Origin of the sequence: Bradyrhizobium sp. MOS003, from assembly GCF_003020125.1 — a bacterium.
GTDB lineage: Bacteria > Pseudomonadota > Alphaproteobacteria > Rhizobiales > Xanthobacteraceae > Bradyrhizobium.
Genome location: NZ_PYFW01000011.1, coordinates 1 through 115,343, shown reverse-complemented (window position 1 = coordinate 115,343; position 115,343 = coordinate 1). Strand labels below are relative to the sequence as shown.

105 protein-coding genes and 1 riboswitch (1 of these 106 running past the window's edge) are annotated in these 115,343 nt (G+C 65.0%); of the genes, 71 read left to right on the top strand and 34 right to left on the bottom strand.

Annotated features, from left to right (window positions below):
* The 9 genes from C7G42_RS31150 to C7G42_RS31110 all read left to right on the top strand — a co-directional run.
* Positions 1-427, top strand: the final stretch of a protein-coding gene (locus C7G42_RS31150; protein ID WP_106952766.1) for a TonB-dependent receptor family protein. It extends 1,715 nt beyond the left edge of the window; only the last 427 of its 2,142 coding nucleotides appear in the window; its start codon lies beyond the left edge, outside the window; its stop codon occupies positions 425-427.
* 26 nt (positions 428-453) lie between these two features.
* Positions 454-1,665, top strand: a complete 1,212-nt coding sequence (locus tag C7G42_RS31145) for a sialidase family protein (protein ID WP_106952709.1) — start codon at positions 454-456, stop codon at positions 1,663-1,665.
* Entirely contained in the window at positions 1,662-2,192 is a 531-nt protein-coding gene (locus tag C7G42_RS31140; protein WP_106952708.1) for a TlpA family protein disulfide reductase, read from the top strand. Before C7G42_RS31145 ends, C7G42_RS31140 begins: the two co-directional genes overlap by 4 nt.
* Positions 2,189-2,719: a copper chaperone PCu(A)C gene (locus tag C7G42_RS31135; RefSeq protein ID WP_106952707.1), complete on the top strand. Its 531-nt coding sequence runs from the start codon at positions 2,189-2,191 to the stop codon at positions 2,717-2,719. Before C7G42_RS31140 ends, C7G42_RS31135 begins: the two co-directional genes overlap by 4 nt.
* A gap of 29 nt (positions 2,720-2,748) precedes the next feature.
* Positions 2,749-3,279 carry a YcnI family copper-binding membrane protein gene (locus tag C7G42_RS31130; protein WP_106952706.1) on the top strand — a complete coding sequence of 177 codons (531 nt, stop codon included), beginning with the start codon at positions 2,749-2,751 and terminating at the stop codon, positions 3,277-3,279.
* Positions 3,279-4,841, top strand: a complete 1,563-nt coding sequence (locus C7G42_RS31125) for a copper resistance CopC/CopD family protein (protein WP_106952705.1) — start codon at positions 3,279-3,281, stop codon at positions 4,839-4,841. Before C7G42_RS31130 ends, C7G42_RS31125 begins: the two co-directional genes overlap by 1 nt.
* 144 nt (positions 4,842-4,985) lie before the next feature.
* On the top strand, positions 4,986-6,305 hold the full coding sequence (gene proS / locus C7G42_RS31120; protein ID WP_106952765.1) for a proline--tRNA ligase: 1,320 nt from the start codon (positions 4,986-4,988) through the stop codon (positions 6,303-6,305).
* A gap of 90 nt (positions 6,306-6,395) precedes the next feature.
* Positions 6,396-7,676, top strand: coding sequence for a lipoprotein-releasing ABC transporter permease subunit (locus C7G42_RS31115; RefSeq protein ID WP_106952704.1), 1,281 nt, complete (start codon positions 6,396-6,398; stop codon positions 7,674-7,676).
* Positions 7,677-7,683: 7 nt separating this feature from the next.
* On the top strand, positions 7,684-8,388 hold the full coding sequence (locus C7G42_RS31110) for an ABC transporter ATP-binding protein (RefSeq protein WP_106952703.1): 705 nt from the start codon (positions 7,684-7,686) through the stop codon (positions 8,386-8,388).
* A gap of 93 nt (positions 8,389-8,481) precedes the next feature.
* Here C7G42_RS31110 and C7G42_RS31105 read toward each other — a convergent pair whose 3' ends face one another.
* On the bottom strand, positions 8,482-9,561 hold the full coding sequence (locus tag C7G42_RS31105; RefSeq protein ID WP_199581234.1) for a zinc-binding dehydrogenase: 1,080 nt from the start codon (positions 9,559-9,561) through the stop codon (positions 8,482-8,484).
* A gap of 108 nt (positions 9,562-9,669) precedes the next feature.
* On the opposite strand from C7G42_RS31105, the gene C7G42_RS31100 reads away from it, so the two are divergent.
* Together C7G42_RS31100 and C7G42_RS31095 are read left to right on the top strand one after the other, a co-directional pair.
* Complete coding sequence (locus C7G42_RS31100; RefSeq protein ID WP_106952701.1) at positions 9,670-10,443, top strand: helix-turn-helix transcriptional regulator; 774 nt, start codon at positions 9,670-9,672, stop codon at positions 10,441-10,443.
* A 175-nt stretch (positions 10,444-10,618) separates the two neighbouring features.
* Entirely contained in the window at positions 10,619-11,422 is an 804-nt protein-coding gene (locus C7G42_RS31095) for an outer membrane protein (protein WP_158537649.1), read from the top strand.
* Between the two features lie 47 nt (positions 11,423-11,469).
* On the opposite strand, the gene C7G42_RS31090 is transcribed toward C7G42_RS31095, so the two are convergent.
* Positions 11,470-12,738 (bottom strand): hypothetical protein, encoded by a 1,269-nt coding sequence (locus tag C7G42_RS31090; RefSeq protein ID WP_106952699.1) that lies wholly within the window; start codon positions 12,736-12,738, stop codon positions 11,470-11,472.
* Between the two features lie 278 nt (positions 12,739-13,016).
* Between C7G42_RS31090 and C7G42_RS31085 the strand changes: the two genes are divergently transcribed.
* Positions 13,017-16,166, top strand: a complete 3,150-nt coding sequence (locus C7G42_RS31085; protein ID WP_106952698.1) for a GAF domain-containing protein — start codon at positions 13,017-13,019, stop codon at positions 16,164-16,166.
* Between the two features lie 85 nt (positions 16,167-16,251).
* A complete protein-coding gene (map, locus tag C7G42_RS31080; RefSeq protein WP_106952697.1) occupies positions 16,252-17,001 on the top strand; it encodes a type I methionyl aminopeptidase in 750 nt (249 codons plus the stop codon).
* A gap of 22 nt (positions 17,002-17,023) precedes the next feature.
* Here the strand turns inward: map and pdxR are convergent, their stop codons facing one another.
* Entirely contained in the window at positions 17,024-18,433 is a 1,410-nt protein-coding gene (gene pdxR, locus C7G42_RS31075; RefSeq protein ID WP_199581233.1) for a MocR-like pyridoxine biosynthesis transcription factor PdxR, read from the bottom strand.
* A gap of 117 nt (positions 18,434-18,550) precedes the next feature.
* Between pdxR and C7G42_RS31070 the strand changes: the two genes are divergently transcribed.
* The gene (locus C7G42_RS31070) at positions 18,551-19,012 is read left to right on the top strand and encodes a carboxymuconolactone decarboxylase family protein (RefSeq protein ID WP_106952695.1); all 462 of its coding nucleotides are present in this window, start codon (positions 18,551-18,553) and stop codon (positions 19,010-19,012) included.
* A gap of 43 nt (positions 19,013-19,055) precedes the next feature.
* A complete protein-coding gene (locus tag C7G42_RS31065) occupies positions 19,056-19,694 on the top strand; it encodes an HD domain-containing protein (RefSeq protein ID WP_106952694.1) in 639 nt (212 codons plus the stop codon).
* Between the two features lie 23 nt (positions 19,695-19,717).
* On the opposite strand, the gene C7G42_RS31060 is transcribed toward C7G42_RS31065, so the two are convergent.
* The 3 genes from C7G42_RS31060 to C7G42_RS31050 all read right to left on the bottom strand — a co-directional run bounded on the left by C7G42_RS31060 (position 19,718) and on the right by C7G42_RS31050 (position 21,750).
* Positions 19,718-21,025: an MFS transporter gene (locus tag C7G42_RS31060; protein WP_199581232.1), complete on the bottom strand. Its 1,308-nt coding sequence runs from the start codon at positions 21,023-21,025 to the stop codon at positions 19,718-19,720.
* A gap of 154 nt (positions 21,026-21,179) precedes the next feature.
* Complete coding sequence (locus C7G42_RS31055) at positions 21,180-21,428, bottom strand: DUF3551 domain-containing protein (RefSeq protein WP_106952692.1); 249 nt, start codon at positions 21,426-21,428, stop codon at positions 21,180-21,182.
* Between the two features lies 1 nt (position 21,429).
* Positions 21,430-21,750 (bottom strand): DUF3551 domain-containing protein, encoded by a 321-nt coding sequence (locus C7G42_RS31050; RefSeq protein ID WP_106952691.1) that lies wholly within the window; start codon positions 21,748-21,750, stop codon positions 21,430-21,432.
* Positions 21,751-22,003: 253 nt separating this feature from the next.
* On the opposite strand from C7G42_RS31050, the gene C7G42_RS31045 reads away from it, so the two are divergent.
* The 16 genes from C7G42_RS31045 (at position 22,004) to fabZ (ending at position 42,682) form a co-directional block, all read left to right on the top strand.
* Positions 22,004-22,726 (top strand): outer membrane protein, encoded by a 723-nt coding sequence (locus C7G42_RS31045; protein ID WP_106952690.1) that lies wholly within the window; start codon positions 22,004-22,006, stop codon positions 22,724-22,726.
* A gap of 494 nt (positions 22,727-23,220) precedes the next feature.
* Complete coding sequence (dnaE, locus tag C7G42_RS31040; protein ID WP_106952689.1) at positions 23,221-26,724, top strand: DNA polymerase III subunit alpha; 3,504 nt, start codon at positions 23,221-23,223, stop codon at positions 26,722-26,724.
* Between the two features lie 130 nt (positions 26,725-26,854).
* The gene (locus C7G42_RS31035; RefSeq protein WP_106952688.1) at positions 26,855-27,598 is read left to right on the top strand and encodes a carbonic anhydrase; all 744 of its coding nucleotides are present in this window, start codon (positions 26,855-26,857) and stop codon (positions 27,596-27,598) included.
* A 27-nt stretch (positions 27,599-27,625) separates the two neighbouring features.
* Positions 27,626-27,814 (top strand): hypothetical protein, encoded by a 189-nt coding sequence (locus C7G42_RS31030; protein ID WP_106952687.1) that lies wholly within the window; start codon positions 27,626-27,628, stop codon positions 27,812-27,814.
* Positions 27,815-27,967: 153 nt separating this feature from the next.
* On the top strand, positions 27,968-30,496 hold the full coding sequence (locus C7G42_RS31025) for a caspase family protein (RefSeq protein ID WP_106952686.1): 2,529 nt from the start codon (positions 27,968-27,970) through the stop codon (positions 30,494-30,496).
* A 221-nt stretch (positions 30,497-30,717) separates the two neighbouring features.
* Entirely contained in the window at positions 30,718-31,713 is a 996-nt protein-coding gene (locus tag C7G42_RS31020; RefSeq protein ID WP_106952685.1) for a 30S ribosomal protein S2, read from the top strand.
* Between the two features lie 136 nt (positions 31,714-31,849).
* The gene (tsf, locus tag C7G42_RS31015) at positions 31,850-32,773 is read left to right on the top strand and encodes a translation elongation factor Ts (protein ID WP_106952684.1); all 924 of its coding nucleotides are present in this window, start codon (positions 31,850-31,852) and stop codon (positions 32,771-32,773) included.
* 60 nt (positions 32,774-32,833) lie between these two features.
* On the top strand, positions 32,834-33,550 hold the full coding sequence (pyrH, locus tag C7G42_RS31010; RefSeq protein ID WP_106952683.1) for a UMP kinase: 717 nt from the start codon (positions 32,834-32,836) through the stop codon (positions 33,548-33,550).
* A gap of 70 nt (positions 33,551-33,620) precedes the next feature.
* Positions 33,621-34,184 carry a ribosome recycling factor gene (gene frr / locus C7G42_RS31005; RefSeq protein ID WP_094977707.1) on the top strand — a complete coding sequence of 188 codons (564 nt, stop codon included), beginning with the start codon at positions 33,621-33,623 and terminating at the stop codon, positions 34,182-34,184.
* A gap of 122 nt (positions 34,185-34,306) precedes the next feature.
* Positions 34,307-35,065 carry an isoprenyl transferase gene (locus C7G42_RS31000; RefSeq protein WP_106952682.1) on the top strand — a complete coding sequence of 253 codons (759 nt, stop codon included), beginning with the start codon at positions 34,307-34,309 and terminating at the stop codon, positions 35,063-35,065.
* The gene (locus C7G42_RS30995) at positions 35,062-35,904 is read left to right on the top strand and encodes a phosphatidate cytidylyltransferase (protein WP_106952681.1); all 843 of its coding nucleotides are present in this window, start codon (positions 35,062-35,064) and stop codon (positions 35,902-35,904) included. Before C7G42_RS31000 ends, C7G42_RS30995 begins: the two co-directional genes overlap by 4 nt.
* A gap of 4 nt (positions 35,905-35,908) precedes the next feature.
* Entirely contained in the window at positions 35,909-37,132 is a 1,224-nt protein-coding gene (gene dxr / locus C7G42_RS30990) for a 1-deoxy-D-xylulose-5-phosphate reductoisomerase (protein ID WP_106952680.1), read from the top strand.
* 44 nt (positions 37,133-37,176) lie between these two features.
* Positions 37,177-38,328, top strand: coding sequence for an RIP metalloprotease RseP (gene rseP, locus C7G42_RS30985; RefSeq protein ID WP_106952679.1), 1,152 nt, complete (start codon positions 37,177-37,179; stop codon positions 38,326-38,328).
* A gap of 177 nt (positions 38,329-38,505) precedes the next feature.
* The gene (bamA, locus tag C7G42_RS30980; protein WP_106952678.1) at positions 38,506-41,031 is read left to right on the top strand and encodes an outer membrane protein assembly factor BamA; all 2,526 of its coding nucleotides are present in this window, start codon (positions 38,506-38,508) and stop codon (positions 41,029-41,031) included.
* A gap of 125 nt (positions 41,032-41,156) precedes the next feature.
* Complete coding sequence (lpxD, locus tag C7G42_RS30975) at positions 41,157-42,224, top strand: UDP-3-O-(3-hydroxymyristoyl)glucosamine N-acyltransferase (protein ID WP_106952677.1); 1,068 nt, start codon at positions 41,157-41,159, stop codon at positions 42,222-42,224.
* Positions 42,221-42,682, top strand: coding sequence for a 3-hydroxyacyl-ACP dehydratase FabZ (gene fabZ, locus C7G42_RS30970; RefSeq protein ID WP_008131325.1), 462 nt, complete (start codon positions 42,221-42,223; stop codon positions 42,680-42,682). The genes lpxD and fabZ overlap by 4 nt, the downstream gene beginning before the upstream one ends.
* 32 nt (positions 42,683-42,714) lie before the next feature.
* On the opposite strand, the gene C7G42_RS30965 is transcribed toward fabZ, so the two are convergent.
* Positions 42,715-43,077 (bottom strand): KTSC domain-containing protein, encoded by a 363-nt coding sequence (locus C7G42_RS30965; RefSeq protein ID WP_106952764.1) that lies wholly within the window; start codon positions 43,075-43,077, stop codon positions 42,715-42,717.
* A 177-nt stretch (positions 43,078-43,254) separates the two neighbouring features.
* Between C7G42_RS30965 and lpxA the strand changes: the two genes are divergently transcribed.
* The 3 genes from lpxA to lpxB are packed head-to-tail and all read left to right on the top strand — an operon-like array spanning position 43,255 to position 46,104.
* Positions 43,255-44,046, top strand: coding sequence for an acyl-ACP--UDP-N-acetylglucosamine O-acyltransferase (gene lpxA / locus C7G42_RS30960; protein WP_106952676.1), 792 nt, complete (start codon positions 43,255-43,257; stop codon positions 44,044-44,046).
* 19 nt (positions 44,047-44,065) lie between these two features.
* Positions 44,066-44,923: an LpxI family protein gene (locus C7G42_RS30955; RefSeq protein ID WP_158537648.1), complete on the top strand. Its 858-nt coding sequence runs from the start codon at positions 44,066-44,068 to the stop codon at positions 44,921-44,923.
* The gene (lpxB, locus tag C7G42_RS30950; protein WP_106952674.1) at positions 44,920-46,104 is read left to right on the top strand and encodes a lipid-A-disaccharide synthase; all 1,185 of its coding nucleotides are present in this window, start codon (positions 44,920-44,922) and stop codon (positions 46,102-46,104) included. Before C7G42_RS30955 ends, lpxB begins: the two co-directional genes overlap by 4 nt.
* Positions 46,105-46,182: 78 nt before the next feature.
* On the opposite strand, the gene C7G42_RS30945 is transcribed toward lpxB, so the two are convergent.
* From C7G42_RS30945 to gltX, 11 genes are all read right to left on the bottom strand, one after another.
* A complete protein-coding gene (locus tag C7G42_RS30945; protein ID WP_106952673.1) occupies positions 46,183-46,746 on the bottom strand; it encodes a hypothetical protein in 564 nt (187 codons plus the stop codon).
* Between the two features lie 22 nt (positions 46,747-46,768).
* Positions 46,769-47,629, bottom strand: a complete 861-nt coding sequence (locus C7G42_RS35990; RefSeq protein WP_245428077.1) for a tetratricopeptide repeat protein — start codon at positions 47,627-47,629, stop codon at positions 46,769-46,771.
* The gene (locus tag C7G42_RS35985) at positions 47,589-48,371 is read right to left on the bottom strand and encodes a hypothetical protein (protein WP_245428075.1); all 783 of its coding nucleotides are present in this window, start codon (positions 48,369-48,371) and stop codon (positions 47,589-47,591) included. The genes C7G42_RS35990 and C7G42_RS35985 overlap by 41 nt, the downstream gene beginning before the upstream one ends.
* A gap of 284 nt (positions 48,372-48,655) precedes the next feature.
* The gene (locus C7G42_RS30935) at positions 48,656-49,423 is read right to left on the bottom strand and encodes an SDR family NAD(P)-dependent oxidoreductase (RefSeq protein ID WP_106952672.1); all 768 of its coding nucleotides are present in this window, start codon (positions 49,421-49,423) and stop codon (positions 48,656-48,658) included.
* Positions 49,420-50,529, bottom strand: coding sequence for an ABC transporter ATP-binding protein (locus C7G42_RS30930; protein WP_106952671.1), 1,110 nt, complete (start codon positions 50,527-50,529; stop codon positions 49,420-49,422). Before C7G42_RS30930 ends, C7G42_RS30935 begins: the two co-directional genes overlap by 4 nt.
* Before the next feature lie 10 nt (positions 50,530-50,539).
* Positions 50,540-51,397, bottom strand: a complete 858-nt coding sequence (locus C7G42_RS30925) for a carbohydrate ABC transporter permease (RefSeq protein ID WP_199581231.1) — start codon at positions 51,395-51,397, stop codon at positions 50,540-50,542.
* Positions 51,390-52,295: a carbohydrate ABC transporter permease gene (locus C7G42_RS30920; protein ID WP_106952763.1), complete on the bottom strand. Its 906-nt coding sequence runs from the start codon at positions 52,293-52,295 to the stop codon at positions 51,390-51,392. Before C7G42_RS30920 ends, C7G42_RS30925 begins: the two co-directional genes overlap by 8 nt.
* Positions 52,296-52,309: 14 nt before the next feature.
* Positions 52,310-53,596 carry an ABC transporter substrate-binding protein gene (locus C7G42_RS30915; RefSeq protein WP_106952669.1) on the bottom strand — a complete coding sequence of 429 codons (1,287 nt, stop codon included), beginning with the start codon at positions 53,594-53,596 and terminating at the stop codon, positions 52,310-52,312.
* A gap of 58 nt (positions 53,597-53,654) precedes the next feature.
* On the bottom strand, positions 53,655-54,833 hold the full coding sequence (locus C7G42_RS30910; protein WP_199581230.1) for an ROK family transcriptional regulator: 1,179 nt from the start codon (positions 54,831-54,833) through the stop codon (positions 53,655-53,657).
* 214 nt (positions 54,834-55,047) lie between these two features.
* Entirely contained in the window at positions 55,048-56,352 is a 1,305-nt protein-coding gene (gltA, locus tag C7G42_RS30905) for a citrate synthase (protein WP_106952667.1), read from the bottom strand.
* Between the two features lie 146 nt (positions 56,353-56,498).
* Positions 56,499-57,926 (bottom strand): glutamate--tRNA ligase, encoded by a 1,428-nt coding sequence (gltX, locus tag C7G42_RS30900; protein WP_106952666.1) that lies wholly within the window; start codon positions 57,924-57,926, stop codon positions 56,499-56,501.
* Between the two features lie 144 nt (positions 57,927-58,070).
* On the opposite strand from gltX, the gene C7G42_RS30895 reads away from it, so the two are divergent.
* From C7G42_RS30895 to C7G42_RS30880, 4 genes are all read left to right on the top strand, one after another.
* The gene (locus C7G42_RS30895) at positions 58,071-59,747 is read left to right on the top strand and encodes a glutamine--tRNA ligase/YqeY domain fusion protein (RefSeq protein WP_106952665.1); all 1,677 of its coding nucleotides are present in this window, start codon (positions 58,071-58,073) and stop codon (positions 59,745-59,747) included.
* A gap of 4 nt (positions 59,748-59,751) precedes the next feature.
* A complete protein-coding gene (locus C7G42_RS30890; protein ID WP_106952664.1) occupies positions 59,752-60,138 on the top strand; it encodes a nuclear transport factor 2 family protein in 387 nt (128 codons plus the stop codon).
* A gap of 184 nt (positions 60,139-60,322) precedes the next feature.
* Complete coding sequence (locus C7G42_RS30885) at positions 60,323-60,556, top strand: DUF2171 domain-containing protein (RefSeq protein WP_106952663.1); 234 nt, start codon at positions 60,323-60,325, stop codon at positions 60,554-60,556.
* A 96-nt stretch (positions 60,557-60,652) separates the two neighbouring features.
* Positions 60,653-62,794: a ComEC/Rec2 family competence protein gene (locus C7G42_RS30880; RefSeq protein WP_106952662.1), complete on the top strand. Its 2,142-nt coding sequence runs from the start codon at positions 60,653-60,655 to the stop codon at positions 62,792-62,794.
* 8 nt (positions 62,795-62,802) lie between these two features.
* Here the strand turns inward: C7G42_RS30880 and C7G42_RS35555 are convergent, their stop codons facing one another.
* The 6 genes from C7G42_RS35555 to C7G42_RS30850 all read right to left on the bottom strand — a co-directional run bounded on the left by C7G42_RS35555 (position 62,803) and on the right by C7G42_RS30850 (position 68,123).
* Entirely contained in the window at positions 62,803-63,231 is a 429-nt protein-coding gene (locus tag C7G42_RS35555; RefSeq protein WP_162308572.1) for a hypothetical protein, read from the bottom strand.
* 441 nt (positions 63,232-63,672) lie between these two features.
* Positions 63,673-64,374, bottom strand: a complete 702-nt coding sequence (gene lexA, locus C7G42_RS30870; protein ID WP_106952762.1) for a transcriptional repressor LexA — start codon at positions 64,372-64,374, stop codon at positions 63,673-63,675.
* Between the two features lie 175 nt (positions 64,375-64,549).
* Positions 64,550-65,761, bottom strand: a complete 1,212-nt coding sequence (locus C7G42_RS30865; RefSeq protein WP_106952661.1) for a molybdopterin molybdotransferase MoeA — start codon at positions 65,759-65,761, stop codon at positions 64,550-64,552.
* Between the two features lie 222 nt (positions 65,762-65,983).
* Positions 65,984-66,187: a hypothetical protein gene (locus tag C7G42_RS30860; protein WP_106952660.1), complete on the bottom strand. Its 204-nt coding sequence runs from the start codon at positions 66,185-66,187 to the stop codon at positions 65,984-65,986.
* A 164-nt stretch (positions 66,188-66,351) separates the two neighbouring features.
* Entirely contained in the window at positions 66,352-66,981 is a 630-nt protein-coding gene (locus C7G42_RS30855) for an HAD-IA family hydrolase (RefSeq protein WP_199581229.1), read from the bottom strand.
* Positions 66,982-66,989: 8 nt separating this feature from the next.
* Positions 66,990-68,123, bottom strand: coding sequence for an alpha-hydroxy acid oxidase (locus C7G42_RS30850; RefSeq protein WP_106952659.1), 1,134 nt, complete (start codon positions 68,121-68,123; stop codon positions 66,990-66,992).
* Positions 68,124-68,468: 345 nt separating this feature from the next.
* Between C7G42_RS30850 and C7G42_RS30845 the strand changes: the two genes are divergently transcribed.
* A complete protein-coding gene (locus C7G42_RS30845) occupies positions 68,469-69,806 on the top strand; it encodes a S41 family peptidase (protein ID WP_106952658.1) in 1,338 nt (445 codons plus the stop codon).
* Positions 69,807-69,894: 88 nt separating this feature from the next.
* Here the strand turns inward: C7G42_RS30845 and C7G42_RS30840 are convergent, their stop codons facing one another.
* Positions 69,895-72,627 carry a bifunctional diguanylate cyclase/phosphodiesterase gene (locus tag C7G42_RS30840; RefSeq protein WP_106952657.1) on the bottom strand — a complete coding sequence of 911 codons (2,733 nt, stop codon included), beginning with the start codon at positions 72,625-72,627 and terminating at the stop codon, positions 69,895-69,897.
* Between the two features lie 309 nt (positions 72,628-72,936).
* On the opposite strand from C7G42_RS30840, the gene C7G42_RS30835 reads away from it, so the two are divergent.
* Entirely contained in the window at positions 72,937-73,101 is a 165-nt protein-coding gene (locus tag C7G42_RS30835) for a Flp family type IVb pilin (protein ID WP_106952656.1), read from the top strand.
* On the opposite strand, the gene C7G42_RS30830 is transcribed toward C7G42_RS30835, so the two are convergent.
* Both C7G42_RS30830 and C7G42_RS30825 read right to left on the bottom strand, forming a co-directional pair.
* A complete protein-coding gene (locus tag C7G42_RS30830) occupies positions 73,082-74,338 on the bottom strand; it encodes an MFS transporter (protein WP_106952655.1) in 1,257 nt (418 codons plus the stop codon). The genes C7G42_RS30835 and C7G42_RS30830 overlap by 20 nt on opposite strands.
* Positions 74,335-75,750: an amidase gene (locus C7G42_RS30825; RefSeq protein WP_106952760.1), complete on the bottom strand. Its 1,416-nt coding sequence runs from the start codon at positions 75,748-75,750 to the stop codon at positions 74,335-74,337. The genes C7G42_RS30830 and C7G42_RS30825 overlap by 4 nt, the downstream gene beginning before the upstream one ends.
* Positions 75,751-75,888: 138 nt before the next feature.
* On the opposite strand from C7G42_RS30825, the gene C7G42_RS30820 reads away from it, so the two are divergent.
* Positions 75,889-76,482, top strand: a complete 594-nt coding sequence (locus C7G42_RS30820; RefSeq protein WP_106952654.1) for a CGNR zinc finger domain-containing protein — start codon at positions 75,889-75,891, stop codon at positions 76,480-76,482.
* Positions 76,483-76,496: 14 nt separating this feature from the next.
* Here the strand turns inward: C7G42_RS30820 and moaC are convergent, their stop codons facing one another.
* The 4 genes from moaC to C7G42_RS30800 are packed head-to-tail and all read right to left on the bottom strand — an operon-like array spanning position 76,497 to position 80,773.
* Positions 76,497-77,012: a cyclic pyranopterin monophosphate synthase MoaC gene (gene moaC / locus C7G42_RS30815; RefSeq protein WP_283809873.1), complete on the bottom strand. Its 516-nt coding sequence runs from the start codon at positions 77,010-77,012 to the stop codon at positions 76,497-76,499.
* A gap of 1 nt (position 77,013) precedes the next feature.
* Positions 77,014-77,835 (bottom strand): indole-3-glycerol phosphate synthase TrpC, encoded by an 822-nt coding sequence (gene trpC / locus C7G42_RS30810; protein WP_106952653.1) that lies wholly within the window; start codon positions 77,833-77,835, stop codon positions 77,014-77,016.
* A gap of 7 nt (positions 77,836-77,842) precedes the next feature.
* The gene (trpD, locus tag C7G42_RS30805) at positions 77,843-78,856 is read right to left on the bottom strand and encodes an anthranilate phosphoribosyltransferase (protein WP_106952652.1); all 1,014 of its coding nucleotides are present in this window, start codon (positions 78,854-78,856) and stop codon (positions 77,843-77,845) included.
* A 15-nt stretch (positions 78,857-78,871) separates the two neighbouring features.
* Complete coding sequence (locus C7G42_RS30800) at positions 78,872-80,773, bottom strand: peptidylprolyl isomerase (protein WP_106952651.1); 1,902 nt, start codon at positions 80,771-80,773, stop codon at positions 78,872-78,874.
* A 223-nt stretch (positions 80,774-80,996) separates the two neighbouring features.
* Here C7G42_RS30800 and tpiA point away from each other — a divergent pair, with 223 nt between their 5' ends.
* The 6 genes from tpiA (at position 80,997) to C7G42_RS30765 (ending at position 86,665) form a co-directional block, all read left to right on the top strand.
* On the top strand, positions 80,997-81,752 hold the full coding sequence (gene tpiA / locus C7G42_RS30790; protein ID WP_106952649.1) for a triose-phosphate isomerase: 756 nt from the start codon (positions 80,997-80,999) through the stop codon (positions 81,750-81,752).
* A gap of 139 nt (positions 81,753-81,891) precedes the next feature.
* Positions 81,892-82,278, top strand: a complete 387-nt coding sequence (gene secG / locus C7G42_RS30785; protein WP_106952648.1) for a preprotein translocase subunit SecG — start codon at positions 81,892-81,894, stop codon at positions 82,276-82,278.
* Positions 82,279-82,444: 166 nt separating this feature from the next.
* Positions 82,445-84,076 (top strand): CTP synthase, encoded by a 1,632-nt coding sequence (pyrG, locus tag C7G42_RS30780; protein ID WP_106952647.1) that lies wholly within the window; start codon positions 82,445-82,447, stop codon positions 84,074-84,076.
* Between the two features lie 84 nt (positions 84,077-84,160).
* Positions 84,161-84,487, top strand: a complete 327-nt coding sequence (locus tag C7G42_RS30775; RefSeq protein ID WP_106952646.1) for an NIPSNAP family protein — start codon at positions 84,161-84,163, stop codon at positions 84,485-84,487.
* Positions 84,488-84,611: 124 nt separating this feature from the next.
* The gene (kdsA, locus tag C7G42_RS30770; protein ID WP_106952645.1) at positions 84,612-85,460 is read left to right on the top strand and encodes a 3-deoxy-8-phosphooctulonate synthase; all 849 of its coding nucleotides are present in this window, start codon (positions 84,612-84,614) and stop codon (positions 85,458-85,460) included.
* Positions 85,460-86,665, top strand: a complete 1,206-nt coding sequence (locus C7G42_RS30765; protein WP_106952644.1) for an MFS transporter — start codon at positions 85,460-85,462, stop codon at positions 86,663-86,665. The genes kdsA and C7G42_RS30765 overlap by 1 nt, the downstream gene beginning before the upstream one ends.
* 42 nt (positions 86,666-86,707) lie before the next feature.
* On the opposite strand, the gene C7G42_RS30760 is transcribed toward C7G42_RS30765, so the two are convergent.
* Both C7G42_RS30760 and queF read right to left on the bottom strand, forming a co-directional pair.
* Positions 86,708-87,517 carry a substrate-binding domain-containing protein gene (locus tag C7G42_RS30760; protein ID WP_106952643.1) on the bottom strand — a complete coding sequence of 270 codons (810 nt, stop codon included), beginning with the start codon at positions 87,515-87,517 and terminating at the stop codon, positions 86,708-86,710.
* A 14-nt stretch (positions 87,518-87,531) separates the two neighbouring features.
* On the bottom strand, positions 87,532-88,008 hold the full coding sequence (queF, locus tag C7G42_RS30755; protein ID WP_106952642.1) for a preQ(1) synthase: 477 nt from the start codon (positions 88,006-88,008) through the stop codon (positions 87,532-87,534).
* Positions 88,009-88,132: 124 nt separating this feature from the next.
* Between queF and eno the strand changes: the two genes are divergently transcribed.
* The 15 genes from eno (at position 88,133) to C7G42_RS30685 (ending at position 102,342) form a co-directional block, all read left to right on the top strand.
* Positions 88,133-89,416 carry a phosphopyruvate hydratase gene (eno, locus tag C7G42_RS30750; protein ID WP_106952641.1) on the top strand — a complete coding sequence of 428 codons (1,284 nt, stop codon included), beginning with the start codon at positions 88,133-88,135 and terminating at the stop codon, positions 89,414-89,416.
* Between the two features lie 44 nt (positions 89,417-89,460).
* Positions 89,461-90,594: a zinc-binding dehydrogenase gene (locus C7G42_RS30745; RefSeq protein WP_106952640.1), complete on the top strand. Its 1,134-nt coding sequence runs from the start codon at positions 89,461-89,463 to the stop codon at positions 90,592-90,594.
* A 116-nt stretch (positions 90,595-90,710) separates the two neighbouring features.
* Positions 90,711-91,709 (top strand): MBL fold metallo-hydrolase, encoded by a 999-nt coding sequence (locus tag C7G42_RS30740; RefSeq protein WP_106952639.1) that lies wholly within the window; start codon positions 90,711-90,713, stop codon positions 91,707-91,709.
* Positions 91,710-91,926: 217 nt separating this feature from the next.
* Complete coding sequence (locus tag C7G42_RS30735) at positions 91,927-92,478, top strand: NADPH-dependent FMN reductase (protein ID WP_106952638.1); 552 nt, start codon at positions 91,927-91,929, stop codon at positions 92,476-92,478.
* Between the two features lie 156 nt (positions 92,479-92,634).
* A complete protein-coding gene (locus C7G42_RS30730; RefSeq protein ID WP_028141594.1) occupies positions 92,635-92,952 on the top strand; it encodes an FtsB family cell division protein in 318 nt (105 codons plus the stop codon).
* A 315-nt stretch (positions 92,953-93,267) separates the two neighbouring features.
* Positions 93,268-94,290: a pyruvate dehydrogenase (acetyl-transferring) E1 component subunit alpha gene (gene pdhA / locus C7G42_RS30725; protein ID WP_106952637.1), complete on the top strand. Its 1,023-nt coding sequence runs from the start codon at positions 93,268-93,270 to the stop codon at positions 94,288-94,290.
* A gap of 29 nt (positions 94,291-94,319) precedes the next feature.
* The gene (locus tag C7G42_RS30720; RefSeq protein WP_106952636.1) at positions 94,320-95,708 is read left to right on the top strand and encodes a pyruvate dehydrogenase complex E1 component subunit beta; all 1,389 of its coding nucleotides are present in this window, start codon (positions 94,320-94,322) and stop codon (positions 95,706-95,708) included.
* A 3-nt stretch (positions 95,709-95,711) separates the two neighbouring features.
* Entirely contained in the window at positions 95,712-96,014 is a 303-nt protein-coding gene (locus tag C7G42_RS30715; protein WP_027529768.1) for a DUF5076 domain-containing protein, read from the top strand.
* A 2-nt stretch (positions 96,015-96,016) separates the two neighbouring features.
* Positions 96,017-96,469, top strand: coding sequence for a nucleoside deaminase (locus C7G42_RS30710; protein ID WP_028141599.1), 453 nt, complete (start codon positions 96,017-96,019; stop codon positions 96,467-96,469).
* A 62-nt stretch (positions 96,470-96,531) separates the two neighbouring features.
* Positions 96,532-97,893, top strand: a complete 1,362-nt coding sequence (locus C7G42_RS30705) for a pyruvate dehydrogenase complex dihydrolipoamide acetyltransferase (RefSeq protein WP_106952635.1) — start codon at positions 96,532-96,534, stop codon at positions 97,891-97,893.
* Between the two features lie 22 nt (positions 97,894-97,915).
* On the top strand, positions 97,916-98,149 hold the full coding sequence (locus C7G42_RS30700) for a hypothetical protein (protein ID WP_106952634.1): 234 nt from the start codon (positions 97,916-97,918) through the stop codon (positions 98,147-98,149).
* A 17-nt stretch (positions 98,150-98,166) separates the two neighbouring features.
* Positions 98,167-99,588, top strand: coding sequence for a dihydrolipoyl dehydrogenase (gene lpdA / locus C7G42_RS30695; RefSeq protein WP_106952633.1), 1,422 nt, complete (start codon positions 98,167-98,169; stop codon positions 99,586-99,588).
* 13 nt (positions 99,589-99,601) lie between these two features.
* On the top strand, positions 99,602-99,913 hold the full coding sequence (locus C7G42_RS34920) for a hypothetical protein (RefSeq protein ID WP_147250309.1): 312 nt from the start codon (positions 99,602-99,604) through the stop codon (positions 99,911-99,913).
* A gap of 33 nt (positions 99,914-99,946) precedes the next feature.
* Positions 99,947-101,188: a threonine synthase gene (locus tag C7G42_RS30690; RefSeq protein WP_106952632.1), complete on the top strand. Its 1,242-nt coding sequence runs from the start codon at positions 99,947-99,949 to the stop codon at positions 101,186-101,188.
* A gap of 182 nt (positions 101,189-101,370) precedes the next feature.
* Positions 101,371-102,342 (top strand): tripartite tricarboxylate transporter substrate binding protein BugD, encoded by a 972-nt coding sequence (locus tag C7G42_RS30685; RefSeq protein ID WP_106952631.1) that lies wholly within the window; start codon positions 101,371-101,373, stop codon positions 102,340-102,342.
* A 109-nt stretch (positions 102,343-102,451) separates the two neighbouring features.
* On the opposite strand, the gene C7G42_RS30680 is transcribed toward C7G42_RS30685, so the two are convergent.
* Positions 102,452-104,635, bottom strand: coding sequence for a lytic transglycosylase domain-containing protein (locus C7G42_RS30680; RefSeq protein WP_106952630.1), 2,184 nt, complete (start codon positions 104,633-104,635; stop codon positions 102,452-102,454).
* A 321-nt stretch (positions 104,636-104,956) separates the two neighbouring features.
* Here C7G42_RS30680 and C7G42_RS30675 point away from each other — a divergent pair, with 321 nt between their 5' ends.
* The 9 genes from C7G42_RS30675 (at position 104,957) to C7G42_RS30640 (ending at position 115,061) form a co-directional block, all read left to right on the top strand.
* Complete coding sequence (locus C7G42_RS30675; RefSeq protein ID WP_106952629.1) at positions 104,957-106,693, top strand: adenylate/guanylate cyclase domain-containing protein; 1,737 nt, start codon at positions 104,957-104,959, stop codon at positions 106,691-106,693.
* A 105-nt stretch (positions 106,694-106,798) separates the two neighbouring features.
* Positions 106,799-106,975, top strand: a complete 177-nt coding sequence (locus tag C7G42_RS35550; protein WP_199581227.1) for a hypothetical protein — start codon at positions 106,799-106,801, stop codon at positions 106,973-106,975.
* Between the two features lie 148 nt (positions 106,976-107,123).
* Positions 107,124-107,327 (top strand): hypothetical protein, encoded by a 204-nt coding sequence (locus C7G42_RS30670; RefSeq protein WP_106952628.1) that lies wholly within the window; start codon positions 107,124-107,126, stop codon positions 107,325-107,327.
* A gap of 95 nt (positions 107,328-107,422) precedes the next feature.
* Positions 107,423-107,686 (top strand): hypothetical protein, encoded by a 264-nt coding sequence (locus tag C7G42_RS30665; RefSeq protein ID WP_245428073.1) that lies wholly within the window; start codon positions 107,423-107,425, stop codon positions 107,684-107,686.
* Positions 107,687-107,768: 82 nt separating this feature from the next.
* The gene (locus C7G42_RS30660; protein ID WP_106952626.1) at positions 107,769-107,993 is read left to right on the top strand and encodes a hypothetical protein; all 225 of its coding nucleotides are present in this window, start codon (positions 107,769-107,771) and stop codon (positions 107,991-107,993) included.
* Positions 107,994-108,096: 103 nt separating this feature from the next.
* Positions 108,097-111,390, top strand: coding sequence for an ATP-binding protein (locus tag C7G42_RS30655; protein ID WP_106952625.1), 3,294 nt, complete (start codon positions 108,097-108,099; stop codon positions 111,388-111,390).
* Positions 111,387-111,824, top strand: a complete 438-nt coding sequence (locus C7G42_RS30650) for a response regulator (RefSeq protein ID WP_106952624.1) — start codon at positions 111,387-111,389, stop codon at positions 111,822-111,824. The genes C7G42_RS30655 and C7G42_RS30650 overlap by 4 nt, the downstream gene beginning before the upstream one ends.
* A 28-nt stretch (positions 111,825-111,852) precedes the next feature.
* A riboswitch (cobalamin riboswitch) is annotated at positions 111,853-112,066 on the top strand.
* Between the two features lie 114 nt (positions 112,067-112,180).
* Positions 112,181-114,418: a TonB-dependent receptor gene (locus C7G42_RS30645; RefSeq protein ID WP_106952623.1), complete on the top strand. Its 2,238-nt coding sequence runs from the start codon at positions 112,181-112,183 to the stop codon at positions 114,416-114,418.
* 61 nt (positions 114,419-114,479) lie between these two features.
* Positions 114,480-115,061 (top strand): hypothetical protein, encoded by a 582-nt coding sequence (locus tag C7G42_RS30640; protein WP_106952622.1) that lies wholly within the window; start codon positions 114,480-114,482, stop codon positions 115,059-115,061.
* Positions 115,062-115,343: the final 282 nt, after the last annotated feature.

Below are 115,343 nucleotides of genomic sequence, written 5' to 3'. Positions count from 1 at the left end.
GTTCAGCTTCAACCGTGCCGGCAACAAGATCCCCGGAATATCGCCCAACGAGCTGACGGCTCGAATTGGGTACGACGAATTCGCCGGCCCCCTGACCGGTCTCGGAGGTTTTGTCGAGGTCCAGTGGAAGGATTCCTTCTACATTGACAATGCAAATCTGTTGAAGGCGCCGGGCTATGAGCTGGTCAATGTGAACGTCCACTACAAGACCGATCTGCCGTCTGACACGTTCAGATCCCTGAACTTGTTTCTTGAAGTCAGGAACGTGTTCGACCGTACCTACGTCGCCTCGGCCAACAACATCTCCAATACGGTTACGGGGGCGGGCCTTCAAAATCCTGCGAGCGTGCTGGCAAACACGACGGGGTCGATCTACGCGGGCTCGCCGCGCACATTCGTTGCGGGTATGAAGGTGGCATTCAAATGATCCGGGCTTCTCGAAGGGAGTGGGGCATGATCCGAACTGGCCTGCTTGGGATCGTCGCCTGCATGCTCCTGCAAAGTGCGGCGCTCGCACAGATGCGCGGCCCGCATGTATCCGAAGCTGCGTGCGAGGAGCCGACGCTGCGCTGTGCGACCAAGGCGACGCCTGCCTTCGGCCCGGACGGCACGTTGTGGCTGGTCTGGATGGCGGGAGGGCAGGTCTCGGTCGCAAGTTCGCAGGACGCGGGTCGCAGCTTTTCGGCGCCCACCCAGGTCACGACGACGCGGCTGAACCTCGATTGGGGACCGGACGCACGGCCGAAGATCGTGGTCGACCGCAAGGGCGGCATCGCGCTCGCGTTCTCGACCTTCAGGGACGAGGCCTTCAACGGTCAGGTGCTTTACACGCGCTCGATCGATGGCGGGAAGAGCTTTGCCGAACTGAAGCCCATCACTGCCAACAACGAGAGCCAGCGGTTCGAGGCGCTGGCGCTCGATCAGGATGGAACGGTGTTTGCGGCGTGGCTGGACAAGCGCAATCGCATTCTCGCGAAGGAGGCGGGACAGAAGTACGAGGGAGCCGGGCTGTTCTTCACCTCGTCCAGCGACGGCGGTAGCACCTACGCGGAAGCAAAGCTCGCGCGTGAGGGCACCTGCGAGTGTTGCCGGTTGGGGCTGGCATTCGCCGCGCCCGGACGACCTGTCGTAATCTTCAGGAACATTTTCGAAGGCGGCGTTCGCGACCACGCGGTCATGACCTTCGCGGACGTCGCAACTCCAGGCGAAGTCCGCCGGATCAGCGTTGACGACTGGCAGATCAATGCCTGTCCGCACCACGGACCGAGCCTCACCGTTGCGCCGAGCGGGACCTATCACGTCGCCTGGTACACCAACGGCAAGGCGCGGAAGGGATTGTTTTACGCGCACTCTCGCGATGAAGGCCGCACCTTTTCCGTGCCCATGGCGGTGGGCCAGCCGGGCCGCAACCCGACGCGGCCCTTCGTGCTTGCAGGTCTTGCTGGGACGGTGATGGTCTGGAAGGAGTTCGACGGTGAAAAGACCTCGGTCCAGCTGACGGTCTCACACGACGATGGCGAGAATTGGTCGCCGCCGAGAACGATAGCGAGCACGAGCGATACGTCCGATCACCCCTTGCTCGTCTCCAACGGCAAGCAGACCTATTTGTCATGGATGACGAAGGCGGATGGTTATCGCCTCACAGCCATCGAGGACCAGCCATGAGATTTCGATTTGCTGGCATTATGAGTCTCGGCGTCCTGATCGCATCTGCGGCTGCGTTCGGCACATCTCCCGCCCTGAAGCCGTTCGAGCGCGGCACCTGGCAAAGCATCGTCAGGGGACACGTGGGCCGCCCCGTGCTCGTGCATTTCTGGGGTGTGACCTGTGGCCCCTGCAAGGTCGAGCTGCCGCTGCTCGGGCAGTTTGCCAAGGATCATCCTGACGTCGATGTCGTCACGGTCAGCGCCGATCTGGTGCCGAACCTGCCGGCGGCGACGCAATCGATGCTCGACAAGGCGGGTCTTTCGTCCACCGAAAATTTCATCTTCAACGACGGCTTCGTCGAGCGCTTGCGGTTCGAGATCGATCCAGCCTGGCAGGGCGACATCCCCCGCACCATGCTCATCACGCGGGAAGGCACCATCACGACAATCGAAGGCTCTGCTGAAATCGCCGATCTGGAAAGATGGTCGGCGCAACAACTCTCCAAACACTTAAGTCCAGATATGCAAAGGGAACACGGAAAATGAAGACAATCTCGAAAAACGTGCTGCTCGCTGCGTTCGCTCTCGCGATCTCCGCAGCACCGGCTCTCGCCGAGGAAGTCAAGGCCGGGGATCTCGTCATCTCGCAGGCGTGGAGCCGTGCGACACCGGGCGGCGCAAAGGTCGCGGGCGGCTATCTCGTCATCGAGAACAAGGGAACGGCGCCGGACCGGTTGATCGGCGGTTCCGCCGAAATTGCCGGCAAGTTCGAGATCCACGAGATGGCCGTCGAGAATGGCGTGATGAAGATGCGCATGCTCGACAAGGGGCTTGCGATTGACCCCGGCAAGACGGTCAAGTTCGCACCCGGCGGCTATCATTTGATGCTCCAGGAGCTCAAGGGCCCGTTCAAGCAGGGCGACAAGGTACCGGTGACACTGCAATTCGAGAAGGCCGGCAAAGTCGCCGTCACCCTCGACGTCCAGGGCGTCGGCGCGCAGGCCCCCGGTGATGCCGGACATTCCGGTCACATGGACATGAAGCCGGATCATTCGGGAATGAAAATGAAATGAGATTGATCCGGACTCTCGGGAGACCTGATATGTCGAAGCGATCCTGCCTGTTCCTGATTGCCGCGCTCGCCGCCTCGCCGGCGGCGGCGCACGTCTCGCTCGAGACCAAGCAAGCGAGGGTCGGTGCGTCCTACAAGGCCGTCTTCACCGTGCCGCACGGCTGCGCGGGCTCGCCGACCGTGAAGATCCGGGTGCAGATTCCGGAAGGGGTGATCGCGGTGAAGCCGATGCCGAAGGCGGGCTGGAATGTCGATGTCGTCGAGGGCAAATATGCCGGAGAATACGACTATCACGGCAACAAGCTCTCCTCCGGCGTCAAGGAGGTGGCATGGTCCGGCGGCAAGCTGCCGGACAAGAACTATGACGAGTTCGTCCTGAGCACATTCCTCACCGACGGCCTCAAGCCGAACACGACCCTGTACTTCCCCGTCGTCCAGGAATGCGAGACTGGCGTCAGCCGCTGGATCGAGATCCCGGCCGAGGGAGCAGGGCATTCACACGAGGGCAAATCCGAGGGCAAGTCGCCGGCGCCGGGCGTGAAACTATTGCCAAAACCCTGATGCGCCTGCTCGCCGCGCTCGCGACGCTGCTACTCGTTGCCGGCTTCGCCAGCGCGGCGTGGGCGCACGCCGCACTGATCTCGGTCGAGCCGGCGAGCGGCAGCATGCTCGCGACCGCGCCCAAGGCGGTGGAGCTGCGCTTCAACGAGCCGGTGACGCCGGGCGCGTTCCGGCTGATCGATGGTGCGGGCAGGGCGCGGGACGATACGCGTGTCAGTGCGTCGGGCAAGACGATTTCGGTCGTGATGCCGGCGGACCTGCCTGAGGGGACCGCGGTCGTCAGCTATCGCGTGATTTCCCAGGACGGCCATCCCATCACGGGATCGGTGATCTTCTCGGTCGGCATGCCGACGGCGACGAAGCCGCCTGCCGCCGCCGACGCCGGGTTGAACGCGCTGATCTGGCTGACGCGGATCGGCCTCTATGTCGGGCTGTTCGTCGGCGTCGGCGGCGTATTCTTCGCGCGCTGGGTGGCGTGGTCGATGATCGGCATGGCCGTCCCGCGCATGGCGCTCGCCATCGGTCTTGCGAGCGCGGTGGCATCCGTCGGCGCGTTGGGGCTCGATCTTCTCGGGCTGTCACTTTCTGCTCTTGCGACCTCTGGTCCCTGGAAGGTCGCCTTTGCGACCAGCGCCGGTCCTGCCCTGCTGGCCGCCTTCGCAGCGATGCTGCTTGCGTATCTGGCGCTGCGCAGCGCGTGGTATGCGCGCGGTCTTGCGATGATCGCGTTCATCGGTGTCGGTCTGTCACTCGCGATGAGCGGGCATGCCGCTACGGCACCGCCCGAGGTGCTGACGCGACCGGCGATCTTTCTCCACGGCCTCGGCGTTGCCTTCTGGGTCGGCGCGCTGGCCCCGCTCGTGGCGCTGGTGTCGAAGCCGACAATGGCGACGCTCCCGATTGTGAACCGCTTTTCCCGTATTGCTGCGCTCGCGGTTGGCGTGCTGGCCTTGACCGGCCTCGCACTCGCGATCATTCAGCTCGAAAAGCCGGAAGCGCTGGTCGGCACTCGCTACGGGCTGATCCTTTCGACCAAGCTCGTCCTGGTCACGGGATTGCTCGCGCTGGCCGCGCTCAATCGGTTCCGGCTGTCGCCGGCTCTGGCCCGGGACGGGACAGGGACGCCCGCGCTCAGGCGCTCGATCCTGCTGGAAGGTGCGATTGCTCTCGCCATCCTGGCCGTGGTCGCTGGCTGGCGCTTCACGCCGCCGCCGCGAACCATCGTTCCGGAAACGCCGTTGGCGATCCACATCCATGGCGACAAGGCGATGTTCCAGGTGCTGGTTTCGCCCGGCAAGGCGGGGGCTAACGATGTCGTGCTTCAACTGATGACCGGCGAGGCGACGCCGCTGGCGGCCAAGGAGGCGACGCTGACACTAGGCCTGCCCGAGCGTGGCATCGAGCCGATGGAGCGGAAGGCCTCGCTTGGACCGGACGGCTACTGGCACGTGCGCAAGGTGGAGCTTCCGTTCGCCGGCCGCTGGCATATCCGGATCGACGCGCTGGTGACCGACTTCGAGCAGATCACGCTCGAAGATGAACTCGACGTCACGGAGTGGTGAGGCACAGCTCAGTGAGAACCTGAGGTCCGACGGAAAAATGACAGGAATCCCGCTGCGTTAGCGGCTTTTCCTCATTCCCGGTCTTGTGTTTTCGCTCCCAATCCGGTTTCACTGCAATCCACCACTGATTCCCAGAGTATGACCATGCGGTTGTCGCGGTTCTTTCTGCCCATCCTGAAGGAAAATCCGAAAGAAGCGGAGATCGTCTCGCATCGGCTGATGCTGCGCGCCGGCATGATCCGGCAGGAGGCGGCAGGTATCTACGCCTGGCTGCCGCTTGGCTTCCGTGTGCTGAAGAAGATCGAGCAGATCGTGCGCGAGGAGCAGGACCGCGCCGGTGCGCTGGAACTGCTGATGCCGACGCTGCAACTCGCCGACCTCTGGCGCGAGAGCGGCCGCTACGACGCCTATGGCCCGGAGATGCTGCGCATCGCCGACCGCCACAAGCGCGAGCTCCTGTACGGGCCGACCAACGAGGAAATGATCACCGAGATCTTCCGCGCCTATGTGAAGTCCTACAAGAGCCTGCCGCTGAATCTCTATCACATCCAATGGAAATTCCGCGACGAGCAGCGTCCGCGTTTCGGCGTGATGCGCGGCCGCGAGTTCCTGATGAAGGACGCCTATTCCTTCGACCTCAACGAGGCCGCGGCGCGCATCTCGTACAACAAGATGTTCGTCGCGTATTTGCGCACCTTCGCGCGGATGGGGCTGAAGGCGATCCCGATGCGCGCCGAGACAGGCCCGATCGGCGGCGATCTCAGCCACGAGTTCATCGTGCTGGCCGAGACCGGCGAGTCCGGCGTGTTCATCAATCGCGATGTTCTCGACCTGCCGGTGCCGGGCGAGGATGTCGACTACGAGAGCGACCTGACGCCGATCATCAAGCAATGGACCTCGGTCTACGCGGCGACGGAGGACGTTCACGACGCGGCGCGGTTCGAGCAGGAAGTACCCGCAGACAAGCGGGTGAACACCCGCGGCATCGAGGTCGGGCAGATCTTCTATTTCGGCACCAAATATTCCGACGCGATGAAGGCCCTGGTGGCAGGCCCCGACGGCGTCGATGTGCCGATCCATGGCGGCTCCTACGGCGTCGGTGTCTCGCGGCTGTTGGGGGCCATCATCGAGGCCTGCCATGACGATGCCGGCATCAAATGGCCGGAGGCGGTGGCGCCGTTCCGCGTTTCGATTCTCAACCTCAAGCAGGGCGATGCTGCCGTCGATGCGGCCTGCGAGAAGCTTTATGCCGAGCTCACGGCCAAGGGCGTCGACGTGCTCTATGACGACACCGACCAGCGCGCCGGCGCCAAGTTTGCCGCTGCCGACCTGATCGGCATCCCCTGGCAGATCATGATCGGGCCGAAGGGCCTTGCCGACGGCAAGGTCGAGATCAAGCGGCGCAGTGACGGCTCGCGCGAGACCATGTCGCCTGCGGACGCGGTCGCAAGACTTGTGGGCTGATAAGGCTGGTCGGCTGAATATTGTTCATCGCCCGAGATCGCGGCCGCCAATCCGGCCACAATTGACCCCGAATCATGGGATTATCGAGCGATGGATGAGACCATGACAGAAACCGTGCAAACCGCGCCTTTTGCGCCATTCGAGTGGATGCTGTCGGCGCGCTATTTGCGGGCGCGCCGCAAGGAGGGATTCATCTCGGTCATCGCCGGGTTCTCCTTCCTCGGCATCATGCTGGGCGTGGCGACGCTGATCATCGTCATGGCCGTGATGAACGGCTTCCGCAAAGAACTGCTCGACAAGATACTGGGGCTGAACGGCCACATCCTGGTCCAACCGCTGGAATCGCCGCTGACGGACTGGAAGGACGTCGCCGACCGCCTCAGCCAGGTCAAAGGCATCCGGCTCGCCGCGCCCGTCGTGGACGGCCAGGCGCTGGCGTCCTCGCCGTGGAACGCCTCGGGCGTGCTGGTGCGCGGCATCCGCTCCGACGACCTCAACAACCTCACCTCGATCGCCAAGAACATCAAGCAGGGCTCGCTCGAGGGCTTCGACGAGGGGCAGGGCGTCGCGATCGGCCGGCGCCTCGCCGACCAGCTGTCGCTGCATGCCGGCGACAGCATCACGCTGGTGGCCCCGAAAGGCGCGGTCACGCCCATGGGCACGACGCCGCGCATAAAACCGTACAAGATCGTCGCCGTGTTCGAGATCGGCATGTCCGAATACGATCTCGGCTTCGTGTTCATGCCGCTCGCGGAAGCGCAGGCCTATTTCAACCGCAGCAACGACGTCACATCGATCGAGGTGTTCACCACCAATCCCGACCAGATCGTCGCCTTCCGACAGGCCGTGACGGAGGCGGCCGGCAGGCCGGTGTTCCTGGTGGATTGGCGGCAACGCAACTCCACCTTCTTCAACGCGCTCCAGGTCGAGCGCAACGTGATGTTCCTGATCCTGACCATGATCGTGCTGGTCGCAGCTCTGAACATCGTTTCCGGCCTGATCATGCTGGTGAAGGACAAGGGCAGCGACATCGCGATCCTGCGCACGATGGGAGCCTCGCAGGGCTCGATCATGCGCATCTTCCTGATCACGGGCGCCTCGATCGGCGTGGTCGGCACCCTGGTCGGCTTTGTCGTCGGCCTCGTGATCTGCCTCAACATCGAATCGATCCGGCAATTCCTGTCCTGGCTGACCTCGACCGAGCTGTTCTCGCCGGAGCTCTATTTCCTGTCGAAACTGCCCGCCGAGATCGACGTCGGCGAGACCACGGCCGTCGTCATCATGGCGCTGACGCTGTCGTTCCTGGCGACGCTGTATCCGTCGTGGCGCGCCGCGCGCCTCGATCCCGTCGAAGCGCTGCGGTACGAGTGAGGGGTTGATGGAGCAGCAGCAGGGGGCGGAAGACGTACCGGTCATTTATCTCCACGAGATAAAGCGGCAGTACTTGCAGGGCGAGGTGCCGCTGACGATCCTGGACGGCGCCAAGCTCGCGCTGTGGGCCGGGCAGTCGGTGGCGCTGGTGGCGCCGTCGGGCTCGGGCAAGTCGACGCTGCTGCACATCGCGGGGCTGTTGGAAGCCCCCGATTCCGGCGAGGTCTATGTCTCGGGCGCGCCGACCTCGCAGCTGCCGGACATCGAGCGCACACAGCTACGCCGCACCGATATCGGCTTCGTCTATCAGTCGCACCGGCTGTTGCCGGAGTTTTCGGCGCTGGAGAACGTGATGATGCCGCAGATGATCCGCGGCCTGAAGAAATCCGAGAGCGTCAAGCGCGCCAAGGAGATCCTGGGTTATCTCGGCCTCGGCGACCGCATCACCCATCGCCCGGCCGAGCTGTCCGGCGGCGAGCAGCAGCGCGTCGCGATCGCGCGCGCGGTTGCCAACGCGCCGCGGGTGCTGTTTGCGGACGAGCCGACCGGCAACCTCGATCCGCACACGGCGGACCACGTGTTCCAAGCGCTGATGCAACTGGTCAAGGCAACCTCGGTCTCGATGCTGATCGCGACCCACAACATGGAGCTGGCCGGCCGCATGGACCGGCGGGTCTCGCTCTCGAACGGCCAGGTCATCGAGCTCGAATAGTCAATTTTGCGAAAACAACCCCATGCACAGTAGCCAAGTGCATGGCCGGACTGACGAAAAAAATCGGCGATGGCGCTCCGCCGCCCCAGGGCCTCAGGGCCTGATCACCGTCATCTTGAAAGGGCCGGCATTGGCCGCGGCGTGCGCCACGGCGTCGTTGGCATGGTCGAGGTCGAACGCCGTCGTTTGATACTCCTCCAGCCTGAGCAGGCCCGCACGCACCAGCGCGATCAGCCGACTCGCGGCATCCGGCGGGTACATCCAGACGCCGTGGATGCTGATGCAGTTGCGCATGATCCAGGGGTAGGGCAGTTCGAGGCCCGCGCCGCCCGCCATGCCGACGCCGCCCATCAGCGCGACGCGTCCGTGGGGCCGCACCGTCATGATCGCCGCACGCACGACCGTCGGGCTGACCGAGGGCGGCATGATATCGAGCACGCAATCGATCGGGCCGGGAGATGCGCGCTTCATGCTCTCGCGGTCGTGATCTTCATTGCCTGTCAGCTTGACCGGTTGCACGCGGCTGCCGAAGCGGCGGACGAGGTCAGCCAGAATCGTCTCGTTGCGGCCGGGCGTGACCACGCTCGCCGCGCCCATCGCGAGCGCGACGGAGACGGCAGCGCTGCCGAAATTGCCGGTGGCCCCGCTCACCAGCACGGTCTCGCCGGGCTGAAGGTTTGCGGCAAGAAAGCCGCCATAGGGCACCAGCAGCGTGCCCAGCGCGCACCATCGCGTCGCTTCCTCGGACGTGATCGCACCGAGGCGCTTGACGTTCTCGGTCGGCACCATCATCTGCTCGGCGAAGGAGCCGTGGCGAAAATGCTTCTGCAGAAGCATGCCGCCGGGCCCGGCAGCGGTGAGCCCTTGCAGGGCGATGTCGGGCGCTACGATATCGTCGCGCGAGCGCACCGTCGGATCGCAGAACACCCAGTCGCCGACCGCAAGCCTGGTTGCGTCCGGACCGATCGCGCGCACCCGGCCGATGCCGCCGGGCCCCGGGATGATCGGCAGGTCGAGCGCATACTTGCGCTCCCCGCTGAAGACCTCGTTCATATAGGACAGCACGCGGGTTGCGACGATGTCGACGATGACCTCGCCGGTGCCAAGCACCGGAACGGGGACGGCCTCGATTGCCAGCGGAGAACCGAAGGATTTGAGAACGGCAGCTTTCATGATGGTCACCTCAAGATCGGGTGATGCCCATATGCGCCGCCTTGGAGAGGCGAGGAAGGCCTGGTATTATCCTAGTATTCTTGGGGCCCTCCATCCGCGAGCGACATCATGGCCGATCCACGCCGCGTCGAATTCGGCGACTTCCTGAGGTCCCGCCGCGAAAAGTTGTCGCCGAAGGCCGTCGGCCTTCCGATCGGCGGGCGCCGGCGCACCGCGGGGCTGCGCCGCGAGGAGGTCGCGCAGCTCGCCGGCATCGGCGTCGACTGGTACATCCGCCTCGAGCAGGGCCGCACGGTGAGCCCATCGGTGACCACCGTCGATGCGCTGGCCCGCGCGCTGCGCCTCAGCAAGACCGAGCACGCGCATCTGAAGGCGCTGGCGCGCGACGGTGACAGGCGCGTCTTCACCCGCGAGACCGTGCCGCCGCCGATCCAGCGGCTGGTCGAGAGCTTGCCGCATCCGGCCTATATCACCGGGCGGCGCTGGGACGTGCTGGCCTGGAACCCGGCCGCCGAGCAGGTGTTCGCGTTCGGGCGCCTGCCGGAGGCGGATCGCAACACGATGCTGCTGATGATGACCAACAAGCAGACGCGCAAGGCCTATGGAGCGGGCTGGGCGGACGTCGCCAAGCGAATGGTCGCGATGTTTCGCGCCACGCACGACGTCTGGGCCGGCGATCCGGCCTTTGCGGAATTGCTGACGCGGCTGCGGCAGGGCAGCCCGGAATTCGTCAAATGGTGGGAAGCCCACGAGGTCCGCGGCACGTCTTCGGGCCTCAAGACGATGTCGCATCCAACGCTGGGCGTGCTGCATTTCGAGCACACCAGCTTTCAGGCCAACGACGATCCCGCGCTGAAGCTGGTGATCTACACGCCGGTGTAGGACGGAGCCTACCCATGAAGCGTCGTGCTGACGCAGGGCAACCCTCCGCAGGTCGCAATCGTCCTGCTTTGGTCGCCCTTGTCCAAGACGCCGCGGGCGCCACCGTCGCATCAATGACCTCAGGATTCGCGTGACAGATCGTCATGCGGCTTTGGGGGAACGTCGGAAGATGCTGATGAGATATGTTGCCGTCGCAGCCGCACTTGCTGCGGCGCCAGCCTATGCGGGAGAGGCACCTGCCCACAACTGGACCGGCGTCTACATCGGTGCAAACATCGGTGGAGGCTGGGCAAGCAACGGCGTCGGCTATGCGCCGAACGATCCTCAGGCCTCCAATCTCTTCTTCGCAGGCGGCAAGCCGGCTGCGGCCTCGTTTGACCTTTCGGGCGTCCTTGGCGGTGTGCAGCTTGGCTACAATCATCAATTGGGCAGCGCCTGGCTCATCGGCGTAGAGGCGGATTTTGAAGAATCCGGCGTGAGCGGTTCCGGCTCCACCAGCGGGGTCTTTGCCCCCTATTACACAGCTCCCTTCAACGCCCCGGTCCAGCAAGGGATCGAATGGTTCGGAACGGTGAGGGCCCGGCTGGGCTTTCTGCCGACGAGCAATCTCCTGGCCTACGGCACCGCGGGATTTGCCTATGGCCGTGTCGGCCAAAGGGGAAGCTGGGACACGAATACGCCGTTCGCTTTTGGTGGCGGCGCCTATGATGTCAATTGCTTTGGTGTAAATCCGTCGTGCTTCGCTGGCTCGTCGAGCAAGGTCGCCACGGGTTGGACCGCCGGCGCGGGGCTGGAATATGCCGTTCTGCGCGACTGGACGCTGAGGGCCGAATATCTTCACGTCAGCCTGGCTGGCGGCTCGACAACCGAGACTGTGCTGGGGGATACCGCGGGCGCCTTGCCTTCGTCGTTCAATGCAGCGTTCGGCCGCGTCAGTCTCAATACTGCGCGCATCGGGCTGAGCCATCAATTCCGATAAGAGATGTTGCGATCGTGCGGGACGCCCCGGCGTCCCGGCGCGAGGCCTCAGGGCGACACTCGTGATTCCGGTGTCGCCGAAAAACCTTTGACGCGCGGCGGTGGGATCACCGGCCACGGGCTCTTCGCAGGGGCCGCTGCCGGCGGGCACGATGCGGCGAGTTGCGCCCACACTGAGACGAGACCGGTCATGTCGAGCTCGAAACTGGCCGTGTCCGCCTTGCCGTGCTGCATCAGCCTGCTTTCGCGGACCTGCAGCGTGCGAGACGCCAGCATGGTCGTGACCATGGCAGGATCGACGGCACCGCTCCACATTTCGTAGGTGCCGGCTCGCACCGGAGTCCCTCCGGCTTCCCTGGTCCTATCGGCGGCCGCCGTCATCAGGACCGTGCTCTTCCCGACGGTGGTTTCGTCGATCTCGCCCGCGAACATCAGCGGCACGCGCTTCTTGTTCTCGCAGTACATGCGCCATTCCATGGTCCGGAACGACGCGTCGGTCTCCTTCTTCACCGCTGCGATCTTGCTGATGAACGGCGGGGTGCCCTTGTCCAGCCGCCACATCGTCTCGGCCAGCGGTCGCATGTCTATGCCGAACCGATAGAGTTCGGTCCGCGTCAACACGTGCAGGTTTTCGAATTTTACGGTGCGGATCAGCGCATCGAGCTCGCGGCTGATTCCCATCCCCGCAATGAACGCGGCGCGATCGCGGTCGGCGCCGGCGAAGCGGCGACGCCGCGCTTCGGCAACCACCTCGGGAGGCGGATTGCCCCGAAACTTGAGGATCAGCCTGGAACTATGGACCGCCAGTGCCGCATCGGGCGCAACCTCGCGAGAGGTTGCTCCGAGAAAAAGGTAGCCGCAGGCCGAATTGCACATCGCATGATAGGTGGTGAGCTCGGCCTCGACCTCACCGTTGCCGTTCTTGATCTTCAGGCATGCGGCGTCCACCTGCGTGTCCCCGGCGCATGCCCTCACGATCGTCCGGCCGACTCGCGCAATCGCCTTGCGGCTGCGCAGCAGCCGGGCGATCACATACGATTGCTCCACGTTTCCACCGGGCGAATGCAGGTAGATCGGGCGCTGCAGGTCCTTGACGCCGGTGAGGAAGCCGCGAATGCGGGACGCTGCGTCCTGATCGATCTGGCCCTCGATCGCGATCCAGCGGTCGCAACCCGGCCCGCACGCGTCCGGTGCGCCTTTGGCGAGATAGATCGTCAGCCTGGGGGCAAATCCGGTTTTCTCGGCCGGCGTACCTTCGGCACGCAGTGCACCCGGACTCAACAGGCAGGAAAGGAGAAGCAGGACTCGGACGGGCATCGAGCGAAAGACCGGGCGGCAACTATCGAGCCGAGGCTACACGACCACCTCCGCGCGCACAACTTGCGGTGGCGCATCGGTCCGCGCTTTTTGCCGACAGCAGGTTAGGCCCGTCGCTGGAGCGCAACCGCGATGCGCCGCGTGCGCCGGAACCTTAATCGCATCATAGCGTTACCAGACGCGGGTGCCAGCTTGCGATCACTGGCGGCTCGAATCGGATGCCGCAAGAAAGCTCTGAAGTGTGTTCGGTGAAGCAGTGAAATGTCGGGGGAAGTCAGATGACAACGACGGCCGGGGAGAACTCGTCCGATCGCAATGCCGTTCTGGCTGCACTTGGCGACCATATCAGGGAAATCGCCGATCCTGACGATCTCGCCTACGCTGCGGCAGAGCTGCTCGGCCGCAGCTTAAACGTCAGCCGTGCAGGCTACGGCACGGTCGACACATCGGCCGAGACCATCACCATCGTCCGTGACTGGAATGCGCCGGGCATTCTGAGCCTGGCAGGGGTCCTGCACTTCCGCGACTATGGCACCTACATCGAGGATCTGAAGCGCGGCGAGACCGTCGTCTGTGCCGATGCGGAGAAAGACCCGCGCGTCGGCGATCGCGCCCCTGCGCTCGAAGCGATATCCGCTCGCGCTCTTGTCAACATGCCCATCTCCGAGCCCGATGGCGTCGTCGCGCTCCTGTACCTCAACAACGCAACGCCGCGGGAATGGAGCCCGGAGGAGCTCGAACTCATCCACGATGTCGCCGAGCGCACGCGAACCGCCGTCGAACGTCGTCGTGCCGAGGCGGCGGTGCGGGAGAACGAGATCCGTCTGCTCTTCCTGGACGCTCTCAACAAGGAGACGGCCAGGACTCGCGATGCCGACGGCGTGATGGCGGTGACGACGAGAATGGTCGGGGAGCATCTCGGCGTCTCGAACTGCGCCTATGCCGACATGGATCCCGATCAGGACGGATTCACCATCCGCGGGGATTGGGCGGCTCCTGGTGCGATGCATATCCTTGGCCACTACAGCCTGGCCGACTTCGGCGAGAAGGCGGTGCGGGAACTCGGCGCCGGCAGGCCTCTCGTCATCAACGACAATCTGAAGGAGATCGCGGCGGAGGAAGCGGCTACCTTCCAGAGCATCGGGATAGGCTCGACGTTGTGCATCCCCTTGGTCAAGGAAGGGCAGCTCACGGCCCTGATGGCAGTTCATCATCGCGGCCCGCATCGGTGGACGCCACGGGAACTCGCGTTGCTCTCGGAAGTCACCGAGAGATCGTGGGCTCATATCGAACGTGTTCGGTCTGAGCAGGCGGCGCGAGACGCTGCCGAACGCCTGAGCCTTGCGACCAGGGCAGCAGGGATAGGCATCTGGGACTATGATCCCGTGAACGACGTTCTTCGATGGGACAACCGCTGCAAGGAGGTGTTTGGTTTATCGCCGGACGCCGAGGTGAGCTACGACGGGGCGTTCCTGAAGGGTATCCATCCCGACGACAGGCAGCGAACCCACGAGGCGGTATCGGCTGCCCTGACGCCCGATTGCCCGAAGGGCTACAACATCGAATTTCGAACCATCGGCATCGAGGATGGTGTCGAACGCTGGATTGCGGCGACGGGGCAGGCCATCTTCTCCAACAGACAGGCGGTCCGGTTCATCGGAACGGTTCTGGATATCTCCGCGCAAAAGAAGACCGAGCGCCAACTTCGAATCCTGAATGATACGGGAGCGTCGGCCGCCCGCGAGCGCGACCTCGGCAAAATCGTGCAGATCGTGACGGACGCCGGCGTCGAGTTGGCCGGCGCTCAGTTCGGCGCGTTCTTCTACAACATTCTGGCGCCGGACGGTGGCAGCTACATGCTGTACGCGCTATCGGGAGCGCCGCGGTCCGCCTTCGAGCGTTTTCCCATGCCGCGCAACACCGAGGTGTTCGAGCCGACGTTCACGGGTGCGGGGGTGATGAGGTCCGACGACATCCTGCAGGACCCACGCTATGGCAAGAACGCGCCGCGTAAAGGCATGCCCGAGGGACATCTTCCAGTCCGATCCTACCTCGCGGTCCCCGTCATGTCGCGGACGGGCGAGGTCCTCGGCGGGCTCTTCTTCGGCCATGCCGAGACGGGCAAATTCCATGCAGGGCACGAAGCTGCTCTGCTCGGCATTGCCGGCCACGCTGCCTCCGCTATCGACAACGCCCGGCTTTTGAGCCGGCTCGAGGCGCTCAACGCCGAACTGGAGCAGCGAGTCGCCGACGAGATTGCCGAGCGCATGAAGGCCGAAGAGCAATTGCGCCAATCCCAGAAGATGGAGGCCGTGGGTCAGCTGACCGGAGGTATCGCCCACGACTTTAACAATATGCTGGCCGTCATCCTCGGCAGCCTGAATCTCGCCAAACGACGACTCGGCAAAGGAGAGACCAATATCGACCGCTTCATCGAGGGGGCGATCGACGGAGCCAATCGTGCCGCCACGTTGACGCAAAGGCTGCTCGCATTCTCGCGCCAGCAGCCTCTTGCGCCTGAGGTCGTCGATATCAACAAGATGGTCAGCGGGATGAGCGAACTGCTCGAGCGGTCGCTCGGCGAGCTGGTCCGCCTTGAAACCGTCGCAGGTGCCGGCCTTTGGCGCGTCAGGGCGGATCCGGCCCAGCTGGAAAGCACGGTGATCAACCTTGCGGTCAACGCCCGCGACGCCATGCCGAGAGGCGGGCGGTTGACGATCGAAACCAGCAACGCCTCGATCGACCGAAAGTACGCCCGCGATTACGCCCTGGCACCCGGACAATATGTTCTCATTGCCGTGACAGATAACGGCACCGGCATTCCAGCCGACGTGCTGGGAAAGGTGTTCGATCCATTCTTCACGACCAAGGTCGTGGGGAAGGGCACCGGCCTCGGCCTCAGCCAGGTCTACGGCTTCGTGCGGCAGTCGGGCGGCCACGTCAAAGTCTACTCGGAGGTTGATGTTGGCACGACGGTGAAGATCTATCTTCCGCGCTTCGCAGGAGAGGAGGAAGTCTCGACCCCATCGGACGGAGTGACACATCCTGGCGCGAGCCTTCAGGGCGAGACCATCCTCGTCGTTGAGGACGATGAGCGGGTCCGCAGCATCTCGTCTGAAAGTCTGCGGGAGCTTGGTTATACGGTCATCGAGGCGGCGAGCGCCAAGGAGGCGATCAGGACGATCGAAAGCGGTCTCGTCCCGGATCTGCTGTTCACCGACGTCGTCATGCCGGACATGACCGGGGCTGAACTTGCGGCCGAGCTGTCGAAACGATATCCGGCCCTGAAGGTACTGTTCACCACCGGCTACACGCGCAACGCAATCGTTCACAACGGCATGCTCGATGCCGGCAAGCACCTGCTGTCAAAGCCCTTCGCGATCGAAGACTTGGCCGCCAAGGTTCGTAATCTGCTCGACGAGGGTTGAAGACGGATCGGGCGAAGAGATCTCTCCGGTTTGCAAGCCGACCTCGCAGGCGCTATGTCCGGGCCTCCCGCACAAGAGCCCTGACATGACAATCTCCGATGACAACGACCTGACGCGCCTGAAGGAGATCGGGCGCATCGTAGCCGCCACGCTGGAGGCCATGGGGAAGGCGCTCGAGCCGGGCATGACCACCTCCGAACTCGACCGGATCGGACGACAGCTGTTGGAGGCCGCCGGCGCGCGTTCGGCCCCGGAGCTAGCCTATGATTTTCCGGGGGCGACCTGCATCAGCGTGAACGAGGAGATCGCTCACGGCATCCCGGGCGAGCGGCGGATCGAGCGCGGCGACCTCGTGAACATCGACGTGTCAGCCGAGAAGAACGGTTTCTTTGCCGATACCGGAGCCTCGTTCGCCGTTCCTCCCGTAAGCCGCACGATCGAACGACTTTGCCGGGACGGCCGGCGGGCGATGTGGACCGGCCTGCAGCAGGTTGGTGCCGGCAAACCGATTGCGGGGATCGGCCAGGCGATCGGGACCTTTGCGCGAAGGAAGGGCTACAGCCTGGTCCGGAATCTTGCCAGTCACGGCGTCGGCCTGTCGCTCCATGAGGAGCCGACGGAGATCGCAACCTGGCCCGACCGCTCCGAACGCCGCATCATGAACGATGGCCTGGTATTCACCGTCGAGCCGTTCCTCTCCATGGGCGCCGAATGGGCGGAGAATGGCGATGATGCGTGGACGCTCTACAGCAGCCCCGAGGCGCCGACCGTGCAGTACGAACACACAGTGATCGCCACCCGCAGCGGGCCTTTGATCGTGACGTTGGCCGGTTGAGGCGGCCGAGCCCGGGTACGGATCACGTCAAACGGTCGATGATCCGAAGGAGCCGGTCGCAGGACGCCTCGATCTTCTGGAGCGGAGACGTCGCGATGCCCAGCAACAGTCCTGGGCACGCCGAGGCGATTCGAGCGTACCAAAGCGATAGCGGCGTCGGTGCCAGTCCGAACGACGCTGCGTCCCGGGCGATAGCGAGATCGGGTGCTCCGTCCGGCAATCGCAGCACCGCGGCCAGACCGGCAATCGCAACCGTCGCAGAGCGCGTGCGGAGCTGTTTCAGCAACGCATCGCCTTGCGCGGTGTAGGCGCGTTTCGTGCGCCGCAGATGCCGCAGATAGTGGCCGTCGCGCATGAAGTCGGCCGTAGCTAGCTGCACCGCGGGCCCCGGCGCCGGCGCGAGGCAAGCCGCAGTCTCTGCAAATCGCGATGCGAGAGCCGCCGGTGCAACGACAAAGCCCAGCCGCAAGGCCGGGCTTATGGTCTTGCTGAAGGAGCCGATGTGGATGACGCGGCCGGCGCGGTCGAGCGAGGCGAGCGCCGGCGTGGCGCGGCCCTTGAGCTGGAGTTCGCTGAGATAATCATCCTCGATCACCCATGCCTTGTTTTGGGTCGCCCATTCCAGCAGTCGTGAGCGGCGTGCCAGTGAGAGCGTGGATCCGAGCGGCGCCTGTTGCCCCGGCGTCACGACAACCAGCGCGGCGTCGGGTGCATGTTTCACGCCGAAATCGACGTCGATGCCGTCGGCATCGACCGCGATCGGCACGATGGATAATCCCGCGAGTTCGAGACCGTGCCGGGTGAAGGGGAAGCCGGGATCCTCCATCCAGACTTTCTTCTTCGGCCCGAGGCAGAGGACACGGAGCGCGAGACCGAGGCCGCCGGTGAAACCGCTGGTGACGATAATTTGGGACGGCGCGCATTCTATTCCTCGGGCCAGCGCAAGGTAGGCCGCGATCTCACGTCGCAAATCCAGCTCGCCGCGCGGATCCGGGTAGATCGCGGGTGCGCTCGTTTCGGCGCGAACCGCTCGTACCCGCATTCGCGCCAGCAACTTCGCAGGAAACGTCTCCTGCGACGGCACGCCCATCTGGAAGATCGCCGGTCCAGCCGTGAGCTCCTGGTACATCTCCATGAACGAGCCGGGGGCGGGGGCCTTGTCAGGCCGCACTGGGAAGGACTTCCAGTCGGCGACATGCGTGCCGGTCGCACGGGCCGCGACGATCATTTGGTCGGATGAGAGCTTCTCATAGGCTGAGCGCACGGTGCCGCGCGCGACGCCGAGCTGAGCCGCCAGATCCTGCCACGAGGGCAGGCGTGCGCCCGGGGCGAGCACACCGCTCTCGATGGCGGCCCTGATCCCTCGGTGGATCTGCTCCGCAAGTGGCGTCTTCGCGGACCGATCGAGCTCCAGGCGCAGCGGCTTCGTCATTGCCCCATGGTACACAAGTTTTGTGCGTTCTTGGTGCTTTTTTGTGAACCAGGCGAGGGACATCTGAGGGAGTGAAGAGGGAGCTTTGATCTCCTCCGATCATCAGGGAGTCATCAGATGAGTGAACGTCTCAACTACAACCACATCGCACCGGCCGGCGCGAAGGCGCTGGGCGGGGTCTACGGCTATGTCACCCAGAGTGGGTTGCCTGGAACGCTTGTCACGCTCGTTTACCTGCGCATTTCACAGATCAACAACTGTGCCTATTGCCTCGACATGCATACGCGCGATCTGTTGAAGAGCGGCGTGAAGGTCGAAAAGCTCGCGCTGCTGCAGGCATGGGCCGAGGCGGGCAATCTCTTCGACGAACGCGAGCGCGCGGCCCTGGAATGGGCCGAGACTGTTACCCGCGTTGCCGAGACCAACGTTCCGGATGAAGCCTATCAAGCCGCACGCAACGTCTTCAGCGAGCGCGAACTCGTCGATCTCACAATCGCAATCAGTCTGATGAATGCGTACAATCGCATGTCGATCAGCTTCCGAAATACGCCGCAGGCCGCGCTCGAGAAGGCCGCCTGATGGCTCACGCGGCATCAACCGAACGCAAAGCAGGAGATCGAAGATGATGAACGTGATTTCCGGCGTCCAGATCCCGGACAGTCAGTTGGCGCGCGAAGCCGCCGAGCTGGTACGCAGCTACGAAGACGACATGCTGTTCAACCATTCGGTTCGCGTCTACGTGTTCGGCGCGATGAAGGGGCTGCGTCAGAATCTGAAGTTCGATTCGGAACTACTCTATGTAGCGGCGCTGTTTCACGATCTCGGCCTCGTCGATCACTACCACACGCAGACAAAGCGATTTGAGGTCGACGGAGCCGACGCTGCGCGTGAGTTTCTCCGGGCGCGCGGTATCGCCGAGCCGCAAGCCGATCTGGTATGGGAAGCCGTCGCGCTGCACACCACGCCGGGCATCCCGCAATATATGAGGCCGGAGATCGCTCTCACCAACGCAGGCGTTCTGGTGGACGTCGTCGGTATTGGATATGACGATTACTCGCCGGAGCAGCGTGACCAGGTGATATCAGCGTTTCCGCGCGGAGACTTCAAGAACGACTTCCTCAAGGTTCAGACGTGTTCAGCCCTGAAGAAGCCGCAGACCACATTCGGGACGGTCAATTTCGACTACATCGAGGATCACGATCCCGGCTTCCGCAAGCCGAACGCGTGCACGCGCATCCGCAACACGCCTTGGCAAAGCTGAGCGGACGGCGTCCGCTTCAGGCTCTAGCCCACCGGATTTCTGGCAGGATCTGAGCGGCTATGGTCCGGCGCCAGCGGCGGCGCGTTCGCCAGCGATGCGGTATCGCTGCGCGATGCGATCTCAGTCGGAGCGGATCGGCTGTCGCGCCAGGCGACGATCCAGATCAGGAATCCGAGCAGCGCCAGCGCGGCGCCGACGGGACCGGTGGAGGTCCAGCCGAACCCCTCGCGGATGGCCAGGCCGCCGAGGAACGGGCCGAGCGCATTGGCGGTGTTGAACGCCGAATGGTTCAGCGCTGCGGCAAGCGCCTGCGCGTCTCCGGCCACGTCCATCAGCCGCGTCTGCAGGATGGCGCCGAGCGAGACGCTGGCGCCGATCGCGAAGATGTCGATCGCGAGCAGCCAGACATTGCCGGCGACAAGAGGAAACACCAGCAGCGCCACGGCTGCCAGCAGCAGGATGCAGCCCGCGGTCGGCATCAAGGCGCGGTCGGCAAAGCGCGGCACGATCAGGTTGCCGAGCGTAGCCCCGATGCCGAACACCGCGAGGAAGAACGGAATGACGGCCGGGCTGACCTTGGTGACTTCGATCAGCGTCGTCGCCAGATACGTGTAGACGGCGAACATGCCGCCGAACCCGATGGCGCCGATCGCCAGCGTGATCCAGACGCGGCCGCTTCCGAGCGCGCCGAGCTCGCGCAGCGGATCCGACCTGCCAGCCTGATCCCGTGGCGCGAACAGGGCGCACAACAACATCGTGAGCAGCGCCAGCACCGACACCAGGCTGAAGCTCGCGCGCCAGCCGGCCGCCTGGCCGATCAGATTGGCCAGGGGCACACCGATGATGGTGGCAGAGGTCAGGCCGAGCATCACCTGGCCGATCGCCTGCGAGCGACGATGTTGCGGAACCAGCGAGGCGGCGACGAGGGCGGCGATGCCGAAATAGGCACCGTGCGGCAGCCCTGCGAGGAAGCGGGCCGCGATCATGGAGCCAAAGCCGGGTGCCAGCGCGGTGAGCGCATTGCCGAGCGCGAACACGGCCATCAGCACCAGCAGTTGCGTGCGCCGCGCGAACCGCGCGCCAAGCACGGCGATCAGCGGCGCGCCCAGCACCACGCCGAGCGCATAGGCGCTGATCGCGTGTCCCGCCGTCGGCTCGTCCACACCGAGGTCGGCGGCGAAGAACGGCAGCAGGCTCATCGACGCGAATTCGGTGGTTCCGATCGCAAAGCCGCCCATGGCGAGCGAGAACAGGACGATGGCGAGGTGAGGGGGCGCGGAAGCCGAAGTCGGTTTTGCGCGGCGCGAGGTCGCTTGAGGCGAAATCGTCATGTGTCCTGCATTGGTGGCGTCAACGGGAGCCAGCCCAGCAAACGTCGCCACCCTGCAAGATTTGTCCGTCGTACTTAAACCCGCATCAGCCTGCGTCAACACCGGAGCACCTGCGAAGCCCCGACTGCATATCAGCGTCCCGCATGCGCCCGCACTAGTTGGCCGGCCTCGGTCGGCGCGTGGGCTTCTTCGTCGGGAAATAGGGGTTCACCACGCATGTCGCCGAACGCCCGACGGCGAGATATCGGCACTGTTCGAGCGTGTCGTAGCGGCAGTCGAAATAGCCGACGGGGCCGTAGATCTGCATGCACACGGGATAGCTCGGATCGTAGGTCTGCGCGCGTGCAGTTCCGCCGGCCAGGAGCAGGCCGGTTACGACTAGTGCGAGGCGCGCGCTGCGCATCTCAGCGCGGCAGGTAGTAGCGGGGCGAATAACCCGGCGTCTGCGCGCGCGGACGATTCTGGTAGGCGTAGGGGTCGTCGCTTTGACCGGCGAAATACGGATTGGCGATGCAGGTCAGCGCGCGTCCCGATGCGCTCGCCTGACACTGCGCGTAGGTGTCGAACCTGCAATTGCTCAGGCCCGGCCATTCATCGCCGGTGAGGCAGAAGGGATGGTGCGTTCCGAACGCGCGTGCAGGTGTGGGAACGCTCGACACGAGTGCAAATGTGGCGAGTGCGAGCGAAAGTGTGGCGACAATGGGGAGGGCAACTCGTCTGCGCATTTCAAATCCTCTATCACGCGAATGTGCGGGCAATGTTGACGTCGCGTGCATGATGCTCGTGTTCCGTAGCCGACAATGGAACTCGTGAAAACACTTGTTTCAAAGGAGTTCCGCGCACCTGCCGATAAACATACGTTAAGCGCAAGGTCCTTTCGAACCAACTGTTGCGGCGTGGTTACAGCAATTCCATCGATCGCTGTTATGACCACCCCACGGCCTGGGGGCCTCACGACGAAACTGGAACGGGACTCAAATGAATAAGAACTTGTTGCTTGCGGCTGTGAGCCTCGTCGCGCTCGGCGCGACCGCGCCGGCGCTTGCTGCTGATCTCGCAGCACGGCCTTACACCAAGGCGCCTGCGATGGTCGCTGCGATTTATGACTGGAGCGGCTTCTATATCGGTATCAACGGCGGCGGCGGTTCGTCGCACGCGAAATGGGACCTGGTGGGCTTCGGTCGTGATGGTTCGCACGATGCAACCGGTGGCACCGTCGGTGGCCAGATCGGCTATCGCTGGCAGTCCGGCCAGTTCGTGTTCGGCGTGGAAGGCCAGGGCAACTGGGCCGACTTCTCGGGCAGCCATGTCGGCGCGATCACCGGCTTCACCAACAACACCAAGATCGATTCGTTCGGTCTGATCACCGGCCAGGTCGGTTACGCCTGGAACAACGTGCTGCTCTACGTCAAGGGCGGTGCGGCTGTGGTCGGCACCAAGTACGACGCTTCGTTCGGCGGCGTCTCGCTGGCATCGGCCAACGACACCCGTTGGGGTGGCACTGTCGGCGCGGGCCTCGAGTTCGGTTTCGCCCCGAACTGGTCGATCGGCGCCGAGTACAACCACATCTTCCTCGGTGGCAACGACCGCAACCTGACCGGTCCGGGCGGTGTTCTGGCGGTCAACGTCAAGCAGGACGTCGACATGGGCCTCGTTCGCCTGAACTACAAGTTCGGCGGCCCGATGCTCGGCCGTTACTAAGACTGATCGCTCGGCTTCGAGCGATCGTCGAAAAGCCCCGGCCTTGGCTGGGGCTTTTTTATTATGTGAATTCAGCGAGTTAACCATTGCCATTGGAGGTCGTCCGCCGCGCTTGACTCCTTAGAACAAAATAAGAACAATGTTCTTCATACGTTCCAACAAGGGAGCAAGCCATGTTCAGGGTTTTCGTGGAAGAGGCGGCCGCACTGGCGTCGATCACGCTGTTCGTCGGGATGATCGCGATCTGGGCCCAAGTCATACCGCAGCTCTGACTCCACGGCTCGGGGTGAACCGCAGTCGTCCTTGGGGATAAGCAGGACGACGCGGCGAAGCGGCCGCTCCGGCGTGGACTCTGGCGCGGTGACGCCCCACCATTACGGGGCGAGTCGGCAAAGGCGGTGGACGGCGGGGCGGGATCCTCCGATTGATCTCCCTGACATTCCCCTGGTGCCGGCGACCGCTCCATTCCATCTGCCAGAGGCCGTCACGCGACCATGCCGAGCGCCGGATTTGTCCACCTTCACGTTCACTCGGCCTATTCGCTGCTCAAGGGCTCGATCAAGATCGCCAAGCTGGCCGAGCTTGCCAAGAAGGACCATCAGCCGGCTCTGGCGCTGACCGACACCGATAATCTGTTCGGGGCGCTGGAATTTTCCGACAAGATGGCGGGCTCCGGCATCCAGCCGATCGTCGGCTGCGAGTTGGCGATCGATTTCGGCGACCAGGACCCGAATGCGCGCAACGCGATGGGACCGTCGCGCGTGGTGCTGCTGGCCGCGCAGGAGCGCGGCTATCGCAGCCTGATGCGGCTGAACTCGCGCGCGTTCCTGGAGACGCCCGACAGCCATGCGCCGTTCATCAAGTTCGACTGGTTCGAGGGTGAGACCGAGGGTCTGATCGCGCTGACGGGCGGGCCGGACGGGCCCATCTCGCTGGCGCTTGCCGGCGGTTATTCCGAACTCGCCGGCTTGCGTTGCGAGCGTCTGGCCGGCCTGTTCGGCGACCGCCTCTACATCGAATTGCAGCGTCACAACACCGAGAAGGAGCGGCGGGTCGAAAGCGGCCTGATCGACCTCGCCTACGCCAAGGGACTGCCGCTGGTCGCGACCAACGAGCCGTATTTCGCCGCGGCCGACGATTACGAGGCGCATGACGCGCTGCTCTGCATCGCCGGCGGGCGGCTGATCGCCGAGACAGAGCGCGAGCAGCTCACCCCCGATCATCGCTTCAAGACGCGCGCCGAGATGGCCGTGCTGTTCGCCGACATTCCGGAAGCGCTGGCCTCGACGGTGGAGATCGCCGAGCGCTGCTCGTTCCGCCCGATGACGCGCAAGCCGATCCTGCCGTTCTTCACCGTCGGCGCTGCGCAGAGCTCGGACGCCGCCGCAGTCGAGGCGGCGGAACTGAAGCGCCAGGCGGAGGAGGGGCTCGCGAACCGCCTGCGGGTCCACGGCCTGTCGCAGGGCATGACGGACGAGGATTACAGCAAGCGCCTGGCGTTCGAGCTCGACGTCATCCTGCGGATGAAATACGCGGGCTACTTCCTGATCGTGTCCGACTTCATCAAATGGGCGAAGGGCCAGGGCATTCCGGTCGGACCGGGCCGCGGCTCCGGCGCAGGCTCGCTGGTTGCCTGGGCGCTGACCATCACGGACCTCGACCCGATCAAGTTCGGCCTGCTGTTCGAGCGCTTCCTCAATCCCGAACGCGTCTCGATGCCCGACTTCGACATCGACTTCTGCCAGGACCGCCGCGGCGAGGTGATCCAGTATGTGCAGCAGCGCTACGGCCGCGACCAGGTCGCGCAGATCATCACTTTCGGAACGCTGCAGGCGCGCGGCGTGCTGCGCGACGTCGGCCGCGTGCTGCAGATGCCCTATGGCCAGGTCGACAAGCTGACCAAGCTGGTGCCGCAAAATCCGGCGGCACCCGTGACGCTCGCCGCCGCGATCGAGAGCGAGCCAAAACTGCAGGCGTTCCGCGACGAGGATCCGGTGGTGGCGCGCGCCTTCGACATTGCCCAGCGCCTCGAGGGTCTGACTCGCCACGCCTCGACGCATGCGGCCGGCATCGTGATCGGCGATCGGCCCTTGAGCGAGCTCGTGCCGCTCTACCGCGATCCCAAATCCGACATGCCGGTGACCCAGTTCAACATGAAATGGGTCGAGCCCGCGGGCCTCGTCAAGTTCGACTTCCTCGGCCTGAAGACGCTGACCGTGCTCGACGTCGCCTGCAAGCTGCTCAAGCCGCGCAACATCGACGTCGATCTCGCCACGCTGCCGATCGACGATGCCGAGAGCTACCAGATGCTGGCGCGCGGCGAGGTGGTCGGCGTGTTCCAGGTTGAAAGCCAGGGTATGCGGCGCGCGCTGGTCGACATGCGGCCGGACCGTTTCGAGGACATCATCGCGCTGGTGGCGCTTTATCGCCCGGGTCCGATGGCGAACATCCCGACCTATTGCGCGCGCAAGCACGGCGACGAGGAGCCGGAATATCTGCATCCCGTGCTGGAGCCGATCCTCAAGGAAACCTTCGGCGTCATCATCTACCAGGAGCAGGTGATGCAGATCGCGCAGGTGATGTCGGGCTATTCGCTCGGCGACGCCGACCTGCTGCGCCGCGCCATGGGCAAGAAGATCCGCGCCGAGATGGACAAGCAGCGCGACATCTTCGTCGCAGGCGCGGTCAAGAACGGCGTGCCGAAGGGGCAGGCCGAGACCATCTTCGAGCTGCTCGCCAAGTTCGCCGACTACGGCTTCAACAAGAGCCACGCGGCGGCCTATGCGCTGGTGTCCTATCACACTGCCTACATGAAGGCGCATTATCCGGTGGAGTTCATCGCGGCGTCGATGACGCTCGATCTGAACAACACCGACAAACTCTCCGAATTCCGCGCCGAGGCGCAGCGCCTCGGCATCAAGGTCGAGCCGCCGAACATCAACCGTTCCGGCGCGACCTTCGAGGTGGGTGACAAGGTCATCTACTACGCGCTCGCGGCGCTGAAGGGCGTCGGCATCCAGGCGATCGAGCAGATCATCGAGGAGCGCGCCAAGCGGGGATTGTTCACCTCGCTCGCCGACTTCGCGGCACGGGTCAATCCGCGCGCGATCAACAAGCGGATCATCGAGAGTCTCGCCGCCGCCGGCGCCTTCGACACGCTGGAGCCGAACCGCGCGCGTGTGTTTGCGGGAGCGGATTCGATCCTGGCCGCCTGCCAGCGCGCGCACCAGGCCGAGACCATCGGCCAGAACGACATGTTCGGCATGTCGGCGGATGCGCCGACCATCATGCTGCCGCAGATCGAGCCGTGGCTGCCGGCCGAAAAGCTCCGCCGTGAATATGACGCCGTCGGCTTCTTCCTGTCGGGCCATCCGCTCGACGATTACGCCACCGTGCTGAAGCGGCTGCGGGTGCAGTCATGGGCCGAGTTCTCGCGCGCGGTGAAGACCGGTGCCACCGCCGGCAAGGTCGCGGCCACCGTGGTCTCGCGCATGGAGCGGCGCACCAAGACCGGCAACAAGATGGGCATCATGGGGCTTTCGGATCCCACCGGCCATTTCGAGGCGGTGCTGTTCTCCGAAGGCCTCGCGCAATATCGCGACGTGCTGGAGCCGGGCGCCGCCGTGCTGCTGCAGCTTGGTGCGGAGCTGCAGGGCGAGGACGTCCGCGCCCGCGTGCTGCATGCCGAGCCGCTGGATGACGCTGCCGCCAAGACGCAGAAGGGCCTGCGCATCTTCGTGCGCGATACCAAGCCGCTGGACTCGATCGCCAAGCGTCTGGCCGGCCCCGACATGGCCGCCGCGAACGGTGCCGCGCCGAAAGTCGGCAGTCCCGGCATTGCGCCGCGCTCCAATGGAGACGGCGAGGTCTCGCTGGTGATGATGCTCGACCTCGAGACCGAGGTCGAGATGAAGCTGCCCGGCCGCTTCAAGGTCTCGCCGCAGATCGCCGGCGCGATCAAGGCGGTCGCGGGCGTGGTTGACGTGCAGCAGCTTTGACCATGTCCAGGCCGCCGCAAACCAAAGCTTAACTATTTGGCCCACGGGTGGTTTCGAAGTCTATTGAGCGCAGCTATGAGTTGTCTTCTTGAGAATCTCGTTGGGCGGGAAGCCAGGAAGAATAACAACCATGTGCGACAAATGCTCTGAAAATCCGCATCAATCGATCGCTCCTTCGCGGCGCTCCATGATGCTCTTTGCCGCTTCGGCGCTCGGAGTGGCCGCGTTCGGCGGGGCCGCGTTGGCCAAGGAGGTCAAGGCGCCGCCCAAACCCCAGAACGTGCTGTCGCCCGATGCCGCACTCAAGCGGCTGATGGAGGGCAATGCGCGCTACGTGTCGGGTGTGTCGCGCCGCCACGACTTCACGCACGAGCGGGAAGCGTTGGTCGGCGGTCAGAATCCCTACGCGGCGGTCCTGAGCTGCGCCGATTCCCGCATCGCGCCCGAATATGCCTTCGACAGCGGACGCGGCGATCTGTTCGTGTGCCGCGTCGCCGGAAATTTTGCCGGCGACGAGACCGTTGCGAGCATGGAATACACCGTCGCCGTGCTCGGCACGCCCCTGATCCTGGTGCTCGGCCATGACAATTGCGGCGCGGTCGACGCGACCATCAAGTCGCTGAAGGACGACAAGCCGTTGCCGGGACACATCCCCACGCTAGTCGCCGCGATCGCACCTTCGGTGAAGGCGGCGGCCCAGCAGAGCGGCAAAGCGCTCGACAACGCCATTCGCCAGAACGTCATCGACAACGTCGCCAAGCTGAGATCGGCTGCTCCGCTTCTCAACGCAGCCGTCGAACAGGGCAAGCTCAAGGTAGTCGGCGGCGTCTATCGCTTGCGCACGGGCACCGTCGAGTTGCTGGCCCAGAGCTAGAGCCCAGCGTTTGGAGTATCGGGCGTCGTGTGCAGCAGCTCCGACGCCCGTCCGCGTCACGCCGCGAGGGGCGGCGCGGACCTCGGCGGCCTGGTATGGCTTGCAGCCGTATCCATCGCGACGGCGGGAGAGGCGAATCCCGGGCCGGCCGAACTCGTGGCGCTGGACGAGGCGACCGCGCGAACGAAGCTCGCCGAGCTGCAAGCCGTGGAGTAAGGTGAGGCTGACTTGAGGCTGACGTGAAGCTGACGCCAGCAGCCGCGTGGCCACGCCGCCGCCTCAATCCGAGCTTTTCGTTCAATCGCCGTTCAGCCGGCTGCGCGCCTCATGCGTGGTGGCACCTCAACTACATTAGCGGGCAAGCAGGCCATGCGTGGGACGCTTAGAATCTTCATTTGCCTCCTCCTTCCGATCGTGGCCCTTGCCGCCGGCGTGCCGGGCGAGGTGCGCGCGCAACAGCAGGAGAAGCGCATCGCGCTCGTGGTCGGCAACGGCGCCTATGCCAAGTCGCCGCTGGCGACGGCCGCGAACGATGCCGGCCTGATCGCGCAGACGCTGCAGGCGGCCGGCTTCGACGTCGTCGGTGCGCGCGATCTCGACGGCGACACGTTGCGCAAGAGTTTTCGCGACTTCATCCAGAAGGCCCAGGCCTCGGGGCCGGGCACCGTCGCGATGGTCTATCTTGCCGGCTACGGCGTGCAGCTGGCCGGCGAGAACTATTTCATCCCGGTCGATTCCAACATCACCCGCGACACCGACGTTCCGACCGAGGCCTTGCGGATCAGCGACTATGTGCGCCAGCTCGCCTCGATCCCGCTCAAGGCCAACATCGTCGTGCTCGACGCCGCCCGCGCGCAGCCCTTCATCGAGGGCGGCCAGCAGATCGCGAGCGGTCTGGCGCTGGTCGAGCCCGAGCCGAACATGCTGATCGCGTTCAACGCCGCGCCCGGCACGGTCGCACCCGAGGAGCCGGGGCCCTACGGCATCTACGCCCAGTCGCTGGCGGAGATGATCCGGACCGGCGGCCTGCCGCTGCCCGAAGTGTTCGACCGCGTTCGCCTGCGCGTCAACGAGGCCTCCAAGGGCGCGCAGGTGCCCTGGAACGAGCAGAAGATCTCGGCGCCAATCTCGTTCTTCGAGCGCGGACCCGACGCGCCGCCGCCGCAGACCGCACCTGACCAGGTTGCCGCCCTCCGCAACAAGCCGATCCGCGATCTCGGCGCGCAGGATGCTTATGCGGCCGCGATCGAGCGCGACACGCTGGCGGCCTATGAGGAGTTTCTAGCGGCCTATCCCGGCGATCCCCTGGCAAAGCGCGTGATGGCGATCGCCGCGGCGCGCCGCGAAGCGATCACCTGGCGGCGCACTTACCGGAACGACACGCCGGAAGCCTATTGGTCGTATCTGCGCCGCTACCCGCGCGGGCCGCATGCGGCGGACGCACGCCGGCGCCTTGCAATTCTCACCGCGCCCGCCGAGGCGCCGCCGACCTTCGCGATGATCGACTATGACGTGCCGCCACCGCCGCCGGAAGAGGTGATCTATGTCGACCGCCCGGTGCTGTATTTCGGCGATCCCGTGTTCGCCTTCGCGCCGCCTCCGCCGCCGCCGGTCTATTATCTGCCGCCGCCGCCGCCGGATTTCGTGGTGCTGCCGCCGCCGATGCCCGTGATCGGCCTTTTCGTGCTGCCGCAGCCGGTGTTCGTGCCGATCCCGGTGTTCGTCAGGCCGCCGGTCTATGTTGCGCCGCCGCCGAACAACATCATCTACCAGAACATCCATAACACGACGGTCATCAACACGGTGATCAACCGCCCGCCGGCCCCAGCACCGGCTGTGGGGGCAGGCGCCGGACCAGGCAATCTGGCGCCGGCGATTGCCGGCCGTGCCAACCCGGCCGGGGCTGCCGTGCCGCAGGCGGTGGTGCAGCGCGCCGCGCTGATCCAGCAGGGCAAGGCGCCGATGCCGCCGAGCGCGACGATCCAGCCGACCGCGAGGCCCGGGACGCCTCCGGCGACACCGACGGCCGCGCCGCCCATCGCGCCGCAATCGGGGCCAGCACTTGCTCCGCAGAACAAACTGCCCCAGACCAACACGCTGCCCGTTCCTGGCGCCCATGGCGGCCCGCCGGCTCCGCCAGCGGGGGCAGGGCCCTTGCCGGGCGGAAGGCCCGTTCCGCCGACGGCGACCGCACCTGGTGCGACACCGCCGGCTCGTCCGGGGGCGCCGACCACGGCTGCTCCCGGCACAACGGCTGCTCCCGGCACAACGCTGCCTGCTCATTCCAATGCGCCAACGGCTGCCGCGCCGGCAAATGCTGGGCCCGCTTTGACCAACCCGACCGCGGGAGCCGGCCAGCCGCCCAAGCCGCCGGTGGCACAGACTCCGCCCGGCAGCGGGCCTGCGGATCACGCCAAGCCCGCGACCCGTGAGCCTGCCGGCTCGCCGCCCGCCGCAGCGGGCGCGCCGGCGACGCCCCCGGCCGCGGCCGGGAGGCCGATCGTGCCTCCGCCTTCAGCGGCACGCGAGCCGATCAGGCCGCAGCATCTGCCATCGGCGGCTCCGCCGCAGGCGGCCAGACCGGCTGCACCGCCGCCGCGGCCCCAGGCCGTGGCGCGGCCCACGCCACCACCTCCGCCGCGGGTGTCGGCACCGCCGCCGAGAATGGCCGCACCTCCACCGCCGCGCCCGGCTCCTCCGGTTGCCGTCGCGCGGCCGGCGCCTCCGCCCATGGCGCGGCCCGTTCCGCCGCCGCCGGTGGCGCGACCGGCACCGCCGCCGCCGCCGCGCATGGCCGCTCCGCCGCCACCCCCGCCGCGACCGGCCGCGCCTCCGCCGCGTCCCGCACCGCCGCCGCCGGCAGCCAAGAAGTGCCCGCCGAACCAGCCCAAATGCTAATCGGGCGCTAGGGTGCGAGCCGGTCTCCCGGGAAAGGGCCTCTCGCGGGCGAAACCCGCCCCCGAAAGGCCCTTATTTCCTTGCTTCTGGCCAAAATGGCGCTATACACCGCCGCATCTCACACGGAAGCATGGCTCACAAGGCCGTCCGGTGGTAGCCGGGGCGACAACGCTCCGTTTTGCTCACACGCTTCCGGAGGAACCAACCGGAGAATTAGAACGATGGCACTACCCGATTTCACTATGCGTCAGCTGCTTGAAGCTGGCGTGCACTTTGGTCACCAGTCTCACCGCTGGAATCCGAAAATGGCGCCGTTCATTTTCGGCGCCCGCAACAACATCCACATCGTCGATCTCGCGCAGACCGTGCCGTTGCTGCACACCGCCTTGCAGGCGGTCAGCGACACCGTCGCCAAGGGCGGCCGCATCCTGTTCGTCGGCACCAAGCGCCAGGCGCAGGACGGCGTCGCGGACGCTGCCAAGCGCTGCGCGCAGTATTTCGTCAATTCGCGCTGGCTCGGCGGCACGCTGACCAACTGGAAGACGATCTCGGCCTCGATCAAGCGCCTGCGCCATCTCGACGACGTGCTGGCGGGCGGCGATGCCTCCTCCTACACCAAGAAGGAGCGCCTGACGCTTCAGCGCGAGCGCGACAAGCTCGACCGCTCGCTCGGCGGCATCAAGGACATGGGCGGTCTGCCCGACCTGATCTTCGTGATCGACACCAACAAGGAAGACATCGCGATCCAGGAGGCCCAGCGCCTCAACATCCCGGTCGCCGCGATCGTCGACACCAATTCGGACCCGAAGGGCATCACCTATGTGGTCCCCGGCAATGACGACGCCGGCCGCGCGATCGCGCTGTATTGCGACCTGATCGCGCGTGCGGCGATCGACGGCATCGGACGCGCCCAGGGTGATTCCGGCATCGACATCGGTGCGTCGGCCCGTCCGCCTGCTGAAGAGCTGCCGGCGGCTTCGTCGAGCGGTTTCCAGGGCCTTGCCGGTCCGCGCGGCACCGCCGACGACCTCAAGAAGCTCCCGGGCGTGTCGGGTGCGATCGAGAAGAAGTTCAACGACCTCGGCATTTTCCATTTCTGGCAGCTCGCCGAGCTCGACCACGACACCGCGCACAAGATCGGCGAAGAAGTCGGTCTGCCGAGCCGCGCGGACGCCTGGGTTGCCAAGGCCAAGGCGCTGACCGCGGAAGCGGAATAGTCAAGAGAGCGATCGGTTGGCCGGAGTGGATCCGGCCACCATTTCATTCAGTTGACGCGAATCCCTGAGATGGGCCGCGGCGGAGCGCTTCGATGCCACGCCGCGGCGAACCAGCAGGCACAAAGGATTTTCAACGATGGCAACGATCACAGCTGCGATGGTCAAGGACCTGCGCGAGTCGACCGGCGCGGGCATGATGGACTGCAAGGCCGCGCTGACCGAAAACGAAGGTAACATGGAAGCGGCGCAGGATTGGCTGCGCAAGAAGGGCCTGTCCAAGGCCGCCAAGAAGTCGGGCCGCGTCGCGGCCGAGGGTCTGATCGGCGCCCTCACCAAGGGCACCAAGGGTGTCGTGGTCGAGGTCAACTCCGAGACCGACTTCGTCGCGCGCAACGGCCAGTTCCAGGGCTTGGTCAAGATGATCGCCCAGGTCGCATTCGACGTCGGCGCCGATGTCGAGAAGGTCAAGGCCGCCAAGGTCGGTGACGTCACGGTCGAAGCCGCCATCAATGACGCGATCGCCACCATCGGCGAGAACATGACGCTGCGCCGCGCAGCTTCGCTCGAAGTGAGCCAGGGCGTGGTGTCGAACTACGTCCACGGCGCGGTCGTCGAGGGCGCCGGCAAGATGGGCGTGATCGTGGCGCTCGATTCGCCCGGCAAGGCCGACGAGCTCGCAACGCTCGGCCGGCAGATCGCGATGCACATCGCCGCCGCCAACCCGCTCGCGCTCGATCCGTCCGGTCTCGATCCGGCGGTCGTCAAGCGCGAGAAGGACGTGCTCGCCGACAAATATCGTCAGCAGGGCAAGCCGGAGAACGTGATCGAGAAGATCGTCGAGTCCGGCCTCAAGACCTACTACAAGGAAGTCTGTCTGCTCGAGCAGGCCTTCATCCACGACACCGGCAAGTCGGTGGCGCAGGCGTTGAAGGAAGCCGAAGGCAAGGTCGGCGGTGCCCTGAAGATTGCGGGCTTTATACGCTATGCTCTCGGTGAGGGAATCGAGAAGCAGGAAAGCGACTTCGCGGCCGAAGTTGCCGCGGCCAGCGGCAAGAAGTAAGCGCCGGATCGTTCCTTCCGGCGTGCCGCCGGAAGCGGCGCCCGGACGAGGAAAGTGCTCATGTCTGATCCGGTCTATCGTCGCGTCGTGATCAAGCTGTCCGGCGAATATCTCGCGGGACAGCAAGGCTTTGGCATCGATCAGCCGACCGTCGACCAGGTTGCGGACGATCTGATTGCGGCCCGCAAGCTCGGCACCGAGGTCGCGGTCGTGATCGGCGGCGGCAACATCGTGCGCGGCGTCGAGGTCTCCGCCCGCGGTGTGTCACGCCCGACCGGCGACACCATGGGCATGCTCGCCACCATGATGAACTGCCTCGCGGTGGAAGCGGCGATCGAGCGCAAGGGCACGCCGGCGCGTACGCTGTCGGCGTTCGTCATGCCCGAGATTTCCGAGCTGTTCACCCGCACTGCGGCGCACAAATACCTCGCCGAGGGACGCATCGTGCTGCTTGGTGGTGGAACCGGTAATCCGTTCTTCACCACCGATACGACCGCAGTGCTGCGCGCCGCCGAGATCGGCGCCCAGGCGGTGCTGAAGGCCACCAATGTCGACGGCGTCTACTCGGCCGATCCGAAGAAGGATCCGGCCGCGACGCGGTTCGACCGGCTGACCCATTCGCAGGCGATCGAGGGCGGCTACAAGGTGATGGACGCGACTGCCTTCGCGCTTGCCCGCGAGACGTCGCTGCCTATCATCGTATTCTCGATCGCGGAGCCGGGTTCGATCGGCGCGATTCTGCGTGGCGTCGGCCACGGAACCATTGTCGCCGGCTGACCGCTCATCTGTCGCGCGCCTTTAGGGAAGGTCGCGGGAGCGGTTGCCGGGATCTTGAAGGAGAAACGTGATGCCCACGGGTACTTTCGACCTCAACGAAGTGAAGCGCCGCATGCAAGGCGCCATCCAGTCGCTGAAGCACGAGCTCGGCGGCTTGCGCACGGGGCGCGCCTCCGCCTCGATGCTCGATCCGGTGCAGGTCGACGCTTATGGCGGCCACATGCCGCTCAATCAGCTCGCCACCGTCAGCGTGCCGGAGCCGCGCCTGATCTCGGTGCAGGTCTGGGACAAGTCGATGGTCAAGGCGGTGGAGAAGGCGATCGTCGATTCCAACCTCGGCCTGTCGCCCGCGACCGAAGGCCAGGTGCTGCGGTTGCGCATCCCCGAGCTGAACGAGGAACGGCGCAAGGAACTGGTGAAAGTCGCGCATAAATATGCGGAGGCCGCCAAGGTCGCCGCGCGCCATGTCCGCCGCGATGGCCTCGACGTTCTCAAGAAGCTCGAGAAGAACCACGAGATGTCCGAGGACGACCAGAAGCGCCATGCCGACGAGGTGCAGAAGGCGACCGATGGTACGATCACGGAAATCGACCAGTTGCTGGCCGCCAAGGAAAAGGAAATCCTCACCGTATAAGGTGCGATGATGGATCATCGCGCTTTAGGCTATCGTTTGCGCATGATCTTTTCGGAAAACCGCTTCGCACCTTGCGCTTCCGCGGCCCTTCGGGTCCGGATCATGCTTTGAGGCCCTCGCCAATGTCCAACGCCGCCGCGCCCGCAACGGAAGGACCCGACCGGTCCGAGGTGCCCGCGCATGTCGCCATCATCATGGATGGCAACGGGCGCTGGGCGGCCGCGCGCGGTCTGCCGCGTGCGGAGGGGCATCGCCGCGGCGTCGAAGCTCTGCGCCGCGTCGTGCGCGCCTCGCACGAGCTTGGCATCCGCTATCTCACCATCTTCTCCTTCTCGTCGGAGAACTGGTCGCGTCCGGCGAGCGAGATCGGCGATCTCTTCGGTCTGCTCCGCCGCTTCATCCGCAACGATCTGGCAAGCCTGCATCGCGACGGCGTCAAGGTCCGCATCATCGGCGAGCGCGACGGGCTCGAGGGCGACATCTGCGCACTGCTCAACGAGGCCGAGGAGCTGACGCGCGACAACACGCGCCTGACGCTGGTCGTTGCCTTCAATTACGGCTCGCGGCAGGAGATCGCGAAGGCGGCGCAGAAGCTGGCGCGCGAAGTCGCGGCGGGTCAGCGCGATCCAGGCACGATCGACGCCGAGACGCTCGGCGCGCATCTCGATGCGCCCGATATTCCCGATCCCGATCTCATCATCCGCACCAGCGGCGAGCAGCGCCTGTCCAATTTCCTGATGTGGCAGGCCGCCTATAGCGAGCTCGTGTTCGTGCCGATCCACTGGCCCGATTTCGACAAGGCGGCGCTGGAAGGCGCGATCGCCGAATTCGCCAGGCGCGAGCGCCGTTTCGGCGGCCTGGTCGCGAAAACCGCCTCGTGAGCGAACAAGACGCCGCACCGGCGGACGCCAAGCCTGCCCCGAGCAATCTGGTGATGCGGGTCCTCGCAGCGCTGGTGCTGGCGCCGCTGACGATTGCAATCGCCTATGTCGGTGGCTGGCTGTGGGTCCTGCTCGTCACCCTGGTCTCGATCGGGCTGTTCGCGGAATGGCTGACGGTGGTCGGCGCGGGCTCGGCGGCGCTGACCGGGGCAGGGACGATCGTCATCGCGATGATGGGGGCCGCCGTCGCTTTTGGCGGGCTGAAGACGTCCGTCATCATCGGCCTCGTCGGCGGCGCGATCGTGACGCTGATCGCGCGTGGCAAGTTCATTTGGGCGGCGACGGGCTTTGCCTATGCAACGGCGGCGCTGCTGGCCTCGATCCTGGTGCGGAAGGATCTCGTCAACGGCTTCACCGCGCTGATGTTCGTGCTGCTGGTCGTTTGGGCGACCGATATCGGCGGTTATTTTGCCGGTCGCAGCATCGGCGGGCCGAAGCTCTGGCCGCGCGTGAGCCCGAAAAAGACCTGGTCCGGGGCTCTGGGCGGCTTCGTCGCAAGCCTCCTGGTCGCAGTGGGCTTTGCGGCCTGCGGGTTCGGAAAGATGGCACCATTGCTGCTCGTCGGCGCCATTCTTTCGGTGGTCTCGGCATTGGGCGATCTGTTCGAATCCGCGGTGAAGCGGCGCTTCGATGTCAAGGATTCCAGTCACTTAATACCGGGCCATGGCGGGCTTATGGATCGCCTGGACGGTTTTGTCGCCGCCATCCTGATGGCATGGATTATCGGCTTTCTCCGCCATGGTGTGCATAGCGCCGGAAGCGGTCTTATGGTTTGGTGAGGGTATGAGCGCGGTCCCATTGCGTAACAACAGGCTTGCTGCGTCCGACGTCCGCAGCGTCACGGTTCTCGGCGCCACCGGCTCGATCGGCGACAGCACGATGGATCTGCTGCGCGCCTCGCCCGAGCGCTACCGCGTCGAGGCGTTGACGGCGAACAGCAATGTCGAAGCGCTGGCAAAGCTCGCGAAGGAGTTCTCCGCGCGTTACGTCGCGATTGCCGACACCTCCAAGTTCGCCGAACTCAAGGCTGCATTGGCCGGGACCAGCACCGAATGCGGCGCGGGCGAAAGCGCGGTGATCGAAGCCGGCGCGCGTCCGGCCGATTGGGTGATGGCCGCCGTCAGCGGCGCCGCCGGACTGAAGCCCGCGCTGGCTGCCGTCGACCGGGGCGCGCATGTCGCGCTCGCCAACAAGGAATGTCTCGTCTGCGCCGGTGATTTCTTCATGCAGCGCGCGGCCAAGGCGGGCGCCTGCATCCTGCCGGCGGATTCCGAGCACAATGCGCTGTTCCAGGCGCTGGCGTCGGGCAATCGCGACGAACTGGTCCGCGTCATCATCACGGCGTCGGGCGGCCCGTTCCGGACCTGGAAGCCGGCCGACATCGAGCAGGCGACCCTCGCGCAGGCGCTCAAGCATCCGAACTGGAGCATGGGCCAGAAGATCACGATCGATTCGGCGTCGATGATGAACAAGGGGCTCGAGGTGATCGAGGCGTCCTATCTGTTCGCGCTGAGCCCGGACGAGATCGACGTGCTGGTTCACCCGCAGTCGATCATCCACGGCATGGTCGAGTTTTCCGATTGCTCGGTGGTGGCCCAGCTCGGCGCGCCCGACATGCGCACCCCGATCGCACACTGCCTCGGCTGGCCCGATCGCATCAAAGGGCCGGCGGCCAAGCTGGACCTCGCCAAGATCGGCCAGCTGACCTTCGAGGCGCCTGACTTCGAGCGCTTCCCCGGACTCCGGCTGGCGTTCGATTCGCTCCGGACCGGGAAGGGGGCGACCACCGTCTACAACGCCGCCAACGAGGTCGCGGTCGCGGCCTTCATCGCTGGCAAGATCCGGTTCGGCGCGATCGCCCGGCTCGTGGAGGCGACATTGGACGATTGGATCCGCAGCGGTAACCAGGCGCCTTTGACGTCAGCCGATGATGCAATCTCTGTTGACCATGTTGCTCGAAATAGAGCTGCCGCCCTATTGCCTCAAATTGCCTTAAAGGCATCCTAGATGGTTCGGGGCCAGGGCCTTGCGGCGCTGGATGAGGGAATTCGATGATCGACTTTTTCGTCCATAGTTTCAATACGTTGAGCCATGGGCTCCTCGGTTACGTGGTTCCCTTCCTGTTCGTCCTGACCATCGTCGTGTTCTTCCATGAGCTCGGCCATTTCCTGGTCGCTCGCTGGGCGGGCGTGCGCGTGTTGACCTTCTCGCTCGGTTTCGGACCTGAGCTGGTCGGTTTCAACGACCGCCACGGCACCCGCTGGAAGATCTCGGCCATCCCGCTCGGCGGCTACGTCAAGTTTTTCGGCGACGAGAGCGAGGCCTCGACCCCCTCGGCCCAGACGCTCTCGGCCATGACGGCCGAGGAGCGCGCCGGCAGCTTCCACCACAAGAAGGTCGGCCCGCGCGCCGCCATCGTCGCGGCCGGACCGATCGCCAATTTCATCCTGGGCGCGCTGATTTTCGCGGGAATGGCACTGTATTACGGCAAGCCGAGCACGATCGCGCGCGTCGATGGTGTTGTCGCCGATGGCGCTGCGGCTGCGGCCGGCTTCAAGATCGGGGACGTCGTCGTCCAGATCGACGGCAAGCCGATCGAGAGCTTTGCCGACATGCAGCGAATCGTTGCTATGAATGCGGGTTCGGCGCTTGCCTTCCAGGTCAAGCGGGACGGCACCATCGTCTCGCTGACCGCAACCCCGGCGCTGCTCGAGCGCAAGGATCCGTTCGGCAACAGCCATCGCCTCGGCGTGCTCGGGATCGAGCACAAGGCGCAGGCCGGCGAGGCCTCGACGGCCCCTGTGGGCGTTGGCGAAGCGCTCAAGATCGGGGTCGAGCAGGTCTGGTTCATCATCACCAGCACCTTCAAGTTCCTGGGCTCGCTCTTCGTGGGGCAAGGCAACCCCAACGAGGTCAGCGGCGTCCTGGGCATCGCGAAGATGTCGGGGCAGGCGGCCAGCGCCGGGTTCCAGTTCGTGATCAATTTGTGCGCAGTGCTGTCGGTGTCGATCGGCCTGCTGAACCTGTTCCCGATCCCGCTGCTCGATGGCGGCCATCTGATGTTCTATGCGGCGGAGGTCGTCCGCGGCCGGCCGCTGTCCGAGCGGACCCAAGAGATGGGTTTCCGAATCGGGCTCGGCCTGGTGCTGATGCTGATGGTGTTTGCGACCTACAACGACATCCTGCGGATGGCCGCATCTTGATGGCGGCTTTTTTGTGGCGTTGCTGATGAGCAACGTCTTGGAATGAAATTGAAATTACGACGCTTTCGGCCGTTTGCGGCGTCGGTGAAATTGGCTACAAGCGGCCCTGAACTTGGGGAATCTCCGGACCGGCGTTGGGGTTGGGTCTGGCTCGGAATGATAAGGGCGCGTTGCGCGATGAAGTTTGGACTGCGACTCCGGGGGGGCTTGCTCGCAACCCTGATCATGTTCGGCGCGCCGGTGGTTGCCCCGGTCGGGGCTGTTTTTGTGCCTTCGTCTGCGCTCGCTCAGACCGTGCAGTCGATTTCCGTCGAGGGAAATCGCCGGGTCGAGGTGGAGACGATCCGCTCCTATTTCAAGCCGGGTCCGGGCGGCCGCCTGGATCAGGGCGCCATCGACGACGGCCTGAAGGCCTTGATCGAGACCGGCCTGTTCCAGGACGTGAGAATCAACCGTGGCGCCGGCGGCCAGATCGTCGTCTCCGTGGTGGAAAACCCGGTGATCGGCCGGATCGCCTTCGAGGGCAACAAGAAGATCAAGGACGAGCAGCTCACGACCGAGGTCCAGTCCAAGGCGCGCGGCACCTTCTCCCGCGCCATGGTGCAGTCCGACACGCTGCGAATCGCTGAAATCTATCGCCGCTCAGGCCGCTACGACGTGCGCGTCACGCCCGAGGTCATCGAGCAGCCGAACAACCGTGTCGATCTCATCTTCACGGTTGAGGAGGGCGCCAAGACCGGCGTCAAGTCGATCGAGTTCGTCGGCAACAACGCCTTCTCGTCCTACCGCCTCAGGGACGTCATCAAGACCCGCGAATCGAACCTGCTGAGCTTCCTGGCCAGCGGTGACATCTATGATCCCGACCGCGTCGAAGCCGACCGCGACCTGATCCGCCGCTTCTATCTCAAGAACGGTTACGCCGACGTCCAGGTGGTGGCCGCGCTGACCGAATACGATCCGGAGAAGAAGGGCTTCAACGTCACCTTCAAGATCGAGGAAGGGTCTCAGTACCGCGTCGGTGCGCTCGACTTCCGCTCCAGCATTCCGAACTTCGACCCCACCACGTTGCGCGCCTATTCGCGCGTCAATGTCGGCTCGCTCTACAACGTCGAATCGGTCGAGAAGTCGGTCGAGGAGATGCAGATCGAGGCCTCGCGCCGCGGCTATGCCTTTGCCGTGGTCCGGCCCGGCGGCGACCGCAATTTCGAGGCGCACACCGTCTCCGTCGTGTTCAACATCGACGAAGGTCCGCGCACTTATATCGAGCGCATCAACCTGCGCGGCAACACGCGTACCCGCGACTACGTGATCCGCCGCGAGTTCGACATCTCCGAGGGTGATGCCTACAACCGCGCCCTGGTCGACCGTGCCGAGCGGCGCCTGAAGAACCTCGACTACTTCAAGAGCGTCAAGATCACAACCGAGCCCGGCTCGTCGAGCGATCGCGTGGTCCTGATCGTCGACATGGAAGAGAAATCGACCGGCGACTTCTCGATCTCGGGCGGTTACTCCACCACCGACGGCGCGCTGGCCGAAGTCTCGGTCTCCGAGCGCAACCTGCTCGGCCGCGGTCTGTTCGCCAAGGCGTCGGTGACCTATGGCCAATATGCACGCGGCTACTCGCTGTCGTTCGTCGAGCCATACCTGCTCGACTACCGCGTCGCGCTCGGCCTCGACCTCTATCAGCGCCAGCAGCTGTCCAACAGCTACATCTCCTACGGCACCAAGACGCTCGGCTTCTCGCCGCGCCTCGGTTTCTCCCTGCGTGAAGATCTGTCGCTGCAGCTGCGCTACTCGGTCTACCAGCAGGAAATCACGCTGCCGTCCTACCTGGCGAACTGTAACAACGACCCGCTTTCCGCAGCGTTCAACCCGAGCCCGGCGTTCTCCGCGGCCACCGGTATTCCTCTGGCGGGATCCACCAACGGCCTCGGTTGCTACAGCGATGGCGAAGCCTCGCTGCCGGTGCGCAAGGAACTGGCGAACGGCAAGACGCTGACCTCGGCGCTCGGCTATACGCTCACCTACAACACGCTGGACAACAACAAGAACCCGTCCGACGGTCTGCTCGTCGACTTCCGCCAGGATTTCGCCGGCGTCGGCGGCGACGTGTCCTACCTGAAGTCGGTCATCGATGCGAAGTACTACACTCCGCTGGTGTCCGACATCGTCGGCCTGGTCCGCTTGCAGAGCGGCATGCTGAACAAGATCGGCAGCGATCTGCGCATGCTCGATCACTTCCAGATGGGTTCGAACCTCGTCCGCGGCTTCGCCCCGAACGGCATCGGCCCGCGCGATTTGAACCCGTTCGGTACGCAGGACGCGCTCGGCGGCACCAAATACTGGGGTGCTTCGCTCGAACTGCAGATGCCGTTCTGGTTCTTGCCGAAGGAAGTGGGTCTGAAGGGTGCGGTCTATGCCGATGCCGGCGGCCTCTACGATTATAAGGGCCCGACGAGCTGGACCGCGACCAACGAAGTCAATGTGCCGGGCTGTATCCCGTCGACGATCAATCCGTCGTCCACCGGGACCTGTACTGGCCTCGTGTATGACGACAGCAAAGTGATCCGCTCGTCGGTCGGTGTCGGTCTGATCTGGCAGTCGCCGTTTGGTCCGCTGCGCTTCGACTACGCCGTGCCGCTCAGCAAGGGCAAATACGATCGCACGCAGGAGTTCCGGTTCGGCGGCGGCACCTCGTTCTAATTCGATCAGCACGGCACGATCCGGATCACTGGAGCCGGTTTCCGAAAGGGATCGTGCCAATCCAAGAGATGGAGCATGATGCGGCTCGACCGCTTCATGCCGAAGCCGGACCGCGACGGGGTGGAATGGCGCAGCCGACCTTCTTCACAAAGCCGCCTGCCTCGACGCTGGCTGACATTGCCACGCTGACCAAGGCGCAACTGGTCGATCCCGCCAGGGGCGGCCACATCATCACGGGCCTCGCTTCGCTCGACGAAGCGGGCCCGATGCATCTGGCGTTCTTCGACAATCTCAAATACGCCGATGAGCTCAAGGCGACCCAGGCCGGCGCTTGCCTGGTGAGCCCGCGCTTCGAGGCTCAGGTGCCGGCGCATGTGGCCGTGCTGCGGGTGGCGCAGCCGTTCCGGGCCTTCGTCAGGATCGCGCGGGAATGGCACGGCGAAGCGCTAAGGCCCCAATCCTGGGTCGGCAATGACGGCATCGCGCCGTCGGCGATCATCGATCCCTCGGCCCGGCTCGAGGACGGCGTCATCGTCGATCCCCTCGCCGTGATCGGCCCGGATGTCGAGATCGGCAGCGGCACGGTGGTCGGCGTCGGGGCGGTGATCGGGCCCGGCGTCAAGATCGGCCGGGACTGCAATGTCGGCGCGCGCACCGCGATCCAGTGCGCCCTGATCGGCAACAACGTGCTGATCCATCCCGGCTGTTCGATCGGCCAGGACGGCTATGGCTTCATCTTCTTCGGCCCCGAGGGCCATCTGAAGGTGCCCCAGACCGGGCGGGTGCTGATCCAGAACGATGTCGAGGTCGGCGCCGGGACCACCATCGACCGTGGCAGCTTGCGCGACACCGTGATCGGCGAGGGCACGAAAATCGACAATCAGGTCCAGATTGGCCACAATGTCACGATCGGCCGGCATTGCCTGCTGGCGGCCCAGATCGGGCTCGCGGGCAGTCTGACGATCGGCGACAACGTGGCGCTGGGAGCAAAGGTCGGCATCAACAATCACCTCAAGATCGGCGACGGGGCCCAGGTCACCGCGATGAGCGGCGTCAAGGACGACATCCCGCCGGGCGGCCGCTGGGGTGGCTTTTTTGCCAAACCGACCAAGCAATGGTTCAAGGAAATTATCGCGGTGGAGCGCCTGGTACGCGACAGCAAGGCCGATCCGAAGAACGAGGGACGGGAATGACGGCGGAATCACCCATCAAGTTCGAGCTGGTGGATATCAATGCGATCCTCCGAACTTTGCCTCACCGCTTTCCGATGTTGCTGATCGACCGCGTGATCAACATCCGGGCCGACTACAGCGGCATCGGCATCAAGAACGTCACCTTCAACGAGCCGGCCTTCCAGGGGCATTTCCCGGAGCGCCCGGTCTATCCCGGCGTGATGATGATCGAAGCGATGGCGCAGACCGCCGGCGTGATCGGCATCACTTCGGTCGAGGGCACGGAGAAGCCGCGCGCGGTGTATTTCCTCACCATCGACAAGTGCAAGTTCCGCAAGCCGGTGCTGCCCGGCGACACCATCGAATATCACATGCGTTCGATCGGCCGCCGCAAGGCGATGTGGTGGTTTCACGGCGACGCCAAGGTCAACGGCCAGGTCGTTGCGGAAGCCGACGTCGGCGCCATGCTGACGGACTGAAGCGCCTACGAGCGATGGGGCCCCGGGCGAGATCAGCTGCGCAGGACGCGCCCTTGCGCGCGGTACGCGTTGCGACCGGGGCAGGCGTAGCGGCCCGCCGTGACATCGCGCTTGATATTCTGGTTGAAGAACTGGCCCATCGACGGGGCCCCCAGGAGGCGCTCGACAGTGTTCGCCGTCACGCCGCAATAGCGGTCATAGGCGCCGTTCGCCGCGACGATGAGGTGTTGCTGCGCGGGGTCGTAACAGACCCGCTGCAGCACCGTGCTGCGGGTGATGTCGCGGCATTCGAAGGTCTTGAGATCGATGAGGCGATGGTCGGCGGTCTCGACCGTCTCGGACACGATCGGCGCGGTCACGAGCTGTGCGAGCAGGATTGCCAGGGCCCTGACCACGATCACTTCTAGCTCCACATCAACGCGTTGAGGTGCTGCGACGGGCCGGCTCATCCGGTGCCCGAAACACGCCGAGATGATACGTCACTGGACAGATTGGGCATAGTCGCGCTAACCACCGGAAAGTTGAGCGACTTCAACACCTAATCAGACCTTCTTGATGAGTCAGATTGCTTGATGAGTAAGATTGATCCTACCGCGCGGGTCGAGGACGGCGCCGTGATCGGCGAGGGCACCGAGATCGGGCCCTTCTGCATCATCGGCCCCCACGTCGTGATCGGCAAGAACTGCAAGCTGATCGGTCATGTGCACATCACGGCGCACACCATCATCGGCGACGATAGCACCATCTACCCCTTTGCCTCGCTCGGCACGCCGCCGCAGTCGCTGTCCTATCGGGGCGAGCTGACCAGGCTCACCATCGGCTCGGGCTGCACCATCCGGGAATCCGTGACCATGAATGCCGGCACCGTCGCCGGCGGCGGCATCACCACGGTCGGCGACCGCGGCTATTTCATGAACTGCAGCCATGTCGGCCATGACTGCCATGTCGGCAATGACGTGATCTTCGCGACCTCGGCGACGCTCGGCGGTCACGCCGAGATCGGTGACTTCGTCTTCATCGGCGGCCTGTCCGCGGTGCACCAGTTTACCCGCATCGGGCCGCAGGTCATGGTCGGCGGCGTCTGCGGCGTGCGCGACGACATCATTCCGTTCGGGCTGGTCAACGGCCAGTATGCGGCGCTGGAAGGCCTCAACATCATCGGCATGAAGCGGCGCAAGTTCACCAAGCAGCGGCTGGCGACGGTGCGCGGGTTCTATCAGAAACTCTTCCATGGCCCCGGTACCTTCGCCGAGCGGCTGGAGGCATCGAGGCCGCTCGCGGGCGAAGATCCTGCGATCGCCGAAATTCTCGACTTCATCGGCAAGGGCAAGCGCCCGCTATGTCTTCCCGCCATCGGAAAGTGATCCGGGGATGGCCGCGGACATGACATCGGCGGCGTCGGAGATTGCATCGCCGGTCGGCATCGTCGCCGGCGGCGGCGCGATGCCGTTCGCGGTCGCCGACTCGCTCGCCGCCCGCGGGATCACGCCGGTGCTGTTTCCGCTGCGTGGGGCCTGTGATCCGGCGCAGGTGGAGAAGTTCCGCCATCGCTGGATCTCGGTCGGCCAGCTCGGGCGTGCCATGCGACTGTTCCGCGAGGAGGGCTGCCGCGACCTGATCTTCATCGGCACGCTGGTACGGCCCTCGCTGACCGAAATAAGGTTCGACGTCACGACGCTGCGCTTGCTCGGCAACGTCATCCGCGCCTTCCGCGGCGGCGACGATCATCTGCTGTCCGGCGTCGGCCGCATCATCGAGCAGGGCGGCTTTCGCATGGTCGGCATCAAGGACGTCGCGCCCGACCTGCTGATGCCCGAGGGCTGCATCAGCCGCGCCTGGCCGAACGACAACAGCAAGACCGACATTGCGCGCGGTCGCGCAGTGCTGACGGCGCTCGGCCCGTTCGACATCGGCCAGGCCGTGGTGGTGATCGACGGCCATGTGGTGGCGGTCGAAGACATCGAGGGCACCGACGCGCTGCTCGCGCGCGTCGCACGGCTGCGCGAGGAGGGGCGCATTCGCGCGGCCGCCGGCCGCGGCGTGCTGGTCAAGGCGCCGAAGAGCGGCCAGGATCTACGCTTCGACCTGCCGACGATCGGTCCGCGCACGCTCGAAGGTGTCGCGGCGGCCGGCCTCGCGGGCCTCGCCGTCATTGCCGGCAACACCATCGCCGCCGAGCCGCAGGCGATGATCGCGCTGGCCGACGCCAAATATCTCTTCGTCATCGGTCTGCCGGCGTGATGCAGTCGCGCGATCCCAAGTGCAAGATATTCCTGATCGCCACGGAGGAATCCGGCGACCGGCTCGGCAGCGCCTTGATGAAGGTGCTGCGCCAGCGCCTCGGTGACGGCGTGCAATTCGTCGGCGTCGGCGGCCGGACCATGGCGCGCGAAGGGCTCGAATCGCTGTTTGCGATCGAGGATCTGTCCATCGTCGGCTTCGCCGCGGTTGTGCAGCAATTGCCGAAAATTCTGCGGCTGATCCGCCAGACGGCCGACGCCGTGACCGAGGCCGCGCCGGACGCGCTCGTCATCATCGACAGCCCCGATTTCACCCATCGCGTCGCCCGCCGCGTGCGCGCGACGAATCCGGCGATCCCGGTCGTCGATTACGTCTCCCCGCAGCTCTGGGCGTGGCGGCCGGGGCGGGCGCGGACCATGCTCGGTTATGTCGACCATGTACTCGGTCTCCTGCCGTTCGAGCCGGAGGAGTACCGCAAGCTCGGCGGACCGCCCTGCAGCTATGTCGGCCATCCCTTGGTCGAGCAATTGCCCTCGCTGCGACCGAACGCGGAGGAGCAGGCGCGCCGCGATGGCGAGCCGCCGGTGCTGCTGGTCCTGCCCGGCAGCCGTCGCAGCGAGGTCCGGCACCACCTCGACGTCTTCGGCGCGACGCTCGGTCGCTTGCAGGCCGAAGGCCGCGCGTTCGAACTGGTGCTGCCGACGATGCCGCATCTGGAAGCCACCATCCGCGAAGGCGTCGCGAGCTGGCCGGTCAAGCCAAGGATCGTGACCGGCGAAAACGAGAAGCGCGCCGTGTTCCGCGTCGCGCGTGCGGCGCTGGCCAAATCCGGTACGGTGACGCTGGAGCTCGCACTATCGGGGATCCCGATGGTGACGGCCTATCGCGTCGGCGCAATCGAGGCCTTCATCCTGCGTCGCGCGATCCGCGTGTCCTCGGTGATCCTCGCCAATCTCGTGATCGGGAGGGATGTCATTCCGGAGTTCCTTCAGGAGGATTGCACGCCGGAGAAGCTGGCGCCGGCGCTTCGTGATGTGCTGACGGATTCCCCGCTGCGGCGGCAGCAGGTCGAGGCGTTTGCCCAGCTCGATCGGATCATGTCGACCGGCAACAAGTCACCGAGCGTGCTGGCGGCCGACATCGTGCTGGCGACGATGCGCAAGGGCAGGGCAACGAGCTAGGGCGGGCCGAGCGCGATCCCTTGAAGAAAATAAACAGACTTATCCTTCTGCAAGCGTAGGAAGGCGAATCGCCCCGAGTCACAAGCCGAGTGCGATCTCTGCCCATTGCAACATGCGGCCGCTATTGAGGAACGTAAGCACCGTCGGCTCCAGGGACGCGGGCGCGTCCGATCCAGCCAAAACCACCGCGGCCACCATGTCGCAGCGCTGATTGAATGCTAGTGAAAGCGCGGTCTTCCTGCTCCCCTCGATGCGATAGGCCCGACTGCGGCCGCGCATCGGGCCGACAATGATCTCGTGACCGGCCCCGACCGGGGTTGCCTTGCCGATCAGCGCCAGGTCGCCCATCTGCTCCAAGTCGCCATCGTCGGCGACGCCCGTGGCGCAATTGCAAAAGCCCAGCTTGGCGCGAACGTAGAGCTGGACCTCGGTGCCGCAATCAGCCGCCTTGCAGCGGAACGCCCTTCCTTTTCCCCAGGGGTCTGTGGCGAAAGGCCAGTCGGCCTCCGTCCACGCCGGGCGGATCTCGCCCGATGCCGTCGCGCGCGCCGCTTCGCCGGATCGCAACATCCAGACCGCAGCAACTGCGCAAAGCACTGCCATAGCTGCGCTGATCGCGACGAATTTGCTTGTCACGCGCATGGAAACTGCCGCGGCACTCCTCCTAATTCTGGGCCATGAACCTTCGTGCCGCCGCGAGGTCCTCGCGCGAGGAGTCTCCATTCCGCGCCATGTCGACAACCCTCGCATAGTACTGGCGCGCCTTCACGGCGTCCCCCGATTTCTCGGCGGCGTGAGCAGCGCCGATCGTCGCGCCGAAGCGGTTCGGCTCCTTGCGCATGGTGCTTTCGAACGCCGCCAACGCTTCCCTCGCCATGCCGCGCTCGAGCAGCATGGTCCCATAAAGCTCGCGTGCCGGGGCAAGCGGGCCCGGCGTCACGATAGATTTTTCGGTTTTGTCTTCGGCATCGGCCGCAAGGCGCATCGCTTCCAGGGCGTCCGCTTGTTTTCCCTGGGTATTGAGCTGCCAGGCCGTGGCGACCTGCCACTGAATGTCGACGATCTCAGCCCAATAGGCATCCTTGTCCTGCTGCAACTTGTCTCGCAGCTCTGCCAGTTTGGCGATGTCCGCCGTTGCTGCGTCTGCATTGCCGGTTCGTGCGGCGCCAAGGGCGCGGGCGAAATGGGTAATCGCATCGACATAGGCGAACCGGCTCGGCTCGACCTTCAGAGCAGCAGCACCCTGCCAATCGCCGCGTTCGACCATAAAGCGCGCCTGACTGGCTGCTATGGCGTAAGGACCGGCCCGGACGGCCGGCGCAAAGCCGGTGGTCGCAAGCATGTCCCCGATGACATCGCGGGCTCGATTGTCCTGCGCAAGCTGGAGCAGGGCGTAAACCATGTAGTCGTTGGCGTGCAGCTGCTCGCTGGGATCTCTGCCTTCCTTTGCAGCTTTGGCAGAACGGCTATTGGCCTCGATGGATTCATTCCAGTAGCCGACGCGCGTGAAGATGTGCGACGGCATATGCAAGGCGTGCGGCGCGGCGGGCGCGATCTCGGAATAGCGCTTGGCAGCGTCGAGCCCTTGCTCTGCTATCGCCGGATAGTCGTACAGGTGAATCAGGTAATGCGCGACCCCCGGGGTGCCGCGGCTGCCGCTTGAAGATAGGTTCCAGAATGGCCGCGCCCTTGAGCTGGTTGGCGTAGGTCTTGTCGCTTGGTGACGCCGTGACGTTGAGCGTGATGGCGTAGGCGATCTGCGCCTCGTCATCATCGGGATAGCGGGCGGCGACGGCTTCGGTTGCCTTCAGATAGGCCTGCGCGCGCTGGCCAAACGTCGTCTTTTCGTCGCCCGAATAGAAGGCCAGCAGCGCGTCGATATAGTCACGTTCGCGCTCGCTCTTGGCGCCGAGTGCCTTGGCCTTCTGCAGCGCAGCGAGGCCGGCGGCGAGATTTTCCTTCGGCGCCGGAAAATGCGGATTGTACAGCAGGCTCAGGGCAATGCCCCAATGGGCGATCGCGCATTCCGGATCGGCCTGCAAGGTCTCCTCGAAGATCTCTTTAGCCGGACGGTACCAGAACGAGTGCTGATAGCGCATGCCGCGGTCAAAGCGGCGCTGCGCGACTTCATTGCAGGTGGTCTGGAAGTGGACTTTGCCGAACTGCTCGTCGGTCCCGTCCTCGCCGCGGGCCGCTGGCATGGAGGAAAGCGACACCGGGATAGCAAGGACGAGAAGTGAGACGGTTCTCAAGGCGAGCGCGCGCATCGGGCCCTCCGTTTCTGTCCAGAAGAGTTTGGTTTAGATGGCGCCGATAAAGGCGGGCGCCGAAGTTCGCACTGCTGAAATGAGCGATGGCAATCGTTGTTGCGAGGATTTGCCCATTCGTGATGCGAGTCAATAGGAACGGGAAGTTTGTATAAGGGAAGCAAGCCTGTCTAACCGCGATCGCCGGTGGCCTTCCATCACGATGGATGCTGGAGAACCAGACGGTGATACGAACGTTGGCAGGCTTCGGAAGCAGCCTCTGTACGATCTTCGCGGATACGAGGTTAGGTGAGGCCTGCATCCACGCGAAAACACTGACTGGTGATGCGCTGGCTTTCGTCGGAGGCCAGGAACAGCGCCATGTTGGCGATGTCCTCCGGCGTCACGGCATCCGGAACGGCCTGGCGTGAGCGCATCTCGGCGATGACCTTCTCGTCCGGATACCACAGCCGGCGCTGGCGCTCGGTGATGACCATGCCCGGTGCAATCGCATTGACGCGGATGCGCTCGTGGCCGACCGATCGTGCCAGCGAGTTGGTGAACCCGACGATCGCCGCCTTGGCCGCGGCATAGACCGGCAGCGCCGGGGCACCGCGCATCCAGGCGATCGACGACATGTTGATGATCGAGCCGCCGCCGCGCGCCTGCATCTGCGGCACGACGGCCTGCGCGGCAAAGAAGACGTGCTTGAGATTGACGCCGATCGTCCAGTCGAACTCGGCGGGCGTCACTTCGCTCAGCACCTGGCGCTGATCGTTGGCGGCATTGTTGACGAGGACTGCGGCATCGCCGAGCGATCGGTGCACCTGTGCCATGGCGGCGCGCAAGGCTTCGATGTCGAGGAGGTCGCAGGGCACGAACAAGGGCGCGGTTTCGGTCGCAGCGCTCACCTCCGAGACCAACGCCCTGCCGGCCGCTTCATCGACGTCGAGGAACGCCACGCGCGCTCCCTGGCCCGCGAAGGCGCGCACGAAGGCGGCCCCGATGCCGCTGGCACCGCCGGTGATCAGTACGACGCGGTCAGCAAGTCCGGCATAGTTCGTCTTTGTCATGCGATCAGTCGCTCCGTCTCGGGGTCGAACAGGCAGATGCGGCGCGTATCGAGCGCGAAGGGGGCCGCCATCCCCGGCGGCGGGCGGATGTCCGGCGTGATGCGCGCCAGCGCGGACTCGCCGCCGAGCCGCAGCAGCACGATGGTTTCGGCGCCGGTGGGCTCGACCATCTCCACCGGCGCGTGGACGACGATGGGCGCATCGGCGGAGAACACGCGGTTGCCCTCCGCGATGCATTCCGGCCTGATCCCGAACACCACCTCGCGCCCGAGATACGGCGCCGCCGCATCGTATCCCTGCAGGCGGAGGCGAACCTCGTCCGGTCGCCCTGCGCCGATCACGACCACGGGCCCGCCGGCGTCTGCCTCGAGCCGCGCCGGCATGGTGTTCATCGGAGGCGAGCCCATGAAGCGCGCGACGAACAGATTGGCGGGATAGCGGTACACAGTGTCAGGATCGGCAAACTGCTGCACCACGCCGCGATGCATCACGGCGATCCGCGTCGCCATCGTCATCGCCTCGATCTGGTCGTGGGTGACATAGATGATGGTCGCGCCGATGCGCTGGTGCAGCCGCTTGATCTCCATCCGCATCTCGACGCGCAGTTTCGCGTCGAGATTGGACAGCGGCTCGTCGAACAGGAAGAGCAGGGGATCACGCACCAGCGCGCGGCCCATCGCCACGCGCTGGCGCTGGCCGCCGGACAATTGCGAGGGTTTGCGGCCGAGCAGCGGCTCGATCTGGAGCAGTCTGGCGACGTTCGCGACCGCCTTGTCCTGCTCGGCCTTGGGTACGTGACGGCATTCCATGCCGAAAGTGATGTTCTGGCGTACCGTCATCGACGGGTAGAGCGCGTAGGACTGGAACACCATGGCGATGTCGCGGTCTTTCGGCGGGACGTCGTTGACGACGCGCCCGCCGATCTCGACGGTCCCTGCGCTTGGATGATCGAGCCCGGCAACGATATTGAGCAAGGTGGACTTGCCGCAGCCGGACGGGCCGACCAGCACCGTGAACTCGCCGCTTTCGATGTCGAGATCGATCCCCTTCAGCACCTCGAGATTGGCGTAGCGCTTCGACAGGGTGCGAATGCTCAGTGCTGCCATGACAACTCCATCACTTCACGGCCCCGGCAGTCAGGCCGCGGACGAAGTATTTGCCGCCGAGGAGATAGATCAACAGCGTCGGAAGCGCCGCGATGATCACTGCGGCGCTCTGCACGCCATGCTGCGGGATGTCTGCGACGGCGGCGGACAGCGCGATGAGAGCGGCGGTGACGGGCTGCTGCTGGCCGCTCGTGAACGTTACGCCATAGAGAAACTCGTTCCAGATATGCGTGAACTGCCAGATCACGGTGACCACCAGGATCGGACCAGAGAGCGGCAGGATGATGCGCCAGAAGATGCGGAAGAACCCGGCGCCGTCGATGCGGGCGGCCCTGATCAATTCGTGGGGAATGGCGACATAATAGTTGCGGCAGAACAGCGTGGTGAAGGAGAGCCCCTGGATGGTGTGGATCAGCACGAGGCCGGCCAGCGTGTTGATGAGACCGATGTCTCGCAGTACGATGGTCCAGGGCAGCAGGCGCATCTGCTGGGGAAGGAACAGGCCCAGCGTCACGATGCCGTAGATCCAGGTGTCGCCGCGAAAACGCCAGAGCGACACGGCGTAGCCGGCGATCGCACCGAGCAGGGTCGAGAAGATCGTCGCAGGGGTGGTGACGAGCGCGGAATTCAGCATGTACGGCCGGATGCCGGCGCAGGTCTCGGCGACGCAGAAGCCGCTCCACGCCGTCAAATAGTTGCTCCAGGCCCAATGCTGCGGCCAGCCGATCATCGAGCCCTGCGCGATCTCCTCGTTGCTGCGGAGCGAATTCAGCACGACGACGGCGAGCGGCGCGAGCCATGCTGCTGCGATCAGCAGGACGACGAGGTAGATCAGGATCCGGCTTGGTGCAAAGGAGCGGTCACGCATGGGCGGCCCGCCGTCGCTGGACATATCGCCACGCCGCATAGGGCAGCAGCACCGCGAGCAGAATGAGCAGCATGAGGACTGCCGCCGCCGCGCCCCGGCCGAGCAGGCTGCGCTGGAACATCAGGTCGTAGACGACGAGTGCCGGCAGCTGGGTCGCGATTCCCGGGCCGCCATTGGTGAGCGCGCGGACGAGGTCGAACGTCGAAATCGCGAACTGCAACTGGATCACGACGACGGTGATGGTGATAGGCCAAAGCGACGGCAGAATGATGCGGCGGTAGATTCGAACTGGCCCGGCCCCGTCGATCTGCGCCGCCTTGATGATGTCGGTGTCGACGGACCGGAGGCCGGCAAGGAACAGCGCCATGGCGAAGCCCGAGGATTGCCAGATCGCCGCGATCACGATGGTCCAGATCGCCATGTCGCGGTCGATCAGCCAGTCGAACTTGAAGGAGGTCCAGCCGAGGTCGTGGACCAGCTTCTGGATTCCAAGGCCGGGATTGAGCAGCCAGCTCCAGACGGTGCCGGTGACCACGAACGACACCGCGAGGGGATAGAGGAAGATCGACCGCAGCACGTTCTCGCCGCGAATGCGCTGGTCGAGCAGGATCGCGAGGGCGAGGCCGGTCGCCGCGCTCAGCAGCACGAAAGCGCTGCCGAACAGCAGCAGATTGTCGAAAGCGATTTGCCAGTTTCGTGATGCCAGGACTGACGAGTAGTTGCGCAACCCCACCCAGCCCGAAACTGGAACGAGCGTGGACGGCGTGAACGAGATCCAGATCGTCCACAGCGAGAACGACACGAGGTGCGCGGCGGACAGCAGCAGCGGCACCCAGATCATCAGATATTCGGGCAGCCGGCGCACCCATTCGGGAAGCGCCGGCCGGACCGGTTTCATCGTGGCGACATTGCTCAACGCGCGCCCTCAACGGCGTCGGCGAGACGGGTGGCCGCCTGCTCCGGCTTGATCGTCTTGTTCTTCACGTATTCGGTGATCACGTCGATCATCGCGGCCGTCATGCCGTTCTCCTGCGCCATGTTGTGCGCCATGCTGAGGAGGGCTTGATTGCTGGCGATAGCGCTTTTGAGGGCGGCCGAGGTCGTTCGTTGCCCTTCGGACCAGCCCTCGCCGGACAGATCGACATCGGTGCGCACGGGGATCGATCCCGTGATCTGCGAATACATGGTCTGGATCGCGGGATCCATGACGAGTTGGGCCATGAGCGTCTGGCCGGCTTGCAGGTCCGCCTCCTTGCGTTGCCAGAAGATGAAGGCGTCGGCGTTCAGCAGGAACACCGGTTTACCATTGTCGCTCGGGCCCGGCGCGATCGTGAAGTCTTCGAACTTGAAGCCGGCATTGCGCAGCACGCCCTGCGCCCAGCCGCCCATGATCATCATGCCCATATCGCCGTCGACGAAGCGCTTGAGGTTGGTCGAGAAGTGTTGGGCGCCGACATTGGGATCCATCCAGTCGGCGATCTTGCGCACCTGCGCGAACGCGGCCTTGATCTCGGGTCCCTCGAGCGCCTTCTTGTCGAGATTCATGATGGCGGCGCGATAGGCTGCGGGGCTGATGCCGGCGAGCGCAGCTTCGAATTTCTGCCCGTCGTCCGGACGGGTGCCACCGTTGGCGATGGGAGAGGCGACACCGCCCGCCTTCATCTTCTCAGCGAGATCGTTGAAGTCAGCCCAAGTGACGGGGATCTTGTCGGCTTTGGCCTTGTCCATCGCACGCTTGGACAGGAACAGCATATTGGTGCTGTAGATCTGCAGCGGCAGTGCGATCCACTTGCCGGCGGGCTTGTGCAGCTTCGCAAGGTCGGGCGCGACGACCTTCTCGTAGCCGGCGGCGGCGACGACGGCGTCGAGATCGACCGTCGGCGCGATCTTCGACCAGGCTGCGATCTCGGGACCCTTGAGCTGCGAGCAGGCCGGCGGATCGCCGGCCATGATCTGAGCGCGCAGCTTGTTCATCATCTCGGTGGTGAACCCGGGAACTGGCGAGTGCTGCCAAACCCCGCCTTTCTCCTCGAATTTCTTCCCGAGCGCGGTAATGGCCGCCCCATCGCTGCCCGCGGACCATTGCGAGATCGCGGTCAGGCGCGGCTTGACCGCGCCTTGCGCGCGGGCAAAGGCCGGCAGTGCGAGCGCGGCGGCAGATCCAGCGAGCAGTCGGCGCCTTGTTGTCGTGATCGGCATGGCAGTTCCTCCCGGTGTGAATTCTCTTTGCGCGTGAGCCGCACAGCTTCAGGCCATGTCAGGCGGCCTCCGTCGACGCGGCCGGCATGCCGCCGCGGCAGGCGAGGCAGAATGCGGCGAAGGCCAGTGCGGCCCTGGGATCATTGCCGTTCGACGGCGGCACGAAGGCCAGCGACACCCGCGCATGCTCGCGGCCGCCGAGCAGGCAGGCATCGACCCCGTCGACCAGGGCTTTCCGATCGCCCTCGGCAAGGAGCGAGGGCCAGCCGGAGATGGCGACGCCGTGACAGGGCTTGACGTTCAGCGTGTTGCCGATCGCGAGCCCAAGGCGATACAGGCGATGCCGCAGCTCCTGGCGCACGCGCGAGGAGATCGGGATCGCGGTGACCCAATCGTTGCCGAGCTGGAGCAATTCCGGCTCGGGCACGCCGAGAAGCTCGGCCAGCGCCGGAAGCGACGTATAGGCCTCGACACAGCCGATGTGGCCGCAGCGACAGCGCGGTCCGCCTTCGCCAAACACCATGTGACCGAGCTCGATCGGCTGGAGCGCGTCGGTCTCGACAGGATCATCCATCCAGGCGCCCGCAACGCCATGGCTGACAAAGACGAACAGGTGCGTGTCGTTGAACGGATAGTTTTCCGTGCGGCAACGATGGAATGTGGCGTGCGCCACGACCGAATTGGTGAATTCGACGGGCACGCCGGCGAACATCTCGCCGAACATGTCGCTAATGCGCCCGACGTCACAGGGGATGATGGGGTTGACCGAGGCGCTGAGCCGGCCGAGGCCCGGAACGGAGACGCCGACCTGCGAGAGGACGACGCGGCGGCGCCGCGTCCAGTCGCGCAACAATGTCATCGCTTCGCGAAACACCCGGCCCACGGTCTCGACGGTCGGCGTCTTCGGCAGCGGCACGCGTTCAGCGTAGTGCAATTCGCCCGACAGGCCGCCGACGCCGACGCCGAGGTGCTGCGCCGTCAGCTCGAAGGCCGCGAGCGCGACCGAGCCGTCGAGGGACACCAGGCCGGTCGGGCCGCCGACGTAAGGGGCAGGGCGCCGCACTTCCTCGATCAGACCTTCGGCCTTCAGGTCAAGCAGGATACGCGACAGGCTCGCTTCCGAGAGGCGCACGGCCTTGGCCAGCGGCGGGCGAAACGAGCCGCCCGACTGAAGCAGATGAGTCAAAATGGCAGCACGCGTCTGCCGCCGACTTCTCGGCTGCTCTGGCATTTCCATCCCTGTCGTCATTCTTACTTAGTGTAAGAATTTGCGCGCGGAGCGCTCTGACTGTCAAGGCGTTTGCGGCCGCAAGCGTGGACTTGTTGTTGTGCGCGGCAGCATCGGGAGTCGGCCGATCGGTCCCTGGGCTTGCCCTCGACAAGCGCATGCACAAACAAAAACGGCGCCATCCTGCGATGGCGCCGTTTCGAAAGCCGTATCGGCTTGGATCTTACTTGCGATCCTTGATCGCGACGTAGTCGCGCTTGGTGACGCCGGTGTAGAGCTGGCGCGGACGGCCGATCTTCTGCTGGGGATCCTCGATCATCTCGCTCCACTGGCTGATCCAGCCGACGGTGCGGGCGACTGCGAACAGCACGGTGAACATCGAGACCGGGAAGCCCATCGCCTTCAGCGTGATGCCCGAATAGAAGTCGACGTTCGGGTAGAGCTTGCGGTCGATGAAGTACTGGTCGCTGAGCGCGATCCGCTCGAGCTCGAGCGCCACCTTCAGCATCGGATCGTCGCCATGGCCGGTCTCCTTGAGCACGGCGTGACACATCTTCTGCATGATCTTGGCGCGCGGATCGTAGTTCTTGTAGACGCGGTGCCCGAAGCCCATCAGGCGGACTTCGCTGTTCTTGTCCTTCACCTTGGCGATGAATTCGGGGATCTTGTCCACGGTGCCGATCTCGGCGAGCATCGCAAGCGCTGCTTCGTTGGCGCCGCCATGCGCCGGGCCCCAGAGGCAGGCGATGCCGGCGGCGATGCAGGCGAACGGGTTGGCGCCGGAGGAGCCGGCGATGCGCACCGTCGAGGTCGAGGCGTTCTGCTCGTGGTCGGCATGCAGGATGAAGATCTTGTCCAGCGCTTCAGCGAGCACCGGATTCATCTTGTAGTCCTCGCACGGCACGGCGAAGCACATGTGCAGGAAGTTCTCGGCGAACTTGAGCGAGTTCTTCGGGTACACGAAGGGCTGGCCGACCGTGTACTTGTAGGCCATAGCAGCCAAGGTCGGGATCTTCGCGATCATGCGCATGGAAGCGATCATGCGCTGCTTGGGATCGTTGATGTCGGTGGAGTCGTGATAGAACGCGGCGAGCGCGCCGACTGCGGCCACCATGATTGCCATCGGATGGGCGTCGCGGCGGAAGCCCTGGAAGAAGCGGGCCATCTGCTCGTGCACCATCGTGTGATGGATCACGCGGTCGTCGAAATCCTTCTTCTGCGCGGCGGTCGGCAGTTCCCCGAACAGCAGGAGATAGCAGGTCTCGAGGAAGTCACCGTTCTCGGCGAGCTGCTCGATCGGATAGCCGCGGTATTCCAGCACGCCCGCGTCGCCGTCGATATAGGTGATCTTGGACTGGCAGCTCGCGGTGGAGGTGAAGCCGGGATCGTAGGTGAACAGGCCGGACTGGCCGTAGAGCTTGCCGATATCGATGACATCAGGCCCGACGCTGCCGCTATGGATCGGGAGATCGTAGTTCTTGTTTCCGACCGTCAGTGTAGCGGTCTTATTGCTTGATTTTGCGTCCATCAGAGGTCCCCGATGTATGGTGAAACGGGCCGGAGCCGGAGGCCCCTTTGAGAGATGATGGGGCAGGCCGGATGTTCCAGAAGGTACGGGGGAGATGGGTATATTATTGCTGTGTGCGCTGCAAGATCACCGCACGCATGCTCGACTTACGTCGTAGACTGATCCTTAAGCCGGCCGAGGCTTTCCTGGCGTCCCAGGACGTCCAAAACCTCAAATATACCAGGCGACGTCGTCCGCCCGGTCAGCGCGGCCCGCAAGGGTTGGGCGACCGCGCCCAGCTTGAGACTATTTTCCTCGGCAAAAGCACGTAGCGCGGCTTCGGTGGCCGCGCCGCTCCACGTCTCGACTTTCTCCAGCGCGGAATGTAGCTGGCCGATCAGCTTGCGGTTCTCTGGCGTCAGCAGCGCTTGCGCCTTGGGATCGAGCTCCAGCGGCCGGTCAGCGAAGATGAAATAGGCGCTGTCGATCAGCTCGATCAGCGTCTTGGCGCGCTCCTTCAGGGCCGGCATGGCCTTGAGAAGCTGGGCGCGCGTGGTGTCGTTTAACTTGGCCTTAAGCTCGTCGCGCGCGGGCACGAGATGGTCGAGCACGTCCTCGAACATCTTCACGAGTGATTGATCGTCGGCGTGGCGGATGTAGTGGCCGTTGAGGTTTTCCAGCTTGGCGAAATCGAACCGGGCGGCGGCGCGGCCGACGCTGGCGAGGTCGAACGCGGCGATCATCTCCTCGGTCGAGAAGATCTCCTGGTCGCCATGGCTCCAGCCGAGCCGGACGAGGTAATTGCGTAGCGCTGCCGGCAAATATCCCATGGCGCGGTAAGCGTCGACGCCGAGCGCACCGTGGCGCTTGGAGAGCTTCGAGCCGTCCGGGCCGTGGATCAACGGGATGTGGGACATGCTCGGCAGCGCCCAGCCCATCGCATCGTAGATCTGCTTCTGGCGCGCGGCGTTGATCAGATGGTCGTCGCCGCGAATGACGTGGGTGACGCCCATGTCGTGGTCGTCCACCACCACGGCGAGCATGTAGGTCGGGTTGCCATCGCCGCGCAAAAGCACGAGGTCGTCGAGATTCTCGTTCTGCCAGACCACGCGGCCCTGGACCTGGTCCTCGATCACGGTCTCGCCGGTCTGCGGCGCGCGGAGCCGGATGGTCGGCTTGACGTCGGATGGGGCTGTCGCGGGATCGCGGTCGCGCCACAGGCCGTCATAGAGGCGGGTGCGGCCCTCGGCGCGTGCCTTCTCGCGCATGGCAGTCAGCTCCTCGGCGGTGGCGTAGCAGCGGTAGGCCTTGCCCTCGGCGAGCAGCTGCTCGGCGACCTCGCGGTGGCGGGCGGCGCGGCTGAACTGGTAGATGACCTCGCCGTCCCAGCCGAGCTCGAGCCATTTCAGGCCGTCGAGGATGGCGCCGATCGCGGCCTCGGTGGAGCGCTCCCGGTCGGTGTCCTCGATCCGGAGCAGCATCTTGCCGCCGTGCTTCTTCGCATAGAGCCAGTTGAACAGCGCCGTGCGGGCGCCCCCGATATGGAGGAAGCCGGTCGGGGAGGGAGCAAAGCGGGTGACGACGGGGGAGGTCATTCTTGGCAGGGCCTATGCATTGGAGGCGGTGGTATATAACAGGACCGGCGCATAACTAAAGCCCGGCAGCGGACCGCTTAAGGCCTTGGCTCAGCCAAGCGAATTTGGCAGAAGGACCGCTGATTTCCCTACAGGATTTTCCTAATGACAGAACCGGTGGCGACTGAGGTTGGGCGCGATTTCATTCGTGACATCATCCAGGCCGACCTCGATCAGGCCAAGTACAAGGAGATCGTGACCCGGTTCCCGCCGGAGCCGAACGGCTATCTGCATATCGGCCACGCCAAGTCGATCGCGCTCAATTTCGGCATCGCCCAGGAGTTTCCGGGTCGCTGCCATCTGCGCTTCGATGACACCAATCCGGTCAAGGAAGAGCAGGAATATATCGATTCCATCCAGGCTGACGTGCGCTGGCTCGGCTTCGACTGGGGCAAGAACCTGTTTTTCGCCTCCGACTATTTCGACCGCCTGTACGAATGGGCCGAGAAGCTGATCCGCGACGGCCTTGCTTATGTCGACGACCAGTCCCAGGAGGAAATCCGCCAGGCGCGCGGTACGCTGACCGAGCCCGGCAAGAACTCGCCGTTCCGCGACCGCAGCGTGGACGAAAACCTCGACCTGTTCCGGCGGATGAAGGCCGGCGAATTCCCGAACGGCGCGCGCGTGCTGCGGGCCAAGATCGACATGGCCGCCGGCAACATCAATCTGCGCGACCCCGTGCTCTATCGCATCCTGCACGCGCATCATCCGCGCACCGGCACCAAGTGGCACATCTATCCGAGCTACGATTATGCGCATGGCCAGTCGGATGCGATCGAGGGCATCACGCATTCGATCTGCACCCTGGAGTTCGAGGACCACCGGCCGCTCTACGACTGGTTCATCGAAAAACTGCCGGTGCCGTCGAAGCCGCATCAGTACGAATTCGCGCGGCTCAACCTTACCTATACGCTGCTGTCCAAGCGCGTCCTGACCCAACTCGTGCGCGACGGACATGTCGCGGGCTGGGACGATCCGCGCATGCCGACCATGGCGGGGATGCGCCGCCGCGGCGTGCCGCCGGCGGCTTTACGCGAATTCGTCAAGCGCATCGGCGTTGCCAAGGCCAACAGCGTGGTCGACGTCGGCATGCTCGAGTTCTGCATCCGCGAGGAGCTGAACCGCACATCGCAGCGTCGCATGGGCGTGCTGCGGCCGCTGAAGGTTGTGATCGAAAACTATCCGGAAGGGGAGACCGAGGAGCTCGAGGCGATCAACCATCCTGACTATCCCTCGGCCGGCACGCGCAAGATAACCTTCGGGCGCGAGCTCTATATCGAGCAGGACGACTTCATGGAAAATCCGCCCAAGAAGTTCTTCCGCCTGTCGCCGGGCAACGAGGTGCGGCTGCGCTACGCCTATTTCGTCAAGTGCACCGGCGTGATCAAGAACGACAAGGGCGAGGTGGTCGAGCTGCGCTGCACCTATGATCCCGCAACCAAGGGCGGCAACGCGCCCGACGGCCGCAAGGTGAAGGCGACCATGCACTGGCTGCCGGCCGTGAATTCGGTGCCCGCGGAGATCCGCATCTACACTCAGCTGTTCGCCAATCCGAGCCCGGACGCATCGAACTTCGCCGCCGATCTCAATCCGAACTCACTGGAGATCCTGGCCGAGGCGCGGATCGAGGCATCGGTTGCAGAAAGCAATTCGGCCGAGCCGATGCAGTTCGAGCGCCAGGGCTATTTCGTGCGCGACAAGGACTCCACGCCCGGCAAGCCGGTGTTCTCGCGCACCATCGGCCTGCGTGACACGTTCGCGAAGGAAGTCGCGAAGGGCTGATCACATGAGCAACGAAGCCGACGCCGTCGTTTCCACCATCATCGCGAAATGGCGCGCCGGCTTCGCGACGCTCGACGCGGCCGCGCTGTCGTCGCTGTATTCGAACAACGCGTTCTTTTTCGGCTCCAACCCGAAGCTCTATCGGGGCAGGGATGGCGTCGCCGATTATTTCAACGGCCTGCCGCGCTGGCGCAAACCGAGTGCCGTGTTCTCCGACGTGAACGCAGCGCAAGCCGGCCCCGATCTGATCAACATGGCCGCGACCATCTCGTTCGACCTCGCCGGCGAGCGGGACGATCTCGTCGTCAAGATGAGCTGGGTCATCGTCCGCGAGGACGGCGACTGGAAGATCGTCAATCACCACGCCTCGGCGAAGGCGCCACTGATCTAGCGCTCGCGTGACTTCACTAGTCTCGTCATTCCGGGATGGCCCTATGGGCCATGCCTGGAATCCATAACCCCGGCTGCGGGTTATGGATTCCGGGCTCGCGCCAAGTGGCGCGCCCCGGAATGACAGAAAAATACGAACTCAAGCTATTGCCGCGCGTTGACGTGGATCCAAACAAGGAACCACCATGCAAAATATCGCAGAGCATATGGAAGTGATCGGCGCCGACGGCGTCCATGTCGGTACCGTCGACAAGGTCGAAGGCAATCGCATCAAGCTGACCAAGAAGGACAGCGGCGAGGGCAGCCACAAGGGCCACCATCACTTCATCGACAAGGGCCTCGTCGCCGGTGTCGAGGGCAACAAGGTGCGGCTTTCTGCCGAGGCGGACGTGGCCGTGACCATGGAAGAGGAAAAGTAGAGCGCGGCCGCCCTCGTTCTCGGTCTGTACCGCTATTTGCCCCCTCGCACGTTCCGGTAGCCTCCGCGCCAGTCGCGTCGCGTAAGGTGCAGGGGGATGGCGGAGCCGGGCCGGCCAGTACGGGCTCAGGGAGTTGCCGGGACGTGGCCGGTCAACCGTGCTGCACCGGCCGGCGGCTTCGCGCCGGCGGGCGTTGGCGCTTGGCCGGCAATCGTCGAGAAGCTACGCGCATGGGCCCGCGCCGAGGCCGGTGCGGGGCGGCTGTTTGCGCCTGCGATCATGATCGCAGCGGTCGCTTCCGGCTTTGCCGTAGCAACCTGGAAGACGACGCGCATCAGTCACCCCGTGCTGGCCAAGCCGCTCTATTCGGTGTCGCTGTCGGGTTTCGTCGAGGCCCGCGACATCCGCGAGCGCACCGATCGTTTCGTGCTGCGCGTCACCGCGATGGAGGCCCAGCGCAGCGAGGTCAAGCTGGAGCGCGTCCGCCTGTCGGTGCGCAAGGGCACTGCGCCCGAGGTCGGCAGCTTCGTGCAGCTCAAGGCGCGGCTGATGCCGCCGCTCTCACCGGTACGCCCCGGCAGCTACGATTTTTCGCGCGACATGTTCTTTCAGGGCATCGGTGCCTCCGGCTTCGTCATGGGCGCGATCACCGCTTCGATCCCGCCCGATGCCGGCGGCCTGCGGCTGCGTTATGCCGCCTTCATGCAGGGCCTGCGCGATGCGATCGACGCCCGCATCCGCGCCACGCTCGAGGGCGACAACCGCGCGATCGCGACAGCGCTGCTGACCGGGCGGCGCGATGCGATTTCCACGCCGGTCAACGACGCGATGTTCATCTCGGGGCTCGGGCACGTGCTCTCGATTTCCGGCTATCACATGGCGGTGGTCGCAGGCGTCGTCTTCTTCGCGGTGCGCGCTCTGCTGGCCTTGATCCCGGGACTGGCGGCCGGCTTCGCCATCAAGAAATGGTCGGCCGCGGCGGCGCTGGTCGCGGCTGCGTTCTATCTGCTTTTGTCCGGCGCGGAGGTCGCGACGCAAAGATCGTTCTTCATGACGGCGGTGGTGCTGATCGCAGTGATGGTCGATCGCCGCGCCATCACCTTCCGCACGCTCGCCGTGGCAGCGCTGATCGTGCTCGCGGTCGCGCCGGAGGCGCTGGTGCATCCGAGCTTTCAGATGTCGTTCGCCGCGACGCTCGGACTCGTCGCGCTGGTGCAGATCGGCATGCCGAACCTGTTGTCCTCGCCCGACCATTCGGCGACCGCGCGCGTCGCGATGTGGGGCGGCCGCGAGATCGCGATGCTGTTCCTGGCCTCGCTGATCGCGGGGCTTGCGACCACGCCCTACGCCGCCTTCCACTTCCACCGCGTCACACCCTACGGCGTGCTCGCCAATCTCGGCGCAATGCCGGTGGTTTCGGCGCTGGTGATGCCGGCCGGGCTGCTGGGCCTGCTCGCGGCACCGTTCGGGCTCGACGGCGTGTTCTGGTGGCTGATGGGGATCGGCATCGACTGGATGGTCGTGGTCTCGCGCTGGGTGGCGGCATTGCCGGGCGCGGTCGGCCGCATCCCCGCATTCGGCATCGCGCCGCTGATCGCAGCGAGTCTGGGGATCATCGTGATGGGCCTGTTGCGCACGCCCTTGCGCTGGTGCGGCGCCGTGGTGCTGCTGGCTGCCATCGCCTGGGGGCTGTCGGTGCGGCAGCCCGATATCCTGATCGCCGGGGACGGTGCGAGCGTCGCGGTGAGGGGCGGGGACGGACGCTTGCATCTGATCAGGACGGGCAAGGACAGTTTCCTGCTGAAGGAATGGCTGTCTGCCGACGCCGATCCACGCGATGCCGGCAGTGGCGCGCTGGCAAGCGGCATATCGTGCGACGAGTCCGGCTGCGTCACGCCCCTCGCCGACGGTCGGCTGGTCGCGCTGGCTTCGCGCATCGATGCGCTGGCGGATGATTGCAGCCGGGCCGCACTGGTCGTGACGTCACGGTCCGCGCCGCCTGATTGTGCGGCTATGGTGGTGGATCGGCACCGGCTCGTTCGCCAGGGCGCGCTGGCACTGACGCAGCGTGGCGACGGCTTTTCGGTTCAGGCGGTGAGGGCGAGGGGCACAAACCGTCCCTGGTCGCCGGCGGCTGCCGGCGAGGGAGATTTCGAAGGAGCACTCATGCCCAGGGCAGCGGCTCCGCGCAGCAAGGATGCGACCCCCGCGGAGGCCGATCTTCAGGCGGAGGACTAAAGTCCCTGTCAGCCGATCGGCAGTCGCGTGACCGTCGGGCGGCTGTCGGCGATGATCTCACGGTTGCGCTCGCTGACCGGCTGGGTCACCGGCAGTTGCAGCACGGTTGCACGCTGGCCTTCGACGAGCTGCGTCACCAGCACGGATTTGCCGTCCGGGAATTCGATCGCGTCGTGATGGCGATCGGGAATGTGCGGATCGATCTTGCCGAACTTGCCGACGCGGGAGTTGACGGTGCGCGTCCAGATCCAGCGGTTGTCGTAACGGACGTTGTCGGCGAAGGCGAGCTCCGTTCCCGGCAGCAGGCAGACCGCGACGGAGAGATCGGCTTCGGAGGCGAAGCCGCGGGTCGAGGTGCCGCGGAACGTTGTCGTGACGATCGTCTCGCCGACTTCTGCGGGGCGCGTCGCGACGGCATGCAGGCTGTAGTCACACATCGGGTGCTCCTCAATGCAGCGATAGCGACCCGCACCTCTTTCGGAGGCGCACGCCCCTATCAGAGTGGAAGCACGTGACGGTCTGCCCGGTTGTAGGCAAATCTGCGGCTCGGATCGCCGAGCCGAGATCACATTATCTTTCCCGAATTCAATAGGAACAAAGTTGGCGCGCTTGCATTTGGCAGGCGCGTGTCGGCTTCCTGCAGGCGTAGCCAAAGTGCTCAAACAGAATGATCGCGTCGTGGGGGAAAAGCGAGGCAATGCTTCTTCGCGCGCCCGGCCGATGATGCCGCTGCGGAGAATGGGCCGGATAGTCTGTGCAATACCAGAAAGACTATCCAGCCGGAGCGGACCATCATCCGCTCCAATCTCTGATCGGCGATGCCGATCGAAGCCGCGCGCACGAGGCGCAAACGACGTCTTGATCGAGGACTTCCGAACCTAGTACTTGCGGTACAGCCCGATCAGCTTGCCCTGAATCTTCACGCGGTTCGGCGGCAGGATGCGCACCTCATACGCGGCATTGGCGGGCTCCAGCGCGATCGAGGCGCCGCGGCGGCGGAAGCGCTTGAGTGTAGCTTCCTCGTCGTCGATCAGCGCCACGACAATGTCGCCGGTATCGGCGCTTTCGTTGCGCTGGATCAGCGCCATGTCGCCGTCGAGGATGCCGGCCTCGACCATGGAATCGCCGCGCACTTCGAGCGCGTAGTGTTCGCCGGAGCCGAGCATGTCGGGCGGCACGCTGATGGTGTGGCTGCGGGTCTGCAACGCCTCGATCGGGGTGCCGGCCGCGATGCGGCCCATCACGGGCACGGCAACGGGCCGCTCGCCCTCGTCTGCGGACGGGCTGGAGCTCGCGCGTATTTTGCCGAGATTGCCCTCGATGACGCTTGGCGTGAAGCCGCGTCGGGTGCCGGCGGCAGCCTGGAGCTCCGGCAGCTTGATCACTTCGATGGCCCGGGCGCGGTTGGGCAGGCGGCGAATGAAGCCGCGCTCCTCGAGCGCGGTGATCAGGCGGTGGATGCCCGACTTCGAGCGCAGGTCGAGCGCATCCTTCATCTCGTCGAAGGACGGCGGCACGCCGCTTTCCTTCAAGCGTTCGCTGATGAACCGCAGAAGCTCGTATTGTTTGCGCGTTAGCATCTCGACCAAAGTCCCCCGGTTGATGTCGTTCGATTTCGAGACGATGAGTTCAGCGATAAGCCGCTACATCTCGAAACAAATCATGAACAGACACTATATGTTCGATACATGTTCCGCAACTGCTTAATTTAGCGTGAACAGAACGAAGCGCGCGGAATGGGTGTGGCCGCGCAGGTCAGACGGGGAGCCGCAGGACCTCGCAAGGGCTACCGGCCTCGGCCTTTGGCGCAAACGGTGCGCGCACGAGAAGTACCTGTGCCGCAGCAAGATTCGCAAGCAGAGAGGAATCTTGATGGCTGACGGGAAGAGCGACGAGCGTGCCGTCGTCGCGCAGCTCCAGGCGCGCGCGTAAGTAATCCTCGCGCTGGTCGTTGGCACCGAGATCGCGACCCAGCACGGCGCGCTCGCGATGATGATGAATCACCGAGCGGCCCGACAGCGCGCGAATCAGCGGGACCATGAACAGGAAGGCGCAGACGTAAGAGGACACGGGATTGCCGGGCAGGCCGATCACGCCCATCGCCCCCAACCGTCCGTGCATCATCGGCTTGCCGGGCCGCATCGCGATCTTCCAGAACGCCATCGCGATGCCTTCGTCCTTGAGCGCCTGCTGGACCAGGTCGTGGTCGCCGACCGATGCGCCCCCGGTCGTGACCAGGATGTCGGCGCCGCTCTCGCGCGCGCGGCGGATGCCGGCGGTGGTGGCGGCGAGCGTGTCGGCGGCGATGCCGAGGTCGATCGTCTCGGCCCCTTCCTGTCTGGCGAGCGCATGCAGGGCGTAGCCGTTGGAATAGACGATCTGGCCGTGCCCGGGTGTGGCGCCCGGCATCACCAGCTCGTCACCGGTGGCGAGGATCGCGACCTTCGGGCGGCGGCAGACGGCGAGATGCGGATGGTTCATTGCCGCTGCGAGCGCGAGATCGCGCTCCGTTAGAAGTGTCCCCTTGCGCAGAAGGACATCCCCCTCTCGGAAATCGACGCCGGCGGGGCGGATGTGCCGCCCCACCATCGCGGCTTCCTTGATCGTTATTTGCCCCCCTTCGGCGATCGTGTCCTCCTGGATCACGACCGCGTCCGCGCCGTCGGGAACGACACCGCCCGTGAAGATCCGCACGGCTTCGCCGGCGCCGACCTGTCCTGTGAACGGACGGCCCGCTGCGACCTCACCAATGACAGTCAACCTGGAATCGATCGCAGCCGCGTCGGCCGCGCGCACGGCGTAGCCGTCCATCGCCGACATGGCTTGCGGGGGCTGCGTGCGCCGCGCGGCGACGTCACGCGCGAGCACCCGGTGGTGGGCTTCGTCGAGCGAAACCATCTGCTCAGGCAGCGGCTCAACGCCCGCCAGCACCGCGGCGAGGGCGTCGGAAACCGGCATCAAGGCCACGGCGAAACTCCTGCTCGGCACGTTCGGACGACATGTTCCGACAGTCTTCTAACCGAGCGCGGAGGCGGAGGCAAAATTGCGGAAGAGGGCGACCATTCTGCCACTTGCAGCCCGTATTGACGGCGGGCTCAGGCTTGGCGTCACGCCATCTAGACAATGAGACCCGTGGCAGGAGGGGGCTATCCCCAAGATGAGAACGACGAGCGCTACGGCTCGCGTCGCTCAACGCCTGGTCGGTGCATCCGGGCTGGCGAATGCGACGTCGGGAGCTCTCGGCCCTTGATCCTTGTCGGGCAGCGGATCGGCCTGCGATTTCAGGTCGGCGGCCTTGCTGATCAGCTTGGCGGAAAGGTCCGAATCCGAGGTTGTCCTCGCGAATTCGAGCAGCAGGGAAGCCTGCTTGGTGAGATAGGTTTTACCCAGCACGTCGAAAAGTCCGTTGTAGAAGTCCCAACGGAGTGATGAGTCCGAAAGGTGGTATTCCGTTCCCGGAACTCTGTTTAAAAATGCACAGAGCAACCGGGTTCCTCCCTCTTGCATATTTTTCCTGAAACCTGCCTGCAGAGATCTTATGTGGCGGCGGGCCGGTTTCAGATGCCCAACGCCTTCAAAGTGTTTCCAACGTCGCGCGCCGACGTCACATGCACCGCCGTCAGTCCGCAGGCCCGCGCGCCTTCGATATTCTCGGCAAGGTCGTCGAAGAACACGATACGCTCCGCAGGCACGCCGATCGCCGCGACGACATGGTCGAAAGCCTCCGCATCCGGTTTACGCAGGCCGATGCTGGACGACAGATACAGCGCGCGGAAATGGCCGAGCAGTTCGCCATACTCCCTGGAGAAATAGTCGACATGCGGCCGGTTGGTGTTGGAGAAGGCGTAGAGCGGCATCTGCTTCGCCGCACGCGGCAGCAGTTCGGCGATGTCGGGCATCTCGCCGGCGAAGATCGCGTTCCACCCCTCCAGGAACTGCGCGTCCGAAATGCCGATGCCGAGCGAAGCACGCAGTGAAGCGAAATAATCCTCGTCGCTGATCTTGCCGACCTCGTGCAGCCGGTAGGCCTCGTCACGCACATAGCGCGCGACGATGGCCTCGGGCTGGCAGCCGGCATGTCCCGCCCAGCAGGCGATCGCCTTGGAGAAGTCGATGTCGAGCACCACGCGCCCGAGATCGAACAGCAGCGCATCCGCGCTGCCGGGAGAGAGCGATGTCACCTGCATCCTTTCACTCAGTAACGGTACGGATCGTGGTCGAACAGCGGGAATGCGCTGAACACACTCGGTGCGTTGGTGGCGGTCGCCGGATGCAGGAAGGATTTGTCGACCTCGGCGAATGACGTCGCGCCCAGAAGGCCGAGGCAGCGCAGCACCTCGTCCTCCAGCAGCTCCAGCATCCGCGCAACGCCGGCTTCACCCGCCGCCGCCAGCGCCCAGCATTGCAGCCGTCCGATGCCGACGAGGTCCGCGCCTGCCGCGATCGCCTTGACGATGTCGGTGCCTCGGCAGATGCCGCCGTCGACCATGATCTTGGCGCGGCCCTTCACGGCTTCGACGATCTCGGGCAGCACATGCATGGCACCGCGGCCGTGGTCGAGCTGACGGCCGCCATGGTTGGAGACGTAGATCCACTCGACGCCGTGATCGACCGCGATCCGGGCGTCCTCGGCGGTGGCGATGCCCTTCAGGATCAGCGGGATCTTGAACTTGTCCTTGACCATCTTCACGGTCCGCCACTCCAGTCCCTTCTGGAAATCGCCGCCGGTGGCGCGCAGGCGGCTCTCGCGAACGTAGCGCTTGGCGATGTCGCGCTCACGACGGCTGTAATGGGCGGTATCGACGGTCAGGCAGAAGCCGGCATAGCCGTTCTTCTCGGTGCGGCTGACGACATCGGCGACAAAAGCGTCGTCGCCGCGGACATAGAGCTGGTAAAGCCGCAGCGCGTCGGGCGCAGCCTCGGCGGTCTTCTCCAGGCCGGGCTCGGACACCGAGCTCAACATGTGCGCCGCACCGAAGGTGCCGGCAGCACGTGCGACGCTCGCCGCGCCCTCCGGATCGAAGATCTCAAGCGCGCCGACTGGCGCGATCACCACCGGCAGGCGCATCCTGCGGCCGAACTGCTGGACCGAGCCGTCGACCTTGCGGACGTCGCGCAGCACCCGCGGCCGGAAGGCGATCTCGTCCAGCGCCATCCGGTTGCGGCGCATCGTGGTTTCCGTCTCGGCGGCGCCGACGATGTAGTCCCAGGCGTTCTGGTTGAGGTTGGCCCGCGCTTTTCGGACGAATTCGTGCAGGTTCTGGAACGGCTCGTTGCTGGCGCCGAGTTCGACGTTCCGTTCCGGTTGGATCCGGGGTGCTTCGTTCATTGTTATCCTCCCGAGAATTTGAAGCCTTGTGTCATCGCCTAACCCGTCCAGCGCTCCAAAACCATCCTAAAATGACATGGCTGCGAGGCGTGGACCGGCGCACCGATTTCCCGAGGGTATCTTTGGGGGCCGGCCAGTCCTGCAACGTTGCCAAAAGTTCAGGTCCGAACGAAGGGATTTTTGCGATGCACCCGCCGGCGTGGCATCCCGGCCATGAAGAAACCAGAATGGTATTGTGAGAAGCAAACTGGATCGCCACCTGCAAGGCGGGTCCCAAGTCTCGTCCCAAGTCTCGAGAGACAAGCGCTAGTAAACCGCCGAGCAAACAAGAAGGCCAGTCGATCCATGCGGAAATCCCTGCTGTTCCCCCTGGGCGCGCTCTCTGGAGCGTGTCTGACCCTTCTGGTAGCCAGCCCGCACGGCGGTGTATGGGCGGCGCGGGCAGCAGCGAACGCGGACGACGCCTATTCCCAGCTCAACCTGTTCGGTACGGTGTTCGAGCGCGTCAAGGCCAGCTATGTCGAGAAGCCTGACAATGCCAAGCTGATCGAAGGCGCGATCACGGGCATGGTGACCTCGCTCGACCCGCACTCGCGCTACATGAATGCGAAGGCCTGGACCGAGATGCAGGAGACCACCTCCGGCGAGTTCGGCGGCCTCGGCATCGAGGTCACCATGGAGGACGGCTTGGTCAAGGTCGTTTCCCCGATCGACGATACGCCCGCCTCGAAGGCCGGCTTGATGTCCGGCGACCTCATCAGCAAGATCGACGGCGAGGCCGTACAGGGCCTGACGCTCGAGCAGGCCGTCAACAAAATGAAGGGCCCGGTCGATACCCAGACCAAGCTCACCATCGTGCGCAAGGGCGCCGACGCGCCGGTCGAGGTTGCGATCAAGCGCGAGATCATTCACGTGCGTCCCGTGCGCTTCCACGTCGAGAACGGCGACATCGGCTATATCCGCGTCACCTCGTTCAACGAGCAGACCACCGACGGCCTGAAAAAGGCGATCGCATCGATCACCAAGGATGTCCCTCAGGAGAAGCTCGTCGGTTACGTCGTCGACCTGCGCAACAATCCGGGCGGTCTGCTCGACCAGGCCGTGTCGGTGTCGAGCGCCTTCCTTCAGCGCGGCGAGGTCGTCTCGACCCGCGGCCGCAATCCGGAGGAGACCCAGCGCTTCACCGCGCATGGCGGCGACCTGACCAGGGGCAAGCCGCTGGTGGTTCTGGTCAATGGCGGCTCGGCTTCGGCTTCCGAGATCGTGGCCGGCGCGCTGCACGATCACAAGCGTGCGACCATCATCGGCACGCGCTCGTTCGGCAAGGGCTCGGTGCAGACCATCATTCCGCTCGGCGCCGGCAACGGCGCGCTGGCGCTGACCACGGCGCGCTACTACACGCCGTCGGGCCGCTCGATCCAGGCCCAGGGCATCGCCCCCGACATCGAGATCCTGCAGGACGTGCCGCCGGAACTGAAGGGCCGCATGGACACCATGGCGGAGTCCCAGATGCGCGGCCATCTCTCTGCCGGTGAGGGTGGCGAGCAGACCGGATCGCAGTCCTACGTTCCGCCGAAGGAAGAGGACGACAAGGCCCTGCACGCGGCCTTCGACTTCCTGCACGGCGTCACAGCCAATGCGGTTGCCGCCAAGCCCGCGTCCAAGGCGGCGGTGCCGAACTAGGCCCTGTGGTTTTCAGACAATCGCCCGGGAGCGGATGACCGCTTCCGGGCGATTTCGTTTGGGGATGCCCGTTCCAGATCGGCTAGGCCTAACCCGCCTCGCGGCGGCGGCTTGCGTGACCGTCGCGCTGGGTGAGCCGGCTGCGATGCAGCGCGAACAGCTCCAGCACCTTGTCGGCGGGCTTCGCGGCGCTGAACAGATAGCCCTGCATCTCCGAACAGCCGAGCGCGCGGAGCAGGCGCTGCTGCTCCTCGGTCTCGACGCCCTCGGCCGTGGTGGTCATGCGGCGCGCGGCCGCCAGATTGACGACGGCCTGGACGATGCTGGCGGAGCCGTCGGGGCCGGCGATGTCGTCGACGAAGCAGCGGTCGATCTTGATCTTGTCGAACGGGAAACGGTGCAGATAGCTCAGCGAGGAGTAGCCGGTGCCGAAATCGTCGAGCGCGATGCGCACGCCGATGGCGCGGAGCTGGTGCAGGATCGCCAGCGCGGTGTCGTCGTCGCGGATCAGCACCGCCTCGGTGATCTCGAGCTCGAGCCGGCTCGCCGGCAGGTTGGAGGCGGCGAGCGCCGCCATGATCTTCAAGGCCAGCGTGCCGCTCTTGAACTGCACCGGCGAAACGTTGACGGCGAGGCGAATGTCGTCGGGCCAGTTCGCCGCGTCCCGGCAAGCGGTCGCCAGCACCCATTCGCCGATCTCGTTGATCTGGCCGGTATCTTCCGCGATCGGGATGAACTCGGCCGGCGAGATCATGCCGCGCTCGGGATGGCGCCAGCGCACCAGCGCCTCGCAGCCGGTGATGCGATCATCCTTCAGGCTGAGGCAGGGTTGGTAATGGACCTCGAGGCCGCCATCGCGCCCCCCTTGGGCGATGGCCTGGCGCAGGTCGCTCTCGATCTGCCGGCGCTCGCGCACCTTGGCATCCATCTCCGGCTCGAAGAACCGATAGGTGCGGCGTCCGGCGGACTTGGCGGCGTACATCGCCATGTCGGCGTTCTTGAGAATCTGGTCGAGCGCAGTGCCGTGTTCCGGCGCGAGCGCGATGCCGACGCTGGCATCGGTGGTGAGATGATGGCCCATGCAGTCGAACGGCGCGCGGATGGCCGCGAAGATCCGCGCGACGAGCTCGTCGACCTGGTCCCGCGACGTCACCGCGCTCTGGACGATGGCGAATTCGTCGCCGCCGAGCCGCGCCACGAAATCCGTCGGGGCCGCACAGCGGCGCAGACTCGCGGCAACTGATTTCAACAGCTCGTCGCCGACGAGATGGCCGAGCGCGTCGTTGACGCCCTTGAATTCGTCGATGTCGATGTAATGCACCGCGATCTGTTCGTCATGGCCGACAGCGGCCAGCTCTGCGCGCAGGTGCTCGTGGAACATGGTGCGGTTGGGGAGGTCCGTCAGCGCGTCGTAATGGGCGAGGTGGGTGATGCGCTCCTCGATGCGCCGGCGCTCGGTGATGTCCTCATGGGTCGCCACCCAGCCGCCGTCCGCGAGCGGCTCATTGAGGATGTGGATCGAGCGGCCGTCGGAGGTGTCGACCACCATGGAGTTGCGCGCATGGATGCCCTTCAGCACGCGCGCGACATAGTCGTCGACGTCGCCCGTGAACGAGCCGGTCGCCTTGCGATGGGCGATGATGTCGTGGAAGCTCGAGCCGGGCTTCACGATCTTGGCCGACAATCCGTACATTTCGAGGTAGCGCTGGTTGCAGACCACCAGCCGCCGCTCGGCGTCGAACAGCAAGAGGCCCTGCGTCATGTTGTTGACAGCGCGGTCCAGCCGCAGTTTCTCCAGCGTCAGCCGCTCGCGCGAAGCGCGGTGCTGCTCGAGCAGCTTGCGCACGACGGCGATCAGCACGCCCGCGATGGCGAGTGCGGAGGCGCCCGCGACCGAGATCAGTATGCCGATCTGCTCGCGCCAGTCCGTCAGGGCGGAGGCGCGCGTCGTGGTGGCCATCATCAGGATCGGAAAGTGGGGAAGGGCGCGCGAGGAGATCAGCCGGTCTTCGCCGTCGACGGGGCTCATGAATCGTCCGGCGTAGCGATCGAGGTCGAAGACTCTCTGCTGTTCGAACGAACCGGTCTTGAAGTTCCGCCCCATCAATTCGCTGGAATGGGGATAGCGGGCGAGCAACGTGCCGTCGCGATGCAGCATCGAGATCGTCGCGCCTTCGCCGAGCACGACGGTGGCGAAGAATTTCTCGAATTTGGCGGGATCGATCCCGCGTCCGACGGCACCCAGGAATTCGCCGTTCGGCCCGACGATCCTGCGTACGATCACGACGGTCCATGCGCCCGAGATGCGACTGTGCAACGGCTGGATCAGGACATCGGGCGAATTGGGATCGTACTTGAAGGTGCGAAAATAGGCGCGATCGGCAAGGTTCAGCTTTGGAGTCGGCCATGTCGACGACGAGTTGATCAGATTGCCTTCGGCATCGACGATGTTGACGTCGCCGATGTAGGGCAGGGCCTCGATCTTCGAGCGCAACATCCGGTGGACGTCCTGGCCGGAGAAGCGCTTGCGAAAGTCCTCCCTGGCCGCGATTCCGGTCGTGCGGACCTGATCGACGAAGTCCTTCTGGATGACCGCGAAATCCTGCAATTGCTGATCGAAATGGTGGGCGAGCAGCAGCACGGTGTTTTCGAGTTCGCGGCTGGAGTTGCGCAGCGCCCGCTCGCGGAAATTCTGCGCCATCAGGACCGAGCCAATGGCGATGGCCGCGATCAGCAGGGCGCCGCCCACCACCAGCCAGCGGATCGGTCCGCTGCGCACGAAGGCGTGATCAAAGAGGCGGCTGCCGAATCTCGTCATCATGCTGGATCATTGCCGTGCACACGTCAGGATCAATTCTTGGCCCCGAGAACATCCGTTGGTTTACGGGAACGGTGTGGAGGCAAAGTTAGGAAGCGCGGTTAACTCCGGGTGAACGTTCCCGCGCAAATGCAATCGAGGCGCGGCGATACGGCGGGCAGGAATTGCCGGAGCATGCGAGGGTGCCGGTCAATTCCTGCCGGCGCGCCACAATCAACCAAGGCCTAACCATCTAAGGTGTTGGCGATCCTCACATCGGCATTGGCACGTGATTTGCGAGATGCCTGCCGACGACACAGAGAGGACGCAACGATGAAAAACACCCTGAAGAACTTCCTTGCCGACGAGAGTGGGGCAACCGCAATCGAGTACGGCCTGATCGCGGCCGGCATCGCGCTGGCCATCATCACCGTCGTGAACGGCATGGGCTCCAAGCTCAACAGCAAATTTACCGCGATCAGCACGTCGCTGCGCTGATCGCGCGGGTTCTGGCGCGCGCCAGTATCGCCAACACGATCAGCGCCGCGACGATGTTCGCGGCGGCACCGATCAGTATCGGCATCGTGTAGCTGTGGTTGACGTCGTAGGCGAAGCCGGCTGCACTCGGACCAATCAGCGTGCCGAACGCCACGCTGGTGTAGAGAATTCCGATGATTCCGCTGACATTGCGTCCGCCAAAATAGTCCATGATCACAGAGGGCAGCACCGCGACCCAGCCGCCGTAGAACACACCGTAGATGAAGGCAAAAGCGGCGAGCGTCCAGATATCAGCGGCAATGGCCCAGATCACCATCGCGAGCGCCATTCCGGTCAGGACCATGATCAGCGAGCGGTCGCGGCCCATCCGGTCGGCGAGTGCGCCGAGAAAGAAGCGGCCTGCGGTGCTGCCGGCTCCGATCACGCCGAGCAGCAGCACGGCAGCGGACCCCGCGACCCCGTGGTCGCGCGCGTAGGGCACGAGATGGACGAACGGGACGAAGGCTCCGAACGAGCAGACCAGACACGATAGGTAGAGGGCGACAAACCGCGTCGACCGAATCGCCCCGCTCACGGATTCGCCGCCGGCGTTGTTGGCGCTCGCGGCATCGGGGGCCGGATCGCCGTCGGGTCCGAGGCCGCGTTGCTTCGGATCGTTCTCGATGAGCAGCGACATCCCGCCTCCCAGCACCAGCGCAATTGCGCCCAGCGCTAGGTAGGCGCTGCGCCAGCCCACCGAGGCGATCAGCAATGAGGCTAGCGGCGGCATGGCCAGCGTGCCGAGCCCGATGCCGCTCACAGCGAGCCCGGACGCAAAGCCGCGGCGCCGGACGAACCAGCGTTGCACCGCGCCGATGGCTGGGACATAGGCGCAGCCGACGCCGAGGCCGACGCCGAGCCCGTAGGCGAGATAGACCTCGACGACAGACCGGGCAGCGCTCGCGGCCGCAAGTCCGACCGCGACCAGGATCATGCCGGCGACCGCCAGCCGACGCGAGCCAAATCGGTCGGCGAGTGGCCCGCTGACGAGGCCGAGCGCGAAGTACAGAAAGCCCGCGATTGAAAACACCAGCGAGATCGAACCGCGCGAGGCGCCGAAATCGCGCTGGAGTGGCTCGAGGAATGCGCTGAACGTGTAGGCGGAGCCGAAGCCGACGAACATGACGGCAAATGCCGCCGCGACGACGAACCAGCCATGGAAAATGCTTCGTTGACCGAGCTTGGATCGAATGATCAATGCTGCCTCCGCGAGGCGAGGGAAGGATGGCGACGATGCCAGGACGTGGCCCGCTGGAAGGCCGCGCCGGCACGCACGAGCGTGGCCTCGTCCAGATGGGCGGCGACGAGTTGGAACGCGATCGGCAGCCCCTCCGCGGACGCACCACCCGGCAGCGTGATGGTGGGATGACCGGTCATGTCGAACGGGCAGGTGTAGCGCTGCAGCTTCGCGATCAGATCCGGCTGTTCGCCGAGCGTCCGGATCATGGCAAGCGTCACTGGCGAAAACGGGTGCACCGGGATCAGCAGCAGGTCGATGGTCTCGAACAGCGCAGTCACCCGGCCGCGCAGCGCCAGCCGCCGCAGCAGGATCTTTTGATAGTCGAGAGCAGAGAGAGTGCGGCCGGACTCGATCACGGAGGCGAGGATCGGACCATACTCATCCTTGCGGGCGGGATAGGTCGCCTCATGAGCGACCGTAGCTTCCACCGCACAGTTCGGCGTCCAGTCGGCGATCGTCTGCGTGACGTCGGGAAATCGGACATTGACGGTGTCGGTGCCAAGCGCGCGGAAAGCATCAAGGGCTTCCGCCAGCACCAGCTGGGTCGCAACGTCCACGTCCTCGCTGTTCCAGGCAGGATCGACGCCGATCCGCAAGCCCCGCACGTCCTGTGCGGCGGCGGCCAGATAGTCGGGCACCGGATCGATCAGCGATGTCGGGTCGTTCGGATCGTGTCCGGCGATGATGCCGAGCAGCGCGCCGGCGTCGGCCGCACTGCGGCCGATCGGTCCGACATGGTCGAGCGTCGCGGCGAGCTCGAAGGTGCCGTGCCGGCTGACGCGGCCCCAACTCGGCTTCAATCCGGTAAGGCCGTTGGCGGCGCAGGGCCAGCGGATCGAACCGCCGGTGTCGGAGCCGAGTGAGCCGAAGCAAAGTCCGGCAGCCGTCGCGACCGCCGAGCCGCTCGACGAGATACCCGGCCAGTAATTCGCATTCCATGGATTCTTCGGCGGTTTCACTAGCGGATGGTGATCGGCATAGGCGCCCTCGGTGAGTTGCACCTTGCCAAGGATCACGGCGCCCGCGTTCTTGAGCCGGCGCACGACGGTTGCGTCTTCACTGGGACGAAAGTCGCGATGAAGCGTGGTGCCCGCCGCCGTCGGAACGCCTTCGGTCCAGAACAGGTCCTTGAGCGCAATCGGCACGCCATGCAGGGGCCCCCGATACCGGCCCTGCGCGATGTCCGCGTCCGCGGTCTCCGCTTCGGCCATGGCCGTTTCCGCCATCACGTGAACGTAGCTGTTGAGATCGCGGTCAATGGAATCGATCCGGTCAAGTTGCGCGCGCGTCACTTCCAGCGCCGAGATTTCGCGCGCCTTGAGGCGTGCTGCGAGCGTGGTGAGTTCGAGATAGTGCAGGGCGTCGGCCACGGCTCGGTTCTCCATTCAATTGTTGCAGAGGCGCTTGACCCCGAAGGATCGTCAGACACCAGTATAGATAAAATACAGGTGTTGCTTGCTGTCAACCAGTAAATATGTTTTACTGGTGTTCCAATTTTTGGAGTTTCGATGTCGAAAGAGTCGCGCAAATTCCAGGTTCCCGACGCGTTGGCGAACCTCTACGATTTCGCCAACACGCTCGATGTTCGCCACTTCACGCATTTCGGCGTGGAGCACCCGGAGAGCGATGCGCTTGGCGGCCCGAAGGACTTGGCGGACTGGATGCGGGAACGCGGCCTTGGCGCCAAGGGCGGCCATGTCACGCCCGCAATGTTCGAGACTGCGCTGAGGATGCGCGAAGCCTTGCGTGCCTATCTGCAGCGTGAACCGAGCGAGCGGCTCCGGAATAAGAGCGTTCTGGGCACGCTCAATGACGCTCTGGCGCCGTTTCCATTGCGGGTCGAGGCGCACGCAGGCCGCGGCGCGACGCTGTCAGCAGCGCGCGAAGATGCGCTCGCCGGCCTGTCGGCCATCGCGATCGAGCTTCATGACGCAACCCTCTTGGGAACGCTGGACCGGCTGAAGATGTGCGCGTCGGAGGAATGCCGCAGGGTGTTTTTCGACCGGTCGAAACCATCGACGCGGCGGTGGTGCATGTCGACGCTATGCGGCAACCGGATGAAGACGCGCGCTTATCGCGAGCGGCAGCGCGAGGCGAAATAGAGCGGATTGCGCAGTCAGGCGCGGTAGTGGCCGGACTTGCCGCCGAGCTTCTCGACCAGATGGATGCCCTCGATGCGCACGCCGCGCTCGACCGCCTTGATCATGTCGTAGATGGTGAGGCAGGCGACCGAGACGGCCGTGAGAGCCTCCATCTCGACGCCGGTCGGGCCCGTGACCTTCACGCTCGCGCGAACGAGGCAGCCCGGCAATTTCACGTCGGGCTCGATATCGAGCGTCACTTTCGACAGCGCCAGCGGATGGCAGAGCGGGATCAGCTCCGAGGTGCGCTTGGCGGCCATGATGCCGGCGATACGGGCGGTGCCTAGCACGTCGCCCTTCTTGGCATTGCCGGAGACGATCAGGTCGAGCGTCGCCTTGGTCATGACGACGCGGCCTTCCGCGACCGCAAGCCGCTCGGTCGCCGGCTTGTCGGAGACGTCGACCATCCGCGCCTCGCCGGAGGCGCCGATATGGGTGAGGGCCGGGACGGTCTTCTTGGGCGGCTTGCGCGCCATATTTTTGCGCGCCATGTCAGCGGGTGCCCGTCGCGCGCGCCGTCGTCTCGCGCGCGAGCAGCGTGCGCGTCGCTGCGGTGACGTCGGCTTGCCGCATCAGGCTCTCGCCGACCAGGAAGGTCGACATGCCGACGCGCTCGAGCCGGGCGAGATCGGCAGGCGTGAAGATGCCGCTCTCGCCGACCATCAGCCGTTCCCTGGGGATCAGCGGTGCCAGCATTTCGCTGGTCGCGAGCGTGGTCTCGAAGGTGCGAAGATTGCGGTTGTTGACCCCGATCATCGGCGAGCGGAGCTTGAGCGCGCGGTCGAGCTCGGCGCGGTCGTGGATCTCGATCAGCACGTCCATGCCGTAGGCGATTGCGGCTTCTTCGAGATCTTTGGCGGTGGCATCATCGAGCGCGGCCATGATGATCAGGATGCAATCGGCGCCGTGGGCGCGGGCCTCGACCACCTGATAGGTGTCGAACATGAAATCCTTGCGCAGCACCGGCAATGACGTCGCCGCGCGCGCCGCCACCATGAAGTCCAGATGCCCCTGGAACGAGGGCGTGTCGGTCAGCACCGATAGGCAGGCCGCGCCGCCGGCTTCATAGGCCTTGGCGAGCTGGGGCGGATCGAAATCGGCGCGGATCAGCCCTTTCGACGGCGAGGCTTTCTTCACCTCCGCGATCAGCGCGTAGTCGCCCTTGGCGTGCTTGGCCTTGATCGCGCGCACGAAGCCGCGCGGCGCGGCCTGCGCCTTGGCCTTCGCCTCGACGGCCGACAGCGGCTGCGCACGCTTGGCGGCGGCGATCTCTTCGCGCTTGTAGGCTTCGATCTTGGTGAGGATGTCCGACATGTCAGGCTCAGCCGTTCGAGACCGCGATCAGGTGCTTCAACTTCGCGTTGGCCGCGCCGCTGTCGATCGACCGGGCGCCGATCGCGACGCCCTCCTTGAGGTCCTCGGCGCGGCCGGCCACGACCAGCGCGGCGGCGGCGTTCATCAGCGCGACGTCGCGGTAGGCGCTCGGCTTGCCGTCGAGCACGCTCTGCAAGGCGATTGCATTGGCGTCGGCGTCACCGCCCTTGAGCGCGCCGGCGTCGCAAGGCGGCAGGCCGGCGTCCTCCGGCGTCACCTCGAAATTCCGGATCTCGCCATTGTGGAGCGCGGATACGAAGGTCGGGCCGGTGAGGGTGATCTCGTCGAGGCCGTCGGAGCCGTGCACCACCCAGGCGGATTCGGAGCCGAGGTTCTTCAGCACCTGCGCCAGCGGCTGCACCCATTGCCGCGAGAACACGCCGACCATCTGCCGCTTCACGCCGGCCGGGTTGGACAGGGGGCCGAGCAGGTTGAAGATCGTGCGCGTCGCGAGCTCTACCCGGGTCGGGCCGACATTCTTCATGGCCGGGTGATGGGCAGGAGCGAACATGAAGCCGATGCCGCATTCGCGCACGCAATGCCCGACCTGCTCGGGCCGGAGGTCGATCTTCACGCCGAGCGATGCAAGCACGTCGGCTGCGCCCGAGCGTGACGACAGCGCGCGGTTGCCGTGCTTGGCCACCGGCACGCCGGCGCCCGAGACGATGAAGGAGGCGCAGGTCGAGACGTTGACCGAGCCGGAGCCGTCGCCGCCGGTGCCGACGATGTCGATGGCTTCAGGTGGAGCCGTGACGGTCAGCATCTTGGAACGCATCGCCGTAACAGCGCCGGTGATCTCGTCCACGGTTTCGCCGCGCACCCGCAGCGCCATCAACAGGCCGCCCATCTGCGAGGGCGTGGCTTCGCCCGACATCATGGCGTCGAAGGCGGAAGCCGCTTCGTCACGCGACAGGCTGGCGCCGGTCGCCACTTTTCCAATGATCGATTTCAGGTCGTCCATCGCGTGCTTTCAAACTTACTGCTGGTTCGCGCCGGTCACCTGCGCGAAGGCGGCCTGATTAATGGTGGTCCCGATGTCGTTTTCGAGCCTGTTGACGTAAGAGGCAACCTGCTCCTCGGTCTGGGCACGGTCGAGGCTTTCCTTCAGCTTCTTGACCGCCTCGGAGGCGGCGTCGACCGCGGGTTCGACGATGTCGGTGACGCGGAAGACGATCAGCTCGGTGCCGCCGGTCACCGGCGTCTGTCCGACACCGTCCTTGGCGGTGCGGAAGGCGGCCGCGACGACCGCTGCGGGCACGCTGGCGGGCGTGTCGTCGCGCTTGAAGCCGGTCGCGGTCTCGACCTTGACGCCGATCGCTGCGGCCTCATCCGCGAGCTTGCCGCCCGCTTCGAGCTTCTGCACCATCTCGGTCGCCTTGGTCTTCAGCTTGGCGGCGATCTGGTCCTGGCGCCAGCGCGCCTCGACCTGGTCGCGGACCTCGTCGAGATTGCGGTCGCGCGAGGGCGTGATGGCGAGCACGTCGTACCAGACATAGCCGCCCTTGAACGAGATCGAGTCGTTGTCGACGCCGACATCGGTGTTGAAGGCCTGCGACACCACGTCGAGGCCTTGCGGAATGTTGGCGACCGGCTGGCCGTTCGGGGCGCGGCCGGAACGGTCTACCGCGTCGATGGTCACGGCGGTGAGGCCGAGCTTCTGCGCCGCGTCGATCACGCTGGCGCCGCCGCCGCGCTCGTCTTCCATCTTGTCGCGGAGATCGGCGACCTTGACGCGCGCGCGCTCGGTGGCGATCTCGCGCTTGATGTCGCCTGCGGCGCTGGCGTAGTCCGCCTCCTTGCCGGGCTCGATCTTGTCGACCTTGACGATGGACGTGCCGAGCGCGCCCTGGATCGGCTGGCTGATCTCGCCGGCGGGAAGCGCGAAGGCGGCTTCGCCAACCACGGCATCCAGCGAAGATTTGGTGACGAGGCCGAGGTCGACATCGGAGGCGCTCAGACCGCGTTCCTTGCCGAGATCCTCGAACGACATGCCCCCGACGAGACGCTCCCGGGCGGTCTGCGCTTCGGCAACGTTGGGAAAGACGATCTGCTGGATCTGGCGCTTCTCCGGCGTGCCGAGCCGGTCCTTGCGCTGCTCGAACACTTTCCTGGCGTCCTCGTCCGAGACGTCGCTCCACTTGCCGATTTCCTCCGGCGAGACCACGACGAAGGAGATCTTGCGGTATTCGGGCGCGCGGAACTGGGCCTTGTGGTCCTCGAAATAGGCCGCGAGCGCCTCGGGCGAGGGCGCGTCGATCTGGCCGGCCTGGGCGGAATCGAGCCTGACGAAATCAATGGCGCGCTGCTCGTTCTGGAAGCGCGTCAGCACGTCGATCATCGCCTTCGGCGGCTCGAGGCCTGCCCCGATCGTGCCGGTGATCTGCCGGCGCAGCGACACCTTGCGCTGCTCGGCGACATAGCGCTGCTCGGTATAGCCGAAATTGCGGATCACGGCCTGGAAGCGGTTCGCATCGAAATTGCCGCCGACGCCCTTGAAGTTGGGGTCGTTCATGATGACCTGGCGGATCTGGTCGTCGGACTGGCCGAGCCTGAGCCGGCGCGCCTCTTCGTCGAGGGCGGCTTCGGCGATGGTTTGCTGCAGTACCTGGCGGTCGAGGCCGAAGGCACGCGCCTGGTCGGGCGTCAGCGGACGGCCGAACTGGCGGCTGATCTGCTGCAAGCGGTCCGTGTAGATCTGGCGGAACTCGTTCAGCGAAATCTCGGTGCTGCCGACCTTGGCCACCGTGGATTGCCCGAAGCCCTTGAAGATGTCGGCGATTCCCCAAACGCCGAAACTGATGATCAACACGCCCATCACCACGGCCATGATGGTCTTGCCGAGCCAGTTTGATGAGGCCTTGCGCATTCCTCGAAGCATTTGGTCCAACTTGTTTGAGCAGGAAGGGAACGGGAGCGCGTCTTAATGCAGATTCCGCAAAAGCGCGTCACCAAATTGATCAATCATCATAAAGTGGCGGCTTTCCCCCCGCAACCTCGGGTCACGCGGCCGTTCGAAGCTGCGGTTAAAGGCCCCTGGTCTCTGGAACTGCCGTGGCAGCTCTGCTAGCGCATGCAGAAACCTCATTTTGCTGGACAATGACATGACCGACGCCATCCGCCCCCTGATCGCCGGCAATTGGAAGATGAACGGCCTGAAGGCCCAGGCTGCCGAGTTCGACGCCATGCTGGACGGGGCGGTCGAGGTGACCGGCAAGGCCGATCTGCTGGTCTGTCCGCCAGCGACCCTGATTGCCGCCTTCGCCGACAAGGCGCGTGGCAAGAAGGTCGCGGTGGGGGCCCAGGATTGCCATCCCAAGGCCTCCGGTGCCCATACCGGCGATATCGCCGCCGAAATGCTGGTGGACGCGGGGGCGAGCGCCGTCATCGTCGGCCATTCCGAGCGCCGCGCCGACCACGGCGAGGGCGATGCCCTGATCCGGCAGAAGGCCGAGGCCGCCTGGCGCGCCGGGGCTACGGCGATCGTCTGCATCGGCGAGACCCAGGCCCAGCGCGACGCCGGCCAGACCCTGGAGATCCTGCGCGGGCAACTTGCCGGCTCCCTCCCTGAGAGCTCGACAGCCGCGAATCTCGTCGTGGCCTACGAGCCGGTCTGGGCGATCGGAACTGGGCTCACCCCCACGGCCCAGGATGTCGAGCAGATTCATGGGTTTATCCGGGATCTCCTGACCTCCCGGTTCAAGGTCGATGGTGCCAGGATGCGCATCCTCTACGGCGGCTCGGTCAAGCCCTCGAATGCGGCCGAGCTGATGGCGGTCAAGAACGTCAACGGGGCGCTGGTCGGCGGCGCCAGCCTGAAGGCGGTCGATTTCCTTGCGATCGCGAAGGGCTGCCCCTAGCTAAACCCCACGGGACGGGCGGGGCCGATCGGGGGTGGCAATGGCCGGTCTGATCGTGTAACACCGCGCAACTTCAGGAAAACCCGCGAAGCGCGATCGGCCGCCGTCAGGCGCCGCCCGCTTGTGACGGAAGGATACTATGCAGACCGTTGTCATCGTCATCCATCTCATGATCGTCGCCGTCATGATCGGCGCTGTCCTGCTCCAGAAGTCGGAAGGCGGCGGCCTCGGCATGGGCGGCGGCGCAGGCTTCATGTCGAGCCGTGGCACCGCCAACCTCTTGACGCGGACCACCGCGGTTCTCGCCGCGGGCTTCTTCCTCACCAGCATGTTCCTGTCCTGGCATGCGGGCTATAGCCGCGCGCCGTCCTCGATCATCGGCACACCGGCGTCGCAGGGCCAGCCGGCCGGTGGAGCGCCGATCGCGCCGCCGACGTCGGGCGGCATCCTGGATTCGCTGAAGAAGGCCGACGAGCAGCAGCAGGCGCCGGCTCCGAGCGGCCCGCAGGTGCCTCGTTCGCAATAAAGCAGGGGGGCCATGCAGGGCGGTGGCTACCGTCCTGCATCAACAATCCCCATCAAGGCACTGTCACCACTCTTAGTTTTGGCTCACCCACAGGCCCGCAGAATTCTTGGGGCGGAATGCGAATCGCTTTGGCGAATCGAATTTTGGGGATTAGAGGTTAAGTCCCATGGCGCGGTACATATTCATCACCGGCGGCGTGGTTTCTTCGCTCGGCAAGGGTCTGGCTTCAGCGGCACTCGGTGCGCTGTTGCAAGCCCGGGGCTACAAGGTCCGCCTCCGCAAGCTCGACCCCTATCTCAACCTCGATCCTGGAACGATGTCGCCTTATCAGCACGGCGAAGTGTTCGTGACCGATGACGGCGCGGAGACCGATCTCGATCTCGGTCACTACGAGCGCTTCACCGGCCGTCCCGCGACCAAGCAGGACAACATCACCACGGGGCGAATCTACCAGGACATCATCTCCAAGGAACGCCGCGGCGATTATCTCGGCGCGACCATCCAGGTGGTTCCGCACGTCACCAATGCCATCAAGGAATTCGTCCTCTCGGGCAATGACGATTACGATTTCGTGCTGGTCGAGATCGGCGGCACGGTCGGCGACATCGAGGGACTGCCGTTCTTCGAGGCGATCCGCCAGCTCAAGAACGAGCTGCCGCGTGATCACGCCATCTACATCCACCTCACGCTGCTGCCTTACATTCCGAGCGCCGGCGAGCTGAAGACCAAGCCGACGCAGCACTCCGTGAAGGAGCTGCGCTCGATCGGCATCCAGCCGGACATCCTGCTCTGCCGCACCGACCGCGAGATTCCGAAGGAAGAGCGGCGCAAGCTGGGGCTGTTCTGCAACGTGCGTGAAAGCGCCGTGATCGAGGCGCGCGACGCCGACAGCATCTACGCCGTGCCCGAGGCCTATCACGCGGCGGGCCTCGACGACGAAGTGCTCGCCGCCTTCGGTATCGAATCGCGCATCCCGCCGGTGCTCAAGAGCTGGCACCAGATCAACGAACGCATCCGCAATCCCGAGGGCGATGTCACCATCGCCATCGTCGGCAAGTACACCGGCATGAAGGACGCGTACAAGTCGCTGATCGAGGCGCTGTCGCATGGCGGCATCGCCAACAAGGTCAAGGTCAACCTCGACTGGATCGAGAGCGAGATATTCGAGAAGGAAGACCCCGCGCCGTTCCTCGAGCACGTCAACGGCATCTTGGTGCCCGGCGGCTTCGGTCAGCGCGGCGCAGAAGGCAAGATCCGCGCGGCGCAGTTCGCGCGCGAACGCGACGTGCCGTATTTCGGCATCTGCTTCGGCATGCAGATGGCGGTGATCGAGGCGGCGCGGAATCTCGTCGGCATCGAGGAGGCCAACTCCACCGAGTTCGGACCGACCAAGGAGCCGCTGGTCGGTTTGATGACGGAATGGCTGCGCGGCAACGAGCTCGAGAGGCGCTCGAACGCCGGCGATCTCGGCGGCACGATGCGGCTTGGCGCTTATCCCGCAGCCCTCAACCGCGGCAGCCGCGTCTCGGAGGTCTATGGCGGCGCGACCGAGATTTCCGAGCGCCATCGCCATCGTTACGAGGTCAACACCGCCTACAAGGATCGCCTCGAGCAGCACGGATTGAAATTCTCGGGCCTCTCGCCCGACGGCGTGCTGCCGGAGATCGTCGAATACGAGGACCATCCCTGGTTTATCGGCGTCCAGTTTCACCCCGAGCTGAAGTCGCGGCCGTTCGAGCCGCACCCGCTGTTCGCCTCGTTCATCCAGGCGGCGATGGTGCAGAGCCGGCTGGTGTAGTCGGCGCGGCCGCCTTTGACGGGCGCGCAATTTGTTGCGACAACTCGCTCCCGCAAGAACAACGATGCAGGGAGTTGAACTTCAATGATCTACGAAATGCGCGTCTATCGCTGCTTGCCCGGCCGGCTGCCAGCGCTCTTGAAGCGGTTCGAGACCGCCACGCTGAAAATCTGGGAGAAGCACGGCATCAAGCAGGCGGGGTTCTTCACCACGCTGATTGGTGAATCCAACCAGGAGCTGACCTATTTCCTGGCCTGGGACTCGCTTGCCGAGCGCGAGAAGAAGTGGGGCGCGTTCATGACCGATCCGGACTGGATGAAGGCCCGCGCCGAGAGCGAAGCCGACGGCCAGATCGTCGGCAACATCGTCAGCCAGATCCTGACGCCGACCGCCTTCTCCTCGATCAAGTAGCAGCTCCTGCGAGGGAGGCGCCGGGGAAGCCCCGGCGCAACCCTGATATTCAAGCAGTCCCGGGCGAATAGGGTTGATCCGACCCCGATCGCGGCTATGGTCGCGCCGAAACGAGGGATTGGCCTTGAGCTCTTCGCATTCGGCAGCGCCGGTCGTCACCATTGGCACGGTCAAGTTCGGCAATGATCTGCCGATCTCGATCATTGCCGGACCTTGCCAGCTCGAAAGCCGTCAGCATGCGCTTGAGGTGGCTTCCGCGCTGAAGGAGATCGCCGCGCGGCTGAAGATCGGCCTCGTCTATAAGACCTCCTTCGACAAGGCCAACCGCACCAGCGCGTCGGCTGCGCGCGGGCTGGGTCTCGCGCAGTCGCTGCCGATCTTCGCCGAGATCCGTGCCTCGCTCGGCCTGCCTGTCCTGACCGACGTGCACGATGCCGCGCAATGCGCCGAGGTAGCGCAGGCTGTGGACGTGTTGCAGATCCCGGCCTTCCTGTGCCGGCAGACCGATCTGCTGCTCGCCGCAGCTGCGACCGGCAAGGTCGTCAATGTCAAGAAAGGCCAGTTCCTGGCGCCCTGGGATATGACCAATGTGGTGAGCAAGATCACCGGCGCGAACAATCCGAACGTGCTCGTCACCGAACGCGGTGTCTCCTTCGGCTACAACACGCTGGTCTCCGACATGCGCGCGCTGCCGATCCTGGCGCGCACCACCGGCGCGCCCGTGATCTTCGATGCCACCCATTCGGTGCAGCAGCCGGGCGGGAAGGGTGCTTCCTCGGGCGGCGAGCGCGAATTCGTGCCGGTGCTGGCACGCGCCGCCGTTGCCGTCGGGGTGGCCGGCGTCTTCATCGAGACTCATCCCGACCCGGACCGCGCGCCCTCGGACGGCCCCAACATGGTGCCGCTGCGCGAATTCGAGGGGCTGATCGCAAGGCTGATGGCGTTCGACGCGCTGGCAAAGAACCCGCGCTGATGCAGCAGGGCGAGGCGCGGCCGCACGACCACGGCTTGCCGACGGCCCTCTACGTCATATCAGGTGCGAGCTTCGCCGCAGCCTTGTCGGCGCGCGCGCTCGATCCGGTGCTGCCGCATGTCGCGGAAGATTTCGGCGTCAGCATCGCCACGGCCGCGGGCTTTGCCGCGGTGTTCGCCTTCACCTTCGCGATCATCCAGCCGATCGTCGGCGCCGCCGCCGATCTGTTCGGCAAGACGCGGCTGATGATCGGCTGCCTCGCGCTGCTCGGCCTTGCCAACATCCTTGGCGCATTCTCGACCTCGTTCCCGGTTCTGTTTGCAACCCGCATCCTCGCCGGCATCGGCTCCGGCGGCGTATTTCCGGTGGCGCTCAGCCTGACCAGCGATCTCGTCGGGCCCGAGAAACGCCAGGTTGCGATCAGCCGCACGCTGGCCGGCGCCATGACCGGCAATCTGCTCGGCGCCTCGGCCTCCGGCCTGATCGGCGATTTCCTCGGCTGGCGCGGCGTGCTCGCGGTGCTCGGCGGGCTCGTGATCGTGGCGTCGATCGCGGTCGCTGCCGGCTTTCATGGCGCCAGGGTCAAGCATCCGCCGAAGACCAGCCTGTCGGCGCTGAAGGCGGGCTATCGCACCATCTTCACCAATCCGAACGCCTACGTCTGCTACACGGCGGTGTTCATCGAAGGCTGCTGCGTGCTCGGCCTGTTTCCCTACATCGCCTCGTTCCTGTTCGAGCTTGGGCAGACTTCGCTCTCGATCGCCGGCATGGTCATCGCGGGCTTTGCGGTCGGCGGCCTGTTCTACACGCTGACGGTCTCGCGCCTGCTGCCGTGGCTCGGCGTCAAGGGCATGATGATCGCGGGCATGACGCTGGTCGCCTCCCAACTCGTCGCTGTCGCCTTCGGCCCGCGCTGGGAGGTGCAGGCGCTGAATCTCGTCGTGATGGGCTGGGGCTTCTACATCGCCCATGGCTGCCTGCAGGTGTTCGCCAGCGAGCTCTCGGTCGAGGCGCGCGCCACCGCGCTGTCGCTGCATTCGTTCTTCTTCTTCATGGGACAGACGGTCGGGCCGCTCGCCTACGGCCTCGGGCTCCAACATGCCGGCAAGATGCCGACCCTGTTCGCGAGCGCTGCGATCATGGTCGTGCTGGGCTTCGTCTGCGCCCGGCTGCTGAAGCAGCGGGCGCCGGCGGATGCGCGCTGAGCGCGCCTCGTCGTACGGAGGTGTCGAGCGGGCAGGACTTGGCTAATTCGCCCCACCAGCCGCGATGGGCTCCATGCCACTTGCGACGATCGCTTCGCGCGCGGCCGGGGAGGCCAGGAACTTGATCAAGGCACGGCCGGCCTCGGGCTCCTTCGAAGCGGTCGCAATTCCGGCAGAGAAGATCGTGATCTTCTGCAATTCGTCCGGCAGCGGTCCGACGATATCGATGCCTTTCACGGGCTTCAACTCGCTGATCTGCTGGAAGCCGAGCTCGGCCTCGCCTTGCGCGACGATCTCGCCCACGGGAGTCGCCGGGACCTTGCGCGCCTTGTCCTTCATGGCGTCGGTGATGCCGAGCTTGTCGAACATCTCGGTCGAGACGTAGACGCCGCTGGCGCTGTCGGAATAGGCGATCGTCTTTGCCGCGAGGAGCGCGCGCTTGACTGCCTCGACCGAGCTGATGTCCGGCTTCGGGGCACCCGACTTCACGGCGACCCCGATCGGCGATTTGGTCAGATCGACCTGGCTGCCGGCAACGACCTTGCCCTTGCTCGCGAGGTCGGTCAGCGCATAGCCCACCATGATCAGAACGTCGGCCGGTTCGCCGCGATCGAGCCGCATCGGGATTGCGTTCGCGGTCGTGCCCATCGACGGGCCATATTCCGTCAGCACCTTGTTGCCCGTGGCCTTCTCGAATTCGGGCACGAGCGCCTTGTAGGCGGCCGTCAAGCCGCCCGAGATCATCACGCGGACCTCGGCGGCATCGGCCGCGCTGGTGAGCCAGAGGGCGCTCAGAAGGCCCAGAGCAAGGTTGAAGGCGAGGTTGCGGAAGATCACTGACATCGGTTTCATTGGTTCGTCCCTCGCTAGCCCCGCCCGCGATAGGGCGCGACGCCCTGCTCGGGCACCCACAGGCCCTTCGGCACCCGGCCGGTCTGCCAGAACACGTCGATCGGAATGCCGCCGCGGGGATACCAGTAGCCGCCGATGCGCAGCCATTTCGGCTTGATCTCGCTGGCGATGCGCTTGCCGATCATGACGGTGCAATCCTCGTGGAAGGCCCCGTGATTGCGGAAGCTCGCGATGTAGAGCTTGAGCGATTTCGACTCCAGCAGCCAGGGGCCGGGCGCGTAGTCGATCATCAGATGCGCGAAGTCCGGCTGGCCCGTGACCGGACAGAGCGAGGTGAATTCCGGTACGGTGAACCGGACCAGATAGTCGGTCCCGGCTTGCGGATTGGGCACGCGGTCGAGCTTCGCCTTCTCCGGCGTATCGGGCCACTCCACGGCGCGGCCGAGCTGCAAAGAAGGTGAGTTGTTCGATTTGCTAGGTTTTTTCGACATGAGGCCGCCTCCGTTTGGCCCTCTTAGCCAATCGCAGTGCGGCCGTCACCCGGCCTTTTCCGCCTCGATGCATTGCGGTAGAAGCACCGCCAACTGCCCCCTTTGTCCCCGAAAAGAGGCCCTCATGACCGCCATCATCGACATCATCGGACGCGAAATCCTGGATAGCCGGGGCAATCCCACCGTCGAGGTCGATGTCGTGCTGGAAGATGGCGCGCTCGGCCGGGCCGCGGTGCCGTCGGGCGCCTCCACCGGCGCCCATGAAGCCGTGGAACTGCGCGACGGCGACAAGGCCCGCTATCTCGGCAAGGGCGTCACCAAGGCGGTCGGCGCCGTCAATGGCGAGATCTTCGAAGCCCTCAGCGGCCTCGATGCCGAGCAGCAGGCCCAGATCGACCAGGTCATGATCGACCTCGACGGTACCGCGAACAAGAGCCGGCTCGGCGCCAACGCCATTCTTGGCGTCTCGCTGGCCTGTGCCAAGGCGGCCGCGAATTCGCTCGACATGCCGCTTTATCGCTACGTCGGCGGCACCTCGGCGCGCCTGCTGCCGGTGCCGATGATGAACATCATCAACGGCGGCGTGCACGCCGACAACCCGATCGACTTCCAGGAGTTCATGATCCTGCCCGTCGGTGCGTCCTCGTTCGCCGAGGGCCTGCGCTACGGCGCCGAGGTCTTCCACACGCTGAAGTCCGAATTGAAGAAGGCCGGCCACAACACCAATGTCGGCGACGAGGGCGGCTTTGCGCCGAACCTGCCGTCGGCCGATGCCGCGCTCGAGTTCGTGATGAACGCAATCGGCAAGGCCGGCTTCAAGGCTGGCACCGACATCGTGCTCGGCCTCGACTGCGCCTCGACCGAGTTCTTCAAGGACGGCAAATACGTCTACGAAGGCGAGGGCAAGACCCGTTCGATCTCCGAGCAGACCAAATATCTCGCCGATCTCGTCGGCCGCTATCCGATCGTCACCATCGAGGACGGCATGTCGGAAGACGACATGGACGGCTGGAAGGAGCTCACCGATCTGATCGGCAAGAAGTGCCAGCTGGTCGGCGACGACCTCTTCGTCACCAACGTCAAGCGCCTCGCCGACGGCATCAAGACCGGCCGTGCCAACTCGATCCTGATCAAGGTCAACCAGATCGGCACGCTGACCGAGACGCTCGCCGCCGTCGAGATGGCGCACAAGGCCGGCTACACTTCGGTGATGTCGCACCGTTCCGGCGAGACCGAGGATTCCACCATCGCCGACCTCGCGGTCGCCACCAATTGCGGTCAGATCAAGACCGGCTCTCTTGCACGATCCGATCGCACCGCCAAATACAACCAGCTCCTGCGCATCGAGCAGCAGCTCGGCAAGCAGGCGCTCTACGGCGGCAAGGCCGCCCTGAAGGCGCTGGCATAAGCCAGCGCTTCACATCGCGACAAGACGTACAGGGGAGGATCGACATGAGCGACGGCACATCCGGACTGCAACTGCGTTCGCTGCTGAAGAAGAGCGGCGAGCTGGAATTGTCTCTCGTGAACGTCCCGACCCCGGAGCCGGCTGACGAGGAGGTCGTCGTCCGCGTCGAGGCGACGCCAATCAACCCCTCCGACCTCGGCCTTCTGATCGGGCCCGCCGACATGTCGGCCGCCAAGGTCTCCGGCACCAAGGAGATGCCGGTCATCACCGCGACGATGCCGGAGGCGGCCATGCGGATGATGGCAGCCCGGCTCGATCAGTCGCTGCCGGTCGGCAACGAGGGCGCCGGCACGGTCGTCCGGACCGGATCGTCGGACGCGGCAAAGGCGCTGATGGGCAAGACGGTGTCGATGATCGGCGGCGCGATGTACACGCAGTACCGCGTGCTGAAGGTCCGCGACGTCATGGAGCTGCCGGCGGGCACCACGGCCGCCGACGGTGCGTCATGGTTCGTCAATCCGCTGACCGCGCTCGGCATGACCGAGACGATGCGGCGCGAGGGCCACAAGGCGCTCGTGCATACGGCGGCTGCGTCCAATCTCGGCCAGATGCTCAACAAGATCTGCATCAAGGACGGCATCGCCCTCGTCAACATCGTCCGGAGCAAGGAGCAGGCCGACATCCTGCGCAAGATCGGCGCCAAGCACATCGTGGATTCCAGCGCGCCGAGTTTTACGGACGATCTCACCAATGCGCTGGTCGAGACCGGCGCCACGATCGCCTTCGACGCCATCGGCGGCGGCAAGCTGGCGAGCCAGATTCTGACCGCCATGGAAGTTGCGGCCAACAAGACCGCGAAGGAATACAGCCGCTACGGCTCAAACGTGTACAAGCAGATCTATATCTACGGCAGCCTCGACAACCGTCCGACCGAATTGAGCCGGTCGTTCGGACTGACCTGGGGCGTCGGCGGCTGGCTGTTGACCCCGTTCCTCCAGAATATCGGTCCGGCCGAGATCGGCCGCCTGCGTCAGCGCGTGGCGTCCGAGCTCAAGACCACCTTCGCCAGTCATTACACCAAGGTGGTGTCGCTGACCGAGGTGCTCGATCCCGCCAACATCGCCGTCTACGCCAAACGGGCCACCGGCGAAAAATTCCTCATCAACCCAAATAAATAATCGTGATCTGCGACGGCAGGTCACCGCAGGAAGGGCTTGCCTTCTGAGCCCGGCGGCGGATTATTCCGCCGCCATTCAATGCGGAAAACCGCAAGGGCTCAGAAGAGGACCTCTCCATGACCGATCTCAATCGCCGTTATTTGCTTGCAGGCGCCGCTGCCGTCGGTGCTGCCGCAATCACCGGCCTTCGACCGGCCGCCGTCAATGCCGCGGTGCCGCAAGCCGGGACGCAGGCGCCGGGCTTCTATCGCTACAAGGTCGGTGCTTTCGAGTGCACTTCGATCAACGACGGCGCGCGCACCTTCCCGATGCCGGACAAGTTCGTCGCCAACAAGCCGAAGGAGGAAGCGTTGGCCGCAGGCGAGGCGGCCTACATGCCGAAGGGCATGGTCACGGTGCCGTTCAACCCGCAGCTCATCAATACCGGCTCCAAGCTGGTGCTGATCGACACCGGCAACGGCGTCGCCAATCTCGAGGCGAGCAAGGGCGCCGTCGGTCGCACGCTGCAAAATCTCCAGGCTGCCGGCGTCGATCCCAAGAACGTCGACGTCGTGCTGCTCTCGCATCTGCATCCCGATCACACCAACGGCATCCGTCTCGCCGACGGCGCGCTCGCATTTCCCAATGCGGAGATCATGGTGCCGGGCAAGGACTGGGAGTTCTGGACCAGTGAGGACAACGCGGCCAAGGCCGAGTCCAACCCGATGATGAAGAACTACTTCGCCAACGTGAAGAAGACCTTCGCCGGCCTCGAGTCCAAGGTCACCAAATTCGAGTGGGGCAAGGAGGTCGCGCCGGGCATCACCTCGATCGGGACGCCTGGCCACACGCCGGGCCATACCTCGTTCGCCGTCGCCTCCGGCGATGCCAAGGTGCTGATCCAGTCGGATGTCACCAACATTCCGGAATTCTTCCTGCGCAATCCCGACTGGCACGTGATGTTCGACAACGATGCCGCGCTGGCACAGGAAACGCGCCACAAATTCTACGACATGGCGGCGGCCGAGAAGGCGACCGTCATCGGCTTCCACTTCACGTTCCCCTCGGTCGGCCATGTCGTAAAGGACGGCGCCAAGTACCGCCTGATCCCGTCGGCGTGGAATCCGACGATCTGATCGAGGTTGGACATTTGCGATAACATCAGGCCGCCGCCTGGCGGCCTGATCTGTTTGGAACGAACGTTGCGGCTCAATCGTAGCCCTGAGTGCCCAAACGGCTGCTTTCGCGAAACGCAGCGTTTCTAAATCCGGCCGGTTCATGCACTTGCATCCATCGCGCGAGATCGTTTAAGTGCCGTCACGGCACTCCAGCTCAAGCCCTCAAGGACACCTCATGGCCTACAACATCGTCACGATCGCCGGCAGCCTGCGCAAGGACAGCTTCTCGCTGAAGATCGCCAATGCGCTGGCCAAGCTTGCGCCCGATACGCTCAAGCTCGAGGTCGTCACGCCGGCCGGCATCTCGTTCTTCAACCAGGACCTCGAGGGCGCGCCGCCCGCGGACTGGCTGGCCTTCCGCGACAAGCTGCAGAAGTCTGACGGCGTCATTTTCGTCACGCCGGAATACAACCGCGCCATCCCGGGCGTGCTGAAGAACGCCATCGACGTGGCCTCGCGCCCCTATGGCAAGAGCTCGTTCAACGGCAAGCCGGTCGGCATCATCTCGAATTCACCGGGCCCGCTCGGCGGCGTCAGCGCCGCAAAGACGCTGCAGAACATCCTGCCGGGTATTTCCGGCCCGATCATGCAGCAGCCGGAGGCCTATCTGAACGCGGTCGGCGATGCCTTCGACGCGGACGGCAATCTCGTGAAGGAGGCGCTGAAGCCGGTGCTCCAGGCCTATATCGACGCCTTCGCCGCGCACGTCGCCAAGCACCACGGCTGAGGCCTCACTCTCTCCGTCATGGCCGGGCAAAAGCGCGAAGCGCGTCTTCGCCGCTGGACGTCCCGGCCATGACGTCGTGACCCGGCATGACGAGAAGTGTTGGGCGTAGGGGGGGCAATTAGCACTCCCTTAACCAACCTGTCCCATCTTCCCAAGATGGTCTCCCGCGCGCGCCTGAAATCGATCCTGACCGGTCTTGCCCTCTATGCGATGGCAGCGGCCATCGTCGGTTATTTCGGCGTCAACGCCTACACCGGCAAATACGGCCTCAACGCGCGCCAGGAACTCGACCAGGAGATCATCGCGCTGACCAGCGAGCTGGCCCAGCTCAAGCGTGAGCGTGCCAGGAGCGAGCAGCGGGTGTCGCTGCTGCGGTCCGAGCGGATCGACCCCGACATGCTCGACGAGCGGGCGCGCTTCCAGCTCGACTACGTCAATCCGCGCGATCTCGTTCGGATGATCCCGGCGAAGTAGTGCGGGCTCGGCGCGCGCTGCTGCCTCCGCGAGCCCAGCGACCTCTCACTGATTCCATCGATCCGACGCGATCAGGATATGCGCAGAGCGCGTTGCCGTCGCGCGAATGACCTCGGCGTGTCTGCGATCTGGCTCTCCACACACCTTGCCGTGAGTTTGGAGCTAATGTTGCCCGATGAGCGCCAAACATTGTGCAATATTTCGACCACGTTGCAGTGCGGCATAACGAAACTTGCCCCGCATGGCTGCGGTGCTTTCCAAGGGCGTTTGAGTTGGGTTAGAGAGGACGAAAGTTTTCTCTGACCCGGAATTCCCATGGCCGCACCCAAGAAAGCCGCCGCAACCACTCCACAAGACAAGACCGACGGCGGTTCGCCCCCGGAATTCACCAGGGAGCAGGAGCTCAAGGCGCTCCGCGACATGCTCCTGATCCGGCGGTTCGAGGAAAAAGCCGGCCAGCTCTACGGCATGGGCGCGATCGGCGGCTTCTGCCACCTCTATATCGGCCAGGAGGCCGTGGTGGTCGGCATGCAGATGGCCCTGAAGCAGGGCGATCAGGTCATCACCGGCTATCGCGATCACGGCCACATGCTTGCCACCGGGATGGACGCCAACGGTGTCATGGCCGAGCTCACGGGCCGCCGCGGCGGCTATTCCAAGGGCAAGGGCGGCTCCATGCACATGTTCAGCAAGGAGAAGCACTTCTACGGCGGCCACGGCATCGTCGGCGCCCAGGTCTCGCTCGGCACCGGTCTCGCCTTCGCCAACAATTATCGCGGTAACGGCAATATCAGCGTCACCTATTTCGGCGACGGCGCCGCCAACCAGGGCCAGGTCTACGAGAGCTTCAACATGGCCGAGCTCTGGAAGCTGCCGGTGATCTACGTCATCGAGAACAACCGCTACGCCATGGGCACCTCGGTCTCGCGCGCCTCGGCGCAGCAGGACTTCTCCAAGCGAGGCGCGTCGTTCAACATCCCCGGCAAGCAGATCGACGGCATGGACGTCCGCGCCGTCAAGGCCGCGGGCGAAGAGGCTGCGGCCTGGTGCCGCGCCGGCAAGGGCCCCTTCATCCTCGAGATGCAGACCTACCGCTATCGCGGCCACTCGATGTCCGACCCTGCAAAATATCGCACACGCGAGGAAGTCGAGAAGGTCCGCCACGACCAGGACCCGATCGAGCAGGTGCGCAACCGCCTGTTGGCCGCCAAGGTCAGCGAGGCCGACCTCAAGGCGATCGACGCCGAGGTGCGCGACATCGTCAACGCGTCCGCCGATTTCGCCCAGCATGATCCCGAGCCGGATGCCGCCGAGCTCTGGACCGACATTTACCGCTAAACGCGCGCAAGCTTTCTTTTGGAGTCGATATGCCAATTCAAGTGCTGATGCCCGCGTTGTCGCCCACGATGGAGAAGGGCAACCTTTCCAAATGGCTGAAAAAAGAGGGTGAGACGATCAAATCCGGCGACGTGATCGCCGAGATCGAGACCGACAAGGCGACCATGGAGGTCGAGGCGACCGACGAGGGCACGCTCGGCAAGATCCTGATCCCCGAGGGCACCGCTGACGTCGCGGTGAACACGCCGATCGCGACCATCCTCGCCGACGGCGAAAGCGCTGACGACCTCGCCAAGGCGTCCGCGCCGGCGAAGCAGGAGAAAGCCGCGGAGTCCGCACCGCCTGCTGCTGCGAAGGCCGAAGCGCCGGCGCCCAAAGCCGCGCCAGCGCCGCAGGCCGTCGCCGAGCCCGACCCCGAAGTGCCCGCCGGCACCGAGATGATCACGCAGACGATCCGCGAAGCCTTGCGCGATGCGATGGCCGAAGAGATGCGCCGCGACCCCGACGTCTTCGTGATGGGCGAAGAGGTCGCCGAATATCAGGGCGCCTACAAGGTGACGCAGGGCCTGCTCCAGGAATTCGGCGCCAAGCGCGTGATCGACACCCCGATCACCGAGCACGGCTTTGCTGGCGTCGGCGTCGGTGCCGCCATGACGGGCCTCAAGCCCATCGTCGAGTTCATGACCTTCAACTTCGCCATGCAGGCGATCGACCAGATCATCAATTCCGCTGCCAAGACGCTCTATATGTCCGGCGGCCAGATGGGCTGCTCGATCGTGTTCCGCGGGCCCAACGGTGCGGCCGCGCGCGTCGCCGCCCAGCACAGCCAGGATTATTCGGCCTGGTACTCGAACGTCCCGGGCCTCAAGGTCGTCGCGCCGTTCTCGGCCGCCGACTACAAGGGCCTGCTCAAGGCCGCGATCCGCGATCCCAATCCGGTGATCTTCCTCGAGAACGAGGTGCTTTACGGCCACACCGGCGAGGTGCCCAAACTCGATGATTTCATCATCCCGATCGGCAAGGCCCGAATTGCGCGCTCCGGCAGTCACGTCACCATCGTCTCGTGGTCGAACGGCATGACCTACGCGCTGAAGGCCGCCGACGAACTCGCCAAGGAGGGCATCGAGGCCGAGGTGATCGATTTGCGTACGCTGCGCCCGATGGACACCGAGACCATCATCAACTCGGTGAAGAAGACCGGTCGCGCCGTCACGGTGGAAGAGGGCTGGGCCCAGAGCGGGGTCGGCGCCGAGATCGCCGCGCGTATCATGGAGAACGCCTTCGACTATCTGGACGCGCCGGTTGCGCGCGTCTCCGGCAAGGACGTGCCGATGCCTTATGCGGCAAACCTGGAGAAGCTCGCGCTGCCCTCAGTGGCCGAAGTGGTCGAGGCCGCCAAAGCCGTCTGCTACAGGTAGACCATGGCGGGCCCGAAGGAGCAGCCGTTGCCACCCGACGTCCTCGCCCGCGACGACGCGGTCGAGATCCTGCGCGTGTTCGTGCTGGACGGCGGGCTGTCGATGGCGTTCCAGCGGGCCTTCGAGGAGCCCGACATGTGGGGCTTGCTGCTGGTCGATCTCGCCCGTCATGCTGCGCGTGCTTATGCGCGCGAGAGCGAATATACCGAAGAGGACGCACTGAACCGGATCCTGGAGATGTTCCAGGCCGAGATCGAACGTCCGACCGACACCGGCACCACCACGCCGCGCGGCAAGGGGCACTGACCGTGGCGATCGAAGCTCATCATTTCGATTTCATGCTGGAGGCGATCCGCGAGGCGGAGGCCTCGATCGCGCAGGGTGGCCTGCCGATCGGCGCCGTGCTGACGCGCGACAACAAGATCATCGCCCGCGGCCACAACAACCGGGTGCAGGAGAACAATCCGATCCTGCACGGCGAGATGAGCTGTCTGCGCGAGGCCGGCGCGATCTCGTTTCATGACACCGTCATGTACACCACGCTGTCGCCGTGCTCGATGTGCGCGGGCGCACTGGGGCTGTTCAAGGTCAAGCTCGTGGTGATCGGAGAGTCCGTCACTTTCGAGGGATCCAAGGACATCCTCGACAAGTTCGGTATTCCCTGGATCGATCTTGCCGACGACCGCTCCATCACAATGATGAAGAATTGGCGTTCCATCCCTGCCAATGAGCGCCTCTGGCAGGGCGACATCGGCAACTAAACCTGGTCTGTTCGTCCTCGCTTCCGGGGGCGAATTTTTGCAAAGTTTGTCTTGAGGTCAGCATGCCCATCAACATCCTGATGCCCGCTCTCTCGCCGACGATGGAGAAGGGCAACCTCGCCAAATGGCTGAAGAAGGAAGGCGATAAGGTCAAATCCGGCGACGTCATCGCCGAGATCGAGACCGACAAGGCGACCATGGAGGTCGAGGCGATCGACGAGGGCACGATCGCCAAGATCCTGGTCCCCGAGGGCACGCAGGACGTCCCGGTCAACGACGTGATCGCGGTGCTCGCCAGCGAGGGCGAGGACGTCAAGGCTGCGGGTGCCGCCAAGCCCAGCGCTTCGGCCGCGCCTCCGAAAGCAGACAAGCCCGCTGAGGCTCCTGCTGCGGCTCCCGCAGCAGCGCCTGCCGCGCCCAAAGCTGCCCCGCCGCCCGCTGCTGCACCTGCGCCGCAGGCCGCAGCACCGGCCGCGCAGAGCAACGGCCACGCCGGCCGCGTGTTCTCCTCGCCGCTGGCGCGGCGTCTGGCCAAAGAAGCCGGCATCGATGTCGGCATGGTCACTGGCACCGGCCCGCACGGCCGCGTGGTCGCGCGCGACGTCGAGCAGGCCAAGTCCGGCAAGGGTCTCAAGACCCCCGCTGCGGCACCGTCCGGCGGCGCACCCTCGATTGCACCCACCATGTCGGACAAGCAGATCCTGTCGCTGTTCGAGCCCGGCTCCTACGAGGTCGTCCCGCATGACGGCATGCGCCGCACCATCGCGCAGCGCCTGACCGCGTCGATCCAGAACGTTCCGCACTTCTACCTGACCATGGACTGCGACATCGGCAAGCTGCTCGCCGCGCGCGAGGAGATCAACGCCGCCGCGCCGAAGGACAAGGAAAAGAAGCCGCTCTACAAGATCTCGGTCAACGACTTCGTCATCAAGGCGATGGCGGTCGCGCTGCAGAAGATCCCGAACTGCAACGTCAGCTGGACCGAAAGCGGCATGGTCAAGCACCACCATTCGGACGTCGGCGTCGCGGTCGCAATGCCCGGCGGCCTGATCACGCCGATCATCCGGAAGGCAGAGACCAAGACGCTCTCCACCATCTCCAACGAGATGAAGGATTTCGCCGCGCGCGCTCGCTCCCGTAAATTGAAGCCCGAGGAATACCAGGGCGGCACCACCGCCGTCTCCAACCTCGGCATGTACGGCATCAGCCACTTCACCGCCGTGATCAACCCGCCGCATGCCACCATCCTCGCGGTCGGCACCAGCGAAGAGCGGCCCGTCGTGCGCGGCGGCAAGATCGAGATCGCGCACATGATGAGCGTGACCCTGTCCTGCGATCACCGCGCCATCGATGGCGCGCTCGGCGCCGAGCTGATCGGCGCCTTCAAGCAGCTGATCGAAAACCCCGTGATGATGATGGTCTGACGCCGCGGCAGAGGGGGCAATTTTGCATGTCCGTACCCGCTGGCCATGGATATCGCTGCTGCTCGGCGCCGTCGTCGCGCTCAACCCGATTGGGCTCGATTTTCTGCACTCTGCGTTCCTTGCCGGCGAGCAACTGGCACGGAACATCGCTCAGCCGATCGTGCTCACCGCGCTGGCCGTGATGGCTCTGGTGGTGATGCTTGAATGGCTGATGAGGTCTTTTCTGGTCAAGCGCCGCGCTCGCGGCGCCTCTTGAGTTGAACGGGAGCCGCCATGGCCGACACATCCTTCGACGTCATTATCATCGGCTCCGGTCCCGGCGGCTATGTCGCCGCGATCCGCGCCGCCCAGCTCGGCCTCAAGACCGCGATCGTCGAGAAGTCCTATCTCGGCGGCATCTGCCTGAACTGGGGCTGCATCCCGACCAAGGCACTGCTGCGCTCGGCCGAGATCTACCACTACATGCAGCACGCCAAGGATTACGGCCTGTCGGCGGACAACATCTCGTTCGATCCCAAGGCGGTGGTGCAGCGCTCGCGCGGCGTCTCGAAGCGGCTCAACGACGGCGTCGGCTTCTTGATGAAGAAGAACAAGGTCAGCGTGATCTGGGGCTCCGCCGCGATCGACGCCCCCGGCAAGATCACCGTGAAGAAGTCCGACGCCGAAGCGCCGAAGGGCGCGCTGGGCGAGGGAAGCTATCAGGCCAAGCACATCATCGTCGCGACCGGCGCGCGTCCCCGCGTGCTGCCGGGGCTCGAGCCCGACAAGAAGCTGGTCTGGACCTATTTCGAGGCGATGGTCCCGGAGAAGATGCCCAAATCGCTGCTGGTGGTCGGCTCCGGCGCGATCGGCATCGAGTTCGCCTCGTTCTTCCACACCATGGGCTCCGAGGTCACCGTCGTCGAGGTGCTGCCGCAGATCCTGCCCGTCGAGGACGCCGAGATCGCTGGCCTTGCGCGCAAGCGGCTCGAGAAGCAGGGCATCAAGATCATGTCCTCGACCAAGGTGACGAAGCTTGAGAAGAAGGCCGATAGCGTCGTCGCCACCATCGACGACGGCAAGGGCAAGCCTGCCACGACAGAGTTCGAGCGTGTGATCTCCGCCGTCGGCGTCGTCGGCAACATCGAGAATCTCGGCCTCGAAAAGCTCGGCGTGAAGACCGACCGCGGCTGTGTCGTGATCGACGGCTACGGCAAGACCAACGTCCCCGGCATCTACGCGATCGGCGACGTTGCCGGTCCCCCGATGCTCGCCCACAAGGCCGAGCATGAGGGCGTGATCTGCGTTGAGGCGATCAAGGGCCTGCATCCGCATCCCATGGACAAGAACCTGATCCCGGGCTGCACCTATTGCCACCCGCAGGTCGCCTCAGTTGGCTTGACGGAAGCCAAGGCGAAAGAGGGCGGCCGCGAGATCCGGGTCGGCCGCTTCCCCTTCGTCGGCAACGGCAAGGCGATCGCGCTCGGCGAGGATCAGGGCCTGGTCAAGGTCATCTTCGACAAGAAGACCGGCCAGCTGCTCGGCGCCCACATGGTCGGCGCGGAGGTCACAGAACTGATCCAGGGTTACGTCGTCGCGATGAACCTCGAGACGACCGAGGAAGAGCTGATGCACACGGTGTTCCCGCATCCGACCCTGTCGGAGATGATGAAGGAGGCTGTGCTGGATGCGTATGGGCGGGTACTGAATATCTAGAGCAGGACCTGCAATGGCGGCTTGTGACGATTGGTCGGAGGCGGGCAACGATATCCTTGCGCCGGAATTGCTCGCCAAGGTTCGCGAATTTTCGGAGCGTGAACCGATTATTCTGGAGCACCGAATGTATGCAGGAAGTTCTGCTCCATTGATGCTAATCTTCGACGAATACGAAGACTTTATAGGTCATCTGGGAACGCGCGCCCGTCCCGGGGATCATCTTCTTATTTGGGGGTATTCCGGTCTTTGCAGAGACGATAACATCGCGGTCGATGCAAAGTACCCCGATGCTGCGGGCCGGACCCCGCACGGTGGTTCTTATTGAATATCTAACTGCAACCCAAACGAAAGAACAGTTGTGAAAGACAACGACAATCTCACCATCGAACGCCCGACCTTCGTCACCCATCTCGAATGCGCGATGGAGGGCGATCATTACGCCGCCGACCAGATCCACAATCTCTCCAAGGCCGGTAAGCCGCTTCTCGTCCGCTACGACCTCGCCGGCGTGAAGAAGGCGCTGACCAAGGACGCGTTGGCCCAGCGCCCCGCCGACATGTGGCGCTACCGCGAGCTGCTGCCGGTGCGCAAATGCCATGACATCGTCTCGCTCGGCGAGGTGACCACACCGCTGATCCGCCTTCCCAAGCTGGCCAAGAAGCTCGGCGGCGGCGAGATCATCGTCAAGGACGAGGGGCGGCTGCCGACGGGATCGTTCAAGGCGCGCGGCCTGGTGATGGCGGTGTCGATGGGGAAGGCGCTCGGCGTCAAGCACATGGCAATGCCGACCAACGGCAACGCGGGCGCTGCGCTCGCGGCCTACGCGACGTCCTGCGGCATCAAGACCACGATCTTCTGCCCGGCCGATACGCCCGAGGTGAATGTCAGCGAGATCGAGCTGCAGGGCGCCACCGTCTACCGCGTCAACGGCTATATCGACGATTGCGGCAAGATCGTCGGCGAGGGCAAGGCCAAGGTCGGTTGGTTCGACACCTCGACGCTGAAGGAGCCGTACCGCATCGAGGGCAAGAAGACGATGGGCCTGGAACTCGCCGAGCAGCTCGGCTGGGACGTGCCCGACGTGATCTTCTATCCGACCGGCGGCGGCACCGGCCTGATCGGCATGTGGAAGGCGTTCGACGAGCTGGAGAAGATCGGCTTCATCGGCTCGAAGCGCCCGCGCATGGTCGCGGTGCAGGCCTCCGGCTGCGCGCCGATGGTGCGCGCCTATGATGCCGGCACCGAGCATGCGACGCGCTGGGAGGACGCCCACACCATCGCCTCGGGCATCCGCGTGCCGCAGGCAATCGGCGATTTCCTGATCCTGCGCGCCGTGCGCGAGAGCAAGGGCTTCGCCATCGCGGTCGACGACGACAAGATCTCGGCGGCCCTGAACGAGGTCGCGCGCGAGGAGGGGCTCTTGCTGTGCCCCGAAGGCGCCGCCACCTATGCCGCCTACAAGGATAGCCTCGCCGACGGCCGCGTCTCGAAAGCCGACCGCGTCATGCTGTTCAACTGCGCGACCGGCCTGAAATATCCGTTGCCGAAGGTCGACCGCACGCTCGATCGCCACAAGCCGATCGACTACACGCAGTTCTAAAGACCTCTCCCTCTCCCCGTTCTTGCGGGGAGAGGGTCGGGGCGAGGGGCCTCTCTCCGCGAATGAGATCGTCGTGAGATCTGTACTCCCTCACCCGAATTCGCGCTGCGCACGAATTCGACTTCTCCCCGCATGCGGGGAGAGGTGAAGAAAAACAACAATGACATTGCTGGGAGAAGACAATGACGAAGGCCGTCTGGGCTGCGCTGTTCGCTGTTCTCGCTGTGACCGGCGCCGCGCGCGCCGATGACTATCCCACCCATCCCATCACCATCATCGTGCCCTTCGCGGCCGGCGGACCGTCGGATGCGATGGCGCGTGTGCTCGCCGAGCGGATGCGCATTGCGCTCGGCCAGCCCCTCGTGGTCGAGAATGTCACCGGCGCGGGCGGCTCGATCGGCGTTGGCCGTGCCGTGCAGTCGCCGCCGGACGGCTACACCATCTCGTTCGGCCATCTCGGCACCCACGTCGCCAACGGCGCCGTCTACAAGCTCAAATACGACCTCGTCACCGACCTCGAGCCCGTGGTGCTGCTGCCGAGCAACCCGATGATCGTCGTCAGCAAGAACACGGTGCCTGCGACGTCGCTGAAAGAGCTGATCGAGTGGCTGAAGTCCCGGCCGTCGCCGCCGACGGCGGGCACCGCCGGCGCGGGCTCCGGCAGCCACATCGCCGGCGTCTATCTCGAGAGCGTCTCCGGCATCAAGCTGCAATACGTGCCGTATCGCGGCACCGCGCCGGCGCTGAACGACCTCATTGCCGGCCAGATCGACGTCATCGTCGACCAGACCTCCAACTCGATCGCCCAGGTTCGCGCCGGCACTATCCGCGCCTATGCCATCACCGACGACAAGCGCCTGGCCTCCGCGCCCGATATACCGACCGCCGAGGAGGCGGGCCTGAAGGGCTTCAACATGACGCTGTGGTCGGGCCTGTGGGTGCCGAAGGGCACGCCGAAGGAGATCGTGACCAAGCTCAACGCCGCCGCCGTGGAGGCGCTGAACGACCCCGCCGTGAGGAAGCAGCTCGAAGGCCAGGGCCTGGAGATGACACCGAAGGACCAGCTCACCCCCGAAGCGCTCGGCGCCCGCCAGAAGGCCGAGATCGCCAAATGGTGGCCGATCATCAAGGCTGCGAACATCAAGGTGGATTGAGGCAGGATCTCGTAGGGTGGGCAAAGCGCAGCGTGCCCACCATCCTGGTTGATCTGAGAACGGCGGGCACGGCGCAAGTGCGCCTCTGCCCACCCTACGACTCCGGTAGCTAATCCGCCGGCGTCGCCTTCGCGCTGGCGTCCTTCGTCACCACGCGCTCGTCGCTCTTGCCGGCGACCATGCCGCTACCCTCGAACCGGGCGCGGTACACCAGCACGTTCTCCATTACGCGCTGGACGTAGTTGCGCGTCTCCGACAGCGGGATGCGCTCGACCCAGTCGACCGGATCGACGTTGGGATCCCGGGGATCGCCGCGGGCCTGCACCCATTCGCGCACGCGGCCGCGGCCGGCATTGTAGCCGGCGAAGGTCATGATCTGGTTGCCGCGATATTCCGACAGCAGCGCGCTGAGCTCGGCCGCGCCCATCTGCGTGTTGTAGACGGGATCTGAGACCATCTTGCCCCAGTCGTAAGTCAGGCCGAAGCGCTTGGCGGTGTCGCGGCCGGCTTCGGGCGTCACCTGCATCAACCCGACCGCGTTGGCCGCCGACTTGTCGCGCTGGTCGAACGAGCTTTCGGTACGCGCCACCGAATAGATCACGCTGGTCTCGATCGCGGGTGCGACCTGCTGGTGCGCGGGGATGCCGATGGTCGGGAAGGCGTAATGGTCGAGCGCAAGCCCGCGCGCCAGCGCCGACTTGCCGACCTCCAGCATGACGCGCGCGTCGCTGCGCTGTCCGGCCAATGCGCCGAGTGCTTCGAGGGCCGCGACGTCGGTGCTCTCCCGGGCGAAATCCTCGGCGTAGTAAAACACCGTGTCGCGCTCGCCAATGCCGTAGAGCATGTCGGCGGCACGCACGCGCTCGTCCGCGGGCGGGGTGTCGAGCGCGGCCAGCACGGGCGAGGGCGGCCGCAGTTCGATGCGGTCGAGGCCGAGCTTGGCGCGCGCGAGCTGGCCGTAATAGGCGGTCGGATAGCGCGCCGCCGCACGGTAGCTCAGGCGCGCATCGGCGCTCGCACCCATCGCCTCGGCGGCGCGGCCGCGCCAGTAATTGGCACGCGACAGCGCGATCGGATTGGCCGAGCCTTCGTCGATGGCGGCGAAGTGCACCATCGCCGCCTGGGGATCGCCAAGGAAGCGCAGCGCGATCCAGCCGCACATGAAGTGATAGTCGACGCGGTAGACTTCCTTGTCGGGCACCGCGGCCGTGCGCACCACGTCATACGCCGTTTTGAACTTGCCCTGGTCGAGCAGCTTGCGCGCGAGCTGGCGACGCTCGCGCCACCAGGCGTCGGTGTCCTGGGCGGCCATGGTGTCGGGTGCGGCGGCCAGGATCAATTCGGCGGCGTCGTCGATGCGGTCCTTCTGCAGGTGCCATTGGGCGCGGCACAGCACATAGCCGAGATCGCGGCGCGCTTCGGCCGGGACGTCTTCGAGATCATCCCCGGCCTTGCTGGCTTTGCCGGTCACGGCGGCGCAGGCCTTGACGATCGCGAGCGCATCCTCGCCGAGCCGTTTTGCGGCGCGCCGGGCGCCGGCATAGTCCTTGGCGCCGAGCCGCTTGTCCATGCGGGCGCGATGATCCTCGGTGGTGAGGAGATCGCGGAACGCCTCGTAACCGTCTTCCTCGCTGCGCTCGGACAATTCGTCGGTGCGCCAGGCCTCGCGCACGAAGCGCGTGGCCCTGTCGGTATCGCCTTCCGTGAGCAACACGCGGGCGAGGGCGAACTTACCCTTGGCGCTGGTCGGGCGGTCCATGGTGAATTTGTGCACGGTGGCCGCGTCGGCCTTCTCCTGCCACAGCCGCGCCTCGGCGCGGCGGCGGAGCAGGGCGCTGCTCGGCCAATCCGGATTGGCGGCGAGGAAGGCGGCATAACGCTTGAAATTCGCCGTGCTCTCGGAATGGCGCAGCATGAACCAGTCGGCGAGCTTCTGTCCGGCGGGATCGACGATGCGCTCGCGCGCCGCGCTCGCATCATCGGTCTTGCCCTTGCGTGTAAGGTCGATCGCATCCTTCAGCGCGGCGAGGTCGCCGGTCAGCGGCGGAGCGGCCGGCTTCGCCGACGACTCGTCGTCGGTCTTCTTCGACTTGCGCTTGGCCTCGGCATGCTTGCCATGGCGGGATTTCACCGCAGCATGGCGCTGCTTGACCGCCTTGCTGCTCGCCTTGGCCTCATGCGACTTCTTCGGCGCGGACGATTTGTGGCTGCTCTTCGCCGCCAGCTCGGTGGGGAGGAGTGCAACTGCTGCGACGGCAACGAGACACGCGAGCGAGCGTAGGCACTGGTTCATTCCATGGTCCCCCCTGCGAAACCATTACAAACCAAGGTCCGCGACGACAGGCGGCTTGAGAATCAAAGACACCGAACGATGCCACGACATCGTTTCGCATTCCTCACGCTGTCGCAACAATGCGGCAAAATACGGATTGGAACTGGGGAACTTCCGAAGGCGCGGAAAGGGCAGTGCCTTCAACCTTCGTTAACGCATTCGGGTTGTATGCGACTTCCAACGGCTCACGACGTCACGGGCGAGCAGATGCGCATGTTCCCAAGGCCAAATCCGGTGTATTGAGTTCCCAGTTCCATCCTCTTGGCCATTGCCCCCGCACCTATGCCGATTTTCAACCAGTCGATCCGGCGCAAGATCGTCGGCATCGCCCTCGGATTGATCGTCCTGATGCTGGTCACCTCGATCCTGTCGATGGTGATGTCGAGCCAGGTCGGCGTCCTGCTGGACGAACTGACCAGCCGCTACATCCCGGCCTATAGCCATTTGGCCCGTGCCAACGTCCGCTCGCTGGAGCGGGCGCTGGCGCTGCGGCGGATGGTCATGATCAGGATGGGTTCGCCGTCGGACGAGGAATCCTATGCGGCGCGGCTTCGCGACTTCGAGGCCTTGGACCGCAAGTTTGAGGAGGAGGCCGAAAGCGCGCGCAAGCTCATCAATGCGATCATCGACGATCCCAGGACGCAATCCGACAATGCCGCGCTGGCACGGATCGACGTTCGCATCGAGACCGCCGTCGCCGAGCTGAGGCGCGATCTGGACGAGGGCAATGCGAAGCTGCTCAAGCAGGTCGAAGCCAAGGAGATGACCGAGGCGCGGGGCACGCTGGAACAGCTCGACGGCTTGCGCGATGCGTTCAACCGCAAGGTCGATGCGATCCGCGCCGATATGCTCGCCCAGGTCTTCTTCTCGACATCGCAGGTGATCAGCCGCCAGCGTCAGGCCATCGTCGTTTCGGGCGTCGTGACCTTGCTCGCGGCGATCGTCGGCTTCGCCTTCGCGCTGTTGGTGTCCAGCGGCATCACGCGTCCGGTTCGGCTGCTGCTCGCCGGAGCCCGCGAGGTCGAGGCGGGCCGCTTCGACAAGTCCATCACCGTCTCCACGCAGGACGAGATCGGCGAGCTTGCCGCGGCGTTCAACCGCATGACCGAGCAGCTCAGGCACAACGAGCGCATCCGCGAGACCTTCGGCCGCTACATCGATCCCAAGGTGGTGCAGGGCCTGATCGACCGGCCCGAGGTCGCGATCGACGGCGAGCGCCGGGTCATGACCATCATGTTCTGCGACATGAGCGGCTTCACCGCGATGAGCGAGGGCATGACGCCGCGCGGCCTCGTCAAGGTGATGAACCATTATCTCACGGTGATGTCCGCACCCGTCAGGAGCAATCGCGGCATCATCGACAAATATATCGGCGACGCCATCATGTCCTATTGGGGCCCGCCCTTCGTCGAGGAGGACGAGCAGGCACTCCTTGCCGGCGTCGCAGCCATCGAGATGGCCGACCAGATGCCCGCGTTGCAGCGTCAGCTGCCCGACCTGCTCGGCATTCGCGCGATGCCCGCGCCGTGCGATTTGCGGATCGGCATCGCCACCGGCGAGGTCCTGACCGGAAGCATCGGCTCCGAGCTGATGATGAGCTTCACCGTGATGGGCGATGCCGTGAACCTGGCCTCGCGGCTGGAGGCCGTCAACAAGGTCTACGGCACCCGGATCCTGATCTCGCAGGCCACGGCCGAGGCGATCGGATCGCGGCTCGAGCTGCGCGAGATCGATCGTCTGGCGGTCGCCGGCCAGAGTGCGCCGCAGGCGATCTTCGAGGTAATGGCGCGGGCGGGCGCGCTCACCGGCGCACAGGACAGCCTGCGCGCGCACTATGCCGAAGGGCTCGCGGCGTATCGGGCCCGGCGGTTCGACGAGGCGCGCGCCGTCTTCAATGCCGCGCTCGAAGTCGTGCCCGGCGACGGCCCATCGCGCACCATGCTCGGCCGCATCGCGCAATTCGAGGCCAGCCCGCCGAAGGAGGGGTGGGACGGCGCCTGGCGGCTGGACAGCAAATAGGCTGCCGCACGGGAAAAATTGATTCTACTCGATAACGATGTTCGCCGTGACCTATTTCCCGGGCTTAGGTTGAATGTCCTTGAGGCGTTTGATGGGGACACGCCGATGACAGAACTTCAGGACAGGCTGGAACGGTTCGAGACGCTCACCGCCGAATGCGAGCTGATCGCCAAGCTCGCCACCGACAGCACCAAGCGCGAGTTCTATCTGAAGCTTTCGGAGCAGTACCGTCAGCTGGCGGTGGACATGCGGCAGGCGATCGCGACCCAGGCTGCGGCCTGACGCCGGCAATCCGTTCTTAAGGTTTGGCGCGCATCCTGGCGGGATGCGAGCGTCGCGCATCCACGATTGCTCGCAGTGGGAATGCCGGGCTTCGTTGCAATGCAGCGCACCCCGTGAACATCATCGCCATGCCTGACAGGGCAATCCCATGCGCCTCGTTGCCGTGATCATCATCGCGCTCATGACGGCGGCCTGCGGCCAGGAGCAGGACATCACCGGCTCGACCTGTCCGCTGCGGAACTATAGCTACAATCCCCGTGACATGAACCAATGCGTCAGTGCCTGCAAATCGTGTGATCGCGGCACCACGGTCACCTGCACCACCTCCTGCACCCTCAAGGGCGCGCGCTGAGCTGCCGTTCTCGTGGCGCACCCGGTGGCGGTGCCCGGGCACCGGAACGATTCACATGGGTTAGCCATTGAAGGGCAGGCAGGCCGCGGAGTCCGATGAAAATGGGTATGCTCGATCCCGGTCGATTTCTGGTGTCGTGCTCGCATTGCGATGCCTGGCCGATGGCGGTCAATGTGAAGCGGTCGAGCTGGATGGCAACCCCGCACGAGGTCCGCTTCGTCTGTACGCGCTGCCACCGCGAGGAGACCGCGATTGTCTCGGCCTCCGGCGAATTGACCCCGGTCAAGCGCGTCGATGTGCCGCCCCGCGACGTCGCTGTCGCCTGGGCCCAGGCCCAGCGGTCCCGAGGGCGAGCATGACCCCGGTTCGACTTTTCCGGATGGAACCCGACCGCCCCCATCAGCGTTTTGTGCTTGGACACTAATGTGAGGGGCTGGACGAATGATCGGCGAGCATTTCGACACCCGGACGCGGATCAACATGAAATTGGCGCTTGATCGGATCTGCCGCGAGCGTCCGGCGGGTGAGGATCACGGTTTCCGCCGGTCGGTGGCAGAGAGCATCATCCGCTGCGCGCTCACGGGACGCACCGGGATCGGCCAACTGGTCGATGCCGGTGAACGGGCGGTGATCAAGACCGGTTCGACAAGGCATTCGGCACAGTGACAATTGCGTGCGCGCGTCGCGTGCGTCGGGGCCCCCAGTGAACAGTGCTGTCGAGCCAACAACGGCGAGGGCTCCCGCTGATTTCCTCTCAGGCGGTGGAGAAATGGGTGCACGCATGCGCGCCCACGACTGGACCAGCACTCCGCTCGGGGAGCCGCAAAACTGGCCGCGCAGCCTCAAGACGGCCGTCCGCATCATGCTGACCTCGCGCCAGCCGATCTGGATCGGCTGGGGACGGGAGCTGATCTATCTCTACAACGATGCCTACAAGTCGATCATCGGCGGCAAGCATCCCTGGGCGCTGGGCCGGCCGACCGCGGAAGTCTGGCGCGAGATCTGGACCGACATCGGCCCGATGCTCGCGACGGCGATGGGAGGCGACGAGGGCACTTACGTCGAAGAGCAGCTTCTGATCATGGAGCGGAGCGGCTATCCGGAGGAGACTTATTACACCTTCTCCTACAGTCCGGTTCCCGATGACGACGGTATGGTCGGTGGCATCATCTGCGCCAATACCGACGATACCCGCCGTGTCATCGGCGACCGGCAGCTTGCGCTGCTGCGCGAGCTTGCGGCGACGACCGCCGAAACGCGTAGCCTCCCGGAGGCTTGCCGCCGATCGAGCCTTGCGCTCGCAACGGACACGCGCGACGTGCCGTTCGCGCTGATCTATCTGGTCGAGCCCGACGGACGCGAAATCGCGCTGGTGGGCAGGTGCGGTATCGATGCCGACCATCCCGCGGCGCTGTCGCAGCTTCCGATGGAGGGGCCGTCGCTCTGGCCGCTTGCCGAGGTCATCCGCGAACAGAAGCCGCAGGTGGTCTCCCATCTCGCCGCCCGCTTCGGGGCCGAATGCCCGCGCGGCGCCTGGGACGTGCCGCCGCGGCAGGCGGCTGTGATCCCGATTCCGGCCCGCGGCGAGACGGCCCGCAAGGGCGTGCTCGTCACCGGTCTCAATCCGTTTCGGCTGTTCGACGACGACTATCGCAATTTTCTCGAACTCGCGGCCGGCGAGATCGGTGCCAGCCTGGCCAATGCGCAGGCCTATGAGGAGGAGCGTCGACGTGCCGAGGCGCTGGCTGAGATCGACCGCGCCAAGACGACGTTCTTCTCCAATATCAGCCACGAGTTCCGCACCCCGCTGACCCTGATGCTGGGCCCGATCGAGGACGCGCTCAACGATACCTCGCTGACATCGCTGCCTGAGGTGCAGCGTGAGCGGCTCGACATCGCGCATCGCAATTCGCTCCGCTTGCTGCGGTTGGTGAACAGCCTGCTCGACTTCTCCCGCATCGAGGCGGGACGGGTGCGGGCGAGCTTCGTTCCGACCGATCTTGCCGCGTTCACCGCCGAACTCGCCTCGAACTTTCGCTCGGCGACCGACCGGGCCGGTTTGCGGCTGACCATCGCCTGTCCGGCGCTGCCGCACGACGTCCACGTCGATCGCGAAATGTGGGAGAAGATCGTCCTCAACCTGTTGTCCAACGCGTTCAAGTTCACCTTCGAGGGCGAGATCGCGGTCGAGATGGGCACCAGCGCCGACGGCAAGTCGGCCGAATTGCGCGTGCGTGACACCGGCACGGGTATCCCGCCGGACGAACTGCCGCATCTGTTCGAGCGCTTTCATCGCATCGAGGGAGCGAAAGGACGCACGTTCGAAGGCAGCGGTATCGGGCTCGCGCTGGTGCACGAGCTGATCAAGCAGCACGGCGGCGCCATCACCGTCGCGAGCGAATTCGGCCGCGGCAGCGTCTTCACTGTTACGATCCCGTTCGGATCGGCTCATCTGCCGGCAGAGCGTGTTGCCGGCCGCCTTGCGACGACCCTGACGACCGGAAGCGGAGTCGAAGCCTATGTCCAGGAGGCGCTGCGCTGGCTGCCGCAGGACGAGGGCGCAACGGATCTGCGCAGTGATCTCACGCTGGAGGGCACGAGTGAGACGCCGGACGCCTCCACACGTGGCAGCGGCGAGCGCATCATCCTCGCGGATGACAACACCGACCTGCGCAACTATGTCAAGCGTCTGCTCGAAGCCCAAGGCTACAGGGTGGAGGCCTTCGCCGACGGGCAGGGCGCGCTGGATGCCGCGAGGCACCATAGGCCCGACCTCATCCTGTCCGACGTCATGATGCCGCGCCTCGACGGCATTGGGCTGCTGAGCGCATTGCGCAGCGACGACAATCTGCGCGGATCGCCCGTCATCCTGTTGTCGGCGCGCGCCGGCGAAGAGGCCCGCGTCGAGGGGCTGGAGGCCGGCGCCGACGACTACGTCAACAAGCCGTTCTCGGCGCGCGAATTGTTGGCGCGGGTGCGCGCCAACTTGCAGCTGGCGCGCATTCGCAGGGATGCCGAGGAGATCCAGCGCCGCCAGGCCGCGCGGCTTGAGGCTGTCGTCAGCACCGTGCCGACCGCGGTCTGGTTCACCCACGATCGCGAGGCGAAGCGCGTTTTCGGCAACGCCTATGGAGCGCGGCTGTTGCGGGTCCGGCCCGATAGCAACATGTCGCTGTCGGCGCCCGAGGACGAACGTCCGGTCTTCCGTGTGCTTCGCGATCGCGTCCAGGTCGAGCCGTCCGAACTGCCGCTCCAGCGCGCGGCCCGCGGCGAGGAAGTCGCAGGCGAGGAACTCGAGCTCTCTTTCGAAGACGGCTCCTCGGCCACCGCAATCTTCCAGGCGTCTCCGATCGTCGACGCCGCCGGTGTGTTCCAGGGCGCGGTCTGTGCGGCCATCGACATCACCGAGCGCAAGCGGCAGGAGCGCCATCGCGAACTGCTGGTCAACGAGCTCAATCACCGCGTCAAAAATACGCTGACGACAGTGCAGTCGTTCGCGCTCCAGACCTTGCGTAACGCATCCAGCCTGGCGGATGGGCGCAGGGCGTTCGATGCGCGATTGATCGCCTTGTCGAAGGCACACGATGTGCTCGTCAGGGAAAATTGGGAGGCGGCGGAGCTGAGAGAGGTCGTGACCGAGGCTCTCGCCGCGCATGCCGAGCCGGAGAGTGCGAGGCTCAATTTTGGCGGGCCCGATCTGCGCATGCGGCCATCGGCTGCACTTGCCATCTCGATGGCCCTGCACGAACTCGCGACCAACGCCGTCAAGCATGGCGCCCTGTCGAACAGCTCGGGGACCGTCGACCTCGCCTGGAAGGTCGACGATCGCTTCGAGTTGTGCTGGACCGAACTGGGCGGTCCCCCCGTGGTCCCGCCGTCGCGGCGCGGGTTCGGCACCCGCCTGATTCAGCAGGGGCTGCCCCACGAATTCGGCGGCGCCGATGTCGATCTGCGCTTCGCGCCCGAAGGCGTCGTTTGCGTCATTCGCGCGTCGCTTCAAGAAATCCGCGCCAGCCTGGGCGGATTTGATATCTCAACAACGGCTGCCGGGAGGCCCTCATGAAATCTGCAACCGATCTGGCTGGCCAGCGGGTCTTCCTCGTCGAAGACGAGTCGCTGGTGATGATGCTGCTCGAGGATTCCCTCGTCGATGCCGGCTGTGAGATCGCGGGCATGGCCTCGCGCGTCGATGACGCGCTCGAGAAGGCGGCTGCGCTCTCGTATGATGTTGCCGTCCTCGACGTCAATCTCAACGGGCGGCAGACTTTCGAGGTCGCGCGCTGCATCGCAGAACGCGGCATCCCTTACGTGTTCGCCACCGGCTACGGCCCTGCGAGCCTGCTTGCGGACTTCCGCCACGTTCCGATCCTGCAGAAGCCGTTTCAGCAACAGGACCTGGAGACCGCGCTCCGCCAGGCTTTGGCGGCGCCTGAAGAGCGGAACGAGGCCGCTCGCCTTGACGAGCTTCCAGCCACGCCGACCTGTTCCTTGGCGTAGCCGTCGATTGACTCGCCGAGGCGTTGGCCCCTAAATGATTGGCGACGGTTCTCCTCAGGGAGATCAAAAGGGAATGTGGTGCGGGACGTCCCAACGCCGGGATTTGTCTCAACGCCACGGCTGCCCCCGCAACTGTAAGCGGTGAATCTTTCGTCTCATGCCACTGGGAAACTCGGTCCTGGGAAGGCGACGCAAGGTAACGACCCGCGAGCCAGGAGACCTGCCGTCAGCCGTGGTCACACGCGAGGATGTCGGTCGGGGAGTACAGACATCGGCTTCACCGGAGCAATCCATCGCTTCGCCGTGAAACCTCGTTCGCTGTGACGTGCCACTGACGTCATACCGAGGTTGCAATCGTGTCCCGTGTTGTCTCTGCCGCCAGACGCCTCGGCGCCGGCCTGCTCGCATCGGTTTCCTTCCAATCGCTCGATCTGTCGCCCGCCTTCGCCCAGCGGGTCCTGGCCGAGCAGTTGCCGACGATCGAAGTGACCCAGCCCACCGATCAGAACCGCACGCGCGCCAGGGCAACGGGTGACGGCGAGGCGACCAGGCGCCGTGCCACGGCGGATGTCGCGCCGACGGGAAATGGCGTCGGCTCATCCGGCTCCGGCGGTGAGGCTGCCGCCGGCAACGGCGGCATCGTCGGGGCTGCCACGACCGTCATCACGGCCGCGGATATCGCGCATTCGCCGTCGCAGACGCTTGCCGAGATCATCGCGACGCAGACGCCAGGCGCCCAGATCACGACGTTCTACGGCGGCCCGATCGCTGCCAAGACCGGCGTGGACCTGCGCGGCTTCGGCGCCTTTGCCACTGCCAACACGCTGGTGCTGGTCAACGGCCGGCGGCTCAACGACGTCGACATGGCGCAGGTGGACCTCTCCACCATCCCGCTCAATTCCATCGAGCGCATCGAGGTCACGCGCGGCAATTCCGGCGCGGTGCTCTACGGCGACAATGCGGTCGGCGGTGTGATCAACATCATCACCAAAACTGGCGTCGGCGGACCGCCCGTGAGCGCGCGCATCGAGGCCGGCTTCGGCTCGTTCAACACCAGGCTTGGCAATGTCTCGACCTCGCTCAATTCCGGCCCGTGGTCGACGTCGTTCTATGCCAACACGGTCAGGACCGACGGCTATCGCGACAACAATCGCTATTCCCAGCAGAATGGCATCGGCAACCTCAACTACACGACGCCAGGCCTGACTGCTTTTCTCACCGTCACCGGCGACAATCAGGAGCTGCGACTGCCGGGCGGCCGCACCGTCGATCCCTCCATCGGCCTCGACGAGCTCACGGCCAACCGGCGAGGGACGAGCACGCCGTTCAACTACGCCAACCAGCAGGGTTTCAGCGCGACTGCGGGCTTCACCAAAACCCTGGTCAACGGCGTCGATCTCATCGTCGATGGCGGCGTGCGCGACAAAAAGCAGCAGAGCGCGTTCTTCTCCAGCCCGGCGCCGGTTCCGGCCTTCTTCACGTCGACCTATGTCGGCTCCCATCTGACGAATTGGTCGATCACGCCGCGGCTCAGCGTGAAGAGCCTGCTGCTCGGCATGCCGTCGCAGCTCCTGACCGGCATCGACTATTACGATGCGAGCTTCGAGCAGAACCGCGGCGCCGGGCAGGGGCTCGCGGCCTGGCACAATTACGATCTCAGGCAGCAGACGGTCGCGGGCTATTTCCAGCACACATTGGGGGTAGCGCCCACCACCGACGTCTCTTACGGCGCGCGGGTGCAGACCATCAGTCTTGCGGCACGCGACAATTTCGACCCCGCCGCGCCGTTCAACGCCGACATCGGTGCGCTGCCGCTGACGAGCAGCGAGACCCAATATGCGCTGCATCTCGGGACCGAGCATCGCCTCAATGACGTGGTCTCGCTGTTCGGCCGCGCCGCGCGCGCGTTCCGCACGCCTGACGTCGACGAGCGCCTGTCCTCGGGGCCGTCCTTCGATCCCTTCACCTTCGCCGCGATCCCGCAAACGTTTCAGCTCAAGAACCAGACCTCGGAGGACATCGAGGGCGGGCTGCGCATCAAGAGCGGCGGGTTGCAGCTGCAGAGCAGTGTGTATCTGATGGATCTCACCAACGAGGTCCATTTCAGTCCGGTCCTGTTCTACAACACCAATCTCGATCCGACCCGCCGCTACGGCTCGGAGACCAGCCTGTCCTACCGCGTCAATGATGCTCTGCTGCTGCGCTCCGGCATGGCCTATACCCGTGCCGTCTTCCGCGAGGGCATCTGGGCCGGCAACGACGTGCCGCTGGTGTCGCGCTACACCGCGAGTGCGAGTGTCACCTGGAACATCTGGCAGGACTATGTGGTGCTCGATGCCACCGCGCGGTTCTGGAGCGAGCGGCGCATGGACAACGACCAGGCTGGCACGCAGAGGCCGATCCCCGCCAACGGCACCATCGATCTCAAGCTCGGCGGCCGATATGAACGCTATTTCTGGTCCCTGAGCGCCAACAATGTGCTGAACGCGCTCTACTACGACTACGCCATCGCGAGCACCTTCACCGATGGCCGCTTCAGCGCCTATCCGCTGCCCGGCCGCACCTATCTGCTCAAGGCCGGTGCAACGTTCTGATTTGCGTCAGGGCTGTCAGGCGCCCAACTGAACCCGACCTTAAAGAGAAGGAGATACAACCATGGCTCTCGGGATCCTGCCGTCTCACGGCGACCGCTTCCGGCTTCACCCGGTCGCGCCGCGCCTTGCGCCGATGTTCTGCTTTGCGCTGCTGACGGCCTCATGCGCGCTCGCCAGCTTTGCGTTCGCCTGTGCAACGCCGTTTGCGGCCTTCGCGGTCGTCGCCGCGGCAATGCTGCCGCAGCGTCCGGCGCTGCTCGTCGTTATCGGCGCCTGGCTCGTGAACCAGACCATTGGTTTCAGCGCGCTGCATTATCCCGTTGACGCCAGCACGATTGCCTGGGGCTTTGTCATCGGCGCGGCTGCGGTTCTGTCGACCTTGGCAGCGTCGACAGTGCTCGGCCTGCTGACGCAGGGCCGCACGCCGCTGTTGCTGGCGATCACGCTCGTCGCCGCCTATGGGATTTACGAGCTCGCGCTGCTGGCCGCGACACCGTTCCTCGGCGGCGAGGGCACTTTCACCGCCGCGATCGTGACGCGCATCGGCCTGACCAGCGCCGCCTGGCTCGCCGGCCTCGTCGCCGTCTGCGAGATCGTCCGGTTGGTCCGCCCGGCCCGACGCAAGGGGGCGATGTCGGCCTGAGCGGACGATCGCTACGGGACCATGCCTGTGTCGCCGCGTGTCAATCCACGCGCGCGAAAATATTCCACTTTACCGAAATTCGGTTTCGGCGTATGTGTCGCTCATCCCGGCTCACCAAGAGGGGCGACTTGAAGTCGTCATGTTCGCGAGCCGGGCTTGCGATGGACGCGGCAGCGTCGGCACGAGAGGTGCGGGCAGGGCGGGTAGTCCCTGTGAGCCCGAGGCTTCGTGCGGACGACGGCGCTGTCAGGCTTCGTCTCGCTCGTAAGTTTCCGGCTCCGT

Coding starts and splice junctions, on each gene's coding strand:
- C7G42_RS31145 (WP_106952709.1), top strand. CDS start 454: ATGATCCGAACTGGCCTGCTTGGGATCGTCGCCTGCATGCTCCTGCAA.
- C7G42_RS31140 (WP_106952708.1), top strand. CDS start 1,662: ATGAGATTTCGATTTGCTGGCATTATGAGTCTCGGCGTCCTGATCGCA.
- C7G42_RS31135 (WP_106952707.1), top strand. CDS start 2,189: ATGAAGACAATCTCGAAAAACGTGCTGCTCGCTGCGTTCGCTCTCGCG.
- C7G42_RS31130 (WP_106952706.1), top strand. CDS start 2,749: ATGTCGAAGCGATCCTGCCTGTTCCTGATTGCCGCGCTCGCCGCCTCG.
- C7G42_RS31125 (WP_106952705.1), top strand. CDS start 3,279: ATGCGCCTGCTCGCCGCGCTCGCGACGCTGCTACTCGTTGCCGGCTTC.
- proS (WP_106952765.1), top strand. CDS start 4,986: ATGCGGTTGTCGCGGTTCTTTCTGCCCATCCTGAAGGAAAATCCGAAA.
- C7G42_RS31115 (WP_106952704.1), top strand. CDS start 6,396: ATGGATGAGACCATGACAGAAACCGTGCAAACCGCGCCTTTTGCGCCA.
- C7G42_RS31110 (WP_106952703.1), top strand. CDS start 7,684: ATGGAGCAGCAGCAGGGGGCGGAAGACGTACCGGTCATTTATCTCCAC.
- C7G42_RS31105 (WP_199581234.1), bottom strand. CDS start 9,561: ATGAAAGCTGCCGTTCTCAAATCCTTCGGTTCTCCGCTGGCAATCGAG.
- C7G42_RS31100 (WP_106952701.1), top strand. CDS start 9,670: ATGGCCGATCCACGCCGCGTCGAATTCGGCGACTTCCTGAGGTCCCGC.
- C7G42_RS31095 (WP_158537649.1), top strand. CDS start 10,619: ATGAGATATGTTGCCGTCGCAGCCGCACTTGCTGCGGCGCCAGCCTAT.
- C7G42_RS31090 (WP_106952699.1), bottom strand. CDS start 12,738: ATGCCCGTCCGAGTCCTGCTTCTCCTTTCCTGCCTGTTGAGTCCGGGT.
- C7G42_RS31085 (WP_106952698.1), top strand. CDS start 13,017: ATGACAACGACGGCCGGGGAGAACTCGTCCGATCGCAATGCCGTTCTG.
- map (WP_106952697.1), top strand. CDS start 16,252: ATGACAATCTCCGATGACAACGACCTGACGCGCCTGAAGGAGATCGGG.
- pdxR (WP_199581233.1), bottom strand. CDS start 18,433: ATGACGAAGCCGCTGCGCCTGGAGCTCGATCGGTCCGCGAAGACGCCA.
- C7G42_RS31070 (WP_106952695.1), top strand. CDS start 18,551: ATGAGTGAACGTCTCAACTACAACCACATCGCACCGGCCGGCGCGAAG.
- C7G42_RS31065 (WP_106952694.1), top strand. CDS start 19,056: ATGATGAACGTGATTTCCGGCGTCCAGATCCCGGACAGTCAGTTGGCG.
- C7G42_RS31060 (WP_199581232.1), bottom strand. CDS start 21,025: ATGACGATTTCGCCTCAAGCGACCTCGCGCCGCGCAAAACCGACTTCG.
- C7G42_RS31055 (WP_106952692.1), bottom strand. CDS start 21,428: ATGCGCAGCGCGCGCCTCGCACTAGTCGTAACCGGCCTGCTCCTGGCC.
- C7G42_RS31050 (WP_106952691.1), bottom strand. CDS start 21,750: ATGCGCAGACGAGTTGCCCTCCCCATTGTCGCCACACTTTCGCTCGCA.
- C7G42_RS31045 (WP_106952690.1), top strand. CDS start 22,004: ATGAATAAGAACTTGTTGCTTGCGGCTGTGAGCCTCGTCGCGCTCGGC.
- dnaE (WP_106952689.1), top strand. CDS start 23,221: ATGCCGAGCGCCGGATTTGTCCACCTTCACGTTCACTCGGCCTATTCG.
- C7G42_RS31035 (WP_106952688.1), top strand. CDS start 26,855: ATGTGCGACAAATGCTCTGAAAATCCGCATCAATCGATCGCTCCTTCG.
- C7G42_RS31025 (WP_106952686.1), top strand. CDS start 27,968: ATGCGTGGGACGCTTAGAATCTTCATTTGCCTCCTCCTTCCGATCGTG.
- C7G42_RS31020 (WP_106952685.1), top strand. CDS start 30,718: ATGGCACTACCCGATTTCACTATGCGTCAGCTGCTTGAAGCTGGCGTG.
- tsf (WP_106952684.1), top strand. CDS start 31,850: ATGGCAACGATCACAGCTGCGATGGTCAAGGACCTGCGCGAGTCGACC.
- pyrH (WP_106952683.1), top strand. CDS start 32,834: ATGTCTGATCCGGTCTATCGTCGCGTCGTGATCAAGCTGTCCGGCGAA.
- frr (WP_094977707.1), top strand. CDS start 33,621: ATGCCCACGGGTACTTTCGACCTCAACGAAGTGAAGCGCCGCATGCAA.
- C7G42_RS31000 (WP_106952682.1), top strand. CDS start 34,307: ATGTCCAACGCCGCCGCGCCCGCAACGGAAGGACCCGACCGGTCCGAG.
- dxr (WP_106952680.1), top strand. CDS start 35,909: ATGAGCGCGGTCCCATTGCGTAACAACAGGCTTGCTGCGTCCGACGTC.
- rseP (WP_106952679.1), top strand. CDS start 37,177: ATGATCGACTTTTTCGTCCATAGTTTCAATACGTTGAGCCATGGGCTC.
- bamA (WP_106952678.1), top strand. CDS start 38,506: ATGAAGTTTGGACTGCGACTCCGGGGGGGCTTGCTCGCAACCCTGATC.
- lpxD (WP_106952677.1), top strand. CDS start 41,157: ATGGCGCAGCCGACCTTCTTCACAAAGCCGCCTGCCTCGACGCTGGCT.
- fabZ (WP_008131325.1), top strand. CDS start 42,221: ATGACGGCGGAATCACCCATCAAGTTCGAGCTGGTGGATATCAATGCG.
- lpxA (WP_106952676.1), top strand. CDS start 43,255: ATGAGTAAGATTGATCCTACCGCGCGGGTCGAGGACGGCGCCGTGATC.
- C7G42_RS30955 (WP_158537648.1), top strand. CDS start 44,066: ATGACATCGGCGGCGTCGGAGATTGCATCGCCGGTCGGCATCGTCGCC.
- C7G42_RS30945 (WP_106952673.1), bottom strand. CDS start 46,746: ATGCGCGTGACAAGCAAATTCGTCGCGATCAGCGCAGCTATGGCAGTG.
- C7G42_RS35990 (WP_245428077.1), bottom strand. CDS start 47,629: ATGCCGTCGCACATCTTCACGCGCGTCGGCTACTGGAATGAATCCATC.
- C7G42_RS35985 (WP_245428075.1), bottom strand. CDS start 48,371: ATGCGCGCGCTCGCCTTGAGAACCGTCTCACTTCTCGTCCTTGCTATC.
- C7G42_RS30935 (WP_106952672.1), bottom strand. CDS start 49,423: ATGACAAAGACGAACTATGCCGGACTTGCTGACCGCGTCGTACTGATC.
- C7G42_RS30930 (WP_106952671.1), bottom strand. CDS start 50,529: ATGGCAGCACTGAGCATTCGCACCCTGTCGAAGCGCTACGCCAATCTC.
- C7G42_RS30925 (WP_199581231.1), bottom strand. CDS start 51,397: ATGCGTGACCGCTCCTTTGCACCAAGCCGGATCCTGATCTACCTCGTC.
- C7G42_RS30920 (WP_106952763.1), bottom strand. CDS start 52,295: ATGAAACCGGTCCGGCCGGCGCTTCCCGAATGGGTGCGCCGGCTGCCC.
- C7G42_RS30915 (WP_106952669.1), bottom strand. CDS start 53,596: ATGCCGATCACGACAACAAGGCGCCGACTGCTCGCTGGATCTGCCGCC.
- C7G42_RS30910 (WP_199581230.1), bottom strand. CDS start 54,833: ATGGAAATGCCAGAGCAGCCGAGAAGTCGGCGGCAGACGCGTGCTGCC.
- gltA (WP_106952667.1), bottom strand. CDS start 56,352: ATGGACGCAAAATCAAGCAATAAGACCGCTACACTGACGGTCGGAAAC.
- gltX (WP_106952666.1), bottom strand. CDS start 57,926: ATGACCTCCCCCGTCGTCACCCGCTTTGCTCCCTCCCCGACCGGCTTC.
- C7G42_RS30895 (WP_106952665.1), top strand. CDS start 58,071: ATGACAGAACCGGTGGCGACTGAGGTTGGGCGCGATTTCATTCGTGAC.
- C7G42_RS30890 (WP_106952664.1), top strand. CDS start 59,752: ATGAGCAACGAAGCCGACGCCGTCGTTTCCACCATCATCGCGAAATGG.
- C7G42_RS30885 (WP_106952663.1), top strand. CDS start 60,323: ATGCAAAATATCGCAGAGCATATGGAAGTGATCGGCGCCGACGGCGTC.
- C7G42_RS30880 (WP_106952662.1), top strand. CDS start 60,653: ATGGCGGAGCCGGGCCGGCCAGTACGGGCTCAGGGAGTTGCCGGGACG.
- C7G42_RS35555 (WP_162308572.1), bottom strand. CDS start 63,231: ATGTGTGACTACAGCCTGCATGCCGTCGCGACGCGCCCCGCAGAAGTC.
- lexA (WP_106952762.1), bottom strand. CDS start 64,374: ATGCTAACGCGCAAACAATACGAGCTTCTGCGGTTCATCAGCGAACGC.
- C7G42_RS30855 (WP_199581229.1), bottom strand. CDS start 66,981: ATGCAGGTGACATCGCTCTCTCCCGGCAGCGCGGATGCGCTGCTGTTC.
- C7G42_RS30850 (WP_106952659.1), bottom strand. CDS start 68,123: ATGAACGAAGCACCCCGGATCCAACCGGAACGGAACGTCGAACTCGGC.
- C7G42_RS30845 (WP_106952658.1), top strand. CDS start 68,469: ATGCGGAAATCCCTGCTGTTCCCCCTGGGCGCGCTCTCTGGAGCGTGT.
- C7G42_RS30840 (WP_106952657.1), bottom strand. CDS start 72,627: ATGATGACGAGATTCGGCAGCCGCCTCTTTGATCACGCCTTCGTGCGC.
- C7G42_RS30835 (WP_106952656.1), top strand. CDS start 72,937: ATGAAAAACACCCTGAAGAACTTCCTTGCCGACGAGAGTGGGGCAACC.
- C7G42_RS30820 (WP_106952654.1), top strand. CDS start 75,889: ATGTCGAAAGAGTCGCGCAAATTCCAGGTTCCCGACGCGTTGGCGAAC.
- moaC (WP_283809873.1), bottom strand. CDS start 77,012: ATGGCGCGCAAAAATATGGCGCGCAAGCCGCCCAAGAAGACCGTCCCG.
- trpC (WP_106952653.1), bottom strand. CDS start 77,835: ATGTCGGACATCCTCACCAAGATCGAAGCCTACAAGCGCGAAGAGATC.
- trpD (WP_106952652.1), bottom strand. CDS start 78,856: ATGGACGACCTGAAATCGATCATTGGAAAAGTGGCGACCGGCGCCAGC.
- C7G42_RS30800 (WP_106952651.1), bottom strand. CDS start 80,773: ATGCTTCGAGGAATGCGCAAGGCCTCATCAAACTGGCTCGGCAAGACC.
- tpiA (WP_106952649.1), top strand. CDS start 80,997: ATGACCGACGCCATCCGCCCCCTGATCGCCGGCAATTGGAAGATGAAC.
- secG (WP_106952648.1), top strand. CDS start 81,892: ATGCAGACCGTTGTCATCGTCATCCATCTCATGATCGTCGCCGTCATG.
- pyrG (WP_106952647.1), top strand. CDS start 82,445: ATGGCGCGGTACATATTCATCACCGGCGGCGTGGTTTCTTCGCTCGGC.
- C7G42_RS30775 (WP_106952646.1), top strand. CDS start 84,161: ATGATCTACGAAATGCGCGTCTATCGCTGCTTGCCCGGCCGGCTGCCA.
- C7G42_RS30765 (WP_106952644.1), top strand. CDS start 85,460: ATGCAGCAGGGCGAGGCGCGGCCGCACGACCACGGCTTGCCGACGGCC.
- C7G42_RS30760 (WP_106952643.1), bottom strand. CDS start 87,517: ATGAAACCGATGTCAGTGATCTTCCGCAACCTCGCCTTCAACCTTGCT.
- queF (WP_106952642.1), bottom strand. CDS start 88,008: ATGTCGAAAAAACCTAGCAAATCGAACAACTCACCTTCTTTGCAGCTC.
- eno (WP_106952641.1), top strand. CDS start 88,133: ATGACCGCCATCATCGACATCATCGGACGCGAAATCCTGGATAGCCGG.
- C7G42_RS30745 (WP_106952640.1), top strand. CDS start 89,461: ATGAGCGACGGCACATCCGGACTGCAACTGCGTTCGCTGCTGAAGAAG.
- C7G42_RS30740 (WP_106952639.1), top strand. CDS start 90,711: ATGACCGATCTCAATCGCCGTTATTTGCTTGCAGGCGCCGCTGCCGTC.
- C7G42_RS30735 (WP_106952638.1), top strand. CDS start 91,927: ATGGCCTACAACATCGTCACGATCGCCGGCAGCCTGCGCAAGGACAGC.
- C7G42_RS30730 (WP_028141594.1), top strand. CDS start 92,635: ATGGTCTCCCGCGCGCGCCTGAAATCGATCCTGACCGGTCTTGCCCTC.
- pdhA (WP_106952637.1), top strand. CDS start 93,268: ATGGCCGCACCCAAGAAAGCCGCCGCAACCACTCCACAAGACAAGACC.
- C7G42_RS30720 (WP_106952636.1), top strand. CDS start 94,320: ATGCCAATTCAAGTGCTGATGCCCGCGTTGTCGCCCACGATGGAGAAG.
- C7G42_RS30715 (WP_027529768.1), top strand. CDS start 95,712: ATGGCGGGCCCGAAGGAGCAGCCGTTGCCACCCGACGTCCTCGCCCGC.
- C7G42_RS30705 (WP_106952635.1), top strand. CDS start 96,532: ATGCCCATCAACATCCTGATGCCCGCTCTCTCGCCGACGATGGAGAAG.
- lpdA (WP_106952633.1), top strand. CDS start 98,167: ATGGCCGACACATCCTTCGACGTCATTATCATCGGCTCCGGTCCCGGC.
- C7G42_RS34920 (WP_147250309.1), top strand. CDS start 99,602: ATGGCGGCTTGTGACGATTGGTCGGAGGCGGGCAACGATATCCTTGCG.
- C7G42_RS30685 (WP_106952631.1), top strand. CDS start 101,371: ATGACGAAGGCCGTCTGGGCTGCGCTGTTCGCTGTTCTCGCTGTGACC.
- C7G42_RS30680 (WP_106952630.1), bottom strand. CDS start 104,635: ATGAACCAGTGCCTACGCTCGCTCGCGTGTCTCGTTGCCGTCGCAGCA.
- C7G42_RS30675 (WP_106952629.1), top strand. CDS start 104,957: ATGCCGATTTTCAACCAGTCGATCCGGCGCAAGATCGTCGGCATCGCC.
- C7G42_RS35550 (WP_199581227.1), top strand. CDS start 106,799: ATGACAGAACTTCAGGACAGGCTGGAACGGTTCGAGACGCTCACCGCC.
- C7G42_RS30670 (WP_106952628.1), top strand. CDS start 107,124: ATGCGCCTCGTTGCCGTGATCATCATCGCGCTCATGACGGCGGCCTGC.
- C7G42_RS30665 (WP_245428073.1), top strand. CDS start 107,423: ATGAAAATGGGTATGCTCGATCCCGGTCGATTTCTGGTGTCGTGCTCG.
- C7G42_RS30660 (WP_106952626.1), top strand. CDS start 107,769: ATGATCGGCGAGCATTTCGACACCCGGACGCGGATCAACATGAAATTG.
- C7G42_RS30655 (WP_106952625.1), top strand. CDS start 108,097: ATGGGTGCACGCATGCGCGCCCACGACTGGACCAGCACTCCGCTCGGG.
- C7G42_RS30650 (WP_106952624.1), top strand. CDS start 111,387: ATGAAATCTGCAACCGATCTGGCTGGCCAGCGGGTCTTCCTCGTCGAA.
- C7G42_RS30640 (WP_106952622.1), top strand. CDS start 114,480: ATGGCTCTCGGGATCCTGCCGTCTCACGGCGACCGCTTCCGGCTTCAC.